Below are 113,890 nucleotides of genomic sequence, written 5' to 3'. Positions count from 1 at the left end.
GCAGGTCCGCAAGCACCGCGTTCATGCCGCCGAACTCGATCCTCAGCGTGGTCTGCATCTGCGCGGTCGTCAGCCGGGCCGTGCGGGTGTCGACCCACGCGGCCATCCGCAGGAGCACGTCGCGTGCCTGTGTGTTCTCCATGTACCGCCACACGTCGAGCAGGCCCGCGAGCGTCTTGTGCAGCGAGTAGTACGGGACGTTGCCGTTGCCGGTGCCCGTCTCCGCGACGCCGATGTCCGACTCGGGGAAGCCTGACAGGTAGCCCGCGGCGAAGTCGCGGGCGGCGTTGTTCGCCTGACACTTGGCCAGCTCGGCAACCATGTAGGCGGCCTTGTCGCGGCACACCGTGTCCCCGAGCACTGCCCACGCCTGCGCCCACGCCGACAGGAAGTGGCCCTGGCTGTGCGTGCGGAAGGGGAAGTCCGGCGCCTCCCACCCGCCCAGTGCCGCGGCGCCGCCGGTCGACAGCCCGTGGTTGGCGCGGAAGTTGTACAGCAGCCGGTCGACGTCCACGAAGCGCAGGTAGGACAGCGTGCGGTTCTGGTTGTCCATCCAGCGGCTGGCCGTGAGCCGGACCTGGCCCAGCGTGAACTCCGACGCCGCGGCACCAACCTCGCCGCGCGCAGGTGGGATGACTGCGGACGCCGTAGGGGCCGACAGGAGAGCCGGGCCGACGGCGGCTGCGGCCCCGGCGACGGCGGCCCCGCGGAGCACGGTGCGCCGGCGCACGTCCAGGGACGCCATGGCGGACAAGGGTGGGGCGGAGTGCTGACAGTTCTTCATCGAACCTCCAGATGAGCGGCAGGACCGGATCCTCATACGCCGCTGGCGTCCCGAGACGGACGCTGGAGCGCTGCGTCGAGCTCCAATAGCGGATGTTAGCGCTCACACGACATTTGGGCCATACCGTCGTCGTCAGGTGGGATCAAGCCCGCTGTGGCGACTACGGGCCGGCCCGGAACGAACTGCCTCAGCCCTCGGAATCAGCCGTCGCGTGTGCTCATTGGCCGCCGCGCCGGAGTGCGCGTAGGTACCGGCGGCGATAGACGCGCTGGGCGATCAAGATCAATGGAAAGAGCCCGCGCCAGGGGCCCCGGCCGGCGCGCGTGAGGGAGCGCAGCGTGAGGTTCACATTCCCGTTTTCGTCTCGGCGGACGATGAACGTTTCCTCTCCTGAGACCGGGTGGCCTTCCAGGGTGCCGTAAGCAAGTGCGGCCTGGCGGTCGGTTGCGATAGTCGCGACGACCTCGACAGGCTCCCGCACGTGGAGGGGACCGATGCGTGCGACGAGCCAATAGCGCTCCCCTCGACGTGCGATGCGTCCGGCCTCGAGTAGCGGGTCGACGGTGAACCCGCTCCGGGACTTGATGCCCCACGAGAGGACCGCCGACGAAGCTGCATTCCAGACGTCGGTTCCGGAGCCCAGCCGAACGGTGTGCTCGTACGCGCGCCATCCGTCGGGTGGTAGCCACGGCTCAGCAGCAGGTGCCGTGCCTCCCACGACGCTGTAGTTGAGGGCCCGTCGGCCGAGGTGGTGCTCCGAAAGCCTCATCAGGTCATCTGCCGCGCCACCGGCCCTGCTGATGGCAGACCTCACGGCGCGCTCCTCGGCAGGCGTGAGTGCGAAGGCTGCGCTAGTGCCGGTGTCGTTCGCATCCCAGATGAGTTCACCTTGGGAACTGGTTCCCGTGCAGCCGATGCTGAACGGCGCGAGCGCGAGCACGATGTCGAAGTCCTCGTCAACGCGCGGGTCGAGGGTGAGGGATACGCCGCCGTGGCGGTTCGCCGCCGAGCGACGTTCGGCCAGTCGGACAGTCGCACGAGCGCCCGCCGGCCAGTCATGGTCGGAGACCATGTCGACGTAGACGCTGGCCAAGCGGCTGCGCTGAGCCGCCAGGGCGCCCCTGATCGCCGCCTCAACGGTCGCCCGAGCCGCGTCGTCGCTCACGACGAACCAGCGCGCGCTGCCGTTGTCCTTCGCCGCTCTGCCCACGCCGCACATCCTGCCGCACCGCGCGGTGGCCGCAGGATCGACGGCTCCGAGAATGTTCATGTAACAGTATTGCGTTGAGTGACGGGAGTCCGTTACATTTGCGACCCGGGCCACCCGACCAGTCCCCAGGGACCGTCAACGACGACCAGGTGTACCCGAGCTGCACGACCGCGTGGTGCCCGTCCGGCTGGATGGGCGGTACGCGAGCACGACCTAAGCGGACCAGCAGGCAAGGAGGCCTCTGATGACCACAGCCACTCCCGTACCCGGCGGCACGACCGCAGGGCGATCCCCTAGCAGCCAGCCGACCATCCCAGGACGCAGCAGATCAGGTCTCGCGGTCACCGGCCTGTGTTTCCTCGCGATCGTCTTCGACGGCTACGACCTCGTCATCTTCGGCTCGACCGTCCCGTCTCTGCTCGCCGACGAGGCGTGGTCGATCGACGCGGCCCAGGTCGGCGTCATCGGCAGCCTGGCCCTCGTCGGCATGCTGATCGGGACCTTGTTCGTCGGCGCACTCACCGACATCCTGGGCCGCCGCACCATCATGATGCTGTCGATCGCCTGGTTCTCCATCTTCATGCTGGCGACCGCCCTTGCCCCCACCCCCGAGCTGTTCGGCGTCTTCCGGTTCGTCACCGGGATCGGCCTGGGCGGCGTCGTGCCCACCTGTGTGGCGATGACCGTCGAGTTCGCGCCCAAGCCGAGACGGCAGATCACCAACGCGGTCATGTACAGCGGGTACTCGGTCGGTGGCGTCCTCGCCGCGGTCCTCGCCCTCCTCGCTCTGCCGACCGTGGACTTCCGCTGGCTGTACGCGTTTGGCGCGCTGCCTCTCGTCGTCCTGCTGCCGGTCGTCCACCTCCTCATGCCGGAGTCGATCGCGTTCCTCGCGTCGAAGGGGCGCCAGGACGAGGCACGGGCAACAGCAGCCCGCTACGGCGTCGTCTACGAGGACGTCGTCACCCCGACGGACGCCGGCGCGGCTGTGGAGTCCGGGCGGTTCAGCGCACTGAAGGTCCTCTTCAGCGGCCCAATGCTCGTCGCAACGATCCTGTTCGGGCTCGCCAGCTTCTGCGGCCTTCTCCTCGTCTACGGCATGAACACATGGCTCCCGGCGATCATGCGTCAAGCAGGCTACGAGCTCGGCTCATCTCTGGTCTTCCTGCTCTCGCTGAACGCGGGCGCGATCGTGGGGGCGATCACCGCCTCGCACGTGGCAGACCGCATCGGCGTGAAGAAGGTTGTCACGGCGTGCTTTGCCATCGCCCTCACCTCGACCCTGCTCCTGAGCGTCGAGCTGCCCTACGCCCTCCTGCTCCTGATCGTCGCGTTCGCAGGTCTCGGCAGCGTGGGTACTCAGATCCTCATCAACGGCTTCGTCGCCACCCACTACCCGCAGACGTCGTCGGCCACTGCGCTCGGCTGGTCCCTCGGAGTCGGACGCCTCGGCGCGATCGCCGGGCCTCTCATCGGCGGGTACGTTGCCGCACTGGGAACCGGCTACGAGGTCAACTTCTACGTCTTTGCCGCCGTCGCCCTGGCCGGCGGGATCGTCATCGCCGCGGTCCCCGCCGCCCGGGCGGTCGCGCGTTCCACGTCGTGAGTTTGCACCAGATCTGGCAGGATGCCGAGGCTTCAGGTTCGGGCGGTGAGCCTGAAGCCTCGGCGGCGATGATCAGTTCCTTCGTGCAGTCGCCTCCATGGCAGCATGCGTGCATGAAGCTGCACGAGCGGATCGACGGCCGGCTACGCAAGTTCGTGGAGCGGCAGCAGGTGTTCTTCGTGGCGACGGCGCCGCTCGCCGCGGACGGGCACGTCAATGTCTCGCCGCGTGGTGTTCCCGGTACCTTCGCCGTGCTCGACGATCACACGTTCGCGTGGCTCGACGGCACCGGGAGCGGGAGCGAGACGGTGGCGCACCTCCGCGAGAACGGCCGGATCACCCTGATGTTCTGCGCCTTCGACGGCCCGCCGAACATCGTCCGGCTCCACGGCACCGGCCGCGTCGTGACCCGGTACGACGACGAGTACCCCGCTCTCGCGAGCCGGTTCGCCGACCTGCCCGGTGCCCGCGCGGTCATCGTGGTCGACGTCGAACGCGTCTCCGACAGCTGCGGCTGGGGCGTGCCACTCATGTCGTACGAGGGCGAGAGAGACCTGATCGGGCCGTACTTCGAGCGCAAGGGCGAGGCTGGGCAGCAGGAGTTCCGGCGTCGCAAGAACCTGACGAGCATCGACGGTCTACCGGCGTTCGACGTCGACCGGCCTGATGAGCCAGAGCCGGTCTCCTGACGGCGGACACAGGTGCCTGTCGTCGCTCCCCGGCGGTCTGCGTGGCGGAATGATGGCTTCGGGCGGATGGTGGAAGTGGCGAAAGGAAAGGCATCATGCCCAAGGCATCGAAGACAAGCGCATCAGAAACCGTTGACATGGAGGGCTACGAGGGTCACCTGGAACGCTTCGACGGCGGCTATACGGTGGCCTTCGAGAAGTACACCGCCGACGCCGACCTCTCAGCGTTCTTCAAGGGCCTACCGGACGACCAGTGCCAGGCAGCCCACTGGGGGTACGTTCTCAAGGGCAAGGTGACGTTCAAGACCTCCTCCGGCGAGGAGACGTTCGAGACCGGCGATGCCTACTACGTCCCCCCGGGTCACACCCCGTTCCTCTACGACGGCACGGAGGTCGTCGAGTTCAGCCCCACCGATGAGTTGCAGCAGACCATCGACGTGGTCACGAAGAACATGGAAGCAGCCGGCTGAGGCTTGAGGCCCCGCGAGGCGCCGTGGGACCAAAGCCTCAAACGCGCCCAAAGCGGTACGTCGACGCCATCGGACATTTGAAAGCGTCCCCAGATGGCCCGCGAATGCGGTTACGACGTCCCCACCCCCCGGGGCGAGATTGGTTATGTCCGACGTCGATCACACCCGGCGTCGGGCATTCCTGTCCTCGCCAACCGGAGAAAACCGTGACCGAGAAGACCATGACCGCGCCGCATACGACAGCCCTCGCCACATCGGTGCGGTTGGTGGCTCTCGATATCGACGGCACCCTCGCCGAGGCCGGGTACATCCCCGACGTCACCGTGGCCGCGGTGCGGGACGTTCTCGCGAAGGGGCACCACGTCGTGCTCGCGACTGGACGGTCCCTGGTCGGGGCAGTACCGATCATCAAGCGGCTCGGGCTGAGCCGAGGCCGCGTGATCTGCTCCAACGGCGCGGTGACGGCGTGGATCAACGGGCTTCGTCTGATCGTCGAGGACACGGTGAGGTTCGACGCCGGTCCCGCGCTGCAGCGGGCAGGCGATGCGATCCCGCACGTGCTGCTGGCGACCGAGGTGCTCGGCAAGGGCTATCGGGTCAACGCCAGGTTTCCCGACGGGTTGCTCAACGGCCCGCAGCACGTCGTGCAGCACGAACGCGCCCTGTGGGAGGTGCCCACGACGCGCGCCGTCGTGCACGCGCCCGACGCTGCCCGGCTGGCGCGCGAGCTGCGCCGGTTCGATGTGACGGCCACAGGGGGGTCGACGAAGGTGCCCGGCGACTGGCTCGACGTGACGGCGCCGAACGTCTCGAAGGCGACTGCCCTGGAGGCCCTTCGGCGCCGTATGCGAGTCGCCCGGGAGCGTACGATCGCCGTCGGCGACGGGCACAACGACCTGCCGATGTTCGAGTGGGCGGCCCGCGCGGTGGCGATGGGGCACGCTCCGGCAGAGGTCCGGGCAGCGGCCGGTGAGGTGTGCGGCAGCATCACCGAACACGGCGCGGTCGATGTCCTGCGTTCGGTCGCGCGCGTCCGGTGACGCCGCCTGTCTCAGAAGCCGGCGGCTCGCCCACGCCCGTCGACCGGGAGGCTGCCGCGCATCTCCGAGATCAGCTGCGGTGTGAGCGTGGCCTCGGTGCGGGACACCAACAGGGCCATCTCGTAGCCCACGAGGCCGATGTCGCACGTGGCCTCCGCGACCACGCCGAGCACTGACCCGTTGGAGACGCTCATCAGGAAGAGGAAGCCGTTGTCCATCTCGATGATCGTCTGACGGACGTTGCCGCCGTTGAGCTGCCGGGCAGCTCCACGCGTCAGGCTCGACATACCCGAGACGATCGCCGCCATCTGGTCGCCGCTGGTGCGGTCCAGCTGGTCGGACATCGCCATGAGCAGGCCGTCTGCCGACACCACGAGCGTGTGCCGGCTGCCCGGGACGGTGCGCACGAAGTTGTCGAGCAGCCACCCGAAATTCGTTGCTTCGGTACTGAGGGTCACTCTTTGCTCCTCTGGTACTGCTTGCCTGCGGTCGGGCTCAGCCGGCCAGCCGGTTGTACTTGCGGATCTGGGTGTGGAACATCTGCGACGGCACGACGCGACGCAGCGTGCTGAGCCGTCCGGCCAAGGGGCCGGCCGTGTATCGCAGCTTCGGTTTGGGGTCCGTCGCTGCCGCCACGATAGCCGTCGCAACGGTGGAGGGAGCGTCGCCGTCTCGCACCGACGCCGCCATCACCTGTTCAGCGATGCGTCGCTGCTTGTCATAGGCCTGCAGGGGCATTTCGGTCCGTTTGCATCTCGTCTCGAAACCGGTGCTGGTCGCGCCAGGCTCGACAAGAAGGACGCGCACGCCGTGTTCCCGGACATCGTGGTCCACGGACTCGGAGTATCCCTCGACCGCGTGCTTGGACGCGGCATGGGCGGCCAGGAACGGCGCCGGGATCAGCCCGAAGATCGACGAGAGGTTGACGATGCGGCCGCCACCCCGGGACCGCATGTGCGGCAGAACCGCCTGCGTCATACGGATGATGCCGAAGACGTTGACGTCGAAGACGTCCTGCGCCTGCGCGACCGAGTTTTCCTCGGCCGCACCCGTGAAGCCGACTCCGGCGTTGTTGACCAGGACGTCGATCTGCCCGAACCGATCGACCACCTGCTGGACCGCTGTGGTGACCGACGCATCACCGGCCACATCGAGATCAACGAAGGTCACACCGCTCAGCGGGTTGACGTGCGAGGCGTCGCGGCTCGTGCCGACCACGTCGAAACCCGCTCGGACCAGTGCGAGCGCGGCCTCCTTCCCGATGCCGGATGACGCACCCGTCACCAGTGCCACCGGCCGAGCTGTGGTCATCTGAACCCCCGCACCCATAGAGAAACCGAACGGCTTCGGCAAACCGTAAACCGATCGGTTTCCAGACGCAAGCCTGGCCGCCCCTGGCCGGCCGCAGCCGCGAGGCGGCGGTCCTTCAGTGCACGCCTGCCGCATCGAGCAGGGGGCTTACGGTGGGCGCAATGAGTCCCGTCAGGTCGTCTGCCCCGATCCCCGCCCGGGCGCTCGCGCCGTCGAAGACCAGGATGAGCTGGCGGGCAAGCAGATCAGGGTCGCTCGCCCCGCCCTGAGCTGCCTCGGCGCGGAAAAAATCCGTCAGGTCCTCCTTGACCAGGCGGGCCACCCGGCTCGCGGGGTGATGCTGATCCTTGAGCTCGATCTGGACGGCCAGGTATCGGCAGCCCCGGAACTCGGGCGGGCCCACCTGTGACTGCATCCGATCGAAGACGTACAGGATCCGTTCGCGGTGGGAACGGCCATCGTCCGCCGGTGGCAGGAGCCATGCGGCGTAGGCCGCGGCGCCCCGCTCCAGGCTTGCCGCCAGCAGCTCGTCCTTGCTGTCGAAGAGCTGGTACATGGAGCGCTTCGACACCCCTGCCGCCTTGCACAGCGCCTCGATGCCGACGCCGACACCCTGCTGGTAGCTGAGTGTGGCAGCCGCCTCCAGCAGCCGCTCTCGAGGGCCCGCCTTCACCTCGGTGGTCATGCAGTGAGTTTACGGTTCAGCCCAGGCGGATGAACGTCGGGCCGGACTGCCAGATGCTGGTGTACCGGACGGACTTGCCCGGTACCGGGGCCTCGATCTGCATACCGTCACCGGCGTAGATCGCGATGTGCCCGGGCGACCAGATCAGGTCGCCCGGCAGTGCGTCGGACCAGGACACCACGGTCCCGGCATATCGCTGCTCGGACGACGTGCGCGGAAGGTCGATCCCGACCTGGGCGTAGACGTAGGACGTGAACCCGGAGCAGTCGAACCCGGCGGGGGTCGTGCCGCCCCACACGTACGGGACGCCGAGGTAGCGCATCGCGATGGAGACCACCGACGCCCGTCGTTGCGCAGCAGCCTCCGCCTCGGCCTCGGCGGCACGCTCCGCCTGGTATGCCTCGTTCTCGGCGGCGGAGACGACGGAGACCGCCGAGCTCTCGACCTTCAGCTCCGCGTGAGGAGCGACGGCGACGACGCCCGACCCGGCGACCGTCTCGCGGGCCTGGGCGGTCAGGGCGTTGAGGTCGGCCGTGTTGAGCGCTCCCTGAACGGGCTCGCCGGTCAGGGCCGTGCCGACCTGTGTGACCGTGGCTGCCTGGGCGGGTGCGGCGATCAGGGACAGCAGCACGCCGGAACCGGCTGCCGCGATCACGGCGCCGCGCCCAGCGACCGCGCCGGCCTGCCCGGTGGCGGCTCGGGCGATGCCGGTCAGGACGGGGCGTTGCGCTGCCCGGTGACGGCCACGTCCCGGCTGGGACACGGTCGGGCTGGACTGGGGATCCATGAAGTCTGGGGCCTTTCAGATCGAAGGGCAGGTTTTGGTGCCGCGGTCTGCGAGCGCTGGAAGCCTGACCGTCAGGGCGCACTCGAACCCGCGCCGAGGACCGGCGAGCGGGGAGCGAAGGCGATATGTCGGACTCATAGCGAGCCCCAGAGTAACGGAGCGGACACGGTGCTGAACACCACCGCACGACACGCGTTCCCAGCGACGGCGACCGGTCGGAGAGAATGCCGTTCATGCGACTTCTGCTGCTGCGCCACGGACAGACACCCTCGAACGTGCATGGGCTGCTCGACACGGCGAACCCTGGTCCCGGGCTGACGCGGCTCGGTGAACGTCAGGCTGCCGCGGTTCCGCACGGACTCCGCGATCGCCGGGTCGATGCGATAGCCGTCTCGCGACTGGTGCGGACGTCGCTCACGGGGGCGCCGCTGGCGCGAGAGCGCGGCATCGAACCGATGACGGTGGACGGGCTGCATGAGATCGAGGCCGGTGAGCTCGAGATGGCCGGCGCCCACGAGGCGCACCAGCTCTACCTCAGCACCGTCTTCGCCTGGGCGCGTGGCGACGTCGACCGCGCTATGCCCGGTGGTTCGGACGGCCACGCGTTCCTCGGGCGCTACGACCGGGCCGTTGAGCAGATCGCCGCGCGAGGCTGGGACAGCGTCGTCGTGGTCTCTCATGGCGCGGCGATCCGTACGTGGGTGTCGGCGCGCGTGGCGGGCGTCGACGTCGACCACGTCGAGCGGACCACGCTGGCCAACACCGGTCTGGTGGAGATCGAGGGCGATCCGGTCAGCGGCTGGCAGCTGGTCGCGTGGACTTCCGACCCCATCGGCGGGACCGAGCTGGCCGCACCTGCTGCCGACGACCCGACCGGGGAGCCGGTCGAGGACTGAGGCGCTGGAAAAGACCTGGGTCGACCGCGGCCCCGATGGCAGGGTTGCGGGATGGACGTCACAGGGGACGAGACACGGGCCGCGTGGGCCATCGCATCGCGCAAGTACGAGGACGAGTACGCCGAACATCTCGAAGAGGCACGGACCGTCGCGCTCCTGCCGGAAGAGGTAGAGGCCCTGGGCGACCTCGTTGTCGGCGCCGACGTGGTGCATCCGATGAGCGGCCACGGCCTGGACGACATCGCGCTGGCGCGCCTGGGCGCGCGTTCGGTGCACGGACTGGACTACAGCGAGGCGGCCCTGTCGAGCGCGCAGCGCAGGGCCGACGAGCTCGGTATGCCCTGCCGGTACACGCGGGCGGTGATGCCGGACAGCGGGCTCGAGAGTGCGTGCGCCGATCTGGTCTACACGGGGAAGGGTGCGCTCATCTGGCTCCCTGACCTGCCGGCGTTCTTCGCGGAGGTGCACCGTCTGCTCCGGGCGGGCGGCTGGTTCTACGTCTACGAGGCGCATCCGCTGGTGCCGCTGTGGGGCTGGGACACCGACGAGATCCGAGTTCGTCCTGACCGCAGCTACTTCGCGCCCTCGCACGTCAACGACTCCTTCCCGGCCAACGGCGCCGTCGAGCGCCAGCACACGCTCTCGGAGATCGTCATGGCCTGCCGGCGTGCGGGCTTCGAGATCGAGCATCTCGACGAGCATCCCGAGCCGTTCTGGCGCCCGGAGCACTTGAACGCGGCCGCTGCGTGGGACGGCCGGCTCCCCAACTCGTTCAGCCTGCTCGCGCGCCGAGCCTGACGCCGAGCGCCCGACTCCGAGGACCGGCCCGGGGCGGGTGGCCCAGGCCGATCCTCCGTCGTTTGGCGTCGGCGGGCCAAGGCGGACCTGATCCGGTTCACGACCGCGTTGGTGGACTCGGCAGCGAAGTATTCGGTGAACGTCAACTGTGTGGTGCCGCACTGGATCGGGCTTCCGCGGGCGGTGGAGGCGTTCGACCGGATGGCTGCCGTGGAGCGCCAGCCCGTATACCTGACGTATCTCCCGCCCAGCCGGGCGTCAGGGTAGGGCACGGGGAGGCGCTCAGGCGGTCATCGGGTCGTCGCCGCACCTGCCTCGGACAGGGTCTCGTCCCGGTGCCCGATGCCCAGCTCCGGCGGCAGGTCGTCGTCGTGCCGCACGACGAGGGACGTGACCGCCCGGGTGAGGCAGACGTAGAGCCGGCGCAGGCCCGTGGCGTGGTTGGGCTCGGCCGCGACGATCCCTGCCGGGTCGTGCAGCACCACGTGGTCGAACTCGAGGCCTTTCGCGAGCGAGGCGGGCACCAGGTCCAGGTGGGCGTCGAACTCGGAGGCATCGTCCTCGTCCGCCGCGTCGTCAGGGCCCGGAGCGTCGTCCCGCTCGCCCACGACGGCGAACGTGAGCCCGACGGCGGTGAGCGTCGTGCGGACGTGCGGCAGGGCGGCGTCGGGCACGATCAGGCCGACCGATCCCTCGAGGCCCGTGACGCCGGGGAGGACGTCGCCGAGCGGCGCGGCGGTGATCCGGAGCCTGCCCCGGGCGCGCCGGACGGCCGTCGGCGGCTCCAGGCCCGGCGCGATGCTGGGCAGGAGCCGGGCGGCGAGCTCGATCACGTCGGCGGGCACGCGGAATCCGGCGGTCAGCTGCTCCACGTGCCCGTCGGGCTTGGCCAGGTGGTCCAGGACGTCGGACCAGTCGCTCGAGGCCCAGGGCGTCGTGGCCTGCGCGAGGTCGCCGAGCACGGTGAGCGAACCGGTAGCGGCGCGCCGCCCGAGGGAGCGCAGCATCATCGCGGACAGGTCCTGCGCCTCGTCGACGACGATGTGCGCCACCGACTCGGTCCGGTCCAGCAGGTCCGCGATCTCGTCGAGCAGCACCAGGTCAGCCGTCGTCCAGCGGGCGGAGCCCGGCGTGCGCGGCGGACGGTGCCAGGCCAGGAGGAGCTGCTCGGCGTCGGACAGGATTCCCTCGGCGCACTCGGCCAGGAACTGCCGGTCGGAGAACAGCCGGAAGAGCAGCCTGCGCGGCTCGACCGCCGGCCATACCGCTGCCGCGTAGTCGCGGACGGGCTTGGTCCGGGCCAGGACGTCCCACGCCCTGTCGTCGAGCGCGTCGCCCGTCTCCTCGATCTGGACGAGCACGCGGTGCGCCAGGGCGTGCCGCAGCTGGGCCGCGCCCAGGGCGTATCGCACGTCCCGCGCGATGATCTGCTCGACCGCTTCGCGCGCCTCGTACGCCGGGACCCGCCAGCGGAACGAGCCGCGCGGCAGGACCAGCGTGTCCTGCGGGGTGCCGATGTGCGACCAGACGGCGCGCCGCAGCACTGCCGCCATCCGGCCGTCGCCCTTGAGGGTCGCGACGTCGGCGGGCTCGGTGGCGCGGACCGGGGCGTGGTCGCCGACGATCTCCTCGATGGTCGCCTGCCTGGCATGGATCTCGCCGAGGGCGGGCAGCACGTCGCGGATGTACCGCAGGAAGCTCTTGTTGGGCCCGACGACGAGCACCCCGCGGCGGGTGAGCTGGTCGCGGTGCGCGTACAAGAGGTAGGCCGCGCGGTGCAGCCCGACCGCGGTCTTCCCCGTGCCGGGCGCGCCCTGCACGACGAGCGTGCGCTCGAGCGGCATCCGGACTATGACGTCCTGCTCGGGCTGGATCGTCGCGACGATGTCGCGCATGGGGCCGGTGCGCGGCCGCTCGATCTCAGCCTCGAGGATCTCCGAGCGCGCGCCGTCGCCGTCGCCATCGCCGTCCAGGGCTCGGTCGGCCCGGGTCAGCGACTCGTCCTCGAACGCGGTCAGCCGGCCGCGGGCGAACCCGTACCGGCGCCGGGCCGCGATGCCCATCGGCTCCTTGGGGGTGGCCCGGTAGAACGGGGTGCTCACCGGGGCACGCCAGTCCACCACCATCGGCTCGCCGTCCGGGTCCGAGACGTGGCGCCGCCCGATGTGGAAGGTCTCACCGGGGCCGGCGGTGCCTGCCTCGGGGGCGAGGTCGATGCGGCCGAAGAAGAGCGGGATGTCGGGGTCGTCGGTCAGCTGTTCCATCCGGCGGGCGAGCGTGGCCTCCAGGATCTCGGCGCTCACCCAGTTGCCGGCGCTCTGACCGTCGAGCGCAGCTACGCGGTCCCGCATGCGGCCGAGCTGTGACCGGGCCTCGGCGAGAAACTCACGCTCCTGGGCGAGCTCGGACTCGTCGGCAGGCATGGGGGACCCTCCAGGAGTCTGCGTGGGGATGTTCGCGGGAACGGACGCGCGAGTCTAGTGCTGCGGGGCGAACGGGGCGGCATCATTTTGTGGGCACGACGGCGGCCCGGGAGCATATGTCCTCCGAGTCCGTTTCCACTGTCGCACCAACCGGCCCCACGGTACGGTCGGTGCACGCCCGGCCAATCGAGGAGCCCCAGTGTCGTCCGACGAGCTGCCCCAGGAGTTCCAGATCGACGTGCCCGACGAGATGGAGACCGGCGTCCCGGCCGACTTCGCCTCCGTATGGCACACGCCGACGTCGTTCATCCTGGACTTCATCGCCGTGAAGCAGCCGCCGAGCCCGGTCTCCGATCCGGAGTCGGGAGAGGTGACGTCCATTACCGTGCCGGGCCGTGTGGTGTCCCGCGTACGAATTCCTCCGCAGCAGGTGTTCGAGCTCGCCAAGGCGTTAACCATGCAGCTCGACGCATGGGAGAAGGAAAGTGCACCGTCCGTGCGCAATCCGGGGGCCGCAGAGGGGCCCGATGGCCCGAATCGATCGTCGGAGAATTGAACCTTGTGAATCTATCTCTTGAACGCATGTCCAACTCGGGGTCCAATTGTCCGATCTGACCCGTCCGGATGTGACGATTTGCCCGGAGAAATACCATCTTATACCAATCCTGACAGCGAAATGTAACCCCGACCGGAGGTTCCACTTGCGATCTTCACGGATGTAGGCTGCCCGTGATCGCGACGAAGGCGTTGCAGTCTCCCAGAGTTGCCCGAGGGGTCGGGCGACCCGTTCCGGCGGCCATGTCGGGGAGCAATGAACAGGGGCGATGCAAGTGAGCAACACCGAATTCGACAACAGGGGGCGCACGGGCGGGATCATGTTCGAAGAACAGTCCCGTACGAGTGTCGTGAGTATGTGGGGAGAAATCGATGTCTCTTTGCGCGGGGAGTCGAGTGCTGCCATAGCTAATGCTCTGGAGAGAGCCAAGGCCGTGGTCATCGATACGTCCAAGGTGACGTTCATGGACTCGACCGGCGTCGCGTTTCTCATGCAGATGTACACCTACGGAACGCAGGACGGTCTGACCGTCAGTCTTCCGGAGCCGCCGCCGGTGGTCCGGACGGTCATCGAGATGCTCGGGGTCGACGCGCTGTTCGCACAGGAGGCCCACCCCGCCGTCGCGCAGGAGGCCTGAGCGGGTCCCGCCTGCGACCACGCGCACGGACGACGCAGCGGGCGACCAGGCCCGGCCCGAAGGCCGGGCGCCGGGATCAGCGCCCGGCCGCCAACGCCGCGGCGCCGACTATGCCGGCCGCGTTCCGCAGCTTCGCCGGGATGATCGGCGCGCGCAGGTGAAGGTTCGGCAGGTACTTCTCGTGATGCTTGCTCACACCACCACCCACGACGATGAGGTCGGGGGACAGCAGGTCCTCGACCACACCGAAGTAGCGCTGCAGCCGCTCCGACCACTCGTCCCAGGACAGGTTCTCGCGCTCACGCGCCGAGTCGGCTGCGCGGGACTCGGCGTCGTGGCCGTCGATCTCGAGGTGCCCCAGCTCGGTGTTCGGCACGAGGACGCCGTCGACCATGAGCGCGGACCCGATTCCCGTGCCGAGCGTCGCCACCAGCACCACGCCCTCGGCGTCGCGGGCAGCGCCGTACCGGACCTCGCCCACGCCGGCCGCGTCGGCGTCGTTCACCGCGATGACGTGGCGACCGGTCACGCGCTGGACGAGAGCGGGCAGGTCCACGCCGGTCCACGACTGGTCGAGGTTCGCCATGAAGCGGACCACGCCGTGCTGTAACGGGGCGGGGAACGCGACGCCGATCGGGACGTCGTCGGGCAGCTGATAGCTGTCGACGAGCCGGGCGAGCACGTCCGCCACAGCCTGCGGGGTGGATGGTTGGGGGGTCGGGATACGGGTCCGCTTCTCCGCGTAGTCGCCCGCCGTGAGATCGACGGGCGCGCCCTTGATCCCCGAACCTCCGATGTCGATGCCGAACGCCAGGTCACTCATGCCAGGATCGTCTCATGAGCACTGACGAGCAGTACTGGTACAACACCGAGACCGGCGCGGTCGAAGTCGGACACCGGTCGTCGTGGACCCACCTGATGGGCCCGTACAGGACTCGCGCAGAGGCCGAGCAGGCGCTCGTGCGCGCGAAGTCGCGCACTGAGTCCTGGGAGAAGGACGACGAGGACTGGCGCAACAAGTAGGACGTCGTCAGGCGTACGGGTCACGGGGGCGACCCGTACGCCTGACCGCCGCGTCGGCTACTTCTCGAACGAGTGCGCCTCGTCCGGGAAGGACGAGTCCTTGACCTCGGAGACGTAGTCCTCGGCGGCCTGCTGCAACGCCGCGCCGAGCTCGGCGTAGCGCCGGGCGAAGCGCGGCGACCAGTCGGTCATCCCGGCCATGTCCGTCCACACCAGGACCTGGCCGTCGCAGTGCGGCCCGGCGCCGATGCCGATGGTCGGGATGTGCAGGATCTCGGTGATCCGCGCGGCGACGGCGCTGGGCACCATCTCCAGGACGACGGCGACGGCGCCCGCCTCCTCGACCGCCTGGGCGTCGGCGGCGAGCCCCTCGACGGCGGCGTCGCCACGGCCCTGTACGCGCGGCCCGCCCAGCAGGTTCTCCGACTGCGGCGTGTAGCCGAGGTGTGCGACGACGGGGATCCCGGCGTCGGTCAGCGCCCGGATCTGCCGTGCGGAGCGGATCCCGCCCTCGAGCTTGACGGCGTCGGCGCCCGTCTCCTTGAAGATCCGCACCGACGTCTCCAGGGCCTGCTGCGGCCCGGCCTCGTAGGAGCCGAACGGCAGGTCGATCACCACGAAGGCGCGCTTCGCGGCCCGGGCGACGGCGCGCGCGGCGGGGATCATGTCGTCGACGGTCACGGGAATCGTGCTGGTGTGCCCGTGCATGACGTTCCCGATGGAGTCGCCCACGAGCAGCATGTCCATGCCGGCCGCGTCGAAGATCGCGGCGGTCACGGCGTCGTACGCGGTGAGCATCGCGAGCTTCTCCCCCCGGGCCTTGGCCTCGGCCAGGTGGTGCACGCGGACCCTCTTGGGGCCCTGAGTGGGCGAGGTGTGGGCGGACATGGTCCTCCTGTGGTTCGGGTGGCGTCGGTGCCGCAGGAAAGCCTACGACCGGTCGGCCAGGCCCGGTACACGCACCTGTAACAGGTTTAGTGCAAGATGGCCCCATGGACAGGCAGCAGGAGTTCGTGCTCCGCACGGTCGAGGAGCGCGACATCCGCTTCATCCGGCTTTGGTTCACCGATGTACTCGGTGTGCTGAAGTCGGTCGCTGTGGCGCCCGCAGAGCTGGAGTCCGCGTTCAGCGAGGGCATCGGCTTCGACGGCAGCGCCATCGAAGGGCTCACCCGTGTCTTCGAGGCCGACATGGTCGCGAAGCCGGACCCGACCACCTTCCAGGTGCTCCCGTGGCGCGGTGAGCGGCACGGTACGGGCCGCATGTTCTGCGACATCCTGACGCCGGACGGGCAGCCGTCGCTGGCGGACTCCCGCAATGTGCTCAAGCGCACTCTCGCGAAGGCGAGCGACCGCGGGTTCACGTTCTACACACACCCCGAGGTCGAGTTCTACCTCTTCAACCAGATGACCAAGACCGACTCCACGCTCGAGCCGGTGGACCAGGGCGGCTACTTCGACCACCTCGCCCGGGGGTCGACGCACGACTTCCGCCGCGCCGCGATCACGATGCTCGAGTCCATGGGCATCTCGGTCGAGTTCTCCCACCACGAGGCCGGCCCGGGGCAGAACGAGATCGACCTGCGGTACGCCGACGCGCTGACCACCGCGGACAACCTCATGACGTTCCGCACGGTGGTCAAGGAGGTGGCGCTCGAGCAGGGCGTGTTCGCGTCCTTCATGCCCAAGCCGCTGGCCGACCAGCCCGGCTCCGGCATGCACACCCACGTGTCGCTGTTCGAGGACGACCGCAACGCGTTCTACGAGCCCGGCGCCCAGTTCGAGCTGTCCAAGACGGCGCGCCAGTTCATCGCGGGCCTCATGGTGCACGCGGGCGAGATCACGGCCGTCACCAACCAGTACGTCAACAGCTACAAGCGGCTCTGGGGCGGTCAGGAGGCCCCGAGCTACGTGAGCTGGGGCCACAACAACCGGTCCGCGCTGGTCCGCGTGCCGATGTACAAGCCGGGCAAGGGCAACTCGGCGCGCATCGAGTACCGCGCGCTGGACTCCGCCGCGAACCCGTACCTGGCGTTCGCCGTGATCCTCGCCGCCGGCCTCAAGGGCATCGAGGAGGGATACGACCTCCTCGACCACACCGAGGACGACGTCTGGGAGCTCACCCCCGCCGAGCGCCGCGCCCTGGGCATCGCCCCGCTGCCGCGCGACCTCGACGAGGCCATCCAGTTCATGGAGAGGTCCGAGCTCGTCGCTGAGACCCTGGGCGAGCACGTCTTCGACTACTTCCTGCGCAACAAGCGCGCGGAGTGGGAGGCGTACAGCGCGCAGGTCACGCCGTTCGAGCTCAAGCGGTTCCTGCAGCTCTGATCCTGGCGACGGGCTGGAGGTGCTGCACCTCCGGCCCGCGTCGTAGGGTCAGGGGGTGCAGAGCCGCCGACCCGAGACCCTGACGACCCATCTGATCCGGGCTGGTTTCGCCGACCTCACCCGGTCGGCCTCGCTGTGGCAGGATCCCGACCTGGTCGCGGTCCTGGACAGCCGGCCCACGGGCAGCGCGGGAGCGGGTCCTGCCGGGCCCGACGGCGGATCGGTCGAGCTCGAGCCCGCCGACGCCGCGCTGCTGCGGTCGCTGGCCGCCGTCGCCGACCCGGACCTCACCCTGCTGCAGCTCGTCCGTCTCGCCGCGGCCGCTCCCGACCGGCTGCGCCCGGTCCTGGCGGTCCCTGACGGCGGGTCCGCGGAGTCCCACGACGACGTGGACACGCCCCGCCCGACGGCGCGCGACCGGCTGCTGCGCGTGCTGGGCTCGTCCTCGGCGCTCGGCGACGAGCTGGTCCGGCACCCCTCGCTGCTCGACGTGATCCGCGACCGCACCCCGGGCACGGGCGTGCCGGCCGAGGTGGTCCGCGCCGAGCTGCTGCGGGCGGTCGACGCCGACCCGGACGCCGACGCGCCCGTCGCGGGCACCCACTCGCCGGCCGGCGGGACGGCGCGGGCCGAGGACGTCCCGCCGTCGTACACGGACCGGCTGCGGCGCGCCTACCGGGCGCGGCTGCTGCGGATCGCCGCCACCGACGTCACCGCGCCCGAGCCGACGGCGGTCCTGCCCGCCGTCGGGGCCGCGCTCGCGGACCTGGCAACCGCCGCCCTGGAGGGCGCGCTGGCCATCGCGCGTGCCGACGAGGCGGACCACGCTGCCGGCGTCCGTCTTGCCGTGCTGGGCATGGGCAAGACCGGCGGCCGGGAGCTGAACTACATCTCGGACGTCGACGTGATCTACGTGGCCGAGCCGGGCCGCCTGCCCGACGGAGCGCTGGCGTGCGACGAGGACCACGCCCTGCGGGTCGCCACGCGGCTCGCGGGACGGCTCGCGCAGGTGTGCTCGGGCGCCTCGGCGGAGCCGGCACTGTGGCAGGTCGACGCGGCGCTGCGGCCGGAGGGCAAGCAGGGGCCGCTCGTGCGGACGCTCGCCAGCCACGTCGCCTACTACGAGCGGTGGGCGGTGACCTGGGAGTTCCAGGCGCTGCTCAAGGCCCGTCCCGTCGCGGGCGACCTGGCGCTGGGCGAGGAGTACGTGGCCGCCGTCGGGCCGCTGGTGTGGCAGGCCGTGGAGCGGCCGAACTTCGTCGAGGACGCCCGCGCGATGCGCAAGCGCGTCGAGGACAACGTGCCCGTGGCCGAGGCGGACCGGCAGATCAAGCTCGGCAAGGGCGGCCTGCGCGACGTCGAGTTCACCGTGCAGCTGCTGCAGCTCGTGCACGGCCGCGCGGACGAGGACATCCGGTCGCGCACCACTCTCGAAGCCCTGGCCGCGCTGTCCCGCGGCGGCTATGTGGGGCGCGACCACGCTCAGCGGATGGGGGAGTGCTACCGGTTCCTGCGGGCCCTGGAGCATCGGATCCAGCTCTTCCGGCTGCGCCGTACCCACCTCATGCCCACCGCCGAGGCCGACCTGCGACGGCTCGGCCGCGGGCTGGGCTGCGGCGGCGCCGACGACCTCGTCAAGACCTGGCGGTCGGTGCGGCGCGAGGTGCGCGACCTGCACGAGGCCGTCTACTACCGGCCGCTCCTGCCGGCCACCGCCCTGCTGTCCACGGGCGAGGCGTCGCTCGCACCACGGGCCGCCATGGCCCGGTTCGCCGCCATCGGCTACCGCGACCCGGCCGGCGCCATGCGCCACGTCCAGGCCCTGACCGACGGCGTCTCCCGGCGTGCGGCGATCCAACGCCAGCTGCTCCCGGTGCTGCTCGGCTGGTTCGCAGATGGCGCCGATCCCGACGAGGGGCTGCTTGCGTTCCGGAAGCTGTCGGACACGCTGGGCTCCACCCACTGGTACCTCCGCCTGCTGCGCGACTCCGCCGAGGCCGCATCACGGCTGGCCCAGGTGCTCTCCTCGTCGCGGTACCTCGCGGACGCGATCGGGCGGTCGCCGGAGTCCGTGCGCTGGCTGGCGCAGTCCGAGGCGCTCGCGCCGCGGGGGGTGCGGCGGCTGGCGGCGGAGGCGGACGCGCTGCTCGGCCGGGCCCAGGACGTCGACAGCGCCACCGTCGCGCTGCGCGCGCTGCGGCGTCGCGAGCTGGCTCGCACCGGCGTCGCGGAGGTCCTGGGCGCCCTGGGCCCGGTCTCCGCTGCGCGGGCCATCTCGGACGCCGCCGACGTCGTCCTGGCCGGCGGGCTGCGCATCGCGGAGCACGAGGCGCGCGCAGAACGGAAGGTCATGCGCGGGGACGAGCCCGCGCGGCTGCTCATCGTCGCGATGGGCCGCCTCGGCGGCCAGGAGATGGGGTACGGCTCGGACGCGGACATCATGTTCGTGTACGAGGCGGTCGGCGGCGCGGCGGACAAGGAAGCCAACGACTATGCGCTGACCGTGGCGAAGACCATGCGGCACATCCTCACCACCGTCGGGCCCGAGCCGAGCCTTCCCGTGGACGCCGACCTGCGGCCCGAGGGCCGCAACGGGCCCCTCGTGCGGTCCTTCGAGTCCTACGTGAAGTACTACGGCCGCTGGTCCTCGCCCTGGGAGGCGCAGGCGCTCCTGCGGGCGCGCGCCCTGTCGGGCACGCTGAGCGTGGTCGCGGCGGGCGGCCCGGACGAGGGCGCGGTGGCGGCCCTCCTGTCCGACGGCGGTGCTGCCGCCGGCGTGTCCGGCGGTATGCCCGGCGGCAGCGTGTCCGACGTCAACGGCGAGCTCGACCTGGGGCCCGGCGCGGAGGGCGGCCTGTCGCTGGGCGCACGGTTCACTGCGCTCATCGACCCGTTGCGCTATCCGGAGGGCGGGCCGGACGCGGCGGTCCTGCGCGAGGTGCGGCGCATCAAGGCGCGCGTGGAGTCGGAACGGCTGCCGCGCGGCGCCGACCCGGCGCGGCACCTGAAGCTGGGGCGCGGCGGAGTGTCCGACGTCGAGTGGACGGTCCAGCTGCTGCAGCTCCAGCACGCGTTCGAGGTGCCAGGCCTGCGGACCACGGGCACGGTCGCCGCGCTGACGGCCGCCCACGAGGCGGACCTGCTGACCGACGACGACGCCGAGGTGCTGCTGGAGGCCTGGAGGCTCGCGTCGCGGCTGCGCTCGGCGATCGTGCTGTGGTCGGGGCGGACCACGGGCGCCGGCGTCGACATGCTGCCGCACGACAGCCACGCCCTGACCGGGATCGCACGCCTGCTCGGGGACGTGGGCACGGGCCCGGAGCTCGAGGAGCTGTACCTCCGGGTCGCGCGGCGGGCTCGCGCCGTGATGGAGCGCGTGTTCTACGGCGCGGAGTGAGCGAGGCGGGTCGCGATCTCCCTGGCGACCTCGGCCGGGCGCAGCAGCGTCGTCTCGATCACCTCGGTGCGCGTCGTGAGCCAGGGGAGCGCCGCGCGGTAGTCGGCGGCACGATGGCGCCGCCAGCCCACGTCCCCGTCGTGGATCTTGATCTCCTCGAGAGTGGCACTGGTGACGGTATCGTTCGCGATCCGCCGCTCGTGCTCGGCCGGCGTGCAGTCCAGCGTGAAGGCGCGCACGTCCACGCTCGCCGCGGCTAGGCCCGACGTGATCTCGTCCCAGTACTGCTCCACCACCACTGTCTGGGGTGCCACGACGGTGCGGCCCGTGTAGCGGTCCAGTGACGTCAGGGCTGCCACGACAAGCTCGCGCCACGGCCGCCAGTCCTGGAAGTCGCCCACCGTCTCGACGCCGCTCAGGGTCGGGACGATAGCCTCGCCCATCTTTTCCGGGTCGAACACGACCACGTCGGGCAGCAGGGTGTCGAGCTCCGCCGCCGTCGTGGTCTTGCCGCCGCCGAAAGGTCCGTTGAGCCACACGATCATGGCGGTAGGGTAACGGCGTTGTCGCTGGTAGAGCTGGGTGGGAGGGGTCCCGAAGGGTGCCTGTCACCCTTTCGTCGACCACAGCGGCGGGAGAGGAGGGTCAGTGCGTTTGCTCACCGAGGGCCGTCCGATCGGCGACACGTACGAGGTCGAGCGCTACCTCGGCGAGGGCGCCTACTCCGAGGTGTACCGGGTTCGGCACCGGTTCCTGGGACGCCAGGCGATTAAGGTCTTCAAGCGGGTCGGGACCCTGGCCGAGACGCGACGGATGCTCGGTGAGGCCGTGCTGCTGTCGAAGCTCGGCCACCGGAACGTCGTGCGGGTCTTCGAAGCCGGTACTGTCGAGACGCCGGCGGGCGAGCGCGGCTTCTTCACGATGGAGTATGTCGCGGCCGGGAACCTCGACGACTTCCGGCGGTCGCACTCGGACGGGTTCGTGCCGGTCGACGACGCGGTCGAGATCCTCGTGCAGCTCTGCGCCGGTCTCGCCGTGGCCCACCAGGCGGCCCCGCCGATCGTCCATCGCGACGTGACGCCGTGGAACGTCCTCGTCGGGTACGACCAGAACCGGCTGCGGGTGCGCGTCGGCGACTTCGGGCTGGCTCGGCGCGTCGACGCCGAGACGGGCCTGGCCGGCTCCGGGGGCACGCTCGCGTTCATGGCACCGGAGGCGCTCAGGTACGGGCAGGGCGCCTCTGCGGCCGGCGACGTGTACGCCGTCGGGACGGTGGCGTATCTCCTGCTGACGGACCTCCTGCCCTACTCGGACGTGCCGCTCACCGTCTTCGGCGCCCGGCACCGGGCGCCACCGATCTCACCCCACGACCTGAACCGCGACGTGGACCACGAGCTGGCGCAGGTCGTGCTCCGCGCCCTCGAGCCGGACCTGCAGCGACGCCCGGCCGACGCGGCCGCGCTGGGCCGAGAGCTGGCTGCCTGGCAGGCGTCCCGCAAGCACAGACAGCACCGACCCGGAGGCAGCTGACATGGAGAGGGCTGACATGGAGAGGACACGGAGAGCATGACGTCTGCTGTCGCCCGCGACATCGACCGGGTGCTGCGCCCCCTGGAGGGGCACGGCCTGTATCGGAACAACGCGTTCCGGGTGACCGGCCTGCCCACCGACGTGTCGGCCCGGCAGGTGCGCCGGCACCGGGAGGAGACCCAGAACCCGTACTACGTGACGCCGGCGCCCGACGGCGACGTGCCGCTGCTGCCGTCGGACGACGCCGACGCGCTGCGCGGCGGCTTCGAAGTCTTGCGCGACCCGCTGGCACGGCTCGTGCACGAGCTGTTCTGGCTCAGGCCGGACGGCGGGAACCACAGCGGTGACGGGCACGACCACGCGGTGTTCGCGCACTGCCGGGCGCTGGAGGCGACCCTCCCCGACGGGAGGCTGACCGGCGAGGCCGCCCGGGAGGACTGGAAGGTGGGCCTGCGCCTCTGGGCGCAGGCGCTCACCGCCGAGGAGACGTGGGCGTGGGTGCGTCGGCGCGCGGACGAGATCGACGACCCGCGGCTCACGGTCGCTGTGCTCCGGGCGCTACGCGACCGGCTGCAGGAGCACGTGATCGGCGTGTCCGTCGGGCTGGCCGTGGAGGCCGCCGGTGTCGCTCCCGCGGACGCGGAGCACCACCTGGAAGCCCTGCACGGGTCGGGATTCGAGCCGAGGCAGGTGCGCGACGTCGCCCGGGCGGCCGTCGAACCCGCTACGGACCGGGTGCGGGTCGCCTGCGAGACCGCACTGAGCGCTGATCCGTCCGCCGGGCTCTCGGCTGCCCGCGCGCTGCTCGACGAGACGACGACGGCGCTCGCGACCGTCACGGCGGTGCTGGGCCCTGACGACGACCTGACCGGCGCTGTCCGGGACGAGGTTGCCCGGACCGCCAACAACTGTGTGTTCGGGTACGTCAACGACCGCCTGGAGTCCGGCCAGCTCACTCCGGCGTCGGCGGAGCCGGCCCTGCAGCTGCTCCGCAGGGCCCGGCCCCTGGCGTCGTCCCCGTCGGCCGGCGCGCTCCTGGACACGAACCTCGCCGATCTTGAGAACTTCGCAGCGGGCGGGGTGCCCGTGTCCGCTCAGGGTGGCGCCGCCCTCGGCTGCTTCTTCACCCTCGTCGTCCTCGCGGCCGGTGGCGTGGCGTCCTGGTGGTTGCTCTACAACCAGCTCGGCCTAGGGCCGGTGTGGTCGACCGGGGGCGCCGTCTTCGGGGCGCTCACGGCGGTGGACGTCGTCGGGCGGGTCGTCGGGTTCTTCCGGAGGCCTTGATGCGAGGGCCGGACACACACGAACGTGAAGGAGTGGATGCGTGAACGCCGCACCACGGCGCCGGGACGGCGCCTCGAGCCTGTCGGCCTGGTTCCGGCAGCGCCGGTTCCCGGCCGAGTTCCGGATCCTGCCGCCCGCCGAGGGGGCTCACGGTGTGCCCGGCGCGGCGGCGCCGCCGAGCGCCGAGCCCAGCCCGACGGCGTCCGGCCCCACAGCGCCGCCGGTGCCGGACGGCCTGCCGGACGACCAGCCGAACGACCTGCCGGGCGCCCTGCCCGACGACTTGCCGGACGACCTGCCGGACGAGGTGGTCGCGGACCTGGTGACGGAGATCTGGCGGGCCCGCAACAAGGTGGGCGGACCCACCGCCGACCAGGACGCGGCGCGCGCGGTGCGCTGGGCCAACCGCTACCTGGGTGCCGCGGCGGACCGTCTGGCCCGCGCCGGGATCGAGGCGCACGGGCACGACGGGCTGCGGTTCGACGTGGGGATGGACCTGCGCGTGCTGGCCTACCAGGACGATCCGAGCGTCACCGAGGAGACAGTCGTGGAGACCGTCCGGCCCTCGGTGCGCCGCGCTGGGCGGGTCATCCAGGAGGGGGAAGTGATCGTGGCGGTGCCGGAGAAGGCAGCGCCGGAGAACGCAGTGCCGGAGCACGCAGCACCTGAGAAGGCAGCATCCGAGACGAGGGGACATGACGATGCGTGACACGATCGACGTCGGGATCGACCTGGGCACCACCAACAGCGCCGTCGCCGTGGCGAAGGGTGCGGGCGCCGAGGTGGTCCGCAACAACCACAACCAGGAGTTCACGCCCTCGGCCGTGTACCTGAGCCGCTCGGGGAACGTGCTCGTCGGTCAGAAGGCCAATGACCGCGTGGTGTCCGACCCCGACAACTCGTGCGCGGAGTTCAAGCTCCGCATGGGACGGCGAGACCAGGACAAGCTGTTCGAGGCCTCTGGTCGCACCATGTCGCCGGAAGAGCTGTCGGCGGAGGTGCTCAAGTCGGTGCGCGGCGACGTGCAGCGGCGCACGGGCGAGCAGGTCGAGACCGCCGTGATCACGGTCCCGGCCGCGTTCACCGCGGACCAGACGGCCGCCACCAGCCGGGCTGCCGAGCTCGCCGGCCTGCGGGTCGCGCCGTTGCTGCAGGAGCCCACCGCCGCCGTCTGGGCGTACACGGCAGACGCCGCCGAGGTGCCCGACAAGGGCTTCTGGCTCGTCTATGACTTCGGCGGCGGCACTTTCGACGCGGCGGTGGTGAAGATCGAGGACGGCGAGTTCATCGTCGTCAACCACGCCGGAGACAACTCGCTGGGCGGCAAGCGGATCGACTGGGCGATCGTCGAGGACATCCTGCTGCCCAGGCTGCAGCAGGAGCACGGCCTGAGCGACGTCACTCCTGACGACCCGCACCACCGGGGTGTGCTCGCGCACCTCAAGGGGCTGGCGGAAGCGGCGAAGATCGAGCTGTCGCAGCAGGAGACGGTCGAGATCGAGGCGGACATCAAGATCGCGGCCGGCCGCGAGATCGACTTTGCCTGCGTGCTGACGCGCGACGACCTCGACCGCATCGCACGGCCCCTGGTGGCCAGCTCGATCCGGCTCTGCCGCCAGTCGCTGTCCGAGAGCGGGATCCGGCCCGGGGCGTTCGAGCGCGTCCTGCTGGTCGGCGGTTCGTCCCAGCTCTCCCTGGTGCGCGAGATGCTGGCCGACCCGGCCGACGGCCTCGGCATCCAGCTCGATCACAGCCTCGACCCGATGACCGTCGTGGCGCGTGGCGCGGCAGTCTATGCCGGAACGCAGCGCATCCCCCGGGAGATCCGGGCGACCGTCCCGCTCGCGCCCGGCCGGGCGCGGCTGAACCTCGAGTACGCGGCGGCCGGGCTCGACCCCGACCCGCTGCTCGGCGGGCGGGCCCAAGCGGACGGCGTCGCCGACTGGACCGGGGGCACCGTCGAGATCCGTAACACGACGACGACCCCGCCCTGGAGCACCGGGGTCGTTGCGCTGCGCCCGGACGGGTCGTTCTCCGTGCGGCTGCGCGCCGAGGACTTCACCACCCACTCGTTCACCGTGACCTTGCGCGACCCGGCGGGCACCGAGGTCGCGACGGATCAGCCCGGCATCACCTACCAGCGCAAGAAGAGCGGCATGGGCGGTGCTCCGACCATGAGCCACTCGCTCGGCGTCGGCCTCGCGGGCAACGTCGTGGCGCCCCTGGTCCTGCGCAACACCGAGCTGCCGAGCAAGGGGGAGATCCGCGGGCTGCGGACGACGCAGGCGGTGAGCAAGACGTCCGGGGACGGGCTGGTCCGCATCCCGATCCTGTCCGGCGAGCACGCCCGAGCTGACCGCAACACGGTGGTGGGGCAGCTCGTCGTCCGGCCGGACGACATCGAACGCGACCTTCCGGTGGGTACGGAGGTCGAGGTGGTCGTGCGCGTCGACACCAGCTTCCGGATCGAGGCCGAGGCCTTCGTCCCCTTCCTCGACGCCGAGTTCGAGATCGACGTCGACCTTGCCCGCCCGGTGCTGCCGAGCCTCGCGGCCCTGAGGGCGTCCCGCGCGGCACTCGACCGCAGGTACCACGACCTGCGGAGCCAGGCCGACCAGGTCGGCGCCACGGAGACCCTGGCCCGCCTGGCACGGCTGGACTCGGACGGCATCATGGAGGAGATCGACCGGCTCCTGCGGCAGTCCGAGGCGGACCAGGACGCGATTGCGACCTGTCAGGCACGTCTGCTCGACGCCGACTCCGCGCTGGACGAGGCCGACGGGCTGCTGGAGCTGCCCAGGGTCGTCCAGGAAGGACGGGAGGCGCAGGGCATCGCGCAAGAGATCGTCCAGGAAGCGGGCGGTGGTCAGTACGTGCTGGATCTGCGCAAGGCAGAGGCAGAGCTCGAGGAGGCCATCGCGGACGGCAACCGGACGGTGATCGAACGGCGGACGAACGAGGTCAGGTCCATCGCGCTCCGGGTGTTCCAGGACAACGGGCAGCTTCCGCTGGTCCGGTTCGCGGGCCTGGAGGGCGAGCTGGACGGCGACTCACGCCGCGAGGTGCAGCGCTTGCTCGCCGACGGTCGCGCGGCGGTCGCCGTCGGCGATCTCAACCGGCTCGACGGGATCAACACCCGGCTCGGCCGGTTCGTAGACCGGACCGGCGGGAGCAGCACGACGTCATCGATCCTCGGGGACGGGCTCCTGGGGAACGGCGGTGGTCGGTGAGTGCCGTCGTCGAGGCCGCCGTCGTCGAGGCCGCACGGCACGCTCGCGCAGGCCGGTACGACCCCGCGCTGCGTCTGCTCGACACGGCCGGGGGTCAGGACAGCGGCGACGTGGAGGTCCTCGACCTGCTGGCCCGCGTGCACGCCCAGCGCGGGGACCTCGCCCGGGCCGACGCGTGCTGGGCCAGCGTCGAGCGACTCGATCCCGAACACGCCGGGGCGCGCGACGGCCGACGTCGGATCCGCGAGACCTGGGCCGGGAGGCGCTCCACCGGGGGCGCGGCCGTCGGCGCCGCGGCGGCCTGCCTCCTGCTCGCCGGCGGGGGAGCCGCGGTCGGCTGGGCCCTTGCTCCGGGGCCGACGTCGGACCAGGGGGCCGATCCCGCAGTGGCCCAGGAACTTACCCGGCTGCGACACGAAGTCGGCGAGCTCCGTGCGACGGCGCCGTCAGCGTCCCCTTCGCCGTCGGGCGGCGGGCCGACGTCGGAAGGTGCGATGTCAGAGGACCGGGCGGCCCTTGAGGAGGTGCGGGACGCGCTGGTAGACCCCAGGTGGACCACCACGCTCGACGCGCGATCCGTGGTCGTGACGTTCCGCGACCCGGTGTTCCTGGCGGGCGGCGCCGAGACCTCGGAACGCGGGGGCGACATGCTGGAGGGCCTCGCCGACCGGCTCGGCGACCTGGCCGACGTCGAGGTAACGGTGGTCGGCCATACCAGCGACACCGTACCCGTGCCGGGCGGCCCCTACGCGAACAATGCCGAGGTGGGGCTGGTCCGCGCGCTCGCGGCCGCGCAGGTGATCGCCTCGGGCAGCGGGATCCCGCTGGGCGCGGTGGACGTGGCCAGCGTGGGCGACGTCGACCCGCCGTATCCCAACACGAACGAGGCGGACCGGGTCAGGAACCAGACGGTGACCGTGGCGGTCGAGGTGGTGCCGTAGCGGTCACTCCGGCGTCGGCTGGAGCCCGATGGTCGCCAGGAAGGCGACCGTCGCGGGACTGGGCCCGGGGCTGCCCCACACGACGTACTCGACGCGGCTCGGCGCATTCGTCACGGTGATCGCGGCGAGACCGCGGAGCTCCGGGGCGCGCTGGAGGTAGGCCGAGGGGAGGAAGCCGATCGCGAGCCCGTGCCGGATCACCTGGGCCATCAGCGCAGCATCGGTGACCTCGAAGGCCACGTCACGGGTGAGCTTGGCGTGCGCGAAGGCGTGGTCGGTCTGGGCTCGGCCCGCCGAACCGTACGGGAAGTCGACGAACGGCTCGGCCGAGAGATCCGCGAGGTCCAGCTGCCCGCCGTCCGCGAGGGGATGGTCACGGGCGAGCACCGCGACGAGGTGGTCGCGGGCCAGCTCGTGGCTCTGCACGCCCGTCGGCCGGGAGCTGCTCGGCAGGCCGAGGAACGCCACGTCGAGCCGCCCGTTGGCCACCTCTGCCGTCAGGTCGTCGCTCGCGCCCGTGCGCAGCGCGACCCGCACCTGCGGATGGCGGCGGCGCAGGTCGCGCAAGGCCGCGGGCACGTCGACGGCGGCCACCGTCGGGATGACGCCGACGCTGAGCCGGCCGCGCACCTCACCGACGGTGGCGGCCGCCTCGGCGGCGGCCCGGTCCGCGGCCTCCAGGCACTGCCGCGCGGCCGGCAGGAACGCCTCGCCCGCCGGGGTCAGGCGGACGCGGCGGCTGGTGCGGGCGAAGAGCTCGGCACCGAGCTCGTGCTCGAGCCGCTTGATCTGGTGGCTCAGGGCGGACTGCACCACGTGGCAGCGCTCGGCGGCCCTGGTGAAGTTGGCCGTCTCGGCGACGGCGAGGACGTACCGCATCTGCTGAAGCTCCATCGATCAATCGTGAATCACGATCGATCAGATGAAAAGGATGTGTTGGACTCATCGCCCGTGGACGCCGAAGACTGGCCGCATGAACACCCTGACGCTTTCACCGGGCCGCAGCCGGGGCGGCACGGTGGCGCTCACCGTCGTGACCGCCCTCGCCCCCATGGTCTGGGGCACCACCTACTTCGTCACCACCGAGCTGCTCCCCGCCGGACACCCGCTCTTCGCCGGGCTCGTGCGTGCGCTGCCCGCCGGCCTCATCGCCGTAGCCGTCGGGATGGCGCTGCCGCGCGGCTCGTGGTGGTGGAAGAGCGCCGTGCTCGGCATCCTCAACATCGGGCTCTTCTTCCCGATGCTCTTCATCTCGGCCGAGCGGCTCCCCGGCGGCGTGGCGGCCACGCTCGGCGCGATCGGTCCCTTGGTGGTGGCGCTCCTCGCGGTGCCGGTTCTCGGCGAGCGCCTGTCGGCGCGGCGGATCGCGTGGGGTGTCGCGGGCGTGGCAGGCGTCGGTCTCGTCGTCCTCGGCCCAGGTGCGCGGCTCGATGCGGTCGGCGTCGTCGCCGGGCTTGTGGGCGCGGGCTCGATGGCGCTCGGCGTCACCCTGACCAAGCGCTGGGGGCGGCCCGACGGCGTCGGCCCGGTCTCGTTCGCGGGCTGGCAGCTGACGGCGGGCGGGCTCTTCCTCATACCAGTCACCCTCATCGCCGAGGGCGCGCCGCCCGCCGTCGACGGCCGCGCCGCCCTCGGCTACCTCTGGCTCGGGCTGGTGGGCGGACTGGTCGCGTACGTGCTCTGGTTCCGGGGGATCTCGAAGCTGCCGGTCACGTCCGTCGCGTTCCTCGCCCCGCTGTCGCCCCTGGTGGCGGCGGCGATCGGTGTCGTTGTGCTCGGCGAGAGCCTGTCGGCCGTCCAAGCCGTCGGGTTCGCGCTGGCGCTTGCCGCCGTGCTCGGGGGCCAGCTGCCGCCGCGAGCGCGCGCCGAACGTCCCGCTGCCCCGGTCGTCGTCGCGCCGCTGGGGGCCGCGCGGTGAGGGTCGTGGTTTTCGGAGCCACCGGCATGGTCGGCACACGCGTTGTGGACGAGGCGTCGGCGCGGGGGCACGACGTCGTGGCCGTCTCCCGCACGGGCGAGGGGCGTAGCGCCGTCGTGACAGCTTCCGTGGATGTTCGTGACCGGGTGCAGGTTCGAGAGCTGCTCCGCACCGCCGATGTCGCGGTCAGCGCAGTCCGGCCCCGGCCCGGCGAGGAGGCGAGCGTGCCCGAGACGACGGCCGCCCTGCTCGACGCCACCGCCGAGACCGGAACTCGGTTGCTGCTGGTCGGGGGGGCCGGACCGCTGACGAGCCCCGCCTCACCGGCACTGCTGGTGATTGACGACGAGCGCTACGTACCCCCTCAGTGGAGGTCCAGCGCGGTCGCGAGCCTGGCGCAGCTGCAGGTCTGCGAGGGGCATGAGGCGGCGTGGACCTATCTCAGTCCGCCGGCGATCCTCGAGCCGGGGCTGCGGACGGGCACCTACCGCCGCGGAACGACGATGCTCCTGGTCGACGGCACCGGCCGGTCGCACATCTCGGCAGAGGACCTGGCGGTCGCGGTCATGGACGAGGTCGAGAACCCGTCCGGCGTCAGGCATTTCACTGTCGCGTACTGACGCTGGCCAGCTGGCAGGAAATCCCGCGACACGCACGGCGCCCGCTCACTACGGTCGGCCTATGCCTGCCCGGATGAGGTCTTGCTCTCTACCGCTTGCCCCCGGTGACCAGTGCGTTCCGGACTCGTACCAGCGCCCAGGTGTTACCCCGTCTCGGGACGCACTGCTCGAAAGGAGAGGGTCACTGTGACTCTTCCAGAGACTCTTGCCGGCTGTCTGCTGATCACCGGGACGCCCGGGGCGGGAAAGACGACCGTGTCGCAGCTGGTGGCCGAGCGGCTGCCGCGGGCGGCTCGGCTGGACGGCGACGTGTTCGGCATGATGCTCGTCAGCGGCTGGGCGAACATGCTCGACGACGAAGGCCGGTGGAACCCCGGGCCTGAGGGCCTCCGACAGCTCCAGCTGCGGACCGAGAACGTGTGCTCCACGGCGGACAACTTCGCCCGAGCGGGGTTCACGCCGGTGATCGACTCTGTCGTCGAGACACGATCGGAGCTGGGCTTCATCCTCAGCCGCCTCGAGACGAGGCCCCTGCTGTTGGTGGTGCTGTGCCCGCCGCTGGACGTGGCGCGACATCGCAACGCGACGCGAGCACCCGAGACGCGAGTGGGTTACGACTTCGCGCCTCTTGCTCGGAACCAGCAGCGGGAGCTGGGCGATCTCGGCTGGTGGCTCGACTCCGGGGAGCAGACACCCGAGCAGACCGCGGAGCTGATCGTGGCCGAGGCCGCGCAGCGAGCCGTGGTGACCGACGACGCCGTGGATCGGCTGCCGCGGGCCGGCGGCTACCGCCCCGGCTTCACCGCCGTTGACGGCGAACTCTGAGCAAGCCGCCCGCCCGGGACCACCCTGGATTACGCCGGAGGGTGGTGTTCCTTGAGAAAGCCGATCACTCTCGGCCAGACCAGATCGGGGTCGCTGAACGGGGCGGCATGCCCGAGGCCGGGCAGCTCGACGTACTCTCCGCGCGGGATTGCCCGCGCGACCTCGCGTGCTCGGGAGACGAACGTGTCCGTGTCGAGCTCGAAGCCCATGATCAGACAGGGAACGGTGACGCCCGCGAGGTCCTGAAGTCGATCCTGGTACGTCGATATGAACGTAGCTGATCGTCGTCTCGCGCGTGGTTCGGGCGGGCCTGCCCAGGATGACTGAGCCTCCCGCAAGTTCCGCACGAACGAGTCATCAGCAAGACGGTCCGGCGAGAACGCCGTCAGGAGGCCCATCGCGAGTCGCACGGAGTCTGATCCGCCGTCCGCCAGGATGTCCCAGCACTCCTGCAACACCCTGTCGATCTCGTTCTGCCGCCCGTAGGTGGCGAGCAGAGCGGCCACTCGCACGCGCTCCGGGGCAGCAAGCGCCACTTCCTGCGCGATCGCCGCCCCCTGCGACCAGCCGACGAGCGCGACTGGTTCTCGCCTGCGAGCGAGGAACGCCTCGACGCAGGTGACACTGCTGCGCCAGTCCAGACCGCTCGGCCGATGTTCGAAGGTCGTCACCCGGTAGCCCAGGGCGAGAAGTTCGTCGCGAACACTGGCCGACCACTCGACGGGGTCGGCCAGCGGATTGCTCAGGAAGATCACCTCGGGGCCCGCGCCCCACGTATGTGTCACTCCCAGTTCGTCCTCCGCGCGCCGGCCCATGCGCGAAGCCTTCCACGACGACGGCGTCATGCGCGGTCCCGCTTGTGGCACTGCCGGCGGAAAATCCGTTGATCCGATCGCGCCGCCGGAGCATCGTGGTGCACCACCCGAGAGAACGGAACTCCCATGACAGCTGTCACGCCCCGTGCCCTGACCCACCGAATCACGGACGTGACAGCTCTTGTCGTACCTCAACCTCGGGATCGTCGCCCATGTCGACGCCGGTAAGACCAGCCTGACCGAACGCCTCCTGCACCACGCGGGCGTGATCGACCGCCCTGGCAGCGTGGACCGCGGCGACACCACCACGGACACGCTCGCGCTGGAGCGCGAGCGTGGCATCACCATCCGCGCGTCGGTGGCCTCCTTTCCCGCCGGGGGCATCACCGTCAACGTGCTGGACACGCCAGGGCACCCGGACTTCATTGCTGAGGTGGACCGCAGCCTCGCCGTGCTCGACGGCGCGGTGCTGGTGCTGTCCGCCGTCGAGGGCGTCCAGGCGCAGACGCTCGTCCTGATGCGCGCCCTGCAGCGGCTGCGCCTGCCGGTGATCGTGTTCGTCAACAAGATCGACCGGCGCGGGGCGCGCCCGCACGCCGTGGCCGACGCCGTCGCGCGACGCCTCAGCCCCGACGTGCTGCCCGTGCAGCGGGTGCTCGCCGCGGGAACGGCGTCCGCCCGGGTGGAGCCGCTGCCGGACGACGAGGTGCGCGACTGGCTCGCGGGGGAGTCGCGGCGGGGGAACGCGCATCCCGTGCTGTTCGGGTCGGCGGTGACGGGCGCCGGCGTGCCCGAGCTGGCTGCCGCGCTCGGTACGTACCTGCCGGTGGTTGACGCCGGTAGTCCCGTGGGCGCGGACGCCGGCACTGCCGCCGCTGAGCGCTCCGGCGGACCGTCCGGCGTCGTCTTCGCCATCGACCGGGAGGGCGGCAGGAAGCGGACGTTCGTCAGGATGCGGTCGGGCGCGCTGCAGGTCCGGGACCGCATCGACCTGGGTCACGGCCGGGCCGAGCGGATAACGGGGCTGCGCGTCGCGCACCGGGGCACGCTCGAACCGCGCCCGACGGCGAAGGCGGGGCAGATCGCCGTCTTGCACGGGCTGTCGACGGCGCGGGTCGGCGACGTCGTAGGGCCTGTCCTGCCCGGGGACGAGCGGGCAAGCCAGTTCCCGCCGCCGTCGTACGAGACCGTCGTGGACGCAACCCCGGCCGACCGCGGCCGGCTGTACGCCGCGCTCACCGAGCTGGCCGAGCAGGACCCGCTGATCCGGGTGCGGCGGCGCGACGAGGAGATCACCGTGTCGCTGTACGGCGAGGTCCAGCGGGAGGTGCTGGCAGCCGTCCTCCAGCGGGAGTACCGGGTCGACGCGGAGTTCGGGGAGGTTCGCACAGCGCGCACGGAGCGGCTCGTCGGCACGGGGAACGCTCTGGAGGTGAAGAAGCAGGACGGCAACGAGTTCCTGGCCACGATCGGGCTGCGGGTGGAGCCCGCGCCGGTCGGCTCGGGCGTGACGTTCGAGCTGGAGTGCGAGCGAGGGTCGATGCCGCCCGCGTTCTTCGACGCCGTCGAGGACACCGTCCGCCGCGAGCTGGCCCGCGGGCCGCTGCGCTGGCCGATCCCGGACGCCCAGGTGGTCATGACCCACTCGGGCTACGCGCCGCGGCAGAGCCACATGCACCAGAAGTTCAACAAGGCGATGTCCAGCACCGGCGCCGATTTCCGCGGGCTGACGCCGCGCGTGCTGGCCGCCGCGGTCCGGCGGGCGGGGACGGTGGTGTGCGAGCCGGTCCACCGGTTCGTGATCGAGGTGCCGGACGACGCCGTCGGGCCGGTGACCTCGCTGGTGGGGCGGCTGGGCGGCGTGCCGTTCGAGTCGCGCACGTCGGTCGCGGGGATCGCCGTCGTGCAGGGTGAGATCCCGGCCGGGCGCGTCGCGGCGTTGCAGCGGGAGCTGCCGGGGCTGACCCACGGGGAGGGGATGTGCCGGACGGAGCACGACCGGTTCGAGCCGGTGCGGGAGATGGCGCGGGCGTGAGGGGGGCGTCGATGCGCACGGCATACGTCGCTCATACGGAGGTTGACCATGCAGCTGCTACCAGGACCGCCCCGCTCCCGGCAGCAACTGCATGGTCAACGCGACGCGTCGAGCAGCTCGCCGCAACGATCGCCCGTTCGGGGGAGGCCTCCGGAGGTTCAGGGAGCTCTTATCGGGCATGCGTGGGTGAGAACCCGTGCAGCTCCTCGCTGCCACCCTGGACGACGAGGCACGTGGACTCCGGCACCTCTCGCCAGGCTCCGTGCAGGTCCCCAAGTGGTTCGGACACCACGAGCCGTGCGTCCTCGGAGAGCTTGTGCAGAACGGGGTTGTCGGGGTACTGGATTCGGAGCGTGGAGACGTCAGTGCTGCGGAACAGCGACCGAGACCTGCCCTCGCTGGAGTAGCGAAACGCCCACGTGGTTGTCCCGTCGGTGGTGGCCACGGTCATCTGGATCGGGTACTGGACGCCGTGCCGTCGCCCTGTCTCCTCGATGAGGCCGACTGCTCGGGCGACTGCTCCCGGTGGGTCTTCTTCGAGTCCGAATGTCAGGGCCAGGAAGAAGAAGAGCTCGGAGTCCGTCGATCCCTCGATCTCCGTGTAGAGGGCGGGATCGACGGCCAGGATCAGGTCGCGCTTGAGCAGCTTGAAGTCCGCGATGGCCCCGTTGTGCATCCAGAGCCAGCGGCCGTGGCGGAAGGGATGACAGTTGGTCTGCTGGACCGCCGTGCCGGTCGACGCGCGGATATGAGCGAAGACCCGCCCGGCGGCCGCATGGGCTGAGAGCTCTTGCAGGTTGCGGTCGTTCCATGCCGGCTCGGTGCTGTGGTAGATGCCCGGTGTCTCCAGGGCGCCGTACCAGCCGACACCGAAACCGTCACCGTTGATGGTCTCCACGCCCAGCCGTGAGTGCCTGCTCTGCACCACGAGCGAGTTCTCAGGCTTGTAGAGAAGATCTTCCAGAAGTACCGGCGAACCTGAATACGCGAGCCAACGACACATCTCAACCTCACTCTCCACTCCAGTGTGCGTCGGGGACAGACGCCGCGGGTCATCCGAAGCGGGTGAGGTCGAACCCGCAACTGGCCAATAGCCTCCCAATAGCATGGTCCCCACTGTCGACCTACGCCGGTCCGGCGACCCCCATCACCTGAGACCCAGGATCGGAGGGACATGGGAGCCTTCAATTCGCAGGCGCGGTTGGCCCGCGCGAGGTCGGCAAACCAGCCCCGATCCCGCGTGCCCCACACTGTGGTGGTTCTCCCGTCGTACAGCGTGGAATCGTCGCTGCTCGCGGAGTACGGGCAGCGCATCCCTGCCCTGGAACACCGACAGCTGCTGACCATGCTGATGCTTCCGCAGGTGCCGGAGTCGGAGATGATCTTCGTGACGGCCAAACGCCCCACGGAGCGCGTGCTCGAGTACTACCTGTCCTTCGTGCCGGCGGACCGCCGACACGACACGCGGGCACGGATCCGGCTCCTCGAGGTCCCCGACCCGACCCCGCGTTCGATTACGTCGAAGCTCTTGGACCGGCCGGACCTCATGGAAAGGATCCGGACGATGACGTCCGGCCGCCTGGCTTATATCGAACCGTGGAACGTCACGCATCTGGAGATGGAGGTCGCCCGCCGCCTCGGGTTGCCGCTCAACGGCACCGAGCCGAGCCTGTGGCCGCTCGGGTTCAAGAGCAACGGCCGAAGACTCATGCGCAGCGCCGGAGTGCCGCTTCCGCTCGGACAGGAAGACGTTCGCTCCGTCGCCGACGTCCTGGCAGCCGCGGAGGCCATCAGGCGACAGCATGCCGGCGCGGCCGGGGTGGTCATCAAGCTGGACAACAGCGGCACGGGCCACGGAAATCGCGTGGTCCGGTTCACGGGCTCGCCCACCGCCGCCGAGCTGCGGGCAGCCGTCGAGTCCCTGGAGCCGTGGTATCTCTCCGACCTCGCGGGCGGAGCAGTCGTCGAGGAGCTCGTCACCGGGCACCAGTTCTCCAGCCCCAGTGTCCAGGTCGACATCGCACCGGTCCGCCGCGTAGAAGTCATCTCCACCCACGAACAGCTCCTCGGCGGTGCCGGCGGACAGGTGTACCTGGGATGTCGGTTTCCGGCGAACCCGGACTACCGCAACCACCTCACGTCGTACGGCGAGGCCGTGGGCGAGCTTCTCGCGGACCAGGGTGCGATGGGCCGCTTCTGCGTCGATTTCGCGGCAACACGATCTCCCTCCTCGGGATGGCAGCTACACGGCCTCGAGATCAACCTGCGCAAGACAGGCACCTCGCACCCACTCTCTCTGTTGCACAACCTGGTTCCAGGGCACTACGACGCAGAGACGGGCAGCTGGTCGGCCGAGGACGGTTCTGAACGCTGCTACCGCTCGACCGACAACGTAGTCGACCCGGCCTGGCGCGGGCGCCCCGCTGACGACGTCATCAACGCCGTCCGCTCGGCCGGACTGGAGTTCGACCCACGGTCCGGAATCGGCGCGATCCTCCACAGCTTCATCGGACTCGACATCGACGGTCGGATCGGACTCACGACGATCGGCCGCTCACCCGGCCACGCCGAGCAGCTCCACCAGGCAGCAGTGGCCGCGATCGAGACGCCCGCCTCGCGCCACGTTCCTAGTGCTTGACGGCTCGCCAACGCGCACCACAGATGTCGATCGGACGCTGGAGAGCAGGCAGGGGATACGGGCGCCGGAGCGAGCGCGGGCGTGATGAGTGTCGACGCTGGTCCCAGTCGGGTTGCCGGGCCCGAAGAAGTTCATCGTGAGCGCTCGGACAGTGGGTGCTGGTTCCGATGTCGAGGATGTTTATCGGCCCCTGGAAGTTTCCTCGGAGCTTCATCTGCGCTGGACGAGCTCTAACCTTTGCTTCGCGACTATGGAGTCGCATTCCCCAAACGATGGATCAGAACCCTCTTCAAGCGTTCCGCTCGTCCCGAGCGAATACATGCTGACCAGCACGACCCCAGCCAGGAGAGTCACTTGCGCACATCGCACGACCCACACGGCCCAAATAGCTCGAGCTCCGAGATCGAGGTGAGTCGTCGCCGGGCACTCGGAATCGTCGGCCTGGGAGGGCTGGCTGCCGCCCTGGCACTCAGCGGATGCCAGACCCAGCCATCCACCGCCGGGGCTGCGGCGTCATCCTCCCCGACACCGTCACCGTCCGCTGCACGGCCGAAGACTCCCGCGGAAGCTCTGGCCAGGCTGAAGGACGGCAACGCGCGCTTCGTCGCCGGCAGTGCGATCCACCCGGACCAGGATGCGGAGCGCCGCCACGCGGTCGACGAACACCAGGAGCCGTGGGCGCTGGTCCATGGCTGCGTCGACTCCCGAGTGTCACCGGAGCTCCTCTTCGACCAGGGCATCGGCGACCTGTTCGTCACACGTACCGCCGGAACCGTTCTGGACGACACCATCGTCGGCAGCATGGAGTTCGGGACCGGTAGCCCGTACGAGGTGCCGGTCCTCGTGATCCTGGGACACACCGGATGTGGCGCCGTCGCTGCCACCGTCGACGCCGTGGAGGCCAACCGCGACAACCCCGCTGCGCCGGGCGAGGTCATCGACATCGTCAAGGAGATCGCGCCGGTCGTGCGCCGGACCAAGCCTCTGGAGGACAAGGCCGCCTACGTCGACGAGGTGGTCCGTGCGAACGTCATCTCCGTGGTCGATGCCCTGCTCGAGCGCTCGAAGATCATCCGGGACGCCGTGGACGCCGGCCGCACGAAGGTCGTCCCCGCGGTCTACGACCTGGACACCGGACAGGTGACCTGGCTGTAGGACGTCTGCACTGTCACCGGTAGTTGTCGGATCGCTGTTCGGGCACCCGAGGCCGTTCCGCCGGTAGCCGCGGCTGGGATCGTTGGAATTCCAACGATCCCAGCCGTTGGCGTGTTGACGGCGTGCATTCAAATCCCCGGGAGTGCCGAGCGCTGACCAGGAGGAACACCCTCCGGTCGCTGCGTGCGGGACGCGATCACAAGCGGCGAGTACGCCCCCGGCGACAAGCTGCCCTCCGAACGAGTCCTCGCCGCGACCTACCACGGGGCGCGGAACACCGCCCGCGCGGCCATCCAAGAACTGGTCCAAGAGGGCCTAGTGCGCAGCGAGCACGGCCGGGGATCGTTCGTCCGCGAGCGGCCCCGATGGATGCGGTTCGGACGACGCCGATACGGCAACTCCATGCGAGCCATCACGACGCACGGACCGTTCGGCGCAGAAACCCGAGCGCAGGGCAAGACGCCCCGTGTCGAGGTCCGCAGTGCGGAACGAGTCCCCGCCTCGACGCAGGTCGCGGAACGGCTCGGCGTTGAGCCGGGAACCGACGTCGTGCGGCGCGAGAACTGGTACTACGCCGACGAGGAGCCGATGCAGATCGGGATCACGTTCCTGCCCTGGTCCATCGCCACGGGCACGGTTCTGGCGAAGGCTGAGAATCTCGGCAAGGGAAGCCTCTACGGGCGGCTCGAGGAAGCGGGCTACACCATCGCGTACATCCGCGAAGAGATCTCCGCTCGGCCAGCCACCCGGGAAGAGGCCGAGGGGCTTGACCTTCCCGCAGGGGTGCCGGTCATCGACCTGTGGCACACAGGCATGACGGCCGACAAGCAGCCGTTCGAGGTCACCAACTTCCGCATGCGCGCCGACTACTCAGCACTCGACTACGACATGCCCGTGGAGGACTAAGCCAATGACCGTCGCGATCCGCCCACGCCGTGACGATGACCTACCCGCCCTCGCCGGTGCCCTGGACCGAGTACACGCGCTCGACGGCTATCCCGTTGAGGGCGTAGCCGACCCAGAGGCATGGCTGCGCCACCCGAACGAGCTGCGCAGTTGGACCGCCGTCAACGACGACGAGCCGATCGGGCAGATTACCCTCACGCGTGCCACAGTGAACGATGACGCAGCGCGAGTCTGGCACGAGCACACGGGCGGCGACGTCGACCGCCTGGCAATCCCCGTGCGACTCTTCATCGACCCCAGCCACCGTGGCAGCGGCGCCGGACGTCTCCTGATGGAGGCCGCAACCACTTACGCGAAGGCTCGGGGACTCGCGATCGCGTTCGACGTCATGCTTAAGGACCGCGCAGCGATCCGTCTCTACGAACGCCTCGGTGCCCAGAGAGAATCGCCACCCTCACGCACCACTACGGCGACGGACTCACCGAACCCGCCGCCGTCTATGCCGTGCGCTGAAAAGATGCAGCGGGAAGGGATCGAAGATGCTAGGGACCGCCCGAGAAGTCGCTGGTGTCGGCGCGTCAACGATTGTCTTGGCCATTGCGTTGGGCGGGTGCGTCCCTTTCCTCCCGTCGGACCCAGTTCCAACGCCGGTGGGTGTGCGCGAGGATGACGGCGTCCTGTCGGTCATCGTCCGACGCTGCCAGGACGATGAACCACTTGGCGCGGAGATCGCGTCCTACGAATCGGACGCTGACGACATGGAGCCGGACTGGGCGGCCAAGGGCTATGTCGGCGGCACGTCGGACATCATTCGTCTGGACTCGGAACATTGGCAGGAGGTCGAGGGCTCGTATCAGAGCCTCGACTGGTTTGGGCTTTCGATCGACATGAGTAATCACTCCGAAGGTACCGAAGTTCGCGAAGACGACCCGTACCGCGGTCTCGGCCGGGACGAGTTCCTCGTCAACGACAAAGTGATGACCGCCGACGAATTCCGACGGCTTGTCGCGGCAGATTTCCCCTGCCTGCGTGACATCCCGACGGGGTCCCCCGGGCCATGATTTGAGTTGGGGCAGACGACGCAACTACTGCCGAATTGACCTTTATAAGATCAAGGGCGCGGCTCCGCCGCGCCGCCGTCGGGGCCCCGCGACGGGGCCCCCGCGCTCCGGGCGCGCGCCCTACGCGCACCCCCGTCGCACCCCGCCGGGCACATCAGGCTTTGCGTTGACTGATGTAGTCCCCGAGCGCCATGTCAGGCCACTTACGCCACACCTTCGGGCGGCGACCCCGGAGCCTCAGTTCGGCTGACTCGCTGACCTCGGCGTCGTTAGCGCCGGTCGCATCGGAGAGGGTTTGCCTGTCCGCGTGCCGGTTCGCGCGGTTCACCGAGGCCTTGCGGAACGGGATCGTCTTCCGGGACGCCTTGTCGTTCTCGCCGTAGTTGTTCCGGCGGTCCTTGGCAAGGCTTAGCTGTTTCTTCTCCTGTGGCGTCTTCCGTGACCGCATGGCGCAACGGTAACGGGCACGTCGAGCACTCCGGAAAGCAATTGTCGTGAGCCTCCGGCGGGCACCCCGGGAATCAAGAGGATCGAGGGAACCGCGGTGCCCCTGGTCCTCCGTCATCCATTGGCTTCACCGGGACCCTGACACCGAACCCGCCGGCAGTGCAACAGGTCCCGCCGACCGAGCACACCACGTCACCCAGACTCGATGTGCGGGGACCTGTTGCACTGACGGCAGAACCGATGTCCGAGACGTGCCCCGCGCCAACGGATGACGGAGGACCAGGGACCCCGAGCCGGGAGTATGGCCGGGTTGAAGACCAGCACGAGGGGCTTCGGAGGATCACGCCGGGGGAGCGGGGATCCGCCTGGGGAGTTACACGAGAGTTACACAGGATGACGAGAAACGGCGGCTAACGCTGCACAACGTCGCGAGACGTAAGCGCAGGTCAGCCGCCGTTTCGGGGCATCTCAGCAGGTCACGGGGGACCGGCGATCAGATGTCGTAGTAGAGCTCGAACTCGTGCGGGTGCGGCCGCAGGCGGATCGGGTCGATCTCGTTCTCGCGCTTGTACGCGATCCAGGTCTCGATCAGGTCCTCGGTGAACACGTCACCGGCGGTGAGGTACTCGTGGTCGGCCTCGAGCGCGTCGAGCACGCCGTTGAGCGACGTCGGAACCTGCGCGATCTGCGCGTGCTCCTCCGGGGGCAGCTCGTACAGGTCCTTGTCGACCGGTGCCGGCGGCTCGATGCGGTTCTTGATGCCGTCCAGGCCGGCCATCAGCATCGCAGAGAACGCCAGGTACGGGTTCGACGACGGGTCCGGCGCACGGAACTCGATGCGCTTGGCCTTCGGCGACGTACCCGTGATCGGGATACGGATCGAGGCGGAGCGGTTACGGGCCGAGTAGACGAGGTTCACGGGAGCCTCGAAGCCCGGCACCAGGCGGTGGTACGAGTTCACCGACGGGTTGGTGAAGGCGAGCAGCGACGGCGCGTGCTTCAGGATGCCGCCGATGTACCAGCGGGCGATGTCGGACAGGCCGCCGTAGCCCTTCTCGTCGTAGAACAGCGGCTCGCCGTTCTTCCAGAGCGACTGGTGCGAGTGCATGCCCGAGCCGTTGTCGCCGAAGATCGGCTTCGGCATGAACGTGGCCGACTTGCCGGCCTCGAACGCGACGTTCTTGATGACGTACTTGAACTTCATCAGGTCGTCGGCGGCGTGCAGCAGGGAGTTGAACTTGTAGTTGATCTCCTGCTGGCCGGCGGTGCCCACCTCGTGGTGCGCGCGCTCGACGGAGAGGCCGACCTGGCCGAGGGTCTTGACCATGTCGTCGCGCAGGTCCGCGAAGCGGTCGCTGGGCGAGGTGGGGAAGTAGCCGCCCTTGTAGCGGGTCTTGTACCCCAGGTTGCCACCCTCCTCCTCGCGGCCGGTGTTCCACGCGGCTTCGACAGAGTCGATGGAGTAGAAGCTCTCGTTCGCGGCCGTCTTGAAGCGCACGTCGTCGAAGACGTAGAACTCGGCCTCGGCACCGAAGAAGACGGTGTCGGCGATGCCGGTCGACTTCAGGTAGGCCTCGGCCTTGGCCGCAATGTTGCGCGGGTCGCGAGCGTAGGCGTCACCCGTGAACGGGTCCACGATCGAGAAGTTCACGATCAGGGTCTTGGCCTTGCGGAACGGGTCGATGTACGCCGTCGCGACGTCCGGCACGAGCTTCATGTCGGACTCGTGGATCGCCTGGAAACCGCGGATGGACGAGCCGTCGAACATGAGGCCCTCGCTGAAGGCGTCCTCGTCGAACTGCTCGACCGGGATGTTGAAGTGCTGCGTGATGCCCGGCAGGTCGATAAACCGGACGTCGACGAACTCCACCCCCTCGTTGCGGGTGAAGGCGATCGCCTCCTCGGCGTTCTTGAACATCTGCGCTCCTTGCTCGCTCGATAAGTTCAGGGGGAGTCCGTCGGACCATGCCGGACGAGCTGGGGCACGGTCACACTCGGATCGCCATGAACCTATGGGCAGGTGGTTTCTCTCTGGTTACTGATTGTTGCCGGGATGTTTCTCAGGCCTCTCGGCCGTGTAACCCCGGGAAGACGTGCTGGTCGAGGCTCCGGCAGCGCTCCCCAGCGTGCCAGAACTCACATGCCATGGCCCGGCGGCGTCCGTCCATCGGACGGATGAAGGGCTGGCAAAGAGGGCGCCTCCCCTTCAGGGAGGCGCCCTTGGCCACGTTCGCCGGTCGGGTGTCCGACGGCGTTGGCGGCCGGTCAGCGGCCGCGCATGCCCTTGCGGTCGGGGCGGGCACGGGTGGGATCGATGCCCTTGGGGATCGGCAGCTTGACGCCGCCGATGGCCTTGAGACGCTTGCTGATCTCGGCCACCTCGGCCCGGGTCAGGGTCGACTTGAGCCTGGTGACCGCGCGCGCCAGCTTGGTGAGCGGCACCTGCCCCTCGCCGTCGCCGCACTGGATCAGCGTGACCGGCACGTTGGACAGGATGCGGCTGACCTTCTTGCGCTCCTGGTCGAGCAGGCGCGTCGCACGGTGCGGCGGACCCTCAGAGACGAGCACCACACCGGCCTTGCCGACGCCCCGGAACACGAAGTCCTGGTTGCGCGCGTCGACCGCGACGGGCTCGTCCTCGAAGGTCCAGCCACCGCGGACGGTGCCGAGCGCGGCGCGCGCGGCACCGGGCTGGCCGGCGATCTGCGTGTAGGCGGCCTTCTCCGCGCTGCGCGACAGCACGAACATCGCCGCGAGCACGCCGAACGGCACGCCGATCACGAGCGCATAGACCCACGGGCCCGTCAGGACGCCGATGAGCAGTGCGACCGCCACGACTCCGATGAAGGAGGCGAGCATCCACCAAGTGACCAGCGGGTTCTGCTTGCGGGTCATCTTGTAGACGTCCCACAGCTGGTGATACCAGCGGCGCTTCTTGGGCTTCTTCTGCTTGGAGGCAGACGCTGCTACATCGTTGCGCGCGTCGTCCCCGGACGAGGTTCGGGCCATGGTCGTCAATTCTAGTGTGCTGCGAGTGGACTGGGCGCCCGATCAGCGAGCCAGCAGGCTCGCCGCCTCCTGACGAGAGGTGGTGGGCTGTGCGAGGTGCGAGAGCGCCTCGGGGATCGCGCGGCCGTGCTTGGTCATCGCCTGGCCCCACAGGCGGCCTGCGCGGTAGGAGGAGCGCACCAGCGGCCCCGCCATGACGCCGAGGAAGCCGATCTTCTCGGCGGTCTCGGACAGCTCCACGAACTCCTCGGGCCGCACCCAGCGGTCCACCGGGTGGTGGCGCAGCGACGGGCGCAGGTACTGCGTGATCGTGATGATGTCGCAACCGGCGTCGTGCAGGTCCTGGAGGGCCTGCTTGACCTCCTCGATGGTCTCGCCCATGCCGAGGATCAGGTTCGACTTGGTGACCAGGCCGGCGTCGCGGGCCCGCGTGATCACCGACAGCGACCGGTCGTAGGTGAACGCCGGACGGATCTGCTTGAAGATGCGCGGCACGGTCTCGACGTTGTGCGCGAGCACCTCGGGGCGGGACTCGTTGACGGCGTCGAGCAGCTCGGGGATGGCGTTGAAGTCCGGGATCAGCAGCTCGACGCCGGTGCCGGGGTTCAGCGCGTGGATCTGGCGGACGGTCTCCGCGTAGAGCCAGGCGCCGCCGTCGGCCAGGTCGTCGCGGGCGACGCCCGTGACCGTCGAGTACTTCAGGCCCATGGTCCGCACGGACTCGGCGACGCGGCGCGGCTCGTCCTTGTCGAAGTCGGCGGGCTTGCCCGTGTCGATCTGGCAGAAGTCGCAGCGGCGCGTGCACTGGTCACCGCCGATGAGGAAGGTGGCCTCGCGGTCCTCCCAGCACTCGAAGATGTTGGGACAGCCGGCCTCCTCGCACACCGTGTGCAGGCCCTCGCCCTTGACGAGCGATTTCATGTCGCGGTACTCGGGACCCATCACCGCCCGGGTCTTGATCCAGTCGGGCTTCTTCTCGATGGGCGTGGCCGAGTTGCGCGCTTCGATGCGCAACATGCGTCGGCCTTCAGGTGCGATGGTCACGCAGTTTCCCCTCCCAGGTAACGGGTTGGCTCAGCCTATGCCTCGGGCGCCCGCCCTCGTGCGGCCGTCCCGTCGATGGCCAGTGGCGTTGGTCACGCCGTCGCGGCGACTGCCTCGGACGACGCGCGAGACGGCTCCTCGGACGGCGTACCGCTCCGGACGAGCAGCGGCGCCAGACGTTCGATCAGAGCCGCCTCCAGGAGTGGCCGGACCTCCTCGACGGTGACCCGTCGGCCGAGCTCCGCGGTGAGCGACGTGACGTCGGCGTCGTCGATCCCGCAGGGCACGATGCGGTCGAACGCGGCGAGGTCGGAGTCGCAGTTCAGGGCCAGGCCGTGCATGGTGACGCCCTTGGCGACCCGCGCGCCTATGGCGCAGACCTTGCGCTCCCGCCGGGGGTTCGGCACGTCGGGGGAGTCGGCGCCGACCCACACGCCGGAGCGGCCCTCCACGCGGATGGTCTCGACGCCGACCGCCGCGCACACGTCCATCACAGCCCGCTCCAGGGTGCGGACGTACTCGACGACGTCGAACGGCTTGGCCAGCTTGAGGATGGGATAGGCCACGATCTGGCCCGGCCCGTGCCACGTGATCTTGCCGCCGCGGTCGACCTTGATGACCTCGGTTCCGTCGGTCGGGTACTCGTCGCGGTGCGTGCGCGCGCCTGCCGTGTAGACGGAGGCGTGCTCGAGGAAGAAGACCGTGTCGGCCAGCTCCTCGGCACGCACGGCCTCGTGCGTGCTGCGCTGCAGGTCCCAGCCCTCGTGGTACTCGATGTGCCCGGTGAGGTGGCGGATATCCATGCCCGCAAGCCTAAGCCCGCCGCCCAGGGGAGCACGGCCCGACCGGTTCACCGTCCGCTGACCGGGATTCAGCAGGCCGATGGCGGCCGTTATCGGGTCGATTACGGTCGTCCGGAGCCTGCTGAACCGAGCTCAGCAGCCGTCAGAGACGCACCGGGTCTTCGGAGCCGCCGGGCGCCGGCGTCCACCCGCCCAGCTCGTCAAGGCGAGCGGCCACCGCGGCCCCGATCCCGCCCGGCTGATGGTTGTCGGCGGGCTTGAAGCGCAGCATCACGACCCTCCCGGTCGCCAGCAGCCGGTTCTGCCGGGGTGCGTCGTTCACTAGCGCTTCCGGTGTGGAGTGCGGACCGACGCCGTCGATCTCTACCGCGAGCCAGCGCCGGTCGCGCAGGTGCCAACCGAAATCGCAGCGGGCGAGGAAGCGTCCGTCCTTGTGGAACACGACCTGGACACGGTCCGGGGGTACGCCGTGGTCGATGCAGGACAACCGGGCGCCAGTTTCGGCGGGGGATTCGTCGCTCCCGACGGCGAGGGCGAGCCAGCCCAGTGCTTGCCGGGCATCACGGCGACCGTGCAGCAGCCGCTCGACCTCGGCAAGTCCGGCCTGGCTGATCAGTCTCTTGTTCAGGGCGCTGCTGACCACGGCGACGGCGTCGTCCCGGGACAGGCGGGGCAGCGCCTGGGCGAGCGCGTGCTCGATCTTCGCGATACGCCAGCTGCCGTACCGCTCTGTCGCGAAGTTTCCGTACTGACGCACGATCACGCCATCCCGCCCTCTGTGGCGTGCACCCCCCGGAAGGGAGACCTCCGGCTCTATGTGGCGGGGCAGACCGGCCACCCCGTGCAGAGCAAGCGCGGCGGCTCCGACGGCCGCCGACCCCGGTCGGACGAGCAGCCCCTTTACGGCGGACCGGCGTCGGATGTGGTCGAAGTAGTCGTCTCGAATCCTTGTCGACGGCGGGGCGGGATCCGTGTCGATCACACGATCGCCTTCCCTTCGCCAGACGCCGTTCCGGACGAGTCGATGTATCCGGCGCCGGTCGACTCCGGCGGCGTAGCACTGCTCAACGGAGACAAGGCCCTCCTGCCGGGCGGCAAGGTCGCTCACCCCGTGAGGGACCGCGCTGAGTGAACGCATGCCGGGATCAGATCACCGCAGGACCCCGTGCCGAGCGTGCGCCGGTGGAGGCTGTGCACAACCTTGCCGAGCACCGTCCTGTGGTCGACCTCGCGGCGGTGCGCTCGCGGAAGGAGGGCTGTGACCGCCGTCGACCGATCTCCGGGGTGGGCGGGCGCGGGCTCGATCCTGAGACGGATTCAACAGGCGGATGGCGGCCGTTATCGGGTCGATTACGGTCGTCCGGAGCCTGCTGAACCGAGCTCAGCATGCGCCCAGCAGGGCAGGGGTCAGGACGCCGGGAGGGGCTCCGCCGGGCAGCTCGTCAGGACGTCCTCCATGGCGTCGTGCTCGGCGGGTGTGACCCAGAGCTCGTACTTCGCCTTGACCGCGATCTGCCGGGCGACGTACTCGCAGCGGTAGGCCTGGTTGTCGGGCAGCCACTCGGAGGCGTCCTTCGCCCCCTTGCCCATGTTGGCCGGGCCGTCGGAGGCGATGAGGTTGAGCGGGTCGTTCGCGAACTCGATGCGCGTGTCCCGGTCCCAGTCCGCGGCGCCGGTCGTCCAGCCGTTCATCAGGGCCACCACATGGTCGATCTGCACGTCGCCGGAGTCCTCGCCGCGCTCGAAGGCGATGGTCTCGCCCGTGTACGGGTCGTCGAGCGTGCCGGACGCGACCTGGCACGTGTCGCCGACGGTCAGCACGATGTCCTCGAGGTCTCGCTGGAGCATGTCGTTGCGGGTGTCGCAGCCGTTGTCGTCGGCGTCCTGCCAGGCGCTCCCGAAGTCGGCCTCGCGGTCGTAGCCGTCCTCGGTGGCGGGGTCCTGCACCTTGAGCGTCTCCAGCGCCGCGATGGCCGAGCCCTCGGCGCCCTCGGCGGGGGCGACGTCGTCGCCCAGGGACTGGAGTACGAAGTTGCCGGCGAGCACGAGTGCCGCGACCGCGATGAGCACGAGCTGCACGGTCTTACGGGTCTGGCTGGACTTGTTGGCTGTGGCGGACACGAGCCCCCTCATTCTGTCGGCCGGTGCTGTCCGGCCGCGCATGGCCGGACAGGACTGAGAACGCGCGAAACGTACCTCTTGCCCCAGTCTGCCAGAGTTGTATTACGGGTCTTGAGCGGCTGACCAGTGATCTCGCGTCGGAGTGTTTCCCGGGGCACCATGGCACTATGGCTCTTCGGATCGGGATTGTCGGCTACGGGGGTGCGGGCAGGCAAATCCACGCCCGCCTGGCGCGAGCAGCGGGAATGACGGTGACCGCCGTCGTCGCACGCGATTCCGGCCGGCGCGTCCAAGCGGCGGGAGACTGGCCAGGCGCACGGTTGTTCAGCGACCTGCCCTCGATGCTCGCCGAGCCCGGACTCTACGACCTGGTGGTCATCGCCAGCCCGTCCTCGCTGCACGCCGAGCACGCGAACGCCGTCTCCGTGGCGGGCAAGCCGTTCGTGCTGGACAAGCCGATAGCGACCACGGCGGCGGAGGCGCGGCAGGTGCTGAAAGCGGCGTCGTCGTCCGGCACCCCGTTCACCGTGTTCCAGAACCGGCGCTGGGACCCGGAGCAGCTGACCCTCGCCGCCCTGCTGAAACAGGGCGACCTCGGCAAGGTGCACACCTTCGAGCGGCACTGGGAGCGGTGGCGGCCCAAGCCGCAGCAGCGATGGAAGGAGAACGACGCCGTGGGCGGCGGGCTCCTGCTCGACCTCGGCTCCCACCTCGTGGACTCGGCGACCCAGCTGTTCGGGCCGGTCGTCGCCGTGTACGCCGAGACGCGGGCGCTCTCGACGCCCACCGAGGACGACGTGTTCCTGGTGCTGCACCACGCCGCGCCGGGCGGTCAGCAGGCCGGTAGGCCGGGCGCAGTCCCGGGCCGGGCCACCGGCGCCGACATTCTGTTCGGGGAGCCGCCGGCCCCCAGGGGCGTGGTCTCCCGGCTGTGGGCGGGCTCCCTCGTCGGCGCGCCCGGCCCGCGCACGCGCGTCCTGGGAGACGGGGGCGCGTACCTGGTGAACTCGTTCGAGGGCGACGCGTCGCCCTTCGACGTGCTCGACAGCGAACAGCCTGAGGGCACCCACGGCTGGCTCGTGCGCGGCAGGGAGCGCACGGCGGTGCCGCGGCCCAAGGGCGGGCACGGGGACTTCTACAGCGCCGTCGCCGACTGGCTCGCCGGTGAGGCCGACGTCCCTGTCGATCCCGCCGACGCCGTCCGGACCGCCGAGGTCCTTGACGCCGCGCGCGAGTCGGCCCTGGAAGGGCGGCTGGTCGACGTCTGAGGGGCCCGCCGCACCTCGCCGGGTGCTGCTCGGCGCACCCCGCCGGGCAGGTCCACGCACTCGGGTCTTCACCCACAGGGTCTTTGATTCGGCAAATCCTGTGGATAAAGGGCGGGCTCCGAACGGCCGGGTTCTCATGAACGGGTGCACTACATCGAATCCGCGGAACTGGTCCGCGTGGCCGTCCCCACCGAGGCAGCGGCACGCGAACTCCTGGTGCGCCGACTGGACACCCTCGCGACACTGGACCACCCCCATCTGGTGCCGCTCATCGCCATCTCCCCGAACGGCCCGGACAACCTCGACGTCCGGCTGTCGCGGACGGGGGTGGTCGACCTACCCACCGCCGTCGGCTCGCGGGGACCGCTGACCGCCGCAGAAGGCTCGGGAATCACCGTCGCTATCGCCCAGGCGCTCGCGGCGCTGCACAGCGTGGGCATCGTCCACGGCGGAGTCCGGCCGACGGACGTGCTGTTACGTAGCGACGGCAGCGCGATGCTGCGCCCTCGGGTGACGCTCCCGGCCCACAGCGACGACCCGGTCGACGTCACGTCACTGGCGACGCTCGTCGAGTCGGTGCTGGGCTTCCCTGGCCCCAGCCTGAACTCCGAGGCCGACGAGGCGCTGCGGGCCGTGCTGGCCCGCGCCCGGGCGGAGGACCCGCGCGACCGCCCCGAGCCGGGCACGCTCGCGGCGCTCGCGAACGACGCCGTGGAGCCCGAGCCCGTCCGGCTCCCGGCGGGGTCGGCGATGGTCTCGGCCGCGCTCAGCGGTCCGGTGCCCATCGTGGGCCACGTGCCGCTCGGTGCCCCTACGCCGTCGGCCTGGCGCTCGGCGGCCGGGTCGCTGACCGAGTCTGCGGTGGACGCCGTGGCCTCCCCGGCGCGGCGTCGGGCGACGATGCCGCTCACGCGCCGCTCCCGTTCGGCGGAGCGGGCCGGGAATGTCGCTCAGCCGGGGACCACGACCGTCTCCGTGTTCGCGACAGCCATGATCGCGGCGGGCGTCATCGCGGGGGTCACGGCCGGGGCAATGGCCCTGCCCGGGGTCTTCGGCGGCGAGGAGCCGGCGGTTGCGGTGCAGTCTCCGGTGGCGTCGTCGTCCCACGTGGTGGGTGTCAACCCGGTGAGCAACGCCAAGGATCCGGCAGGTGCTGCCGCCGAGCTCACGTCGCGCCGGCTGGCGCTGCTGGCGGGTGCCCTGTCCGACATCGGCGCCGTCAACGTGGAGGGCTCGCCGGCCTATCGGGCCGACCAGCAGATCCTCGACGAGCTCGAGCAGACCGGAGCACAGGTGGTCGGCGCGTCCGCCGAGGTGCAGTCGACGGAGGTCGTGACGGTAGGCCCAGGTGCCGCGTCGGACCTGCAACAAGCGACCACGGCGGCGCGCAACGAGACGTCCGGGACGCCGGGGGCCGCGGACGGGAAGCAGACAGCCAAGAAGGTGCCGATCGAGGCAGTGGTCCGGATCGAGTACACGATCACTGCGCACCTGCAGGTGTCCGATGGCGGCGAGACGGCGGTGCCCGCATCGCAGGAGTCGGCCGACCTGACCCTGATGTGGACCCCGGGCGGCTGGCGGGTCAGCGAGGTGCGCTGACCCTTTGCTCAGTGCTACGCGGCCTGCTCCACCACCCAGCGGGCCGCGTCCTGATGATCAGCGTGCGTCCAGGTGAAGCCCGTCCGGCCCAGCACGGCGGGCACGACCCGCTGGGAAGCGACAAGGTCGTGGGCGAACGGCCCGAGGGCGATCCGTAGCGCGAACCGCGGCAATGCCAGCGGGGCCGGCCGGTGCAGGGCCTCGGCGAGCGCGCGGGTCATGGCCCGGTTCGTGGTGGGCTCGGGCGCCACGGCGTTCACGGGCCCGCTGACGTCGGTGCTGATGACGTGGCGGATCGCCGCGACCTCGTCGGTCAGGGTGATCCAGCTCCACCACTGGCGGCCGCTGCCGAGCGGCCCGCCCACGCCGAGGCGCAGCAGCGGCAGCAGCCTGCCGAGCGCGCCGCCCGTCGGCGCCAGCACCAGGCCGCTGCGCAGCCACACGACGCGCCCGCCCGCATCGGAGGCTGGCGCCGTGGCGTTCTCCCAGGCCTTGACGAGGTCCGCCAGGAAGTCGTCTCCACGCCCGGACGCCTCGGTGAGCACCTCGTCACCGCGGTTCCCGTACGCCCCGATGGCGGAGGCGTTGACCAGCACCGGCGGGGTCTCGAGCCGGGCGATCGTGCGGGCGAGCAGGCTCGTGGTGGTGGTGCGCGAGCCGACGAGCGTCTGCTTGTACGCAGCGGTCCAGCGGTGGTCGCCGATCCCGGCGCCGGCCAGGTTCACGACGGCGTCCGCGCCCTCCAGCGCGGCCGGGTCGAGCTCGCCGGTCCGTGGGTCCCACAGCAGGTCGCGGACGCCGGTGAGCTCGGCGGTGCCGGCGGCCGCGTGGTCGCCGTCGGACGGCTTCGCGCCCCGGCGCACCAGGCGCCGCACACCGTGCCCGCGGCTGACCAGGTCCGCGACCAGCGCGGAGCCGATGAGGCCGTGTGATCCCGCAACCACCACATCCATGCGCTGAAATGTAGCCTGCTCAGCGCGGACGCGGCCCCGCGGACATGTAGCCGTGGCCGGCTCCGAACCCGGAACCGGCCACAGCCACGCGACGCGACCTTCCGCGTCAGAGAACTACGTCAGAGACCGACCTCGGACTCGAACGCGCCTTCCTCGACCCGGTTCTTGATGGCGGTGAGGAAGCGGGCGGCGTCCGCGCCGTCGACCAGGCGGTGGTCGTAGGACAGGAAGATGTAGGCCATCGAACGCACCGCGATGCTCTCGTTGCCCTCCGCGTCGGTCAGGACGACCGGGCGCTTCGTGATCGTGCCCGTGCCCAGGATTGCCGCGTGGCCGAGCGGGACGATCGGCGTGTCCATGAGGGAGCCGCCTGAGCCCGTGTTGGTGATGTTGAACGTGCCGCCCGACAGCTCGTCCGGCGTCACCTTGTTCGCCCGGGTGCGAGCGCCCAGGTCCTGGATCTGGCGGGCGATGCCGGCCAGGTTCAGGTCCCCGGCGTTCTTGATGACCGGGACCACGAGCCCGCGCTCGGTGTCGACGGCGATGCCGACGTTCTCCGAGCCGTGGTAGGTGATCTCGCCCTTCTCGGTGTCGATGGTGGCGTTGATCTTCGGGTACGCCTTGAGCGCCTCGACGGCGGCCAGCGTGAAGAACGGCAGGAACGTCAGCTTGGCACCCTCGCGCGCGGCGAAGGACTGCTTGGCCTTTGCCCGGAGCTGCGCGACGCGGGTGACGTCGACCTCCATGACCGTGGTCAGCTGGGCCTGCGACTGCACCGCCTCGAGCATGCGCTCGGCGACGATCTTGCGCAGGCGCGACATCTTCTCCGTGGTGCCACGCAGCGGCGACACCTCCAGCTTGGCCGGGGCCGACGGCGCCGTGGTCGCCGCGGGTGCGGCGGCAGCGGGAGCCGGAGCGGCCTTGGCCTCGGCCGCGGCGAGCACGTCCTCCTTGCGGATGCGGCCACCGACGCCGGTGCCCGTCACCTCGGCGACGTCGACGCCCTTCTCCGCGGCGAGCTTGCGCACGAGCGGGGTCAGGTAGGAGCCGATGGTGCGACCGGCGGGTGCGGGCGCCGGAGCGGCGGGTGCGGCGGGTGCCGGTGCGGGTGCGGCGGGTGCCGGAGCGGCGGCCGGAGCCGGAGCGGCGGCCTGCGCGGGGGCCGGAGCGGCCGGGGCCTCGGGTGCCGACGGGGCGGCCTGTGCGGGGGCAGGAGCCGGAGCTGCAGCCTGCGCAGGGGCGGGGGCCGGAGCAGCAGGGGCCTCGGCCGGAGCTGCTGCGCCCGAACCGACGAGTGCCAGGACGGCGCCGACCTCGACCGTCTCGTCCTCCTGGACGAGGATCTTCTGGAGCGTGCCGGCGACCGGCGACGGGATCTCGGTGTCGACCTTGTCGGTCGATACCTCGAGGAGCGGCTCGTCGACGGCGACGTCGTCACCGACCTCCTTGAGCCAGCGCGTCACGGTGCCCTCGGTGACCGACTCGCCCAGGGCGGGCAGGGGGACCTCGGTTGCGTCACCGGCCGGCGCCTCGGCCGGAGCAGCCTCGGCGGCCTCGGCCGGAGCAGCCTCGGCCGGAGCGGGCGCTGGAGCGGAAGCCTCAGCGGCGACCTCGGGCGCGGGCACCTCAGTGGCAGCCTCGGCGGCGGGAGTCTCAGCGGCTGCCGGCTCGGTGGCGGGCGCCGCCGGGACGGCGGCACCGGAACCCGAGCCGATGACGGCGAGGGTGGCGCCGACCTCCACGGTGTCGTCCTCCTGGACGAGGATCTGCTCGAGGACGCCGGCGACGGGCGACGGGATCTCGGTGTCGACCTTGTCGGTCGACACCTCGAGCAGAGGCTCGTCGACGGCGACCTCGTCGCCGACAGCCTTGAGCCAGCGGGTGACAGTGCCCTCGGTAACGGATTCGCCGAGGGCCGGCAGCTGCACGTTCTCAGACATGACCTGCAGGGTCTCCTTTGTCGTTTGGTCAGTTGTGGGCGTGCAGAGGCTTGCCGGCCAGCGCCATGTGTGCCTCTCCGAGTGCCTCGTTCTGGGTGGGATGTGCGTGGACGAGCGAGGCGACGTCCTCGGGGAACGCCTCCCAGCCCACGATGAGCTGGCCCTCGCCGATCAGCTCGCCCACACGCGAGCCGATCAGGTGCATGCCGACCACGGGTCCGTCCTTGCGGCGCACCAGCTTCGCGAAGCCCTGGGTACCCAGGATCTTGCTCTTGCCGTTGCCCGCGAGGTTGTACTCGATGGTCTCGACCTGGTCCGGGCCGTACAGCTCGGCGGCCCCCGCCTCGGTGACGCCGACGGACGCCACCTCCGGCTCGCAGTAGGTGACGCGCGGGATCGCTGCCTCGTCGATCGGTGCGGGCGAGAGGCCCGCGATCTGCTCGGCCACGAAGATGCCCTGCGCGAACCCGCGGTGGGCCAGCTGCAGGCCGGGCACGATGTCGCCGACGGCCCAGATCTGGCCGCCCGCGGGGGTGTCGACGCCGGTGCGGAGCAGCTCGTCGGTCAGGACGAAGCCGCGGTCGATGCGCACACCGGCCGCCTCGTAGCCGAGGTCGGCGGTCCGCGCACCGCGCCCGACGGCCACGAGCAGCAGCTCGGCGTCGAACGTGGTGCCCGACTCGAGCTCTACCTTGACGCCGTCGTCCGACTGCTTGACCTGGGCGAAGCGCTCACCCAGGGAGAACTTGATGCCGCGCTTGCGGAACGCCCGCTCCAGCGCCTTGGAGAGAGCGGCGTCCTCGTTCGGCACGAGGTGCGGCAGCGCCTCGACGATCTGCACGTCGGCGCCGAAGGACTTCCAGACGCTCGCGAACTCGACGCCGATCACGCCGCCGCCGAGCACCACCACCGACTTCGGCACGGTGTCCAGCGTGAGCGCCTGGTCGGAGGTGAGGACGCGGCCGCCGATCTCCAGGCCCGGCAGGCTCCGGGCGTACGAGCCGGTCGCGAGCACCACGTGGGTGCCGGTGTAGCGGGCCGACGTGCCGTCCGGGGAGGAGATCTCGACGACGCCGGGCGCGGCGAGGGTGCCGTGCCCTTCGGCGACGGTGATCTTCCGGGAGGCGACGAGCCCCTGCAGGCCCTTGTACAGGCCGGCGACCACGGAGTCCTTGTAGGCGAGCACACCGGGCATGTCGATGCCGTCGAGCGAGGTGCGGACGCCGAACTGCGCGCCGTGCGTGGCGGCGTCGGCCACCTCGGCCGCGTGCAGGAGCGCCTTGGTGGGCACGCAGCCCACGTGCAGGCAGGTGCCGCCGAGCTTGTCCTCTTCCACGAGGGCGACGCTCAGACCCAGCTGTGCCGCCCGGAGCGCGGTGGCGTAGCCACCGCTTCCCCCGCCGAGCACGACGACGTCGAACGTGGCCGGATTGTCATGCGTTGGCACGTGCTGGCTCCTCGTTGACTGCGTTGACTCTGGCCCTGTGCGCAAACCGCGTGCGGACTGCGTGCAGATAGCACCGCATGCCATCTTGACACTTCAGCGGGCGTGGCCCCAATCGTGCACACGGCTTGACGGGTGTGACCGTGGTGACATTGACGGGTAGGCGGGGCTGTGACAAGACGATGTGCGGCCTGTGACAGGACGACGGGCGGGCCTGGAGCAGGTGTGTGAGTTTGCTGAGATGGCGTGGAGATGCCTAGGCCGGTACGGGTCTCGCTAGTAGTCTCAGGTCATGCCCCGCCAGTCTCGTAGCTCGCTCGCGCGTTTCTTCCAGCGACGGTCCACGTCCGGCAATGCTGCGCGCCCCAGCAGCAACGACGCGCGCCGCCAGACCCTGGCGCACCTCGGTGAGTTCATCGGGTCCCGCGTCGGCGTCGAGGCCTATGTGGAGCCCCCGACCACGGACATCCCCAGCACGATCCTGCTCGTGGCGAGCACGGGGGAGTGGACGCGACGCCGGGTGCCCGACGAGCGCACCGCGTTCGACATCGCGAACCAGCTCGGGGTGCCGGTGTACAACGTCCGGTTCACCGGCTACCCCCAGCGGATGCGTGACTGGAACAGCGCCCAGCGCAAGACGAAGTAGAACAGGGCGAAGTAGAACCAGGGATCTACTTCGCGGATGCGCGGCCCTCGACGAACGCCAGGAGGGTGCGGACGCCCACGCCTGTGCCGCCCCCGGGCGTGTAGCCGTGCGCGCCGCCGTCGTTGAAGGCGGGGCCGGCGATGTCCAGGTGGGCCCACGGGTGGTCGCCCACGAACGTCTTCAGGAACAGGCCGGCGTTGAGCATGCCGCCCCAGCGCGGCCCGGAGTTCGCGACGTCGGCCACCTTGGACTTGATGTTCGACTTGAGCTCCTCCGGGAGCGGCATCGGCCAGAACAGCTCGCCCGTCGCGTCGGCGGCGGCCTTGACCTCGTCGCGCACCTCGTCGGTGCCCATGACGGCGGAGGTGCGGTTGCCGAGCGCGACCATCTGGGCGCCCGTGAGGGTGGCGATGTCGAGCACGACGTCGTGGCCGTCCTCGACCGCGGACACGAGGCCGTCGGCCATGACGATGCGGCCCTCGGCGTCGGTGTTCAGCACCTCGACGGTCTTGCCGCCGTAGATCGTGATGACGTCGGCGGGGCGCTGCGCGTTGCCGCCCGGCATGTTCTCGGCGAGGCAGAGGTAGCCGGTGACGGCGACCGGGAGGTTCAGCTTCGCGGCGGCGACCACGGTGGACAGCACGGCGGCGGCGCCGGCCATGTCGGACTTCATGGCCTCCATACCGGCGGCCGGCTTGATGGAGATGCCGCCCGAGTCGAAGGTGATGCCCTTGCCCACGAGCGCCACCTTCGCGCTCGGCTTGGCCGGCGTGTAGGCGACCTTGACGAGGCGCGGCCCACGGGACGAGCCCTGCCCGACGGCCGTGAGCCCGCCGTAGCCGCCCGACGCGAGCTGCTTGTCGTCCAGGACGGTGACCCTGACGTGCTTCACGTCCTTGGCGGCGGCCTTCGCGGCGTCGGCGAAGGTGGCCGGGTACAGCTCGTTGGGCGCGGTGTTGACCAGGTCACGCGCGGCGTGGACCGCCGCGGCGACGATCGCGGCGCGCTCGGCGGCGACCTTGGCCTTCTGGTTCTTGTGCAGCGGGGTGAGGATCTCGATCGCGGCGACCGGGTCCTTGCCGTTCTTCGCGTCCTTCGCCGCGTCCTTGCCGGAACCGTTGCCGGCGCTGCGATAGCGGTTGAAGGCGTACGCGCCGAGCAGCGCACCCTCGGTCACGGCGGTGATCTCGTCGTCGTCGGACGCGGGCAGCGCGATCGCGGCGGACTTGAGGCCCGCCAGCTCGCGGGTCGCCGCGCCCGCGGCGCGGCGCAGGGTCTCGGTGGCGAAGGTGCCGTCCTCTGCGCGCTCACCCAGGCCGGTCAGGACCAGGACGTCGGCGGCGAGCTTGGCGCCCGCGGGGATCTTGCGGACCTCGTCGCGCGCGCCGGTGACGCCGAGCTGCGGCGCGAGCGACTCGAGCTGCGTCAGCAGATCCGTGGGGAGCTGGTCGGACACGACGGCAACGCCGTCCGACGTCTGGGCGGTCGCCACTACTAGCGCTTCGGCCTTCACGGCGGTGGGATTCTTGCTGGAGAGGGTCACGTCGGTCACGAGGGCGATCGTAACCCGGGCCTCTGACGCTCGGCCGCTGGAGCCTGGCGCACTCATGGAGGCGCAGGTCACGCACGATCCGATTGCCGCCCCGCAGGTGCCGCCCGGTAGTCTGCGGGACGTGATCCTTGCTCTCCTGCTCCTCGTGGTCGCGCTGTGCGTGGTCCTGGCCGGGTGGGCCGGGTGGTTCGTCGCCCGCAACCGTGCGGTCATCCTGAACCAGCTGTGGGGCGGGGCCGTCGTCGAGTTCTTCTTGCTGGTGCAGGGTGTCGTCGCGATCGTGCAGGGCGCCGGCGGCGGCGGTGCGGCCGACCCGCTGCTGTTCTGGGGCTACTACGCCACCACCCTGGTGATCCTGCCGCTCGCCGCCGCGTGGGCGTTCGCCGAGCGCACCAAGTGGAGCTCGGTGGTGCTCCTGGCGGCGTCCGTCACCGTAGCGTTCCTTGAGTGGCGCATGTGGCAGATCTGGATGGGGGCGTGATGCCGGAACGGGCAGCCGAACGGCGGACCGGTCGGGGCTTCGGCCGAGTGCTGGTGACCGTGTACGGGATCCTGGCGTTCGCTGCTCTGGGCCGGTCGTCCTACGAGCTGGTCGTGAAGTTCGGCGAGGCCCCCGTGGCGTACACGCTGTCGACGCTCGCGGCCGCCGTGTACGTGGTCGCGACGTTCGCGCTGGCGATCGGCACCCCCGCCTGGCGGGTGACCGCCTGGATCACTGTCGGGCTCGAGGCGGTCGGTGTCGTCACCGTGGGTGCGCTGTCGCTCGCCGACGCCGGCGTGTTCGGCGAGTCGACAGTCTGGTCCGGGTTTGGCCAGGGCTACGGTTACGTGCCGCTCGTCCTGCCTTTCGTCGGATTGTGGTGGCTATGGCGGACGTCGCGCAGCGCGTCCGAGGAGAGGACTGCATGAGCTGGCCGTACTCGTTGTTGTTCAACGGCGTCTTCCGCCGGATGGACCCGGAAAGAGCGCACGAGCTCGCGTTCTCGATGATCGAGCGCGCGGGCAACGTCCCCGTGCTGCGGGACATCGTGCAGGGCGTGATCGCCCCCTACCTGGGCCAGCGCGCCGGGGGACCGGGCAGCGTGCGCCTCTTCGGCCGGGTGGTGCCGGCGCCGTTCGGCCTGGCCGGCGGGTTCGACAAGAACGCCAGGGCGGTCCGGGGCCTGACGATGCTCGGCTTCGGGTTCGTCGAGATCGGCACCGTCACCGCGCGTCCGCAGCCCGGCAACGAGAAGCCGCGCATGTGGCGCGAGCTCGACGTGCGCGGCGTACGCAACCGGATGGGCTTCAACAACGAGGGCGCCGCGGTAGCGGCGGACCGGCTGCGTGCGCTGCGGCGCACCGCCGCGGGCCGCGCGATCGTCGTCGGCGCAAACATCGGCAAGTCCAAGGTGACCCCGCCCGAGTTCGCCGCCGCCGACTACGCCATGTCGGCCCGCCTGCTGGCGCCGTGGGCGGACTATCTCGTGGTCAACGTCTCGTCCCCGAACACGCCCGGGCTGCGCGACCTGCAGGCCACCGAGTCGCTGCGCCCCATCCTGGAGGCGGTGCGCGCCGCCGCGGACGAGGCAAACGCCACGGTGTCCACGGGTGCTGACCGGCGGGTCCCGCTCCTGGTGAAGATCGCCCCCGACCTCGCGGACGAGGACGTCGACGCCGTCGCCGACCTCGCGCTCGAGCTGGGGCTGGACGGGGTGGTCGCGGTCAACACGACCATCGGCCACAACCGCGGACCCGGTGGGCTGTCCGGCCCGCCGCTGCTCGGCCGGGGCCTCGAGGTGGTCGCGCGGCTGCGCGAGCGGCTCGGGACGGGTCCCGTCATCATCGGCGTGGGTGGCATCACCCGGGCCGACGACGTCCGGGCGTACCTGCGCGCCGGCGCCGACCTGACGCAGGGTTACACGTCATTCGTCTACGAGGGGCCGCTGTGGGCGTCGCGCATCAACCGCGCGCTGACCCGCTCGGCCGGCTCGACAGCAAGTGGGAGGTACGAGTGATCCGTCCGCAGTGGGAGTGGGCCCTCGACGACGTCGAGGGGCGCCGCCTGAGCACGCCCGTCACGCCTGTCTTCACCGCGCAGTACGACGCCGAGCAGTGGCTCGGCGAGCACTGGCGCGAGCTGGCCGCGGCCGGTGCCGCACAGGCGAGCCTGCTGCACGACGGCAAGCAGGCCGCGCCAGGCGTGGAGCTGCGGTTCCCTTGAGCGCTCCGGGCCAGCTCACGCCGGACGAGGCCAGGGCACGTTTTCGTGCCGGCCTGCGCGTGCCGACGTCGGGCTGGTCCGCGGGGTGGACCCAGGCCAACCTGATCGCCCTCCCGCGCGCCGACGCGTACGACTTCCTCCTCTTCGCGCAGCGCAACCCCCAGCCGTGCCCCGTGCTGGACGTGACCGAGCCGGGAGAGACGTCGGCGTCGATCTTCGCGGGGGACCTGCGCACCGACCTGCCCGCCTACCGCGTGTATCGCGACGGCGAGCTGGTCGAGGAGCTCACCTCCGTGACGCACCTCTGGCGCGACGACCTGGTCACCTTCCTGGTGGGCTGCAGCTTCACCTTCGAGGCCGCGCTGCTCGAGGCCGGGGTGCCCGTGCGGCACATCGAGGCCGGTTCCAACGTGCCGATGTACAGCACGAACCGGGAGTGCCGGCCGGCGGGCGCCCTTTCGGGGCCGCTCGTGGTGTCGATGCGGCCGGTCCCGGCGAGCCAGGTGGCCGACGCCGTCCGGATCACGTCCCGGTATCCCGCCGTGCACGGCGCCCCGGTACATGTGGGCGACTCGGCTGCGCTGGGCATCACCGACCTGGCCGTTCCGGACTTCGGGGACCCGGTGGAGGTGCGCGACGGCGAGATCCCGGTGTTCTGGGCGTGCGGGGTGACTCCGCAGGCGGCGGTGATGCGGTCGCGTCCGTCGTTCGCGATCGGCCACGCGCCGGGGCACATGGCGATCACCGACGCCCGGGACTCCACGTACGTCGTGCCGTGACGGCCTACCGGCGCTGACGCCCCGCGACTCGCCCCCACGCCCTGACCAGGCGCGGCACGGCGTCCGCCAGCTCGGCGGGCGAACGGGTGAAAGTCATTCGCACGCGCGACGCCGCCCCGGAGCTGTCGGGCGTGAACAGGGGACCCGCCGCGACGAGCGCGCCCTCCGCCGCTGCCGCCGCCGCGAAGGCCTGCGCGACCGGCCGGCCCAGGTCGACCCAGCAGAACAGCCCACCCGGCGGCGTGGGCACGTCCCAGGGGAACGACTCGCGGAGGCTGCTGACGAGGAGGTCGCGCCGTTCGCGCAGCATGTGGCGCCGGCCCGCCATGACCTCGGCGCGGCGCCCGAGCAGCTCGGTCACGGCGAGCTGCTCCAGCACGGCCGTCGCGATGTCCGCCGACTGCCGCGCCCGCGCGAGCTGCGCGATCACCTGCGGGTGCGCGCGGATCCAGCCGACGCGGAGCCCGCCCCAGAACGCCTTCGAGGCCGAACCCACCGACACCACGTGCGGCGACGTCCCGTCCCCGGCGAACGCCGGCGGCGTCTCGTCGTCCGACAGGCCGAGCTCGACGAGCGTCTCGTCGCCCACGACGGTGACGCGGTACCGGTCGGCGATCTCCCGGACCGCCGCCCGCTCGTCCGCGGACATCACGAAGCCCGTCGGGTTCTGGAAGTCCGGCACGAGGTACACGAGCCGCGGCTTCGCGCGGCGCACAGTGGAGGCGAGCAGCTCGACGTCGAGCGGCCCGGTGGGGACGCCGACCACGCGCCCGCCGGCGTCGCGCATGGCCTCCATGGCGTGGAAGTAGGTGGGCGACTCCACCAGCGCGCGGTCGCCCGGGCTCAGGTGGGTGTGCGCGAGCAGGGATATCGCCTGCTGCGCGCCCGTCGTGATCAGGATCTCGTCGGCAGTGGTCGGCACGCCGCGCTCGCGGTAGCGCGCGGCGACGGCCTCGCGCAGCGGCGCGAGGCCGAAGGGCTCGTACCCGCCCGAGTCGAGATAGGCGGGCAGCCGCTCCAGCGCTCGTGCGAAGGCCTCGTGCAGCTCGGGCGGCGCGGGCGGCGTCGCCTGCCACAGGTCGAGGTGCCCGACGCCGGACGGCCCGCCCGCCGGCGTCGCGACCCGCAGGGCGTCGTCGACCACGGGGGCGTCGCCGCCGGTCGGCCGGTCCGCACCGGGCCGGACTGCGCCCTGCGGCAGCGTGGTGACAGTGCCCGAGCCGACGCGGCTGACCGCGAAGCCGAGCTCCCGCAGCCGTGCGTACGCGCCGGACGTGGTGGTGCGCGAGACGCGGAGCGTGGCCGCGAGCTCCCGCTCGCTGGGCAGCCGGGTGTTCGGGGAGAGCGTGCCGGACAGGACCGCGGCGCGCAGCGCGTCGGCGAGGGCCACGTAGGCCGGTCCGCCCGCATGCCACGCGCCCAGCAGCCGGGCGGTGTTGGCGGGAGAGAGCTGGCGGAGCACAGTGGGAGTCGCGGCGGACATGGGGCCACTCTTGCGCGATTGGCCATGGATGACAAGGCCAATGGCCCGGCACCATGAGGAAATGACGACGACCACCGGCCACCCGGCCGAGCACGCCCCACTCCCCGAGACCGCACCGGCCGAGGGCCGTTCCGCACCCGTTCTGATGGGCCCGGCACGCCGCGGCGTCCAGCTCGTCCTGGGGCTCGTGGGCTTCGGCGTCGCCACGGCGATGATGCTGCACTCGGGTCAGGGCGCGATGCCGTGGGCGGTGCTGGACCAGGGCATCGTGGACCGCACGGGCCTGGCCTACGGGTGGGTGGTGCTCGGGGTCGGGCTGCTCGTGATGCTCGCGTGGATCCCCCTGCGGCAGAAGCCGGGCATCGGGACGGTCGCCAACATCATCGTGATCAGCCTGGTCATCGACCCGACCCTCTGGGCGCTGGAGCGGCTGCTGCCCTCTCCGGCGCTTGCGGCCGGGACAGGGCTGGCCCTGGGCGGGATTGTCCTGCTCGGTGTGAGCACCGCCGCCTACGTCGGGGCGCGGCTCGGGCCGGGGCCGCGCGACGGGCTGATGACCGGGCTGGTGCAGCTGAACGGCTGGCCGGTCTGGCTGGTGAAGACCGGCATCGAGGTCACGGTGGTGGTGCTCGGCGTGCTGCTGGGCGGGACGTTCGGCTGGGCGACAGTGGTGTTCGCCTTCGGCGTCGGACCCGTCGTGCAGATCGCCGCGCGGTGGCTCGCGCCGTCGGGCCTGACCGAGGGCCACTGACGAAGACCGCGGTCTTGCTGGCGCCCCGGGCGGGAGAACCTCCACCATTGCGACCATGACCAGCAACGACGTCGAAGTCTCGCGCGTGGGGATCCGCGCCGTCCTGCCAGGGCCCGTGTCCCGGATCGCGTGCGGTGCGCTGCTCGTCGCGGTCGTGATCCGCGTGACGGGCGACGTGACTCCGTGGGACGACGCCGGGCTCACGGCGCCCCTCGTGGCGCACCTCCTGCTGCTACCGCTGCTGGCGCTGACGCTGTGGGCGGCAGCGCCGCCGTCCGGCGGGGTAGGGCGGCCGCGCCCCGTGGTCCCCACGCTCGTCGCGCTGGCGCTCGGCTACCTGGGCGACATGGTCGTCACGACCACGCTCTTCCCTGGAGCGTGGGAGGCGCTGATGGGCAACATGGAGCTGGAGGGACTCGTCTACGGGGCCATGCTGAGCGCCGCGGTTCTCGCGCTGGCTCTGGTCGTGCAGGTCGTCGCGTTCCGGGGGTGGCTGGGTGCGGGACGCCTGCGCTCTGCGGCGGATGTCACCTGCTGGGTCACGGCCGCGGTCGCGGTCGCGGTCCTGGTCGCCGGGGTCGCGCACGCGGACCTCGGCGACTACGCCGTCGCGGCGGTGGTGGCAGGCGCGGCCTGGTGCGCCGCTGTGTCCCTTCTGGCAGTGGTGGCCTGGCGGGCCGACCGCCTCGCGGGCGTCGGAGCCCTGCTCCACGTCGCGACGGCGGTGCTGTTGCTGATCGGGCCCATCACGGGTGGAGCCGGCACCGTGAGCCTTCGAGCGGCGGCCGTGACCTACGTCGTCGGGCAGGCCCTCCTGGCCGCGGGCGTGCTGCGCAGGCTCCGTCGCACGTCGGCGGGTGCGGACCACCCCCTGTAACGTCACGGAGGCTCTTCCCGAACCGGGCATGTCGCCCGGGTCGATTCGATTCGAGGGATTGTCGTAGGGTGCGGCCATGGTCAACTATCGGTACCTCGGTAACAGCGGTCTCAAGATCTCTGAGATCACGTACGGCAACTGGCTCACGCACGGCTCGCAGGTGGAGAACGACGTCGCCTCGGCGTGCGTCCGCGCCGCGCTGGACGCGGGCATCACCACCTTTGATACCGCGGACGTGTACGCGAACACGGCGGCGGAGCAGGTTCTCGGCGACGCGCTGAAGGGCGAGCGTCGCGAGTCCCTGGAGATCTTCACGAAGGTCTACTGGCCCACCGGGCCCAAGGGCCCCAACGACACTGGCCTGTCGCGCAAGCACATCATGGAGTCCATCAACGGCTCGCTGAAGCGCCTCGACACTGACTACGTCGACCTCTACCAGGCGCACCGCTTCGACGTGGAGACCCCGCTCGAGGAGACGATGCAGGCGTTCGCCGACGTTGTCCGCCAGGGCAAGGCCCTCTACATCGGCGTCTCCGAGTGGACCGCCGACCAGATCCGCGACGGCGCCGCCCTGGCCAAGGAGCTCGGCTTCCAGCTGATCTCCTCGCAGCCCCAGTACTCGATGCTGTGGCGCGTCATCGAGGACGAGGTGGTCCCGGCCTCGATCGAGACCGGCGTCTCGCAGATCGTGTGGTCGCCCATGGCGCAGGGCGTGCTGTCCGGCAAGTACCTGCCGGGGCAGCCGGCGCCGGCCGGCTCGCGGGCCACGGACGAGAAGGGCGGCGCCCAGACGATCAGCCGCTTCATGAACGACGAGACCCTGACCGCCGTGCAGAACCTCAAGCCGGTCGCCGACGAGCTGGGCCTGTCCATGGCGCAGCTCTCGGTCGCGTGGGTGCTGCAGAACGACAACGTTGCCGCCGCGCTCGTGGGTGCGTCGCGTCCCGAGCAGGTCGCGGAGAACGTCAAGGCCTCGGGCGTGACGATCCCCGCGGAGCTGATGAAGCAGATCGACGCCGCCCTCGAGGATGTCGTCGTGCGGGACCCGGCGAAGACCCTCGAGGGCATGCCGAAGAAGCGCCCCGCCTGACCCAACGCCGAGGTAGAACTCTGGCGAGATAGAACTGCAGTTCTATCTCGCCAGAGTTCTATCTCGGCAAAGGGGGTTACTCCGGGTAGCTGCCGCGCTTCTTGCTCATCGGCTTCGGCAGCCGCGACCGGCGCAGCTGGTAGGCGCGCGTGATCGTGTACATCAGGAGGCCGCGCGGGACCTCGCCGAACTTCGCCGTCAGGCGCTTCTTCAGCGACCGCCACATGAGCCACGCGTCGATGATCGTCAGGAACAGGAACCCGTACAGGCCGAGCATCACGACGATGCTGAGCTGCGGGTACTGCTGCGTGAAGAACGTCGCGAACAAGAAGATGAACGCGACCGGCAGGAAGAACTCGCCGAGGTTCCAGCGTGCGTCCACGAAGTCGCGCACGTACCGGCGCACCGGGCCCTTGTCCTTGGCCGGCATGTACTTCTCGTCGCCGGTCTGCATCGCCTCGTAGGCGCGCTCCCGGTCGATGCGCGACTTCTCGCGCTGGGCCTTGCGGGCGGCCTTCCGGTCGTCCGGGACCAGCGGTCGCTTGTTCGCGGCCTGCGCGACGTTGCGCTTGGGCGTGGGCCGGCCCTTCTTGAGGGCCTCGCCCGACGTCGCGTCGGACGCGGGCGTGACCTCGTCGGGAGAGTCGCCCACGGGGGTCACGCCGTCTGGTGTCGAAGTCTTGCTGCGGGAGAACACCTCCCCAGCCTAATGGCTCCCGGCGGCGGCCCGCTGCCAGCCGTTAACGTGGGGTCGTGACCATCGATACATCAGCGGCCCTCCGCGCCCGCGTCGCCGAGCTGTTCCCCGCCCTGCAGGCCGACCTGGAAGCGCTCGTGCGCATCCCGAGCGTCTCGGCCGCCGCGTTCGACCAGGCGTACGTCGCCGCGAGCGCCGCCGCGACGGAGCAGCTGCTGCGCGACGTCGGCCTGCCCGACGTCCAGATCCTCTCCGCCCCCCGGCCCGACGGGACGCCGGGCGCGCCCGCCGTCGTCGCGCGCCGGCCCGCGCCCGAGGGTGCGCCGACCGTGCTGCTGTACGCGCACCACGACGTGCAGCCGCCGGGCGACCCCGCAACCTGGGACACCGACCCGTTCGAGCCCACCCAGGTGGGGGAGCGCCTGTTCGGCCGGGGCGCGGCCGACGACAAGGCGGGCATCGTGGCCCACCTTGGCGCCCTGCGTGCCCTGGGTCTGCCTGACGGCGCGGACCTGCCCGTCGGCGTCACGGTGTTCCTCGAGGGCGAGGAGGAGTCGGGGTCGCCGTCGTTCCGCGCTTTTCTCGAGGAGCACCGCGACCTGCTGGCCGCCGACGTCATCGTCGTGGCGGACTCCACGAACTGGAAGGTGGGCGTCCCCGCCCTCACGACGTCGCTGCGCGGCCTGGTGGACGGCGAGGTCGAGCTGCGGGTCCTGGAGCACGCGGTGCACTCGGGGATGTTCGGCGGCGCGGTGCTGGACGCCGTCACCCTGATGTCGCGCCTCGTGGCGACGTTCCACGACGAGGCGGGCGACGTGGCGATCGAGGGTCTGGTCACCGCGCCCGAGCCGGAGGTCGACTACGACGAGGCCGCCCTCCGGGCCGACTCCTCGCTGCTCGACGGCGTGTCCCTCGCGGGCACCGGCACCGTCTCCGGACGGCTGTGGACCAAGCCCGCGCTGTCGGTGATCGGCATGGACGTCACCTCGGTGGCCGAGGCCTCGAACACGATAGCGCCGAGCTGCACCGCGAAGATCTCGCTGCGCCTCGCTCCGGGCCAGGACCCGGCGGCGGCGGACGAGGCGCTCGCCGCGCACGTCGCGAAGCATGCGCCGTTCGGCGCGCACGTCACCTGGCACCCCGGCGAGGCCGGGAAGCCGTTCTTCGCGCCGGGCGACTCGGCTGCGATGCGGGCGGCGCGTGCGGCGTTCACCGAGGCGTGGGGCACGGCCCCGGTCGACGTCGGCGTGGGCGGGTCCATCCCGTTCATCGCCGACCTGCTGGAGGTCTTCCCCTCCGCTGCGATCCTCGTGACCGGCGTCGAGGACCCGGACTCGCGGGCGCACGGCGCGAACGAGTCGGTGCACCTGGGCGAGCTGCAGAAGGTGGTCCTGGCCGAGGCCCTGCTGCTGACCAAGATCGCCGCAGGCCTCTGACCCCCTTTTGTTGTGGGCGTGATCGTTGCGCCTAAAACGGGCAGGTACTCGCAACGATCGCGCCCACAACAAAGGGAGGCTAGGCCGGGCGGCCGGCTCCCGCGGCGGTCGGGCGGTGGGCGACGTCGATGGCCCGCGCCCAGGCCAGGACGTCCCCGGGGAGCTCGGGGGACGGCATGTCCTCGCCGGTGGCGTCCCGGACCACCTCGATCGGCGAGATCCGGTTGCCCTTGCGGTCCAGGAACCGGCTGGCGACGAGGCCCCGCGCGCAGAGCTTCTCGCCGCGCGTGAACACCTGCTCCAGGTAGAACACGCGCTCGTCCCAGCCCAGGATCCGGGTAGTGATCTCGAACCGCTCGAACGGCTGCAGGGACCGGCGGTACTTCATGGTCGACGCCGCGACCACCGGGGCCCAGCCCTTCGCACGGGCGACCGGGAACATGCCGAGGTCGGCGATCTGGTTGTTCCGGGCCACGTCCATCATCTGCAGGTACGTGCCGTTGTTGACGTGCAGGTACGAGTCGAGGTCCAGGAGGCCGACGCGCATCCGGGTCACCGACGGGTCGAGCAGGGTCTGTCCGGGGCGGGCCTTGCGCGGGAAGAGTCCGGACCAGGTGAGCTGGAGCATGCGAGCCATGCGTCGAGGTTATACCGAGAACCGGCAGTATCAGGTATGTATCTCGTACGAGTTCTCAGGCGCCCGTGTGCTGGATCTCGAACCGCACGGACCGCGCCACCGCCGTCGTCTCGAGCCGTTCGACGAGGTGCAGGGCCATGTCGATCCCCGCCGACACACCCGCGGACGTGACCACGTCGCCGTCGTCCACGTACCGCGCCTCGGTGTCCACGAGGATGCTCGGGTCCAGCTCGGCGAGCTCGTCGTAGTGGTTGTGGTGCGTCGTGGCGGGCCGCCCCGCCAGCAGGCCGGCGGCCGCGAGCGCCAGGGCACCCGTGCAGACGCTCGCCATGATCGGCGTCTGCTTGCGGATCTGGCGCAGCCACTCGAGGTGGCCGGCCTGGGCCAGCAAGGGCCGGGTGCCCAGCCCTCCCGGGTAGACCAGCATGTGCAGCGGCCCGACGTCGTCGGCGCCGTGCGCCGGCAAGATCCGCAGCCCTTTCGCGAGCCGCACGCCGGAACCGTCCCAGGAGAACGTGCTCACGGACGGCCGCAGCTGGGAGTGGGAGCCCCACTCCGCGAACACCTCGAAGGGCCCGACGACGTCGAGCTCCTCCGCCCCGTCGAAGACGAAGATCCCGATGCGCAGCCCTCCGTTGCCGCTCACATGTCCGCCCGGGTCAGATTCCGGGGAGGGCCAGCATCTGGTCGAGCGCCACGCGCGCCCAGTGGGCGTCGTCGGCGTCCACGACTATCCGGTTCACCATGCGTCCTTCCACGAGTGACTCCATGGCCCACACGAGGTGGGGCAGGTCGATCCGGTTCATGGTGGAGCAGAAGCACACCGTCGAGTCGAGGTAGTGCACGTTCTTGTCGGGGTGTGCCTTGGCGACGCGGCGTACCAGGTTCAGCTCGGTGCCGATCGCCCACGAGGAGCCGGGCTCGGCCGCGTCCAGCTTCTTGATGATGTACTCGGTCGAGCCCACGTAGTCGGCCGCGGTGACCACCTCGTGCTTGCACTCGGGGTGCACCATCACGTTGACGCCGGGCAGCGCGGCGCGGATGTCGGCGACGTTCTGCGCCGAGAAGCGCCCGTGCACCGAGCAGTGCCCGCGCCACAGGATCATCCGGGCGTCGCGCAGCTCCTGGTCGGTGAGCCCACCGTTGGGCTTGCGCGGGTCGAAGACGACGCACTCGTCCAGGGACATCGCGAGCTCCAGCACCGCGGTGTTGCGGCCCAGGTGCTGGTCGGGGAGGAACAGCACCTTTCCGGTGCCGTCGATCCCGCCGACCTGGTCGAACGCCCAGCGCAGCGCGACCTCCGCGTTGGAGGAGGTGCACACGGTGCCGCCGTGCCGGCCGGTGAACGCCTTGATGGCCGCCGACGAGTTCATGTAGGTGACGGGGATCGTCGAGTCCGCGATGCCGACGTCCTGCAGCACCGCCCAGGCCTCCTCGACCTGGCCGATCGCCGCCATGTCCGCCATGGAGCAGCCGGCCGCGAGGTCGGGCAGCACGACCTGCTGATCGTCGGAGGTGAGGATGTCCGCGCTCTCGGCCATGAAGTGCACGCCGCAGAACAGGATGAACTCGGCCTCGGGCCGGGCGGCGGCCTCGCGCGCGAGCTTGAAGGAGTCGCCGGTGACGTCGGCGAAGTCGATGACCTCGTCGCGCTGGTAGTGGTGCCCCAGCACGAAGGCGCGGCTGCCGAGGGCCGCCCGCGCTGCGCGGGCCCGGTCGACGAGGTCCGGGTCGCTCGGTGCGGGCAGCTCGCCGATACACTCCACGCCGCGCTCGGAGGCCAGGTCACGGCCCTGGCCGAGCAGAAGCAGGGGGGACGAGGCGGGCTCGGAGAAGCCTGAGTATTCAGCCAGCAGGGTGCTCACGATCACCATCATGACACGCGGGTGACACACAGTCTGCGGCGGTGACACGATGCGTCTCGTGCACGTGCTGCTGCTTGCCGAGACCCTGTCCGACGCCGAGCGACTCGCCTCCGCGTGGCGCGGAGCCGCGCCCCACGTGGGCACGGACGTGCGCGAGGTCCGGGTGCCGCAGGTTGTCGGGGCGTCCGCGGGAGGTGCTGGCCATGGCGCCGGACCGGGCAACGGATCGGGCGAGGGGCAGGGCAGCGGCGTCCTCCTGGCGGGGGCAGCGATCCCCGTGGGCCGGCCGGACGCCGTCGGGCCGCAGGACGTGGGCCCCGCCCATCCCGGCCCGACCCCGCCCGGGCCCGCTCGCTCCGTGCTGCCCCGCGTGGAGGGTGCGGCTCTGGCCGAGGCCGCCGCGCGGGCCGACGTCGTAGTGGCGTACGTCACGCGGCTCGACGGCGAGGGGTTGCACCGGGGGGTGGTCGTGGAGGCCGCGGCGGCGGCCGCGCCGCATGCCGTCCCGGTCGTCGTGGTCACGGAGCACAGCGAGGTGAGCAGGCGTGAATGGTCGACGGCGGGCCTCAGCGGGGTGCACGAGGTGGCCGACGGCGACGTGGCCCGCGTGGCCCGGACCTGGACGCCGGGCTGGGCGCGCTGACACTGGACAGGTGATCGGCTCCAGCGGCCCGCTGGCGTACGATCGATGAGATACAGACCGGAACGGGAACAGACGGACTGGCCGATGGGTTGGCACCGCTGAGACATTCGACTACCGGTATGTCGAACACGATCGGGAGATGACATGACCGACACCACCACGGACACCGCAACCCACGGCGTCAACGTCACCGACGTCGCCGCGGGCAAGGTCCGTAGCCTGCTCGAGCAGGAGGGCCGCGACGACCTGCGCCTCCGCGTCGCGGTGCAGCCGGGTGGCTGCTCCGGGCTGATCTACCAGCTCTACTTCGACGAGCGCGTGCTCGAAGGAGATGCGCTGCGTGACTACGACGGCGTCGAGGTCGTCGTGGACAAGATGAGCGTGCCGTACCTCGAGGGCGCGACCATCGACTTCAAGGACACCATCGAGCAGCAGGGCTTCACGATCGACAACCCGAACGCAGGCAGCGCGTGTGCCTGCGGCGGGTCGTTCTCCTGATCGAAGCTCTCTGCACGACGAACGGGCCGGTCACCTTCGCGGTGACCGGCCCGTTCGCCGTCCTTGGCTGTGGGCGCAATCGTTGCGCCTAAAACGGGCGCGTAGTCACAACGATCGCGCCCACAGCAAGGTCACGGTCAGCCGAGGCGGACCTTGACCGCCCAGCCGTTCCAGCTCGTCTCCTCGCCGGCCCGGCCCGCTCCACCGGCGCTGCCGTCCGCCCGGTGCTCGCGGGTCTCGACGTGCTCGTGCCCGCGCATGCGGCACCACGCGGGCACGTCGAGCTTGGCGGCCGGGTCGGTCGAGAGCACCGTCAGCACCGTGCCCGCAGGCAGGCCCCTCGCGGCCGCGGCGAGCCGGATCACGGGCAGGGGGCAGCGCAGCCCGCGGGCGTCCACCAGCGTGTGAGACACACAGCTCACCATAGTGACCCGTACGTCCGAGCGTCAGAGCCCACCCACCCCGAGCATCTTCCGCACCTGTGCCACAGCGTCCGGCAGCACCGCGCAGAAGCGGTCGATCTCGTCCGCGATGGTGGTCCGGTCCAGGGCGATCCGCACGTTGCCGTGCGTGAGCACGCCCATCGCCGCCAGCACGTGCGAGGGCTCCAGCGTGCTCGCGGTGCACGCCGAGCCCGACCCGACCGAGAACCCGTGCCGGTCCAGCTCCGTCACGAGCGCCTCGCCGTCCACGTAGAGGAACGAGAACGTGGCGACGTGGGGGAGCCGGCGGGCCGGGTCGCCCACCACCTCGACGTCGGGGATGCGCGCCGCCTCGGCCCGCACGCGCTCCACGAGCGCCCGACGGCGCGCCTCCTGCACCGCACGGTCTGCCTCGACCGCCTGGAGCGCCACCGCCGCGGCGAACGCGAGCGGCACGCTGACGCCACCCGGCGCCCACGGGTCCTCGTCCTCGGGTCCAACTCGGGCCGTGCGGACCCGCTGCCGGACGGCGAGCACGCCGACGCCGGCAGGCCCGCCCCAGTCGGCAGGGTCGGCGGCGAGGAGGTCCCAGGTCTGCGGGACCACCATGTGGCCGACGCTCGCTCCGGCGTCGACCAGGAGCGGGACGCCGGCCGCGCGGGCGGCCTCGTGCACCGCCTCGACCGGCTGAACCGTTCCCACCTCGCCGTTCGCGTGCTGGAGCGCGGCTAGGGCGACGCCGGGCGCCCGGACGGCGCCGATCATCGCGTCGACGTCGACCCGCCCGAGCCGGTCGACCTGGACCGGGCTCGGGACACCGGCACCCGCCGCGCCGGCGGCGTGGCCGGCCGCGTGCAGCACGGCGGCGCGTTCGACGGCGCTGGTGACAATCGCGGTGCCGGCGCGCCGCCGGGCCGCGGCCCCTGAGGCGACCGCCATCTGGAGCGAGGCCGTGTGGCTCGGCGTGAAGTGGACCTCCTCGGTCCGTGCGCCGAGCACGGCGGCGACGGCCTCGCGGGCGCCGTCGAGCAGGCGGGCGGCTCGCCGGCCCTCGGCGTGCAGGCGGCGCGGATCGGCCCAGCCGTCAGCGAGGGCCTGCTCGAACGCCTGCCGGGCGAGCGGGTGCCACGGGGCGCGCCCGCCGTTGTCGAGGTACACCCGGCCGGGGGCACCCGGGGTGGCGTGGCTCACACGTCCTCCTGCTCCTGTGTCCTGATACGTCCTGCGGTGCGTCGGGCCCGATCACAGGCTCCGACGGCGGCGTGCGGCTGCTGCCGTGGCCGTACACCTGATCCTCGCACCTGCGCGTACGGGCCCGCCGCGGCGATCGTTCTGACACGACCTGGGTGCGTGTCCTGAACAGCGTCGATACGCGCCCCAGGTGCGGAGTGCGTCACGTCGCCCGGGGTCCGTTCCGGGCATCATCAGCCCCTGGGGCGCGCTAGGCTGCATCCCATCGAGGACGAAGGTTCTGCGTGGAGCTCGGGAGGAAACCGGTGCGACGCGCCGGACGAGACGTGAAAGGCCTCCCTTGCACTCGAAGGCACCTACCCGCACCCGTCGGGCCATTCTGCGCGCGTCGGCTCTAGCCGTCGCCGTCGCAGTAGTGGCTACCGGCTGCGCAAGCGAATCCGTCCAGCGCGGATACCTGCCCGGCTACAGCGACGGGGAGGTGACTAACCAGACTGCGCGCATCACCGATCTTTGGGTGGGCTCGTGGATCGCTGCCCTGTTAGTGGGCATCGTGACGTGGGGCCTGATCCTTTGGTGCATCGCGGCGTACCGCAAGCGCAAGGACGACCACCAGCTCCCGGTGCAGACGCGCTACCACCTGCCGCTCGAGCTCATGTACACGGCCGTGCCGCTCATCATGGTGCTGGTGCTGTTCTGGTACACCGACCGGGACGTGACCGCGATCAAGACCGTGGACGGCACCGCGACCGAGCACATCCAGGTCATCGGCAAGCAGTGGAGCTGGGACTTCAACTACCTGGACGCCGACGTCTACGACTACGGCCAGCACGAGTCCGACCCCGGCGGGGTCACCGCGGAGGACGAGCTCGACGGCGCCATCGGCACCTCGACGTCGTTCCCGACGCTCTACCTGCCGGTGAACGAGACGGTGGAGTTCACGCTCGACTCTCGCGACGTCATCCACTCGTTCTGGATCCCCGCGTTCCTGTACAAGCAGGACATGATCCCGCAGCGGACCAACACGTTCCAGGTGACGCCGACCCGTGAGGGCACCTACGCCGGGAAGTGTGCCGAGCTCTGCGGCGAGTTCCACTCCGGCATGCTCTTCAACGTGAAGGTCGTGTCCGCCGAGGAGTACGACGCCCACATGGCGGAGCTTGCCGCGAAGGGTCAGACCGGCGCGCTCGGCATGGACCTTGCTCGCACGCAGGGTCCGGTGGACGATGAGGAAGAGGAGGCTGGGCAGTGAGGGCCACAGAGACTACGACCGAGCTGATCCCGGGTCTGGCACCCGGGCGGCAGACGCTCGGCCGGACGGTCATCAAGTGGATCACGTCCACTGACCACAAGACGATCGGGTACCTCTACCTGATCACGTCGTTCGTGTTCTTCTGCATCGGCGGCCTGATGGCGCTGGCGATCCGGGCCGAGCTCTTCGAGCCGGGAATCCAGCTCGTGCAGAGCAAGGAGCAGTACAACCAGCTCTTCACGATGCACGGCACGATCATGCTGCTGCTCTTCGCGACTCCGCTGTTCGCGGGCTTCGCGAACGTGATCATGCCGCTCCAGATCGGCGCCCCTGACGTCGCGTTCCCCCGCCTGAACATGTTCGCCTACTGGCTGTTCCTGTTCGGCGGACTTATCGCGACCGCCGGGTTCCTCACGCCGCAGGGCGCCGCCTCGTTCGGCTGGTTCGCCTACGCGCCGCTGTCGACCACGACATACACGCCAGGGCTCGGGGGAGACCTCTGGGTGTTCGGCCTCGCGCTCGCCGGTTTCGGCACGATCCTCGGTGCGGTCAACTTCATCACCACGATCATCACGATGCGCGCGCCGGGCATGACCATGTTCCGGATGCCGATCTTCACGTGGAACACCCTGGTCACCAGCCTGCTGGTCCTGATGGCGTTCCCGCCCCTGGCCGCCGCGCTGTTCGCGCTCGGCGCCGACCGTCGCCTCGACGCGCAGATCTTCAACCCGGAGAACGGCGGCGCCATCCTCTGGCAGCACCTGTTCTGGTTCTTCGGGCACCCCGAGGTGTACATCATCGCGCTGCCGTTCTTCGGCATCGTGTCCGAGATCTTCCCGGTGTTCAGCCGCAAGCCGATCTTCGGCTACACGGGCCTGGTCTACGCGACGATCGCGATCGCGGCGCTGTCGGTGACGGTGTGGGCGCACCACATGTACGTGACCGGCGCGGTCATGCTGCCGTTCTTCGCCTTCATGACGATGCTGATCGCGGTGCCGACCGGTGTGAAGTTCTTCAACTGGATCGGCACGCTCTGGCGAGGGAAGCTCACCTTCGAGACGCCGATGCTCTGGTCCATCGGCTTCCTCGTGACGTTCCTCTTTGGCGGCCTGACCGGCATCATCCTGTCGAGCCCCGCCCTGGACTTCCAGCTGTCGGACTCCTACTTCGTGGTGGCTCACTTCCACTACGTGGTGTTCGGCACCGTGGTGTTCGCGATGTTCGCCGGCTTCTACTTCTGGTGGCCGAAGATGACCGGCCGCATGCTGTCGGAGCGCCTGGGCAAGCTGCACTTCTGGCTGCTCTTCGTCGGCTTCCACACCACGTTCCTCATCCAGCACTGGCTGGGTGTCGAGGGCATGCCGCGCCGTTACGCGGACTACATGCCGCAGGAGGGCTTCACCTGGGAGAACCAGGTGTCCACGGTCGGCGCGTTCATCCTCGCGGTGTCCACCCTGCCGTTCCTCGCGAACGTGTACATCACGTGGCGCAAGGCGCCCATGGTCACGGTCGACGACCCGTGGGGCTACGGCCGCTCGCTCGAGTGGGCCACGTCCTGCCCGCCGCCGCGGCACAACTTCGCCTCGCTCCCGCGCATCCGCTCGGAGTCGCCGGCGTTCGACCTGCACCACCCCGAGGTCGTCGCGATGGAGCGCCCGGAGTACAACCGTGGCGTGCTCGACAACATCTACGGCGAGGCGGACCGGCGCGGTCAGGACAAGCAGGCCCAGCGGCGCGCCGCGGGCGACGGCGGCGAGCCTGGGCAGAGCAGCACGGTGATCGTGGACGAGCCGGACGAGGGGACCAGCAAGTGAAGATCGAGACCCGGCTGTTCCTCTGGGGAACGCCCATCTTCGTCGGGGCCGGCATCGTCTACGGCTTCATGACGGACTGGTCCGAGCCCGTCGGCTACCTCGGCATGCCACTCGTCGGCGCCCTGGTGGCGATGATCGGCGCGTACCTGGCCCTGACGGCCCGGCGCATCGACGACCGGCCCGAGGACGACCCGAACGGCAACATCGAGGACGCAGCGGGCGACCAGGGCGTGTACGCGCCCTGGAGCTGGTGGCCGCTGGCGATCGGGGCCTCCGCCGCGATCTCCTTCCTCGGCCTGGCCGTGGGCTGGTGGGTGCTCTACATCGGCTTCTGCGCGGGGGTCATCGCGCTGGTGGGCTGGGTGTTCGAGTACTCGCGCGGTATCCACTCGCACTGACCGCACTCCCCTTCGCTGCCCGACGCCGGCGCACCCTCCCCAGGGTGCAATCCGGCGTCGGGCATGTTCTTTCACCCGGGCTTTCACCCGCCTGCGAGCGGGGCGTAGCGCGCGCGCCGTGGTGAAATCGAACGGTCGCTGGACGGTTTTCGGACGCAAAGGTGCGTCGGCTGTACCGCGGACAGGGAGGCAACCATGCACTACTCGAAGATCGCGGCTCTGGCCACCGCCGGCCTGCTGACACTGGGTCTGAGCGGCTGCGGCACGCAACCTGACGGATCCGGCTCGACGCCCTGGCAGGCCGCGCCTGAGCAGGCCGCGCCCGAGCAGGCCCCGGTCGAGCTGACCGAGGCTTCGTTCGTCAAAGAGCTGACAGAGGCGCAGACCGAGGCGGCGACGGTCCACATGACCATGACGTACGGCGGTGCGGCGGCTGAGGCCGCAGGTCTGGCCGGGGCGCCGATGGAGGCTGACGTGGACGTCACCGACCCGGAGAACCCCGCGATGTCGATGCGGATGGACCTCGACGGCGAAACCTTCGACATGGTCCTGGTCGACGGGGACCTCTACATGAACATGGGGGAGATGACGGCGGGCAAGTTCGTCAGCCTCTCGGAGGCAACCGGGACCGACAACCCGATGGCTGAGATGTTCGAGAGCCTCGGTGACATGACGGAGGCCAGCGTCCAGGACATGGATCCGGCGGCGCAGCTCGAGGGCATGAAGGACGCCATCACGTCGTTCGAGAGGTCCGGCACGGAGACCGTCGACGGCACGGAGACGGACGTCTACACGATGTCTGTGGACCCGCAGAAGATGACCGGTCCCCAGGTCGACGGCCTCCCGGACGAGGCCCTCTCGCAGATGGGCGAGATGGAGATGGTCTACTACGTCGGCAAGGACAGCCTGCCGCACAAGATGGACATAACGATGACCATGGAGGGGCAGGAGATGGTCATGAGCGGCTCCTTCTCCGGATGGGGAGAGCCGCTGGAGATCGTGGCGCCGGCGGGCGACGAGCTCATCAGCCTGGACGAGCTGATGGGCGGTCCGCTCGGCTGACGGCAGTCCCGTGAACGCACACTGCACGAAACGGCGGCCGGTCGTCTCGACCGGCCGCCGTTTCGTGCACTGTGCGGACCTCAGCGGCTTGCGGCGACCCAGCGGTCCAGGGTGGCCTGCGCCGCTCCCGAGTCCACGGCCTGCGCCGCGAGATCGATCCCGGCGGTGAGGCGCTCCACGAGCGTGCCCGAGCCCGTCCCGGGCAGCGTGCCGTCGGCCACCAGGCCCGACGCCGCGTTGAGCAGCACGGTCTCCCGGACGGGACCGTCCTCGCCGGCGAAGACCGCGCGGGCGACGCCCGCGTTGTAGGCGGCGTCGTGGCCGCGCAGGTCCTCGACCTTGATGCGCGTGAGGCCGAGGTCGCCGGCCGGGTCGAGGCGGTGCTCGGTGACCGCGCCGGCGGACACCTCCCACACGGTGGCGCCCGCGGTCGCCGCGAGCTCGTCCAGGCCCTCGTCCCCGCGGAACACGAGCGCGGACTTGCCACGCTCGGCGAACACCCCGGCCATCAGCGGCGCCATCCGCGCGTCGGCGCAGCCGACGGCGGCAGCGCGGGGCTGGGCCGGGTTGGTCAGCGGCCCCAGGAAGTTGAACGCCGTCGGCACGCCGAGCTCCCTGCGGGTCACGCCCGCGTGGCGCATCGCAGGGTGGAACGCGGCGGCGAAGCAGAAGGTGATACCCGCCTCGCGCGCGATCTGCGCCACCCGCTCCGGGGGGTGGTCCAGCCGGATGCCGAGCTCCTCGAGCACGTCAGCGCTACCCGACGACGACGACGCCGCCCGGTTGCCGTGCTTCACCACGCGCAGGCCGGCCCCCGCGATGACCACGGACGCCATCGTGGAGATGTTCACGGTGTGCGCGCGGTCGCCGCCGGTGCCGACGATGTCGACGGAGGGGCCGGGCACGTTGATGCGGGTCGCGTGCCGGACCATGGAGTCGGTCAGCCCGGCGAGCTCCTCGACGGTCTCGCCCTTGGCGCGCAGCGCCACGAGGAAACCGGCCAGCTGGACGGGTGAGACCTCACCGGTCATCACCTGGTCCATCGCCCAGGCGGCTTGCTCCTGGCTCAGGTCGGTGCCGGTGATGAGCCCGGCGAGCAGGCCGGACCACGTAGGTGCTTCGAGGTTCACGCGGTGCCCGCCCCGGGGACGGCAAGGAGCTTCGCGACAGCCTCCTGGACCTTGATGGCGTCGAGCGGGCGGGACACCACGCCGTCGGCCAGGGACCAGGACGCGAGCCAGGCGTCTTCCGGGCGGCCCGTGAGGACGAGTACCGGCGGGCACTCGTAGACCTCGTTCTTGAGCTGGCGGCACAGGCCCATGCCGCCGGCCTGGTCGGCCTCACCGTCGAGGACGAGCAGGTCCCACGTCTCGTTGTCAGCCTTGTCCACCACGGCGGCCGGGGTGGCGGCCTCGGTCCAGTCGATGTCGGGCGCGCCTGCACGGAGGCGCGGGCCGACGGCGAGTCGCACCTGCTCACGCACCGTGCGGTCGTCGCTGTACAGGAGGACTCGCGGGCTCGACGTCGCCACACCGTTCGTACCTGCGCTGGTCACATCCGTCGTCATGCCGGTCATGCGTCGATCGTGGCACAGACCCCGCTCCGACGGCAGATTTGTCCACGTCCTTTTCATGGCACTCTGCGGGATCGCGTCAGCAAGAGACGCTCCAGGTAGGGCGTTGAAAGGACTTTGTGAGATTCCGCGCGAGGGTCGGTGGTGCTTCGGCGTTCGGGACACTCGAACGTCGGCCATAATGGCTGTCGTGTCGACCGCAACGGCTGCAGCCACCCCCACACACCAGCACGTGACAGTCAATCGTCCGAACCCGGTCTCGGTCGGAACGATCGTCTGGCTCGCGAGCGAGCTCATGTTCTTCGCGGCGCTCTTCGCGATGTACTTCACGGTCCGGCAGACCATGCCGGCCGAGGAGTGGGCGCTGCAGGCGGACAAGCTGAACATCACCTTCTCGACGATCAACACGATCGTCCTGGTGCTGTCCTCCTTCACCTGCCAGGCGGCGGTGTTCAAGGCCGAGCAGTTCCAGCCGTCGCGCACCGGCAAGCTCTTCCAGTTCTGGACCTGGGGCATGCACGAGTGGCTCACGCTGACGTACCTCATGGGCGCGTTCTTCATCGGCGGCCAGATCTTCGAGTACACCGAGCTGGTCCACGAGGGCCTGACGATCTCGTCCAGCGCGTACGGCTCGGTCTTCTACATGACCACCGGCTTCCACGGCCTGCACGTGACCGGCGGCCTGATCGCGTTCCTGTTCGTGCTCGGCCGCTCGTTCGCCGCCAGGCGCTTCGGCCACCACGAGGCCACCACCGCGATCGTCACGTCCTACTACTGGCACTTCGTCGACGTGGTGTGGATCGCGCTGTTCGCGGTGATCTACCTGCTGCAGTGATCGGCAGCACCAACGCCCTCGGGCGCAGGTGCATCGAGGCCCCGTGCGGTGGCATAGGTTCATGACAGAGAAGCTCAAACACTCAAAGCGAGACGAGGACATTTTCGTGAAGGCACTCGCCGCCCGCAGGCACCACCGGTTGGCTCCGGTCGTGCTCCTGCTGCTGGCGCTGCTGACCACGGGCGGCGTCTACGCCGCCCTGGCTCCGAGCACGGCTAACGCCGAGACCGTCAGCACCGCGGACATCGAGACCGGTAAGAAGCTGTTCCAGGCCAACTGCGCGACGTGCCACGGCGCGAACGCGGAGGGCAGGGACGGTGTGCCGTCCCTGGTGGGCGTCGGCGCAGCCGCCGTCGACTTCCAGGTGTCGACGGGCCGGATGCCGATGCAGATGAACGGTCCGCAGGCGCGGGCCAAGCCGGCCCAGTTCAACGAGGAGCAGACCGCGGCCCTGGCCGGGTACGTCGCCTCGCTGGGAGCCGGCCCGGCTATCCCCACGGACGAGCAGGTGGACGCCGAGCTGGGTGATGCCTCGAACGGCATGGCCCTGTTCCGCACCAACTGCGCCATGTGCCACAACGCCGTAGGCGCCGGCGGCGCACTCTCGGAGGGCAAGTTCGCCCCCGCGCTGTGGGAGACGTCGGAGCGGAACATCTACCAGGCGATGCAGACCGGCCCGCAGTCGATGCCGGTGTTCAACGACGCGAACATCACGCCGGAAGAGAAGCGCGACATCGTCTCGTTCCTCGTCGAGCAGCGCGAGGGTTCGGCCGGCGGTAACGCGCTCGGCGCCCTCGGCCCGGTGTCCGAAGGCCTGTGGGCCTTCGCGATCGGCCTCGGCCTGCTCATCGGCGCTGCTGTGTGGATCGGAGCGAAGTCCTCGTGAGCGAGAACCAGAACACCCCCGCCGACGCCTCCACCGAGGTGACGGTCGGCTCCCAGGCGGGCACCGCCGTCGGGCCCGCCGAGCGGTTCCCCGACCCGGGAATTCCGGAGCACAAGCACCGCCTCACCGACACGGACCCGCGCGCGGCGCGCCGCGCCGAGCGGACCGTGACCCTCCTGTTCGTCCTGTCGATCCTCGGCACCATCGGCTCGATCGTCGCCTACGTGATGGTCCCGCCGGACGGCACGGCGTCGGGCGTCCGGCTCTCGACGCTGCTGATCGGCCTCGGCCTCGCGGTGTCGCTGCTCGGCATCGGCATCGCCGGTATCCACTGGGCCAAGGCGCTCATGGGGGACCGCGAGATGGTCCAGGAGCGGCACCCGCTCGCGACGAACGACGCCGACCGCATCGTGGCCGTCAAGGACCTGAACGACGGCCTCGCGGACTCGGGCGTCGTCGGACGCCGCGGCGTGCTCAAGGGGGCGTTCTTCGCCGCCCTGGCGCTGTTCCCGGTGGCCATCGCGGTCCCGCTGATCGGCTCGGTCGGCGGCGACTGGAACATCTCCGCGTTCAAGCACACGATGTGGAAGCGGGGCACGCGCCTCGCGATCGACCCGTCGGGCCGGCCCATCAAGGCTTCCGACGTCACCGTCGGCTCCGTGTTCCACGTCATCCCGGAGACCACCGAGGAGTTCCGCGAGACGCACGAGTGGATCACGGAGAAGTCCAAGGCCGTCGTCCTGATGGTGCGCCTCAACCCGGAGGACCTCCGGACGGACCAGTCGCCCGAGGGCGAGACCTGGTCGCACGAGGGCATCGTCGCCTACTCGAAGATCTGCACGCACGTGGGCTGCCCGGTGGCGCTCTACGAACAGCAGACCCACCACCTCCTGTGCCCGTGCCACCAGTCGACGTTCGACATCGCGGACAGCGCGAAGGTCGTCTTCGGCCCGGCCAACCGCCGGCTGCCGCAGCTGCCGATCACCGTCGACGACGAGGGTTACCTCGTGGCGCAGGACGACTTCGCCGAGCCCATCGGCCCGAGCTTCTGGGAGCGCCTGAAGTGAGCAACGCGACCCACGACACCACCGTCGAGGCACCGGCCAAGCCGACGACGACCGTCGGCAAGGCGGCCGACTACCTCGACCAGCGCACCTCCATCGGCGTCGCCGTCAAGGAGTTCGCGCGCAAGGTCTTCCCGGACCACTGGTCCTTCATGCTGGGCGAGATCGCGCTGTTCTCATTCGTCGTCCTGATCGCCTCGGGCTTCTTCCTGACGATGTTCTTCGAGCCGTCGATGGCGCTCACCACCTACGAGGGCGAGCACCCGGCGAACATGCACGGGCAGCTCATGTCCGTGGCGTTCTCCTCGACCCTCGAGATGTCGTTCGAGGTGCGCGGTGGTCTGCTCATGCGGCAGATCCACCACTGGTCGGCCCTGATCTTCATGGCCTCGATCGTGGTGCACATGATGCGCGTGTTCTTCACCGGCGCGTTCCGCAAGCCGCGCGAGATCAACTGGATCGTCGGAATCCTTCTGATGATCCTGGGCCTGGGGGCCGGCTTCACCGGCTACTCGCTGCCCGACGACGTGCTGAGCGGCAACGGCCTGCGCATCACCGACGGCGTGGTCAAGTCGATCCCGGTGCTCGGTTCGCCCCTGTCGTACCTGATCTTCGGCGGGGAGTTCCCGGGCCACCACATCGTGCCCCGCCTGTTCACCCTCCACATCTTCGTGATCCCGGGCATCCTGCTGGCCCTGATCGCGCTGCACCTGTTCCTGATGGTGCTGCAGAAGCACACGCAGTACCCGGGTGGCGGCCGCACCGACAAGAACGTGGTGGGCTACCCGGCTGCGCCGGTGTACGTGGCCAAGATGACTGGCAACTTCTTCATCGTCGCCGGCGTGCTGACGCTGATGGGCGCCACGATGGCGATCAACAACGTGTGGAACTACGGTCCGTTCGACCCGTCGCCCGTGTCTGCCGGCGCGCAGCCGGACTGGTACATGCTGTTCCTGGAGGGCTCGCTGCGTCTGATGCCCGGCCAGGGCACGGAGTGGGTCATCGCCGGGTTCACCCTGCCGCTGAACGTCCTGGTCCCGGCAGTAGTCATCCCGGGCATCCTCTTCACGTTCCTGATCGTCTACCCGTTCCTCGAGGCGAAGGTCACGGGCGACGACCGCGAGCACCACGTGCTGGACCGCCCGCGCAACAGGCCGGCGCGCACCGCCCTCGGTGTCGCGTTCCTGGCGGCGTTCATCATCCTGGCCCTGGCCGGGTCGAACGACCTCATCGCCACGCACTTCGGGCTGTCGATCAACGCGATCACGTGGGTGTTCCGCATCCTGTTCTTCGTCGGGCCGGTGTTCGCGTACTACATCACCAAGCGCATCTGCCTGGGGCTGCAGCGCAAGGATCGCGAGCTGGTGCTGCACGGGCACGAGTCGGGCCGCATCGTGCGCTACGCCCACGGCGAGTACGTCGAGGTGCACACCCCGCTCGACGAGCAGGAGCGGTGGCTGCGCGTCAACTACGAGGCGCCGGCTCCGCTGGCGATCGCTCCGAAGACGGACGCCCGCGGTGTGAAGCGCAAGGGCTACGCCTCCGACAAGCGGTGGCAGGGTCTGTCCCGGTTCTTCTACGAGGACCGCGTGTCGCCCGTCACCCCGGCGGAGGTCGAGGCTGCGCACTCGCACGGCGAGCACGACCAGCTCGACGGATCCGAGCGCCAGGCCGTCGAGGCCGGCGTAGGTTCCACCTCGCGGGAGCACTGAGCGACCTGCGACACCAAGCGATGGCCTGTGTCTCCCGGTCCGCATCTGCGGTCGGGGACACGGGCCATTGCCGTCCCGGCGGGCACCACACAGGCGCACGACCAGGACGGCGTCATCCCCTGCGCACCGTCCGGTGTGCGGACCGATCCTGGAGGTACCTCAGCAATGGCTGTTTACACGCTCCCTGACCTGACCTACGACTACGCCGCGCTCGAGCCGCACATCTCGGGCAAGATCATGGAGCTGCACCACTCCAAGCACCACGCGACGTACGTCAAGGGCGCGAACACTGCCCTGGAGCAGCTCGAGGAGGCCCGCGAGACGGGCAACCTGGCAAACGTCAACAAGATCGAGAAGGACCTCGCGTTCAACCTCGGTGGTCACATCAACCACTCGATCTTCTGGACGAACATGGCGCCCGAGGCCGGCGGAGAGCCGACCGGCGACATCGCCGCCGCGATCGACGAGCACTTCGGCTCGTTCGAGAAGTTCAAGGCGCACTTCACCGCCGTTGCCGCCGGTGTGCAGGGTTCCGGCTGGGCCGTCCTGGCCTGGGACTCCGTCGGTCAGAAGCTCGTGGTGGTCCAGCTGTTCGACCAGCAGGGCAACATCCCCTTCGCGCTCACCCCGGTCCTCATGCTGGACTGCTGGGAGCACGCCTACTACATCGACTACCTGAACGTGCGCCCGGACTACATCAAGGCGTGGTGGAACCTGGTGTCCTGGAGCAACGTCTCCGAGCGCCTGGAGCGCGCCAAGACGCAGACCGCTGGCCTCGTCGTCGCGTCGGCCTGACCGTCTGACCCCGCCTGACCAGATCCGGCGCACCCACGGGAGCTTCCCCGAGGGGTGCGCCGGATCTGTCGTGTCACGGATCGTCCCGCCATTTCGTCGTCATAGGTGGAAACCAGCGCCCGGCACGGTGTCTACTGGAGAGGCACGGATCAACAGGCGCGTATCTCCTACCTCAGGGGTGATGACGTGGCACAGCAGCAGCGTCCGACCGCCGTCGGCAAGGCCGCCGACTATCTGGACCAGCGCACCACCATCGGTGTGCTGGTCAAGGAGCTTGCGCGCAAGGTCTTCCCCGACCACTGGACCTTCATGCTGGGCGAGATCGCGCTGTTCTCGTTCATCGTGCTGATCGCCTCTGGCTTCTTCCTGACGATGTTCTTCGACCCCTCCATGGCCTTGGTGCGCTACGAGGGTGAGCACCCCGCCAACATGCAGGGCCAGCTCATGTCGGCGGCGTTCCACTCCACCGTGGAGATGTCGTTCGAGGTGCGCGGCGGTCTGCTCATGCGGCAGATCCACCACTGGTCGGCCCTGATCTTCGTGGGCTCGATAGTGCTGCACATGTTCCGGATCTTCTTCACCGGCGCGTTCCGCAAGCCGCGCGAGATCAACTACCTGGTCGGTCTGACCATGCTGATCCTGGCGCTGGCGGCCGGGTTCACCGGCTACTCGCTGCCCGACGACGTGCTGTCCGGCAACGGCCTGCGCATCATCGACGGCGTGGTCAAGTCGATCCCCGTGATCGGCTCGTTCATGTCGTTCATCGTCTTCGGTGGCGAGTTCCCGGGGCACCACATCATCCCGCGCCTGTTCACCCTCCACATCTTCGTGATCCCGGGCCTGCTGCTCGCGCTCATCGGGCTGCACCTGTTCCTCATGGTGCTGCAGAAGCACACCCAGTACCCCGGCGCCGGCCGCACCGACAAGAACGTCGTGGGCTACCCGGCAGCGCCGGTGTACGTGGCCAAGATGACCGGCAACTTCTTCATCATCTCCGGCGTGCTGACCCTGATGGGCGCCACGATGGCGATCAACCACGTGTGGAACTACGGGCCCTACGACCCGTCGCCGGTCTCGGCGGGCACGCAGCCGGACTGGTACATCCTGTTCGTCGACGGCGCGCTGCGCCTGATGCCAGGGCCGGGCTGGGAGTGGGTCATCGGCGGCTACACGCTGAGCATGAACCTGCTGATCCCGGGCATGATCCTGCCGGGCATCCTGTTCACGCTGCTGGGTGCGTGGCCGTTCCTCGAGGCCCGCGTCACCGGCGACCACCGGGAGCACCACGTCCTGGACCGGCCTCGCAACCGGCCGGTGCGTACGGGCGTGGGCGTCGCGCTGTTGGTCGCGTTCGTGGTCTGTGCCCTGGCCGCCACGAACGACCTCATCGCCACGCACTTCTCGCTCGACATCTTCGCGATCACCTGGGCGCTGCGCGTGCTCCTGGTCGTGGGGCCCTTGTTGGCGTTCTGGGTGACGAAACGGATCTGCCTGGGGCTGCAACGCAGGGACCGCGAGCTGGTGCTGCACGGCCACGAGTCGGGCCGCATCGTGCGCTTCGCCAACGGCGAGTACGTCGAGGTGCACACCCCGCTGGAGCCGGAGGAGGTGTGGTTGCGCACCTATCACCAGGCCCCGCGGCCGCTCGATATCAAACCCGCCATGGACGCGCGCGGTGTGCGGCGCAAGGGCTACAAGTCCGACCGGCGCTGGCAGCGGCTGTCCCAGTTCTTCTACGAGGACCGCGTGGAGCCCGCCACACCTGCGGAGCTCGCGGCGGCGCACTCGCACGGCAAGCACGACGAGCTCGAGGCGAAGACGCCGGCCACCTCCGGGTCGGCCGTGCGCCGGCGCCGATAAGAGCGGGCTGACGGCCCCGGCTCAGGCTCAGTCGCCGCTCAGACTCAGTCGCTCAGCCTCAGTCGTCGAGCCCGAGCGCGAACGCCTGCTCCAGGTCCGCCTTCGAGAAGGCGCGGAACGCGATGAGGGTCTCGGTGTTCTGCACGCCGGCCACCTTGTTCACCGCGTCGGACACGACGCCCGCGAGCTGTTCGTGCTCGGGCACGCGGACGATGGCGACGAGGTCGGTCTTGCCGGTCACGGAGAAGACCTCGCTCACTCCGTCGATGTTCGCGACCTCCTGCGCGACCTCGGGAATGCGGGACGTCTCGGCGTCGATGAGGACGATCGCGGTCAGCATGCAGTCATCGTATCCACGTGCTGCGGGTTCTCGGGTTCCGGAGCGGCGGTGACCCCGGCATCGGCTCCGTCTGCCGCGCCGACATGTGCGGCGTGAATCGAGTCCGCTGCACCGCGGTCCGCCACCGCGGGACCGATCTCGGCCCGCACCCGGTCCGACGCCCACGTCAGGTCCGCGTGCGCCCCGGCCGCGCGCACCGGGCACGCCCAGGTGTCGCTGACGTGCACCAGGCGCACGCCGGGGGAGTCGAGCCACGCGAGCAGCAGGTGGGTCTCCTCCGGGTGCGCGGCCGGTGCCGGCGGGACGGGCGGCTCGACGTGCTCCGCCGTCGTGCGCAGCGCGGCCACGAGGGGGAGGGGATCGGCACGCGGCGCCGAGACGTCGGTGGCGGCGAGCCTGCCGTGCTTGATCACCACGATCTCCCAGCCGCCGGGCTTGCCGGGGGCGTCGCCGATGCCGGAGGGACGCGCCGCGACCAGCTCGGCGCAGCCCGCCAGGGGCCCCAGGCGCTGGGCCCGGTGCGCGCCCGACACGAAGGCTCGCAGCCGCCGCGTCACCTCGCCCGCCTCCTCGTACCGCTCCTGGTGGGCGAGTGTTGCTATCCGGTCGGAGAGCGCGCGCACCACCGGGGCCGGGTCGCCGGTCAGGGCACTGCGGGCGGCCTCGGCCACCTGCTCGTAGGACGCGTCAGGGGCCTCCGTGGCCACGCACGGGGCGGAGCAGCGGCCCATGCCCGCCAGCGCGCACGGGCTGCCGGGCTGCTTGGAGACCAGCGGGATGCGGGCGGTGCACTGGCGCAGGTTCAGGGCGTCGTGCAGGGCGTGCACGGCCTCCTGGGCGGTGCGCCGCGACCCGAACGGGCCGATGTGGGCGGCGCCCGCCACGACGGCGCCCACCACCGAGAGGCGCGGATAGGCCTCGTCCGTGAGACGCACCCACGACTGCCGCTCGGGGTACTTCGAGCGCCGGTTGTAGCGCGGGGCGTGCTCTGTGATCAGCCGCAGCTCGCGCACCTGCGCCTCCAGATGCGTGGCGCACGCGACGGGCGTGACCCGCTCCGCGATGCGCACCATCTCCGTGATCCGCTTCCGCTTCTCGGCGGCGGTGAAGTACGAGCGCACGCGCTTGCGGATGTTGACGGACGTGCCGACGTACAGGACCTCGTCGCCCGGGCCCCGGAAGAGGTAGACGCCGGGCGCGTCGGGCAGGTCGTCGGCGAGGTGCCGCTTGCGGCGCACCTCGGGCGGCACGGGGTCGGCGGCCGTGGCCAGGTCCTCGAGGTGAGTGATGCCCATCGGCGCGAGGCGCTCGAAGAGGGCGTGCAGGACGTCGACCGTCGCGCGGGCGTCGGCCAGCGCGCGGTGGTCGGGGGAGACGCTGGCGTGGAACAGGTTCGCGAGCGTGGACAGCTTGTGGTTGGGCGCCTCGTCCCGCGTCACCAGGCGACGGGCCAGGGGCACCGTGTCCACGACGGTGAACCCCGGCCACTCGTAGTCCAGCCGGGCGCACATCACCTTGAGGAAGCCGACGTCGAACGGCGCGTTGTGCGCCACCAGGACCGAGCCGCGCGCGAACTCCAGGAAGCTCGGTAGCACCAGGGCGATGTCCGGCGCGGTGGCGACCATGGCATTGGTGATGCCCGTCAGCCGCGCGATGAACGCCGGGACCGGCTGCCCCGGGTTCACCAGCGACTGGAACTCACCCAGCACCTCGCCGCCGCGCACCTTCACCGCGCCGATCTCGGTGATGCCGCCCTCTTTGGCGCTGGTTCCTGTGGTCTCCAGGTCCACCACCACGAAGGTCACGTCCCGCAGCGGCGTGCCCAGCTCCTCGAAGGTGGCCTGATAGGCGGGCGCGGTGGTGCTCACGGCGAGCACGCTAGCCCTGGTCACTGACACTCCCGTCGGCGTATCCGCCGCCGGGCATCAGGTCCAGGTCTCGCCGGTGAGCTGTTCGTAGATCTCGACGTACCGGGCGCGGGTCTCCTTGACCACACCGTCCGGGATCTCGGGGCCGGGGTAGGTGCGGTCCCAGCCGGTGAGGGTGGAGGACCAGTCGCGCACGAACTGCTTGTCGTAGGACCACTGCGACCGGCCCGGCTCGTACTCGCTCATCTTCCAGAAACGCGACGAGTCCGGCGTCAGCACCTCGTCGGCGAGGGTGAGGACGCCGTCGGCGTCGTGCCCGAACTCGAGCTTTGTGTCCGCGATGATGACGCCGCGCTCCCGCGCGATCTCGGCGCCGCGGTCGTAGATCGTCAGCGTCAGGTCGCGCAGGCGGGCTGTCGTCTCCTCGCCCAGGTCCTTGGCGATCTCCTCGACGGAGATGTACTCGTCGTGCCCCTCGTCCGCCTTGGTCGACGGCGTGAAGACGGGCTGCGGGAGGCGGTCGGCCTCCACCAGGCCGGGCGGGAACGCCACCCCGGACACGCTGCCCGTCTCGCGGTAGCTCTCCAGGCCTCCGCCCGCGAGGTACCCGCGCGCTATGCACTCGACCGGCACGATCTCCAGCCGCTTGCAGCGGATCGCGCGCCCCGCCCACTCCGCCGGGACGTCCTCGCTGATCACGTGGTTGGGCACCAGGTCGGCGAACTGCCGGAACCACCACAGCGAGAGCTGGGTCAGGATCGCGCCCTTGTCGGGTACGGGCGTCGGCAGCACGACGTCGTACACCGACACGCGGTCCGAAGCCACCAGAATCACATCGTCGCCGTCCGCGTAGACCTCGCGAACCTTGCCCTTACGGATCAGTTCCACGGGCCCAAGGCTAACGCGCGTGCCGGAAGCTCTCGGGCGCGTCCAGGTCCAGGACGGCGTAGCCGTGCCCGTCGAGGTGGACGATGTCGTGCCTGCCGTCGCCCGCCTCGGTGCGGCACCCGCGGGCCACGAGCGGCTTGGCCCGGGCGGCGCCGTCGAGCTGGAACCGCACGTCCAGGCGGCCCGGGTTGAGCACGATCGCGAGCGTGCCGCCCCGGAGGTACGCCATGGGGTACCCGGAGGCGAGCACCTCGACGGGAGAGTCGACGTCGAGGCGGTCGTCGCGATGCCGCAGGGCGATGAGCTCGCGCACCAGGTGCAGCAGCGAGCTCTCGTCGCCCAGCTGGCCGGCGACGGTGGGCAGGCCGGGGTCGGGGTCCTGCGGCAGGTACGTGGGGGTCGCGGGGCTCCCCGGGCCGAGTGTTCCGGCCGGGAGACCGCCCCACTGCATCGGCGTGCGTGAGCCGGCCCTGTCGTAGGTGGGGCTCAGGCGGGAGCCCTCCAGGGTCGGGGTCCCGGGCACGTACCGCATGCCGATCTCGTCCCCGTAGTAGACGGACGGCAGGGCGGGCCAGGTCATCGTGAGGACGTGGGCGACGCGGGCCTGCTCGGCGTCGCGCGCGCCGGCCACCAGCCGCGTGAAGTCGTGGTTCGACGTCGGCAGGCCCACCACCCCGCCGCGGCCGGTCGCCGCTATGGCGTCGGCCGCAGCCTGCCAGGCCTCGACGAACGTGCCGGCGTCCCCGTCCCCGTCGGCGCCGGCCCAGGCCGGTACCTCGCCCCAGGACTGGTTCACCGTCCCGGCGCCGTTGTTCCACAGCGACCGGAACGGGAGCCCGTCGTCGTCGCCCCCGAACTGGAGGAAGAAGTCGACGTGGAAGCCGGCCGGGACGGCGACCCGCGGGTTGCCCCACTCGCTGATCAGCACCCGCCCGGGGTAGGAGTCGTCCAGCCAGGCGCGCATCTCGCGCCACAGCCGGCCCGTCTCAACATGCCCCGGATCATCCTTGACCAGCGACGACGCCATGTCGACGCGGAAGCCCGCGACCCCGAGGCCGAACCAGTGCGACATGATCTCGCGCAGGGCGGCGCGGTTGGCCAGCGGACCCGGGGCGTCGACCGGAAGCCGCCACGGCTCGGCGGGATCGGAGCGCGCGTAGCCGTAGTTCAGCGCGGGCTGGAAGGGGAAGAAGTTGGGCCGGTAGTACCCGCCGCGCGCGCCTGGGCCGGCCTGGAACCCGTCCACCGGCAGGTCGCTCCAGACGAACCGGTCATCGTCCGGGTCGTCGGTGGACGCGCGGAACCACGGGTGCTGGTCCGAGGTGTGGCCGGCCACGAGGTCGAGCAGCACGGAGATGCCGCGGCGGCCGGCCTCCTCGGTCAGCCGGGCCATGTCCTCGTTCGTGCCGTAGCGCGGGGCCACCTGGAAGTAGTCCGCGACGTCGTACCCGGCGTCGGCGAACGGCGAGACGAAGCACGGGCTGAGCCAGAGCGCGTCCACCCCGAGCCAGGCGAGGTAGTCCAGGCGCTCGGTGATGCCGGCCAGGTCCCCGATCCCGTCGCGGTTCGCGTCCGCGAAGGACTGCGGGTAGATCTGGTAGAGCACGGTGCGCCCCAGGCGTGCGGCGAGGTCCACTGCGGTGGAGGTCAACGGTCTGCCCCTTCGTAGGTGGTGCGGAAGGCCCCGGCGGGCGGGGCCTCCCGCGACGATGCTATTCACGGCCACCGACACTCGGGCGGGCTACCGCCGCCCGACGGCGAACTCCTCCATCTTCATCAGTGGGCGGACCTTCTGCTCCAGGGCGCCTTCCGAGACGTAGCGCCGCACGGCGTCGTCGGCCAGCTCGTTGCCCAGCGCGGCCATGATCATGCCCTGGTCCAGGGCCAGGTAGCGCTGGGAGACCTGGCCGCTGCGGACCGCCACGGCGTCGTAGAAACCGCCCGGGCCGTAGGCGTCGAAGTCCCGGGAGATGCGCTGCAGGTTGGCGATCGCCTCGCCGGGGGCGTACCGCAGCGCGAGGAACGACGCGTGCGGCGTCACGACGCCGTCGCCGTACTCGGTGGGAGCGGGCGAGCCGTCCCTGCAGCCTGCGTACGGCTGGTCGACGGCGGTGCGCTCCTGGTCGGACGTGTAGCCCGCGCCGTCCAGCCCCAGCTGGTCGACGCCGTACTCGCGGTACCCGCCGGCCGGGTTGTTCGACGGCGAGAAGCCCCAGTACCCGTAGCCCGCCTCCCGCATCCCGTGCTCGATCTGCCCGCGTACGTACAGCGGGTGGTTGCGGCCCCACGACCGAGGACCCCACGTCTCCTCCGGCACGAAGAGCGGCACCATCAGCGCCTCGAACATGCTGCCGCCCCAGGACGGGACCACCCGCATGCCGCGGTACGGCAGGGCGCCCTCGAAGACGGGGACCCCCAGGTGCTCGGCCCACTCGCCGGCCGGTCGCGTCTCGGTCCAGTCCCAGTCGCAGGTGTCGGGGAAGGTGCGGTACGTGCCGAAGTAGTGCTTCGCCGGGATCTGCTCCCCGGCGATGCCGAGGTAGGACGCGATCCGCGGCTCGGTGTTGAACGCGCCGTAGTGGTGGCCGGTGTACCAGACGTCGGCGCCCATCCCGCAGTAGTCGCCCGGGACGGGCGCCGGCTCCTGCGGGTCGGTGTCCCAGAACCCGCCGCGGATCTGGTTCTGCGCCGGGTCGTAGTAGCAGCCGAAGTCCATGCGCTCGCGGACGGCGTCCGCCTCGTCGGCCAGGGACGGCTCCGCGCGGCTCGCCAGGAGCAGGCCGGTGGCCAGCCAGCCGTTGTCCACGCTGGACAGGAAGGGCTTGACTGCGTCGCCCGAGCCGGGGAACGTCGTGAGCTTGGCGCCCGTGGCCGGGTCGTACCAGTTGTAGAACATGCCGCTGGGCTCGTGCTTCTCCAGCCGGGCGACGGTGTCCAGCGTGGTCGCCATGCGGGCGCGGGCCTCGTCCGCGCCGATCAGCCCGAGGTCGCGGGCCACCACCGTGCTCCAGAGGTAGGCGCCGATGTTGGTCGGGGAGGTGTACCCGCCTCGGCTGCCTGGGCTGAGGTCGCCTCCGATGTTGTCGTCGGGCAGCCCCGTCTCCTCGACGACCAGCGCGTCGAAAGAGCGCCAGGTGTCGGCCGCCCAGGTGTTCAGCAGGCGCTCGTCGCCCCCGGTGTTCCGCGACGCCTCGCCCGTGCCTGCGGTCGCCGGCGCGGCCATGAGCGCCAGGGCGGCGACGGCGGCCGCCGCGACCGCTGTTCTGTGTCTCCTCATGATGTGTCTCCTCTACGTCGTCGTAGTCGTGACGGGTCGTGCGGTCTGTGGCCGGGCGGCCGCCGTCGGCCCTTCGGCTCAGGGCAGCTCGCCCGTGCGGGCTACCTTGCCGAGCCACGCGAGGCTCGGCTTGGGCGTGCGCTCGAACGTCGTGCGGTCGACGGCGACCAGGCCGAACGTCGGGGCGAAGCCGCTCATCCACTCGTAGTTGTCGAGCAGCGACCAGTGGAGGTACCCCTCGACACGGCAGCCGCCGGCCATCGCGCGGGCCATGCCCGCCAGGGCGTCCCGGGTGTAGTCGATGCGGCGGGAGTCGTCGGCGGTCGCGATGCCGTTCTCGGTGACGATCATCGGCACGCCGCCTGTGATGCGGTGGGTGTACCCGAGCGCCTCGCCCAGCGCCTGCGGGTAGTACTCCCACCCGGTGAGGGTGCGTTCGACGTCGTCGCCGGCCGGCACCGGCTCGCCGTCCGCCCCGATGACCGTGCGCAGGTAGCTCTGCACGCCGACGAAGTCGTCGCCGCGCGCGACCTCGAGGAAGAAGTCCTCGCGCGGGTAGGCGTACCCGTCGCGTGCTGCCTCGGCCCCCGGCGCGGCCTGGAAAACCTGGTTGGCGATGGTCCATCCGGCCCGCACGTGCCCCAGGCCGTGCAGGATCTCGACGGCCCGGCGGTGCGCCGTCGCCTGGACCTCGGAGGCGGCCTGGTCCGGGGCGGCGAGCCCCGCGGCGTCGAGGTTCGTGCGCCGGCTCGCGCCGAGCATCATCGAGGTGATGTTGGGCTCGTTGATCGTGACCACGTGGTGCACGTCGCCCAGGATGTCCGTCGCGATCTCGACGTAGCGGCTGAACGCGTCGACGGCGTCGGGCGCGAACCAGCCGCCGCGCTCCGCGAACCACCGCGGCAGGGTGAAGTGCAGGAGCGTGACCACCGGCGTCACCCCGGCCGCGAGGCACGTGTCGATCATGCGCCGGTAGTGCGCCAGCTGCGCCCGCGAGATCTCGCCCTCGGCGGGCTCGATCCGCGCCCACTCGATCGAGAAGCGGTACGCGCTCAGGCCGGCGTCCGCGAGCAGGCGGACGTCCTCCGGGTAGCGGTGATAGCTGTCGACGGCGTCGCCGGAGCTCTCCGCGCACAGCGTCCCGGCGACGTGCTCCTTCGCCCACCAGTCGCTGTTGACGTTGCCCCCCTCGATCTGGTGCGCGGCGGTCGAGGCGCCCCACAGGAAGTCGGGCGCGGTGGGCAGCGTGATCTGGTCGGTCACGAAAAACTCCTACTTGAGGCCGGTGGTCGAGATGCCCTGCACGATGTGCCGCTGCAGGGCGAGGAAGACGATGAGGATGGGCAGCACGATGACCGTCGCGCCCGCGACGAGCAGGCCGTACTGGACGGTGTTCTGCCCGGTCGAGTACAGGGCCAGCGCCACGGGCAGCGTGTACTTGTCGGCCGACTGCACGGCGACCAGGGGCCACAGGAAGTTGTTCCACGACCCGAGGAACGTCAGGATTCCGAGCGTCGCCAGCGCCGGCCGGGTCTGCGGCAGGACGATGCGGAAGAACGTCCGGAACTCGCCGGCGCCGTCGACGCGCGCGGCGTCGAGCAGCTCGTCCGGGACGTCGAGCATGAACTGCCGCATCAGGAACACGCCGAACGGCGCCGCCAGGAACGGCAGGACGAGCGCCGCGTAGGTGTTGATGAGGTCCAAGTTGGCTACGAGCACGAAGAGCGGCACGAACGTGACCATGCCCGGGACCATCAGGGTGCCCATGACCAGCGCGAAGAGGGCGCGGCGGCCCGGGAAGTCGAGCTTCGCCAGGGCGTAGCCGACCATCGCGCTGAACAGGACCGACCCGACGGTCACGACCAGCGCCACGACGACCGAGTTGAGGAAGTACCGCGGGAAGTTCAGCGACGCGAACAGCTCGGTGTAGTTGGTCCACGTCACCTGGTCGGGGATCAGCGTGGGCGGGAACTGCCGGATCTCGCCCTCTGGCTTGACCGACGACACGACCATCCAGACGAGCGGCCCGAGCGAGGCCGCGAGCCCGGCCAGGAGCGCGACGTTGAGGAGGATCGCGCGCGGGCTGGAGCGGCGCCGGCGGGGCGCGTCGTCGAGCCGGGCGCTCGCGGCCGGCGGAGTGGGAGCGGGAGCGGGCGTGCCGCCCGCCGTGGGCAGGGACGTGGTGGTCATGGGCGGTCCTCTCGCCGGTACGGGCGCGCCATCAGCTCTTGGGCCGCAACAGGCGGAACTGGAGGTAGGACAGGATCACGATGGCGACGAACAGCATGTAGCTCATCGCGGCGGACAGGCCGTAGTTCCCGAACCCGAACTGGTTGAAGATCTCGTACGCCACCGAGTTGGTGGCGCCCAGCGGCCCGCCCTGCGTCATGACGAACGGTTCCTCGAAGAACTGCAGGTAGCCGATTCCGGTGATGACGGCGCAGAACAGCAGCGTGGGCCGCAGCAGCGGGACCGTGATGGACCGGAACTGCCGCACCGCGCCCGCACCGTCGATGGCCGACGCCTCGTACAGGTCGCGCGGGATGCCCTGCAGCCCCGCGAGCAGGATCACCATCGAGTACCCGACGTTGCGCCAGGTCGCCATGACGATCAGCGACGGCATCGCCCAGACCTCGTCGGTCAGCCAGCGGGGCCCGTCGATGCCGACCAGGCCGAGCGCCGAGTTCACCAGGCCGAAGTCGGGCTGCAGCAGGAACCGCCAGACGACCGCCACCGCGACGATCGAGGTCACGACCGGCGCGTAGAACCCGACGCGGAACACCGACCGGAACCACACCAGGCCCGAGTTGAGCAGCACCGCCAGGAGCAGCGCGACCGCGAGCGTGAGCGGCATGGCGACGCCCACGAAGTACAGCGTGTTGCCGGCGGCCTGCTGGAACTTCGGGTCCGCGAGGACCTCGACGAAGTTGTCGAGGCCCACGAAGTTCACGGCCAAGGGCGTCCGGAGGTCGGCGCCGTGCATGTCGGTGAACGCCATGTACAGCGACGACGCCACCGGCAGCAGCATGAACACGGCGAACAGGACCGTGAAGGGCAGCGCGAAGCCCCAGGCGGCGAGGCCGGTGCGGCGCTGGCGCGCGGTGACGGCCATGGTTAGTCCAGGCCCGTCCCGATCGAGGTGGCGGCTTCCTGCATCTGGTCGGCCGCGTCCTCGGGGCTCAGGTCGCCGGCGATCACCTGTTCGATGATGAGGTCGAGCTCGTGCTCGATCTCGGCCCAGGTGGGGATGGCCGGGGTCGAACGCGCGGTCTCGAGCACGTCCCCGTAGACGGCGACCGCCTCGTCGTCGGCCAGCGCCGGGTCCTCCCAGGAGGCCTGGACGGCCGGGAGGTCGCTCGAGATCTCGAACCAGTCGACCTGGGTGGCCGGATCCGTGGCGTACTGGACGAACTTCCACGCGGCGTCGGGGTTGGCGGCGTCGGCCAGGACGGCGAGGTTGGAGCCGCCGATGAATGACCCTGTGGTCTCGTCGTCGGGCAGCGGCACCACGCCGAACTTGTCGGCGAAGTCGTCGCCGGCGGTGGTCAGCAGGTTCGCCCGCTCCCACGGGCCGGAGACGAACGAGCCGAGATCTCCGTCGATGAAGTTCTGCACCTTCTCGTCCTCGACGAGCACCTGCGGGGCGAGGCCGTCGCGCATGAACGACGAGTAGTAGTCCAGGGCCTTGGCCTGGGCGTCGTTGGCGAGCGTGAACTCGCCGGCGTCGTCCATGATCTCGCCGCCGGCCTGCCAGTAGAACGGGAGGTACATGAGGCTGGTGGAGTTGCCGCGCGTCTGCAGGGCGATGCCGTGCTCGGCGCCGGCGTCCTGCAGCCCGGCCGCGAAGGCCGTCAGGTCCGCCCAGGTCGCGGGCGCCTCCAGGCCGGCCTCCTCGGCGAGATCGGTGCGGTAGTACAGGACGCGCGTCTCGACGTACCAGGGCACGCCGTAGGAGGTGCCGTCGACGACTGTCGTGTCCCAGGCGCCCGGGAAGAACGCCTCGGAGTCGATGTCCTGGGGAGTGGGTGCGAGGCCGCCGAGCTCCACGAAACCGCTCATGAGCGTGGTGCCGACCTGCATGACGTCAGGCACCTCGCCGGTGGCGATGGCGGTGTTGATCTTCTCGGTGGACGACTCCCACGGCACCGGCGTGACGTTCACGGTGACGTCCGGGTTGTCGGTCTCGAACTGCTCGGCGAGCTCAGGCAGCAGCTCGCCCTCGGTGCCCATCGCCCACACCTCGACGGTGCCGGTCGCGGGGCCCTCCGAGATGCTGCTCGTGCTGTCTGCCGGGGCGCCGGCCTCGTCGCTGCGTCCGCAACCCGTCAGGGCGAGGGCCAGCGTGAGGGTCGACGCCGTCGCCGCGGCGGCGAGGCGAGGTGTCCTGTTCACGATCACTCCTTTGTTGATCTGCAGTCCGAAATTTCGAAGCCGAATCTCGGAAAGACCACGGGAGATTAGACGCGGAGCCGGTCCATGTCAACGGCCGGGTCGGACCGATGCATGGCCGATGTGCTCGACGAATGCCGGGGCACCCGGCGGATTCCGCTACGATCCTGATTTCGGAAACGCTGACCCGCCAACGCCCGACGGAGGTCTCCCATGGCACAGGATCGGCCGCACATCCCGCTCGCCGTCGTGGCGGCTGAGGCCGGCGTCTCGGTCCCGACGGTCTCCAAGGTGCTCAACACCCGGCCCGACGTCGCCGGCTCGACCCGCGCCCGCGTCACCGAGGTGCTGGAGCGCCACGGCTACGTGGTCCGGCCCCGGTCGGCGAAGCCCACGGGCATGATCGACGTCCGCATCGTCGACTTCGAGGGGACGTGGTCCGAGGCCGTGGTCCGCGGCGCCGTCGCCGGCGCACGGCGGCTCGGCCTCGACGTGGTGCTCGCGGTCGAGCCCGATCCCGACGACTGCAGCTCCTGGGTGCGGCACGCCCTGGAGCGCGGCACAGACGGCCTGGTCAGCATCGTCGCCGTGCCCGACGCCGAGGCGCGGCGGGCCCTGGAGGACACCGGAACGCCGCTCGTCGTCGTCGACCCGCGGCAGCGGCCGCCGGAAGGGATGCTCAGTGTCGGCGCCACCAACTTCCAGGGCGGGCTGGAGGCGACGGCGCACCTGCTGTCGCTAGGCCACCGGCGCATCGCCACGATCACCGGGGCGCTCGAGCAGGACAACGCCATCGCCCGGCTCGCGGGCTACCGCGCCGCCATGATCCGGGCCGGCGCCCCCACGGACGACGAGCTCGTGTACGTGGGCGCCTACGGCGTCACCTCCGGGTACGAGGGCGCCCAGCGGCTGATGAGCCTGGACGACCCGCCCACCGCGATCTTCGCCAGCAGTGACGACACCGCCCTCGGCGCCCTACGTGCCCTGCGCGAGGCGGGCCTGGTGGTACCCCGCGACGTCTCGCTCGTCGGCTTCGACGACCTGCCGATCGCTCCCTGGATCGACCCGGCGCTCACCACGGTGCGCCAGCCGCTCGCGGAGATGGGCGCCACCGCCGTCGACCTGGTGCACCGCGCGCGCACGGCCAGCGGCCACACCCTCCGCACGGAGCTGGCCACCACCCTGGTGGAGCGGTCCTCCACGGCCCCGCCGCCCCGCTGACCAACCAAGGGCGGGTCAGCGCTTGGGGCGGTGGGGCTTCTCGACATCCGGGAGCGGGAGGCCGCCGGGGCCTTCCTCCGACGCCGGGATCGGCGGCTCGCCGTGGGCGGCGCGCTCCTTCGCGCTGGCCGCGTACGCGTCGACGTACTCCTGGCCGGACAGGGCGAGGATCGCGTACTGGATCTCGTCCGCGACGGCGCGCAGCACGAACTTGTCGGTCTCCATGCCCTTGTACCGGCTGAAGTCGAGAGGCTCGCCGATCACGGCGCCGAGGGGCATGAACGTGGGCAGGCCCCGGCCGGGCGGCTGGGCGACCTCGGTGTCGACCATGGCGACGGGGATCACGGGGGCGCCCGACTCGAGCGCCATCCGGGCCACGCCGGTCTTCGCCTTGTAGAGGCGGCCGTCGGGGCTGCGGGTGCCCTCCGGGTAGATGCCGAACAGACTGCCCTCGCTCAGCACGCGCAGGCCGGTGCGCAAGGCTGCCTCGCTGGCGGCGCCGCCGGAGCGGTCCACGGGGATGACGCCGATACCCGTCATGAACCAGGCGATGATCCTGCCCTTGAGGCCCTTGCCCACGAAGTAGTCGGACTTGCCGAGGAAGGTCACCCGGCGCGGGACCACCAGCGGCAGGATGAACGAGTCGATCACCGCAAGGTGGTTGCTGGCCATGATCGCCGGGCCCGTGCGCGGCACGTTCTTACCGCCGATGACCCACGGCTTGTACGCGAGGCGCAGCAGCGGGCCCACCAGCAGGTTCCTCATCACCCAGTAGAACAAGATTTCCTCCTCAAGACCCGACCCCGCGGGCTCCCTGACGACAATAGAGTGTGCCCATGGCCGCATCGAACACCGACGACCGCGACGACGACGTGCCCGGCGACACCCCACGCGAGCTGGGCGACGACGACGTGGCATCGCGCTGGGCCGACATCGTCGCCACTCTCGGCGACATCGAAGCCCCTCGGACCGACGACGAGGCCGACGACGGGGAGAAGCCCGCCGAATCGTCTCAGATATCGCGGCTCGATGACGAGGGAGCGACGGATGGCCCCGCCGACGCCGAGCCGGGGACCGAGTCGCGCCTGATCCTGCCCGCCGGCCCGCGAGACTGGCCGCTGTCGCCGGAGACCGAGGCGCTCGAGGAGGCCGAGGCGCACTTCACCCCGCCGGAGCCCCCGCCGCTGCTGTCCCGCGACCCGCTGCTGACCATGGCGTGGGGCTTCGTGGTGGGCGTGCCCGTGCTCGCGGTGATCGGGATGGTCGTGTCGGCGGCGGTGCCGTCCATCGCGATCCCGCCGCTGGCCGGCCAGATCGGCATCGGCCTGTTCGTCGCGGGCCTGGGCGTGCTGATCTGGCGCATGCCGCACCAGCGGGACCCGGACGACGACGGCCCCGGCGCCGTCGTCTGACGCGAGATAGAACCGTGGCGAAGTAGAACTCTGGCGAGATGGAACCGCAAGGACTGCTGCGGTTCCATCTCGCCAGAGTTCTATCTCGCTCCAGTTCTATCTCGGGTCAGCGGCGGGCGAGGTCCGCAGCGCCCACGATGCCCGCCTCGTTGCCGTGATGGGCCAGCTCGATCGTCGCCACGGGCCGGTGCCCCATCGCGGACAGCTGGGCCTCGAAGCCGCGGCGCACCGGGCCGAGCAGCAGCTCGCCGGCCGCGCCGACGCCACCGCCGATGACGATGAGCTCGGGGTCGAGCAGGGCCGCGACCGATGCCGAGCCCTCGCCGATCCAGCGCCCGAGGGTGGCGAGCAGCTCGATCGAGAGCGGGTCGCCCTCCTGGGCGGCCTCCGTCACCATCTTGCCCCGGATCTCTCCCGGGTCGCCGCCGGCGAGCTCCAGCAGGTGGGCCGCCTGGTCCACCCGCGCGACGGCGGCGTGCTGGGCGTCGCGCTCCAGTGCGCTGCCCGACGCGTACTGCTCCCAGCAGCCCTCGTGGCCGCAGCCGCAGTAGTGGCCCTCCGGCACGACGCGCATGTGCCCTACCTCGGCGGCCATGCCCCACTTGCCGCGGACGAGCTCGCGCTCGGAGATCACCGCGCCGCCCAGGCCGGTGCCGACAGTGAGCATGAGCATGTCGGTGGCGTCGCGGCCGGCGCCGAACCGGAACTCGGCCCAGCCCGCCGCGTTGGCGTCGTTCTCCACCACGATGGGCATATCGGCGTGCACGAGCTCAGCCACCTTCGCGGCCAGCGGGTACTCCCGCCAGGCGATGTTGGGGGCGAAGTTCACGGACGTCCGGTCGGGGCTCACGAAGCCCGCGGCGGCCAGGCCGATGGCGCCCACCTCGTGCTCCTTGATGAGCTCGTTGCACGCGTCCGCGATGGCCTTGTCGATGTGCGCGACATCGTCGGCATTCGTCTCCCGGCGCACCTGGGCGAGGACCTTGCCGTCCTCGTCGACGACTCCCACAGCGATCTTGGTGCCGCCGATGTCGACCCCGATGGCGTGCATTCGTCCTCACGTTCTCTCGTGTGCGCGACGGCCCCAAGGGCCGTCGAGAAGGGGGCTGCACCGATGTCGGTGCGCACACCCAGGGTAGCGACCGCGCGGGATGCAACACGCGGAGTCCGTTTCCCGGTATCTTTGCAGGCAAGGTCAGTACTGCCACTGGAGTCAGAATGGACGAGATCTTCAGCCCGATCCTCATCGAGCTGCCCCCAACCTCCAATCTCAACGATTTACTCGCGGAGCGGGTCGGCGCCGGTGCCGACAAGCCGATGATGGAGGTTCCCACCGGTAAGGGTGAGCCCTGGCGGGTCGTCACGGCCGGCGAGTTCGACGCCGAGGTCGTCGCTGTGGCGAAGGGCCTCGTCGCCCGCGGGATCGAGCCCGGGGACAAGGTCGGCATCATGTGCCGCACGCGGTACGAGTGGGCGGTGCTGGACTTCGCGGCCTGGGCCGCCGGCGCGGTACCCGTCCCGGTCTACGAGACCTCCTCGGCCGAGCAGGTCGAGTGGATCCTCTCGGACGCCGAGGTGAAGCTGGTCTTCGTCGAGAACGCCGACCACGCCGCCACCGTGGCCGAGGTACGTGCCGCCTGCCCGCTCGTGACCGACGTGCTCGTCATCGACGACGGCGCGCTGGACGCGGTAACGGCCGAGGGCGTGGACGTGCCCGACGCCGAGATCGCCCGCCGCCGGGGCATCGCCGACCTCGACGACCTCGCCACGATCATCTACACCTCGGGCACCACGGGCCGTCCCAAGGGCGCCGAGCTGACGCACCGCAACTTCGCGTCGCTCTCCGTGAACGCCGTCAAGGCCGTGCCGGAGGTGTTCGCCAAGGAGGGCGGACGCACCCTCCTGTTCATCCCGATGGCGCACGTGTTCGCGCGCTTCGTCCACGTGCTCGCCGTGGCCGGCGGCGTCGTCACCGGGCACTGGGGCGACACGACGACGCTGGTCGACGGCCTGGGCGAGTTCAAGCCCACGTTCATCCTCGCGGTGCCGCGGGTGTTCGAGAAGGTCTACAACACGGCCGAGCAGACGGCGGCGGCCGGCGGCAAGTCGAAGATCTTCCACTGGGCCACGGCGACGGGTATCGCGTGGTCGCGGGCGCTGGACACGCCGTCAGGCCCGAGCCTGGGCCTGAAGCTGCAGCACTCGGTCGCCAGCGCGCTGGTGTTCTCGAAGCTGCGGGCCAGGCTGGGCGGCCAGGCGGAGTTCGCGGTCTCGGGCGGCGGCCCGCTGGGCGAGCGCCTCGGCCACTTCTACCGTGGTCTGGGCCTCACCGTGCTCGAGGGCTACGGCCTCACCGAGTCCACGGCCCCGGCAACCGTGACCCGCCCGACGGCGACGAAGATCGGCACGGTCGGCCCGCCGCTGCCGGGCTGCGCCGTCAAGATCGCGGCCGACGGCGAGATCCTCCTCAAGGGCCAGAACATCTTCCGGGCGTACCACAACAACGAAGCCGCCACCGCGGAGTCGTTCACCGAGGACGGCTGGTTCCTCACCGGCGACCTGGGCGTGCTGGACGACGACGGGTTCCTCACGATCACCGGCCGCAAGAAGGAGATCATCGTCACCGCGGGCGGCAAGAACGTGGCACCGTCGATGCTGGAGGACCGCATCCGCGCGCACGCCCTGGTCAGCCAGTGCGTCGTGGTCGGCGACAACAAGCCGTACATCGGGGCGCTCGTCACCCTGGACGCCGAGGGGCTGCCGGGCTGGCTGAAGATGCACGGCAAGCCCGTGATGTCCGTGGACGAGGCCAGGAAGGACCCCGACGTGCTCGCGGCGCTGGACGGGGCGGTGCAGCGGGCCAACAAGGCGGTGTCGAAGGCGGAGTCGATCCGCAAGTACACGGTGCTCGGGGGCGACCTGACCATCGAGAACGGGTACCTCACGCCGAAGCAGAGCGTGCGGCGCGCGGTGTTCCTGAAGGACTTCGACGCCGAGGTCGAGCGCCTGTACGCGGACAAGAACAAGGAGAGCCTGCACCTGATCGGCTGACCAGGCTCTGCGGCTTCGGTCGGTTGCTTCGAGGTCGGTCCAGTGATGGACCGACCTCGAAGCAACCGACCGAACTCGTGTTGTGCGGCTAGCCGGTCGTGAGCGAGATCCAGGTGTCCGGCGGCGCGTCCGGCCGGCCGGGCACCGCACGGTGCTCCTCGGTCCACGCCTGCCCGACGGCGTCAGTGGCCACCGCCCGCCAGAACTGCACGGCGGGTGGGTTGGCGTCCTGGAACGCGATCTCCCACCTGCCGGGCAAGCTCGCCAGCACGTGGGCCGCCAGGTCCCGCCCGATGCCCATCCGGCGGACGCCGCGCACCACGAAGAACGAGCTGAGCACGCGCGTCGGGCCATCGAGCCCCCGTACCAGCGCGAACCCCACCGGCGACGCCGGGGCGCCGTCGGCCGGCTCCAGGTGTGCGACGACGCCACGCCAGCCCGGGTCGGTGAACGCCGCGTCCAGCCGCTCGCGCCGGAACTGTCCGCTCGGGTCGGGGAGCGACCCAGAGACTTCCGACATGTCGTGCCGGAACAGGAGCCAGAGCCGCTCCAGGAGAAGGCGGTCGGCGGGCGTCGTCGGCCGGATCGTCAGCCGTGCGGGCGGCGAGGCGTGAGAGTTCGTCATGACACAAAGCCTCCCGGGCCGCTTGGCACCGGGAGGCTCAGGACAATTCTCGCACGCGCCGCGGGCCTGAGTCGAGACCCAGCCGACCGGAGATGGTGGCAGCTGGGCTGCATCCCGGCGCGCAACCTCGGTGCCCACGGAGCGCCCGCGAGGCGCCGTCGGGCAAGGTGCTCATTCACCGGACGTGCCAGGCGCAGTCCCTGGCCGTCAGTAGGATGACGATGAAGGGTGCCGCGCGGGCGATCGCCGGCGGTGGCGCCCTAGAAATTTCCCCGATGAGAGGTGCTCCTCCGATGGCTGTACGTCGTGTGGCCCTGCTGACCGCCGGCGGCTTCGCGCCCTGCCTGTCTTCCTCGGTCGGCGGTCTGATCGAGCGTTACACCGAGCTCGACCCCGAGATCGAGATCATTGCCTACCTGCACGGCTACCACGGCCTGCTGACCGGCAACAAGATCGAGATCGACGAGGAGGCTCGCAAGCAGGCCCCGGTCCTGCACCGCTTCGGCGGCTCGCCGATCGGCAACTCGCGCGTGAAGCTGACCAACGTCAAGGACGCGGTGAAGCGCGGCCTGGTCCAGGAGGGCCAGGACCCGCTGCACGTGGCCGCCGAGCAGCTCAAGGCCGACGGCGTCGACGTGCTGCACACCATCGGCGGTGACGACACCAACACGACGGCCGCCGACCTGGCCGCCTACCTGCACGAGAACGGCTACGAGCTCACCGTGGTGGGCCTGCCGAAGACGATCGACAACGACGTGGTGCCGATCAAGCAGTCGCTCGGCGCGTGGACCGCCGCCGAGGAGGGCGCGAAGTTCGCGGCCAACATCATCGGTGAGAACCGCGTGGGCCCGCGCATGCTGATCGTGCACGAGGTCATGGGCCGCCACTGCGGCTGGCTGACGGCGGCCACCGCGAAGTCGTACCGCGAGTGGCTCGACGAGCAGGAGTGGGCGCCCGCCCTCGGCCTGTCGCGCGAGCGCTGGGACGTGCACGCGGTGTTCCTGCCCGAGCTCGAGATCGACCTCGAGGGCGAGGCCAAGCGCCTGCGCGGCGTCATGGACGAGATCGGCAACGTCAACATCTTCCTGTCGGAGGGTGCCGGCATGCACGAGATCGTGGCCCAGCTCGAGGCGGCGGGCGAGACGGTGGAGCGCGACCCGTTCGGGCACGTGAAGCTCGACACGATCAACCCGGGCCAGTGGTTCGCGAAGCAGTTCGCGGAGAAGCTGGGCGCCGAGAAGACGATGGTGCAGAAGTCGGGCTACTACTCGCGTGCCGCGGCCGCGAACAGCGACGACCTGCGCCTGATCAAGTCCATGACCGACTACGCGGTGGAGTGCGCGCTGCGCGGCGAGTCCGGCGTCATCGGCCACGACGAGGAGGACGGCGACCGGCTCAAGGCCATCGCCTTCCCGCGCATCGCCGGCGGCAAGGCGTTCGACGTCTCGCAGGAGTGGTTCGGCGAGATCCTCGCGGACATCGGCCAGCCACTCGTGCCGGCCGCCCCGGCGGAGCACTGAGCACGGTGCGGGTACCGCAACCGGCGAGCCGATGAGCACCGTCACCGATCCGGCCGAACGGTCGGCGGGTCCGGCCGGGCTGGACCACTACCGCACGCTCACGGCCCGCCAGCAGCCGACGTGGCCGGACCCGGCCGCGCTGGCGGCCGCCACGGGCCGCCTGGCCCAGGCCGCGCCCATCGTGGTGCCCGCACAGGCCGACACCCTGACCGAGCGGCTTGCCGCCGCCGGTCGGGGCGAGGCGTTCCTGCTCCAGGGCGGGGACTGCGCCGAGACGTTCGCCGAGGCGAACGCCGACCGCATCCGGAACAAGATCCGCACCATCCTGCAGATGGCGGTGGTGCTCACGCACGGCGCGAGCACCCCGGTCGTGAAGATGGGCCGCCTGGCGGGCCAGTACGCCAAACCGCGCTCCAGCGACACGGAGACGCGCGACGGCGTGACGCTGCCCGCCTACCGCGGTGACATGATCAACGGTTTCCCGTTCACGCCGCAGGACCGCATGCCCGACCCGGAGCGGCTCGAGCAGGCGTACCGGATCTCGTCGGCGACGGCGAACGTGGTGCGCGCCTTCACCCAGGGCGGCTTCGCCGACCTGCGGCAGGTGCACGAGTGGAACCGCGGCTTCATGCTCAACCCTGCCTACGCGCAGTACGAGAAGACGGCGGACGAGATCGACCGCGCCATCCGGTTCATGCACGCGTGCGGCGCCGACTTCGACGCGCTGCGCTCCGTCGAGTTCTTCCTGAGCCACGAGGCCCTGGTGCTCGACTACGAGCGGGCACTGACCCGCACCGACCAGCGCACCGGCAAGGCCTACGACACCAGCGCACATTTTCTTTGGATCGGGGAGCGCACGCGTCAGCTCGACGGCGCCCACGTCGACTTCATGGCCCGCATCGCCAACCCGATAGGCGTGAAGCTCGGCCCGACGACGACGCCGCACGACGCCCTGGCGCTCACCGAGCGGCTCAACCCGGAGAACGTCCCGGGACGGCTCACGTTCATCACGCGCATGGGCGCCGGCCAGGTCCGGGACGTGCTGCCGTCCATCGTCGAGGCCGTGACCTGGGCGGGCGCGAACGTCACGTGGGTGACGGACCCGATGCACGGCAACACGATCACGTCGGACAGCGGCTACAAGACGCGCCGCCTCACCGACGTGCTCGACGAGGTGGCCGGGTTCTTCGAGGTGCACCGGGCGCTGGGCACCGTCCCGGGCGGGCTGCACATGGAGCTCACGGGCGACGACGTCACCGAGGTGCTCGGCGGCAGCGAGGAGATCTCCGACGCGGGCCTCGCCCTGCGCTACGAGACCCTCGTGGACCCGCGCCTGAACCACCAGCAGTCGCTGGAGCTGGCCTTCCAGGTAGCGGACATGCTCCGGAGCTGAGGATGAAGGGCTAGAGCTGCGTCTGCGCCACCCGGCGCACGGCGGCGCGCTTGCCGTTGATCAGGGCGTCCACCGGCCGCTCGCCGAGCTCGTCGTTCGGCGTGAACAGCCACTCGAGGATCTCCTCCTCGGTGAAACCGGCGTCCGACAGCACTATGACGGTGCCCCGCAGGGTCGGGATGATGCCGGGCCGGCCTTCGACGTCGGGCAGCACGAACGCGGCCGGGACCTGGAAGGTCGTGCGCTCGCCGCGCTTGATGCCGACGACGTGCTGGTCACGGACCAGGCCGCGGGCCTTGCCGACCTCGATGTCGAGGGCCTCGGCGAGGTCGGGCAGGGTCAGCCATTCGCCCACGAGGGCGTCGAGATCTGTCACACCAGAAGAGTAGGCGACCAGGCGGCGACTCGGGGCACGGCAACGATCCGGCAACGGGTCGCTGCATGCCATGGGCGTTTCCTCGGGGGCGTCGGTGGTCACCCGTACACTCCCATCCGTGGCTCAGGTGACGGCAGACCCTCTCATCGGCCGCCTGGTCGACGGGCGGTACGAGATAGTCGCGCGCGTGGCGCGCGGAGGCATGGCCACGGTGTACCGCGCGCACGACAGGCGCCTCAACCGCGAGATCGCCCTCAAGGTGATGCACCCGCACCTGGCCGACGGCGAGCAGGCCGCGAGCTTCCGCCAGCGCTTCGAGCGCGAGGCGCGGTCGGCGGCCGGCCTGCAGCACCACGGTGTCGTGGCGGTCTACGACCAGGGCACCGACGCCGACATGCGCTACCTGACCATGGAGTACGTGCCGGGTACCAACCTGCGCCAGCTGATCCGCGACGGCGACCTCACGCTGCGCCGCTCGTTCGCGATCCTCGACGTCGTGCTGTCGGCGCTCGCTGCCGCGCACGTCAAGGGGATAGTGCACCGCGACATCAAGCCGGAGAACGTGCTGCTCGAGGAGGCCACCGGGCGTCCCAAGGTGGCGGACTTCGGTCTGGCCCGCGCCATCTCCGAGGTGTCGAACACGACGACGGGCACCGTGCTGGGCACGGTGGCCTACCTCGCGCCCGAGACCATCTCCACCGGGCACGTCGACGCTCGCGCCGACGTGTACGCCGTGGGGATCCTCGCGTTCGAGATGTTCACCGGCCGCCTGCCGCACGAGGGGGAGGGGCCCATCCAGGTCGCGTTCGCGCACGTCAACACTGACGTACCGCCCGTGAGCGCGTTCGCCGGCCACCTGGGCCGCCCCCTGGACCTGCTGGTCCGTGCCCTCACCGCGCGCGATCCCGACCGGCGCCCGCGTGACGCCGCGGTCGCGCTCGACGTGCTGCGGAGCACGTTCCGGCAGATCCCGAACGAGGTGCTCGACATACCGGCCAAGGCCGCGCCGCCGCCGTCGTCCGCCGCCGTGAAGGCGGCGCGCACCGCCGTGGTGGAGCGCCCGCCCGCCGGCGTCTGGGTGGCCCAGCAGCCGCCCCAGCCTCCGCCGCCGCCGGCGCGGCGGCCCCGGCGCGGCGGCAAGCTCCTGCTGGCCGTCGCGGTCGTCGCCGTCCTGTTCAGCGCCTGGTGGTACACGGAGCACGGTCCGGGTGCCTACGCCGTCGTGCCTGACGGCGTAGTGGGCGTCAGTGCCGAGCAGGCCAATGAGGCGCTGATCCAGGCGGGCCTGACACCGTCGAGCGCGAAGCAGTACGACTCGGACGTGCCTGAGGGCGACGTGGTCTCGGCGGACCCGGGCGAGGGACAACGGTGGAAGCGCGACGAGCCGGTACGCCTGGTGATCTCGCTCGGGCCGGAGCTGGCCGAGGTGCCGGCGGACCTGGACAGCATGCGCGAGAGGGCGGCGCGCGCCGCACTGCGGGGCGTGGGCCTGACGGACATCAAGGTCTCGCGGGAGTACTCCAGCGACGTCGTGCGCGGCGAGGTGATCTGGGCCTCCGTGCGCGGGGGCGACATGGTCCCGACTGACGAGACAGTACGGCTCACAGTGTCGAGCGGGCCACCGCCGCTCACCGTGCCTGACGTCACGGGCCTGGGGCCCGCCGACGCCGCTGACACGTTGGTAGGCATGGGGTTCGAGGTGGAGCGGAAGGACAAGTTCGACGATCTGGCTCCCGTCGGCACGGTGATCAAGACCGAGCCCGGCACCGGCAAGGGCGTCAAGGACGGCGGCACCGTCACGATAGTTGTCAGCATGGGCCCCAAGGGCACCGTGCCGGACGTCGTGGGAATCTCGGTCGAGGACGCGAAAAAGGTGCTCAAGGAAGCCGGCTACAAGGTCGAGGTGCGCGGCTTCGGCGAGCTGTTCGGCGAGGGCGTGCAGGAGACTGAGCCTGCAGCGGGCGAGCTCCTGAAGCAGGGCGAGAGCGTCACGATCTGGACCTGGTGACGGTCCTGCCCTGGATCTGAGCGGTCAGGCCGCCCGGTCGACGGCGGCGTGGGCCAGGTCCGTCAGCAAGCCCCGGCCGGGCTCCGTCAGGTCCGCCATGTCCAGCAGCGCGTGCGCGCGGACGGCGAGGTCTTCGATGAGCTGCTCGACGGCGTCCAGCGCGCCCGAGCCGACGATGACCTCGCGCACGCGCGCCACGTCGTCGTCGGACAGGTCAGGATTGCCCAGAGCGGCGATCAGGGCCGCCGCGTCGGGGCCCTCGGGGTCGGGCAGCAGCGCCAGGGTGCGCGCCACGACCACCGTGCGCTTGCCCTCGCGCAGGTCGTCGCCCGCCGGCTTGCCCGTGACGGCCGGATCACCGAAGACGCCGAGCACGTCGTCACGGAGCTGGAACGCCTCACCCAGCGGCAGGCCCGCCGCCTCGACGGCCGCCGCCGCCCGCGGGCCCGCGCCGGCCAGCAGCGCGCCCAGTGCGAGCGGAGCCGCTACCGAGTAGCTCGCCGACTTAGCGCGCAGCACCTTCCGGGCGCGCTCCTCGTCCGAGGCGGGGTCATGGCCCCAGGGCTCGGCCTGGACCAGCACGTCGAGGTACTGGCCGACCACCACCTCGCTCTGCATCGCGTCGAACCGGGCACGCGCGGCCTCGGCGACGGCAGCCGGCACCAGTGCGAGCGCCGCCGACAGCTCGCGCTGGGCCGCCAGGAGCACGAGATCACCGAGCAGGATCGCCGCGGAGTCGCCGAACTGCACCGGCTCGCCGGCCCAGCCCGCGGCCGCGTGCTTGCCGGCGAACGCCCGGTGCGCGGTGGGGCGGCCGCGGCGGGTGTCGGAGTTGTCCATCACGTCGTCGTGCAGCAGCGCCGCAGCCTGGAAGAGCTCGAGCGCGGCGCCCACGCGGACCGTCGCGATCCGGGCGGAGTTCGCCGCGTCGGCGGAGCCGCCGTGCGCGCGGAAGGACCAGTAGCAGAACGCGGCCCGCAGGCGCTTGCCGCCCATGAGCAGGCCCGCTGCCTCCTCGACCATGGCCTCGGCGCTCGGGCTGATCGCGCCGACCTCGGCACCCAGCCGGTCGAGGTGGGCAGTCACGGCGGCATCGACGTCGGCCCTGAGGTTCTCGGCGTCGACGAGGGCTGCGGGGTTCAGGGCGCTGGCACGGGTGGGTGAGGCGGGCACAGGCCCAGCCTATGGGGTGCGGACCGTGCCACTGATCGAGCAGAGGCGTCGTTCGCCGTCGTCGAGCACACCGACGACGAGCGACTCCTGCACCTCGCCGGTCTTCTCCCTGGTGATGCGCAGGAACGCCGTCTGCGCGGTGAGACCGCTGGACTCCGGCGCGGGAATCTGCTTGAAACCCTTGCTGGTCAGGATCTCCTTGGCCTGCGCGATGACCTCTTTCGTCGGGCGGCTCGAGGACAGGTTGAGCGTCACCTGGGTCATCGGGACGCTCTTTGCCTTCGAATCCTTGGCAGAGGGCGCCGGCTGCGCTGACGACGCGAGCAGGGTGGCGTCCTCCGGTACCGGGAACAGGTCGGCCGGGAACCCCTGCGCATAGGTGCCCACGGCGGACGACGGGTCGAAGGTCGGCAGCTCGGTAGGCCCGCCGGAGGTCGCCGTCCTCGGCGCCGGGGTCCCCTCGGCGGTCGCGGCTGACGCCGCCGGCTCTGACCCCGTGCCGCACCCAGCGGTCGCGAGCGCCAGCCCGATGGCCGCGGCGAGCGCGGCCGGGCGACGGGCGGTGGCGAAGCGGGGCACGTCGCACACCGTAGCCGGAGAGACCCTCGCGAGGACAGTTCGGGGGGCCGAGCGCGACCACAACGAATTTGTTGTCCACACGGCGCTCCTGGGCGCGCCGCCGCCCTCGCCGGCGGCTGGGATCGTCGACATGAACTCCAGGAACAGCACTCCCAAGAACCTCGGCCGGGCTCCGGTGGTCCCGGCCGCCACGGTGGTCCGCGTGGCCGGGCCCGAGGACCTCCTCGCGTACATCCCCTACCGGCTCGGCTTCGAGCCCGTCGAGTCAGTGGTCGCCGTGAGCCTGGCCGGTCCGCGGCAGCGTGTCGGGCTCGTGGCGCGCGTCGATCTCGACGACCTACGTCTGCGGCGGCCTGACGATCCGGAGGGGCCCGACGGTGCGGCCACCGCCCGCTGGCTCACCGACCATGTGGTGGCCGACTGCGCGGACCGCGCGGTAGTGGTGCTGTACACCGCCACCGATGCGACGGCGCCGTCGGGCGTGGCGCGTCGCGCCGCGGAGCTGCTGCGGGCGCGGCTCGAACGGCGCCTTCCGGGGACCGAGGTGTGGCTCGTGACTCCCACGGGCTTCCGGGCGCTCGACTGCACCGACCCGATGTGCTGCCCGGCCGAGGGCAGGCCGCTGTCCGCGCTCCAGGGCACCCGGATAGCGGCCCACATGGTGCTGGAGGGCCGATCCGTGGCCGGCACCCGCGAGGAGCGGTACGCCCTGCGCGCCGCGCCGGAGGTCGCACGCACCCAGGCGCGGCGGGCGGCGGCACGCTGGACCGATGCCCACCGACGGCTCGTGAACGGAACCAGGTTTCCCGCAGCCGAGGCAGAGGCTCGGCGTGCCGAGCGGGCGCTGGCGGAGTGGGGGGCCGAGAGCCTGGGCCTGTGGCGCTCCGCCGTGCGGGCAGCGGCGGGCGCCCGGCCCGGGCAGCCGGTGACGCTGTCCCCGGTGGACCTCGGGAAGATCGGCGCTGCGCTCGCGGACACTCCGGTCCGGGACGCCGTGCTGCTCAGCCTGGCGCCGGGCACCGAGGCGACGGCGTTGCGTACCGCGCGGCGCGAGGTGGACGGCGACACGGACGCGGCCACGGGGACCGTCATGGCACAGATCGTCGACCCGGAGCGGGGTGTCCCGCCCGACGAGGAGATCACGCGTGCGGCGTCTCAGGTTCTGGAGGCGGTCGCGACGCACGTGCCGCGAAACCGGCGGGCTCCGGCCTACCTGCTGCTGGCGCTGGTCGCGTGGTGGCACGGCGACGGCGGGCTGGCGGCCGAGCGCGTGTCGGACGCGCTCGGGGTGGACCCGGAGTACCGGCTCGCGCTGCTGCTGCGCGGGGCGATCGCCGGGGGAGTGCCGCCCGGCTGGGTGCGGCGGGAGCAGGCCTCCTTCCACGGCGATCCGGAACCGGAGGAGGTGGCCGCCGTGTAAGGCACGGTCAGGGGCGCTATGTGGGGTAGCGTCGGTCGACATGACGATCGTCGTCGGACACCTCGCCACGCCCGAGGGCCAGGAGGCTCTCCGCACCGCAGTCACAGAGGCCAAGGGACGCAAGGTCCCCCTGGTCGTCGTCACGAGCGGGAAGCTTCCCGTCGACGAGTGCCGGGCTGAGATCGAGGAGCTGGTAAGCGCCCTGGGGGCGGAGGTCGACGTGCGGGTGGAGCCCGGCACCGGTGACCTCGCCGAAGACCTCATCCGCACCGCGACGAGCACCCACGCCGAGCTGATGGTGATCGGCCTGCGCAAGCGCAGCCCCGTCGGCAAGCTCATCCTCGGTGCGGGTGCGCAGAGGATTCTCGTCGAGGCGCCCTGCCCGGTGCTGGCCGTCAAGGTGTGACAGGCAGCGCCCGACCTGCGAGACGGCCGTCTCATCTGCGGGGGGTCCCTGCCCTGGTCCAGGGCAGATTCACGTAACCGGGAATGGTGCGGCGAGCTCATTCGTTGACTCTTGGCACGCGAAACAGAAACAACCGTGGGGCTGCCCGCCCGACGTGACTTCGCACTGACTTTGCCCATATCACCGCGTTCGTCGCGGTGTACAGGGATGCCGACGCTACAATATATATGTTCGCCGGCGGAAGAAGAAGGTCCAGTGAAGGCCCCGCCGGTGGTACGCCGCCCCCTCGAATGCCGAAAGGTCGGTTTGTGGCGCCCACTCCGCTGAAAGCCTCCCAGGACATCGCTCCTGTCCCTGCACGCGACAACCTGCCCCGTGAGTTCGAGCATCCTGCCCTGCAGGAGCTCCTCGCTCGCGGCGCCGCCGACGGCTCGGTCGACGCCGAGAGCTTCCGGCGTGCATGCGAGACCGCTGAGGTCGGTGACGCCAAGCGGCTCAAGGCGGTGCTGCGCGCTCTGGCCAACGCCGGTGTGCAGGTCGGTCTACCCACCGTGACCAAGGTGGCCGCCGCCGCGGCCACGCGCTCCACCGCGGTTGCTGCGAAGGCACCTGCCGACGAGGCCGATGCCTCCGCGAAGCCTGCCCGGCGCACCCGGTCGACCGCTGCGAAGACTCCGGCCGCGAAGAAGCCGGCGTCGCCGCGCTCCACCGCGAAGCCGAAGGACGACGACACGCCCGACGAGATCGACCTTCCCGAGGACATCGACCTCGACGACATCGACGATGCCGACGAAGAGGCCACGAGCACGCGGAAGAAGCCGGCGGCGAAGACCGCCGCCAAGAAGCCGGCCGCTCGGGGCAAGTCGAAGTACGACAACATCGAGCCCGACGGTGTCGCCGTCGAGGACCCCGAGGAAGAGACCGACGCCGGTCCCGAGATCGTCACCAAGGCGACCCGTGGGCGCGGCGGCAAGGCGGCCAAGGAGGAGAACGAGAGCTCCGGGTTCGTCGTCTCCGACACGGACGACGACGACCAGCCCGCGCAGCAGGTCGTCACCGCCGGTGCCACTGCCGACCCGGTCAAGGACTACCTGAAGCAGATCGGCAAGGTCGCGCTGCTGAACGCGGAGCAGGAGGTCGAGCTCGCGAAGCGGATCGAGGCCGGCCTGTTCGCGGAGGAGCGTCTCGCCACCACGGAGTTCGACCGGAACGACAAGGACCAGCGACGGTTCGAGCGTGACCTCAAGTGGATCGCGCACGACGGCAAGCGGGCCAAGAACCACCTGCTGGAGGCCAACCTCCGCCTCGTGGTCTCGCTGGCCAAGCGCTACACGGGCCGCGGCATGCTGTTCCTGGACCTGATCCAGGAGGGCAACCTCGGTCTGATCCGTGCGGTCGAGAAGTTCGACTACACCAAGGGCTACAAGTTCTCGACGTACGCCACCTGGTGGATCCGGCAGGCGATCACGCGAGCCATGGCCGACCAGGCCCGCACCATCCGTATCCCGGTGCACATGGTCGAGGTCATCAACAAGCTGGCCCGCGTGCAGCGCCAGATGCTCCAGGACCTGGGCCGCGAGCCCACGCCGGAGGAGCTGGCCAAGGAGCTGGACATGACCCCCGAGAAGGTGGTCGAGGTCCAGAAGTACGGCCGCGAGCCCATCTCGCTGAGCACCCCGCTCGGCGAGGACGGCGACAGCGAGTTCGGCGACCTCATCGAGGACTCCGAGGCAGTTGTGCCCGCCGACGCCGTGTCGTTCACGCTCCTCCAGGAGCAGCTGCACCAGGTGCTCGACACGCTGTCGGAGCGCGAGGCCGGTGTGGTCTCCATGCGGTTCGGCCTGCAGGACGGCCAGCCCAAGACGCTCGACGAGATCGGCAAGGTCTACGGCGTGACGCGTGAGCGCATCCGCCAGATCGAGTCCAAGACGATGTCGAAGCTGCGCCACCCCTCGCGGTCGCAGGTGCTGCGCGACTACCTCGACTGATACGAGTCCCTCTACCGACGCCGGGTAGAGCTTGACGCCGGGCGGGTGAACTTCTTCTTAGTTCACCCGCCCGGCGTCGTCGTATGGAAATGTGCGGGATGTGTCCTCACTGATCAGCGCCCCTCCCGGACCACGTCTCGCCCGAGCGGTAACTTCCGCCCTCGCCCTGTTCCTCGCGATCGGCCTGTCTGCCGTGCCCGCCGCCGCGGCCGGGTACACGCTGAGCGCGGCCGGCACGTCGACCACCACGGCGTCCGAGCCGAAGAGGCTCTCGGTGGTCTACCGATACAACGACGCCCCGGTGAGGGACGCCACGGTGTCCCTGCAGAGGTACAGCGGCGGCCGGTGGGTCCGCGTCAAGTACGTGACCACGGGCTCCACGGGCCAGGCGAGGACGACGGTCAACCCGAGCGTCACGACCAAGTACCGGTTCGCGACGAGCAGGGCTACGAGCGCCACGGTGACGGTGACCGTCGTTCCGGGCTCGTGGAGCATCGCGGGCTCCGGCAACGGGCACGGCGTGGGCATGTCGCAGTGGGGCGCCTACCAGATGGCGCGCACGGGCAGCACGGCGTCCGACATCCTGCGCTACTACTACCCGGGCGCGACGGTGGACACCACGACCAACCCGTGGACGTCGATCGACGTGCAGGTGCTCGGTAGGACGACCGATCCGGCCACCACCACCCTGAGCTTGTCCGCAGGGTCGTGGCGGCTGCTCGACGGCGACCTGACCCAGCTCGCCACCGGCACGTCGGCGCGCAAGGTCTCGATCGCCCGGACGACGTCCGGCGTCACCGCGAAGATCACCGAGAACGGCACGGTGCTGCAGACGATCGGCGCCCGCCCCACGCTCTACCTGGAGTGGACGGGCACCGACTACTGGGCCGGCACTTCGGGCACCGTGACGGTGGCCGGGGCGCAGGGCAGCTACCGCCACGGCCGGCTGCGGATCACCAGCCCCAACGCCCGGCCCAACGTGGTCAACCAGGTGGTCATCAACGACGAGTACCTCTACGGGCTCGACGAGATGCCGTCCCTGTGGGGCACGAGCGGCTACGGCGGCGCCGCGGCGCTCGAGGCGCAGGCGGTCGTGGCGCGCAACTACGCGATCCTGGACAAGATCGAGGGCCTCAAGGCCGCGTGCGACTGCCACCTCTACGACGACACCAGCAGCCAGAACTACACCGGCTGGAAGAAGGAGGGCGGCGAGGCGGGCGCTACCTGGCGTGCAGCCGTGGACGCAACGCGGCAGGACGGCGCCGCAACGGTCTTGATAGTGCGCAACACGTCGGGCGGCATCGCCGAGACGCCGTACTTCGCGTCGTCGGGCCGCGGCGGCAGCTACTCGGGCACCGCCAACAACCAGGATGCGTTCGGCACGGCCGCGCAGTCCCATCTCGCGCACGTGGCCGACCCCTACTCGGCCCAGGCGCCGGGAAACCCGTACGTCTCGTGGACGGGCATTCTCACGCAGGCGAAGGCGACGAGCATCTTCCAGCTCGGCTGGGTCGGGTCGGTCAAGGTCACCGCGCGCTACTCCAGCGGGCAGATCAAGACCATGCAGGCGGTATCGGACAAGGGCGTCACCCGCACGGTGACGAAGACGGCCGAGGGCTGGCGCATCAACCTCGGGTTCCGGGGGTCCTGGGCGCACACGGTGACTGCCCGAAAGTAGCCGGAACGCCGGGCCGGGAATGACGACGGCGG

General features: G+C 70.7%; 107 protein-coding genes (1 of these 107 cut by a window edge). 59 read left to right on the top strand and 48 right to left on the bottom strand.

Features of this window, described 5'->3' with window-relative positions:
- Both IE250_RS02990 and IE250_RS24330 read right to left on the bottom strand, forming a co-directional pair.
- On the bottom strand, window positions 1-745 hold the beginning of the coding sequence (locus IE250_RS02990; RefSeq protein WP_189667759.1) for a beta-L-arabinofuranosidase domain-containing protein. Its footprint begins 1,991 nt before the window's first position; only the first 745 of its 2,736 coding nucleotides appear in the window; the start codon lies at window positions 743-745; its stop codon lies off the left edge, out of view.
- A gap of 256 nt (window positions 746-1,001) precedes the next feature.
- A complete protein-coding gene (locus IE250_RS24330; protein WP_229872086.1) occupies window positions 1,002-2,054 on the bottom strand; it encodes a DUF1990 domain-containing protein in 1,053 nt (350 codons plus the stop codon).
- 184 nt (window positions 2,055-2,238) lie between these two features.
- Here IE250_RS24330 and IE250_RS02980 point away from each other — a divergent pair, with 184 nt between their 5' ends.
- The 4 genes from IE250_RS02980 (at window position 2,239) to IE250_RS02965 (ending at window position 5,799) form a co-directional block, all read left to right on the top strand.
- The gene (locus IE250_RS02980; RefSeq protein ID WP_189667758.1) at window positions 2,239-3,600 is read left to right on the top strand and encodes an MFS transporter; all 1,362 of its coding nucleotides are present in this window, start codon (window positions 2,239-2,241) and stop codon (window positions 3,598-3,600) included.
- A gap of 113 nt (window positions 3,601-3,713) precedes the next feature.
- Window positions 3,714-4,289: a pyridoxamine 5'-phosphate oxidase family protein gene (locus IE250_RS02975; RefSeq protein WP_189667757.1), complete on the top strand. Its 576-nt coding sequence runs from the start codon at window positions 3,714-3,716 to the stop codon at window positions 4,287-4,289.
- Window positions 4,290-4,384: 95 nt separating this feature from the next.
- Entirely contained in the window at window positions 4,385-4,759 is a 375-nt protein-coding gene (locus tag IE250_RS02970; protein ID WP_229872085.1) for a cupin domain-containing protein, read from the top strand.
- Between the two features lie 206 nt (window positions 4,760-4,965).
- Window positions 4,966-5,799: an HAD family hydrolase gene (locus IE250_RS02965; RefSeq protein WP_229872084.1), complete on the top strand. Its 834-nt coding sequence runs from the start codon at window positions 4,966-4,968 to the stop codon at window positions 5,797-5,799.
- A gap of 11 nt (window positions 5,800-5,810) precedes the next feature.
- Here the strand turns inward: IE250_RS02965 and IE250_RS02960 are convergent, their stop codons facing one another.
- Genes IE250_RS02960 through IE250_RS02945 form a run of 4 tightly spaced genes read right to left on the bottom strand, consistent with a single transcriptional unit; the run spans window position 5,811 to window position 8,582 of the window.
- Complete coding sequence (locus IE250_RS02960) at window positions 5,811-6,257, bottom strand: roadblock/LC7 domain-containing protein (RefSeq protein ID WP_189667756.1); 447 nt, start codon at window positions 6,255-6,257, stop codon at window positions 5,811-5,813.
- 37 nt (window positions 6,258-6,294) lie between these two features.
- Window positions 6,295-7,245, bottom strand: a complete 951-nt coding sequence (locus IE250_RS02955) for an oxidoreductase (protein WP_229872083.1) — start codon at window positions 7,243-7,245, stop codon at window positions 6,295-6,297.
- On the bottom strand, window positions 7,226-7,795 hold the full coding sequence (locus IE250_RS02950; protein WP_189667755.1) for a TetR/AcrR family transcriptional regulator: 570 nt from the start codon (window positions 7,793-7,795) through the stop codon (window positions 7,226-7,228). Before IE250_RS02950 ends, IE250_RS02955 begins: the two co-directional genes overlap by 20 nt.
- Before the next feature lie 16 nt (window positions 7,796-7,811).
- Window positions 7,812-8,582 (bottom strand): C40 family peptidase, encoded by a 771-nt coding sequence (locus tag IE250_RS02945; protein WP_189667754.1) that lies wholly within the window; start codon window positions 8,580-8,582, stop codon window positions 7,812-7,814.
- 233 nt (window positions 8,583-8,815) lie between these two features.
- On the opposite strand from IE250_RS02945, the gene IE250_RS02940 reads away from it, so the two are divergent.
- Both IE250_RS02940 and IE250_RS02935 read left to right on the top strand, forming a co-directional pair.
- A complete protein-coding gene (locus IE250_RS02940; RefSeq protein ID WP_189667753.1) occupies window positions 8,816-9,478 on the top strand; it encodes a histidine phosphatase family protein in 663 nt (220 codons plus the stop codon).
- 51 nt (window positions 9,479-9,529) lie between these two features.
- Window positions 9,530-10,276 (top strand): class I SAM-dependent methyltransferase, encoded by a 747-nt coding sequence (locus tag IE250_RS02935; protein WP_189667752.1) that lies wholly within the window; start codon window positions 9,530-9,532, stop codon window positions 10,274-10,276.
- Window positions 10,277-10,566: 290 nt separating this feature from the next.
- Here the strand turns inward: IE250_RS02935 and IE250_RS02930 are convergent, their stop codons facing one another.
- On the bottom strand, window positions 10,567-12,699 hold the full coding sequence (locus tag IE250_RS02930; protein ID WP_189667751.1) for a HelD family protein: 2,133 nt from the start codon (window positions 12,697-12,699) through the stop codon (window positions 10,567-10,569).
- A gap of 199 nt (window positions 12,700-12,898) precedes the next feature.
- On the opposite strand from IE250_RS02930, the gene IE250_RS02925 reads away from it, so the two are divergent.
- Both IE250_RS02925 and IE250_RS02920 read left to right on the top strand, forming a co-directional pair.
- Window positions 12,899-13,255, top strand: coding sequence for a DUF3467 domain-containing protein (locus IE250_RS02925; RefSeq protein WP_189667750.1), 357 nt, complete (start codon window positions 12,899-12,901; stop codon window positions 13,253-13,255).
- 268 nt (window positions 13,256-13,523) lie between these two features.
- Window positions 13,524-13,892, top strand: a complete 369-nt coding sequence (locus IE250_RS02920) for an STAS domain-containing protein (protein WP_189667749.1) — start codon at window positions 13,524-13,526, stop codon at window positions 13,890-13,892.
- Between the two features lie 76 nt (window positions 13,893-13,968).
- Here the strand turns inward: IE250_RS02920 and ppgK are convergent, their stop codons facing one another.
- On the bottom strand, window positions 13,969-14,715 hold the full coding sequence (gene ppgK / locus IE250_RS02915) for a polyphosphate--glucose phosphotransferase (protein ID WP_189667748.1): 747 nt from the start codon (window positions 14,713-14,715) through the stop codon (window positions 13,969-13,971).
- Between the two features lie 14 nt (window positions 14,716-14,729).
- On the opposite strand from ppgK, the gene IE250_RS02910 reads away from it, so the two are divergent.
- Window positions 14,730-14,915 (top strand): SPOR domain-containing protein, encoded by a 186-nt coding sequence (locus IE250_RS02910; protein WP_189667747.1) that lies wholly within the window; start codon window positions 14,730-14,732, stop codon window positions 14,913-14,915.
- A gap of 57 nt (window positions 14,916-14,972) precedes the next feature.
- On the opposite strand, the gene panB is transcribed toward IE250_RS02910, so the two are convergent.
- Window positions 14,973-15,803 (bottom strand): 3-methyl-2-oxobutanoate hydroxymethyltransferase, encoded by an 831-nt coding sequence (panB, locus tag IE250_RS02905; protein WP_189667746.1) that lies wholly within the window; start codon window positions 15,801-15,803, stop codon window positions 14,973-14,975.
- A 104-nt stretch (window positions 15,804-15,907) separates the two neighbouring features.
- Between panB and glnA (IE250_RS02900) the strand changes: the two genes are divergently transcribed.
- Together glnA (IE250_RS02900) and IE250_RS02895 are read left to right on the top strand one after the other, a co-directional pair.
- Window positions 15,908-17,242, top strand: a complete 1,335-nt coding sequence (glnA, locus tag IE250_RS02900; protein ID WP_189667745.1) for a type I glutamate--ammonia ligase — start codon at window positions 15,908-15,910, stop codon at window positions 17,240-17,242.
- A gap of 55 nt (window positions 17,243-17,297) precedes the next feature.
- Window positions 17,298-20,639 (top strand): bifunctional [glutamine synthetase] adenylyltransferase/[glutamine synthetase]-adenylyl-L-tyrosine phosphorylase, encoded by a 3,342-nt coding sequence (locus IE250_RS02895; protein WP_189667744.1) that lies wholly within the window; start codon window positions 17,298-17,300, stop codon window positions 20,637-20,639.
- Here IE250_RS02895 and IE250_RS02890 read toward each other — a convergent pair.
- A complete protein-coding gene (locus IE250_RS02890; protein WP_189667743.1) occupies window positions 20,624-21,184 on the bottom strand; it encodes an AAA family ATPase in 561 nt (186 codons plus the stop codon). The genes IE250_RS02895 and IE250_RS02890 overlap by 16 nt on opposite strands.
- Before the next feature lie 103 nt (window positions 21,185-21,287).
- Here IE250_RS02890 and IE250_RS02885 point away from each other — a divergent pair, with 103 nt between their 5' ends.
- From IE250_RS02885 to IE250_RS02865, 5 genes are read left to right on the top strand one after another with little or no spacing between them, the layout of a single operon-like run.
- Window positions 21,288-22,169, top strand: a complete 882-nt coding sequence (locus IE250_RS02885; RefSeq protein ID WP_189667742.1) for a serine/threonine-protein kinase — start codon at window positions 21,288-21,290, stop codon at window positions 22,167-22,169.
- 36 nt (window positions 22,170-22,205) lie between these two features.
- Window positions 22,206-23,453 (top strand): hypothetical protein, encoded by a 1,248-nt coding sequence (locus tag IE250_RS02880; protein WP_189667741.1) that lies wholly within the window; start codon window positions 22,206-22,208, stop codon window positions 23,451-23,453.
- Window positions 23,454-23,493: 40 nt separating this feature from the next.
- A complete protein-coding gene (locus IE250_RS02875; protein ID WP_189667740.1) occupies window positions 23,494-24,162 on the top strand; it encodes a hypothetical protein in 669 nt (222 codons plus the stop codon).
- Complete coding sequence (locus tag IE250_RS24780) at window positions 24,149-26,683, top strand: Hsp70 family protein (RefSeq protein WP_189667739.1); 2,535 nt, start codon at window positions 24,149-24,151, stop codon at window positions 26,681-26,683. Before IE250_RS02875 ends, IE250_RS24780 begins: the two co-directional genes overlap by 14 nt.
- Entirely contained in the window at window positions 26,680-27,624 is a 945-nt protein-coding gene (locus IE250_RS02865; protein ID WP_189667738.1) for a hypothetical protein, read from the top strand. Before IE250_RS24780 ends, IE250_RS02865 begins: the two co-directional genes overlap by 4 nt.
- A 3-nt stretch (window positions 27,625-27,627) precedes the next feature.
- Here the strand turns inward: IE250_RS02865 and IE250_RS02860 are convergent, their stop codons facing one another.
- Complete coding sequence (locus tag IE250_RS02860) at window positions 27,628-28,518, bottom strand: LysR family transcriptional regulator (protein ID WP_189667737.1); 891 nt, start codon at window positions 28,516-28,518, stop codon at window positions 27,628-27,630.
- Between the two features lie 79 nt (window positions 28,519-28,597).
- On the opposite strand from IE250_RS02860, the gene IE250_RS02855 reads away from it, so the two are divergent.
- From IE250_RS02855 to IE250_RS02845, 3 genes are all read left to right on the top strand, one after another.
- Window positions 28,598-29,542, top strand: a complete 945-nt coding sequence (locus tag IE250_RS02855) for an EamA family transporter (RefSeq protein ID WP_189667736.1) — start codon at window positions 28,598-28,600, stop codon at window positions 29,540-29,542.
- Window positions 29,539-30,162 carry an NAD(P)-dependent oxidoreductase gene (locus IE250_RS02850; protein WP_189667735.1) on the top strand — a complete coding sequence of 208 codons (624 nt, stop codon included), beginning with the start codon at window positions 29,539-29,541 and terminating at the stop codon, window positions 30,160-30,162. The genes IE250_RS02855 and IE250_RS02850 overlap by 4 nt, the downstream gene beginning before the upstream one ends.
- Before the next feature lie 186 nt (window positions 30,163-30,348).
- Window positions 30,349-30,987, top strand: a complete 639-nt coding sequence (locus tag IE250_RS02845) for an AAA family ATPase (protein WP_189667734.1) — start codon at window positions 30,349-30,351, stop codon at window positions 30,985-30,987.
- Between the two features lie 29 nt (window positions 30,988-31,016).
- Here the strand turns inward: IE250_RS02845 and IE250_RS02840 are convergent, their stop codons facing one another.
- On the bottom strand, window positions 31,017-31,832 hold the full coding sequence (locus IE250_RS02840; RefSeq protein ID WP_189667733.1) for an alpha/beta fold hydrolase: 816 nt from the start codon (window positions 31,830-31,832) through the stop codon (window positions 31,017-31,019).
- 151 nt (window positions 31,833-31,983) lie between these two features.
- On the opposite strand from IE250_RS02840, the gene IE250_RS02835 reads away from it, so the two are divergent.
- Window positions 31,984-33,837 (top strand): elongation factor G, encoded by a 1,854-nt coding sequence (locus IE250_RS02835; protein WP_189667732.1) that lies wholly within the window; start codon window positions 31,984-31,986, stop codon window positions 33,835-33,837.
- A 169-nt stretch (window positions 33,838-34,006) separates the two neighbouring features.
- Here IE250_RS02835 and IE250_RS02830 read toward each other — a convergent pair whose 3' ends face one another.
- A complete protein-coding gene (locus tag IE250_RS02830) occupies window positions 34,007-34,840 on the bottom strand; it encodes a class II glutamine amidotransferase (RefSeq protein WP_189667731.1) in 834 nt (277 codons plus the stop codon).
- Window positions 34,841-35,077: 237 nt separating this feature from the next.
- Here IE250_RS02830 and IE250_RS02825 point away from each other — a divergent pair, with 237 nt between their 5' ends.
- The 5 genes from IE250_RS02825 (at window position 35,078) to IE250_RS02805 (ending at window position 39,597) form a co-directional block, all read left to right on the top strand.
- Window positions 35,078-36,475: a peptide ligase PGM1-related protein gene (locus IE250_RS02825; RefSeq protein ID WP_189667730.1), complete on the top strand. Its 1,398-nt coding sequence runs from the start codon at window positions 35,078-35,080 to the stop codon at window positions 36,473-36,475.
- 408 nt (window positions 36,476-36,883) lie between these two features.
- Window positions 36,884-37,630, top strand: coding sequence for a carbonic anhydrase (locus IE250_RS24775; protein ID WP_268247784.1), 747 nt, complete (start codon window positions 36,884-36,886; stop codon window positions 37,628-37,630).
- Window positions 37,631-37,813: 183 nt separating this feature from the next.
- Window positions 37,814-38,536: a GntR family transcriptional regulator gene (locus IE250_RS02815; RefSeq protein WP_189667728.1), complete on the top strand. Its 723-nt coding sequence runs from the start codon at window positions 37,814-37,816 to the stop codon at window positions 38,534-38,536.
- 4 nt (window positions 38,537-38,540) lie between these two features.
- Window positions 38,541-39,206 (top strand): GNAT family N-acetyltransferase, encoded by a 666-nt coding sequence (locus IE250_RS25020; RefSeq protein WP_189667727.1) that lies wholly within the window; start codon window positions 38,541-38,543, stop codon window positions 39,204-39,206.
- Window positions 39,193-39,597 carry a hypothetical protein gene (locus tag IE250_RS02805; protein WP_189667726.1) on the top strand — a complete coding sequence of 135 codons (405 nt, stop codon included), beginning with the start codon at window positions 39,193-39,195 and terminating at the stop codon, window positions 39,595-39,597. Before IE250_RS25020 ends, IE250_RS02805 begins: the two co-directional genes overlap by 14 nt.
- Before the next feature lie 154 nt (window positions 39,598-39,751).
- On the opposite strand, the gene IE250_RS02800 is transcribed toward IE250_RS02805, so the two are convergent.
- The 7 genes from IE250_RS02800 to IE250_RS02770 form a co-directional block, all read right to left on the bottom strand.
- The gene (locus IE250_RS02800; RefSeq protein WP_189667725.1) at window positions 39,752-40,045 is read right to left on the bottom strand and encodes a hypothetical protein; all 294 of its coding nucleotides are present in this window, start codon (window positions 40,043-40,045) and stop codon (window positions 39,752-39,754) included.
- A gap of 492 nt (window positions 40,046-40,537) precedes the next feature.
- Window positions 40,538-41,962, bottom strand: a complete 1,425-nt coding sequence (gene glnA, locus IE250_RS02795) for a type I glutamate--ammonia ligase (protein WP_189667724.1) — start codon at window positions 41,960-41,962, stop codon at window positions 40,538-40,540.
- Window positions 41,963-42,309: 347 nt separating this feature from the next.
- Entirely contained in the window at window positions 42,310-43,053 is a 744-nt protein-coding gene (locus tag IE250_RS02790) for a DUF4191 domain-containing protein (RefSeq protein WP_189667723.1), read from the bottom strand.
- Window positions 43,054-43,095: 42 nt separating this feature from the next.
- Window positions 43,096-44,097, bottom strand: a complete 1,002-nt coding sequence (gene lipA, locus IE250_RS02785; protein WP_189667722.1) for a lipoyl synthase — start codon at window positions 44,095-44,097, stop codon at window positions 43,096-43,098.
- Window positions 44,098-44,189: 92 nt separating this feature from the next.
- Entirely contained in the window at window positions 44,190-44,900 is a 711-nt protein-coding gene (lipB, locus tag IE250_RS02780) for a lipoyl(octanoyl) transferase LipB (RefSeq protein ID WP_229872081.1), read from the bottom strand.
- 142 nt (window positions 44,901-45,042) lie between these two features.
- A complete protein-coding gene (locus IE250_RS25135) occupies window positions 45,043-46,038 on the bottom strand; it encodes a type IV toxin-antitoxin system AbiEi family antitoxin domain-containing protein (RefSeq protein WP_189667721.1) in 996 nt (331 codons plus the stop codon).
- A gap of 269 nt (window positions 46,039-46,307) precedes the next feature.
- A complete protein-coding gene (locus IE250_RS02770) occupies window positions 46,308-47,021 on the bottom strand; it encodes an HNH endonuclease family protein (protein WP_189667720.1) in 714 nt (237 codons plus the stop codon).
- 167 nt (window positions 47,022-47,188) lie between these two features.
- Between IE250_RS02770 and IE250_RS02765 the strand changes: the two genes are divergently transcribed.
- Complete coding sequence (locus tag IE250_RS02765; RefSeq protein ID WP_189667719.1) at window positions 47,189-48,289, top strand: Gfo/Idh/MocA family oxidoreductase; 1,101 nt, start codon at window positions 47,189-47,191, stop codon at window positions 48,287-48,289.
- 144 nt (window positions 48,290-48,433) lie between these two features.
- The gene (locus IE250_RS02760; RefSeq protein ID WP_189667718.1) at window positions 48,434-49,888 is read left to right on the top strand and encodes a serine/threonine-protein kinase; all 1,455 of its coding nucleotides are present in this window, start codon (window positions 48,434-48,436) and stop codon (window positions 49,886-49,888) included.
- Window positions 49,889-49,902: 14 nt separating this feature from the next.
- Here the strand turns inward: IE250_RS02760 and IE250_RS02755 are convergent, their stop codons facing one another.
- The 3 genes from IE250_RS02755 to lpdA all read right to left on the bottom strand — a co-directional run bounded on the left by IE250_RS02755 (window position 49,903) and on the right by lpdA (window position 54,228).
- Complete coding sequence (locus tag IE250_RS02755) at window positions 49,903-50,841, bottom strand: TIGR01777 family oxidoreductase (RefSeq protein ID WP_189667717.1); 939 nt, start codon at window positions 50,839-50,841, stop codon at window positions 49,903-49,905.
- A gap of 119 nt (window positions 50,842-50,960) precedes the next feature.
- Window positions 50,961-52,781 carry a 2-oxoglutarate dehydrogenase, E2 component, dihydrolipoamide succinyltransferase gene (gene sucB, locus IE250_RS02750; protein WP_189667716.1) on the bottom strand — a complete coding sequence of 607 codons (1,821 nt, stop codon included), beginning with the start codon at window positions 52,779-52,781 and terminating at the stop codon, window positions 50,961-50,963.
- Window positions 52,782-52,809: 28 nt separating this feature from the next.
- A complete protein-coding gene (lpdA, locus tag IE250_RS02745) occupies window positions 52,810-54,228 on the bottom strand; it encodes a dihydrolipoyl dehydrogenase (protein WP_189667715.1) in 1,419 nt (472 codons plus the stop codon).
- Window positions 54,229-54,517: 289 nt separating this feature from the next.
- On the opposite strand from lpdA, the gene IE250_RS02740 reads away from it, so the two are divergent.
- Window positions 54,518-54,871, top strand: a complete 354-nt coding sequence (locus IE250_RS02740) for an oxidoreductase (RefSeq protein WP_189667714.1) — start codon at window positions 54,518-54,520, stop codon at window positions 54,869-54,871.
- 25 nt (window positions 54,872-54,896) lie between these two features.
- Here IE250_RS02740 and IE250_RS02735 read toward each other — a convergent pair whose 3' ends face one another.
- Entirely contained in the window at window positions 54,897-56,423 is a 1,527-nt protein-coding gene (locus tag IE250_RS02735) for a leucyl aminopeptidase (RefSeq protein WP_189667713.1), read from the bottom strand.
- A gap of 121 nt (window positions 56,424-56,544) precedes the next feature.
- On the opposite strand from IE250_RS02735, the gene IE250_RS02730 reads away from it, so the two are divergent.
- The 5 genes from IE250_RS02730 to IE250_RS02710 are packed head-to-tail and all read left to right on the top strand — an operon-like array spanning window position 56,545 to window position 59,405.
- Entirely contained in the window at window positions 56,545-56,904 is a 360-nt protein-coding gene (locus tag IE250_RS02730) for a hypothetical protein (RefSeq protein WP_189667712.1), read from the top strand.
- On the top strand, window positions 56,904-57,332 hold the full coding sequence (locus tag IE250_RS02725; RefSeq protein WP_189667711.1) for a hypothetical protein: 429 nt from the start codon (window positions 56,904-56,906) through the stop codon (window positions 57,330-57,332). Before IE250_RS02730 ends, IE250_RS02725 begins: the two co-directional genes overlap by 1 nt.
- Window positions 57,329-58,420 (top strand): quinone-dependent dihydroorotate dehydrogenase, encoded by a 1,092-nt coding sequence (locus IE250_RS02720; RefSeq protein ID WP_189667710.1) that lies wholly within the window; start codon window positions 57,329-57,331, stop codon window positions 58,418-58,420. The genes IE250_RS02725 and IE250_RS02720 overlap by 4 nt, the downstream gene beginning before the upstream one ends.
- Window positions 58,417-58,626 (top strand): hypothetical protein, encoded by a 210-nt coding sequence (locus tag IE250_RS02715; RefSeq protein WP_189667709.1) that lies wholly within the window; start codon window positions 58,417-58,419, stop codon window positions 58,624-58,626. The genes IE250_RS02720 and IE250_RS02715 overlap by 4 nt, the downstream gene beginning before the upstream one ends.
- A complete protein-coding gene (locus tag IE250_RS02710; protein ID WP_189667708.1) occupies window positions 58,623-59,405 on the top strand; it encodes a putative hydro-lyase in 783 nt (260 codons plus the stop codon). Before IE250_RS02715 ends, IE250_RS02710 begins: the two co-directional genes overlap by 4 nt.
- A 4-nt stretch (window positions 59,406-59,409) precedes the next feature.
- Here the strand turns inward: IE250_RS02710 and yczR are convergent, their stop codons facing one another.
- Window positions 59,410-60,888 (bottom strand): MocR-like transcription factor YczR, encoded by a 1,479-nt coding sequence (yczR, locus tag IE250_RS02705; protein WP_189667707.1) that lies wholly within the window; start codon window positions 60,886-60,888, stop codon window positions 59,410-59,412.
- A 61-nt stretch (window positions 60,889-60,949) separates the two neighbouring features.
- On the opposite strand from yczR, the gene yczE reads away from it, so the two are divergent.
- The 3 genes from yczE (at window position 60,950) to IE250_RS02690 (ending at window position 63,606) form a co-directional block, all read left to right on the top strand.
- Window positions 60,950-61,639: a membrane protein YczE gene (gene yczE, locus IE250_RS02700; protein ID WP_189667706.1), complete on the top strand. Its 690-nt coding sequence runs from the start codon at window positions 60,950-60,952 to the stop codon at window positions 61,637-61,639.
- Window positions 61,640-61,694: 55 nt separating this feature from the next.
- Window positions 61,695-62,516 (top strand): hypothetical protein, encoded by an 822-nt coding sequence (locus IE250_RS02695; RefSeq protein WP_189667705.1) that lies wholly within the window; start codon window positions 61,695-61,697, stop codon window positions 62,514-62,516.
- A gap of 76 nt (window positions 62,517-62,592) precedes the next feature.
- Window positions 62,593-63,606, top strand: coding sequence for an aldo/keto reductase family protein (locus IE250_RS02690; RefSeq protein WP_189667704.1), 1,014 nt, complete (start codon window positions 62,593-62,595; stop codon window positions 63,604-63,606).
- A gap of 76 nt (window positions 63,607-63,682) precedes the next feature.
- On the opposite strand, the gene IE250_RS02685 is transcribed toward IE250_RS02690, so the two are convergent.
- On the bottom strand, window positions 63,683-64,303 hold the full coding sequence (locus tag IE250_RS02685) for a DUF3043 domain-containing protein (protein WP_229872079.1): 621 nt from the start codon (window positions 64,301-64,303) through the stop codon (window positions 63,683-63,685).
- 56 nt (window positions 64,304-64,359) lie between these two features.
- Here IE250_RS02685 and IE250_RS02680 point away from each other — a divergent pair, with 56 nt between their 5' ends.
- A complete protein-coding gene (locus IE250_RS02680) occupies window positions 64,360-65,739 on the top strand; it encodes a dipeptidase (RefSeq protein ID WP_189667703.1) in 1,380 nt (459 codons plus the stop codon).
- Window positions 65,740-65,818: 79 nt separating this feature from the next.
- Here the strand turns inward: IE250_RS02680 and IE250_RS02675 are convergent, their stop codons facing one another.
- From IE250_RS02675 to nadA, 3 genes are read right to left on the bottom strand one after another with little or no spacing between them, the layout of a single operon-like run.
- Window positions 65,819-66,376: an acyl-CoA thioesterase gene (locus IE250_RS02675; protein ID WP_229872078.1), complete on the bottom strand. Its 558-nt coding sequence runs from the start codon at window positions 66,374-66,376 to the stop codon at window positions 65,819-65,821.
- Window positions 66,377-66,431: 55 nt separating this feature from the next.
- Window positions 66,432-67,022, bottom strand: coding sequence for a DJ-1/PfpI family protein (locus IE250_RS02670; RefSeq protein WP_189667702.1), 591 nt, complete (start codon window positions 67,020-67,022; stop codon window positions 66,432-66,434).
- A 13-nt stretch (window positions 67,023-67,035) separates the two neighbouring features.
- Window positions 67,036-68,250 (bottom strand): quinolinate synthase NadA, encoded by a 1,215-nt coding sequence (gene nadA / locus IE250_RS02665; RefSeq protein ID WP_229872173.1) that lies wholly within the window; start codon window positions 68,248-68,250, stop codon window positions 67,036-67,038.
- A gap of 40 nt (window positions 68,251-68,290) precedes the next feature.
- Here nadA and IE250_RS02660 point away from each other — a divergent pair, with 40 nt between their 5' ends.
- Complete coding sequence (locus IE250_RS02660; RefSeq protein WP_189667700.1) at window positions 68,291-68,884, top strand: hypothetical protein; 594 nt, start codon at window positions 68,291-68,293, stop codon at window positions 68,882-68,884.
- Between the two features lie 144 nt (window positions 68,885-69,028).
- The gene (erpA, locus tag IE250_RS02655) at window positions 69,029-69,382 is read left to right on the top strand and encodes an iron-sulfur cluster insertion protein ErpA (protein WP_189667699.1); all 354 of its coding nucleotides are present in this window, start codon (window positions 69,029-69,031) and stop codon (window positions 69,380-69,382) included.
- Between the two features lie 137 nt (window positions 69,383-69,519).
- Here erpA and IE250_RS02650 read toward each other — a convergent pair whose 3' ends face one another.
- Together IE250_RS02650 and IE250_RS02645 are read right to left on the bottom strand one after the other, a co-directional pair.
- A complete protein-coding gene (locus IE250_RS02650) occupies window positions 69,520-69,795 on the bottom strand; it encodes a sulfurtransferase TusA family protein (RefSeq protein ID WP_229872077.1) in 276 nt (91 codons plus the stop codon).
- A gap of 33 nt (window positions 69,796-69,828) precedes the next feature.
- Window positions 69,829-70,995: a cysteine desulfurase family protein gene (locus IE250_RS02645; protein ID WP_229872076.1), complete on the bottom strand. Its 1,167-nt coding sequence runs from the start codon at window positions 70,993-70,995 to the stop codon at window positions 69,829-69,831.
- Window positions 70,996-71,335: 340 nt separating this feature from the next.
- Here IE250_RS02645 and ctaC point away from each other — a divergent pair, with 340 nt between their 5' ends.
- The 4 genes from ctaC (at window position 71,336) to IE250_RS02625 (ending at window position 75,521) form a co-directional block, all read left to right on the top strand.
- Window positions 71,336-72,247 (top strand): aa3-type cytochrome oxidase subunit II, encoded by a 912-nt coding sequence (gene ctaC / locus IE250_RS02640; protein ID WP_189667697.1) that lies wholly within the window; start codon window positions 71,336-71,338, stop codon window positions 72,245-72,247.
- Window positions 72,244-74,061: an aa3-type cytochrome oxidase subunit I gene (ctaD, locus tag IE250_RS02635; protein WP_189667696.1), complete on the top strand. Its 1,818-nt coding sequence runs from the start codon at window positions 72,244-72,246 to the stop codon at window positions 74,059-74,061. The genes ctaC and ctaD overlap by 4 nt, the downstream gene beginning before the upstream one ends.
- Window positions 74,058-74,459: a cytochrome c oxidase subunit 4 gene (locus IE250_RS02630; RefSeq protein ID WP_189667695.1), complete on the top strand. Its 402-nt coding sequence runs from the start codon at window positions 74,058-74,060 to the stop codon at window positions 74,457-74,459. Before ctaD ends, IE250_RS02630 begins: the two co-directional genes overlap by 4 nt.
- Before the next feature lie 195 nt (window positions 74,460-74,654).
- Window positions 74,655-75,521 carry an SCO4651 family lipoprotein gene (locus IE250_RS02625; RefSeq protein WP_189667694.1) on the top strand — a complete coding sequence of 289 codons (867 nt, stop codon included), beginning with the start codon at window positions 74,655-74,657 and terminating at the stop codon, window positions 75,519-75,521.
- An 80-nt stretch (window positions 75,522-75,601) separates the two neighbouring features.
- Here IE250_RS02625 and trpD read toward each other — a convergent pair whose 3' ends face one another.
- Both trpD and IE250_RS02615 read right to left on the bottom strand, forming a co-directional pair.
- Window positions 75,602-76,651: an anthranilate phosphoribosyltransferase gene (trpD, locus tag IE250_RS02620; RefSeq protein WP_189667693.1), complete on the bottom strand. Its 1,050-nt coding sequence runs from the start codon at window positions 76,649-76,651 to the stop codon at window positions 75,602-75,604.
- Window positions 76,648-77,097: a response regulator gene (locus tag IE250_RS02615; RefSeq protein ID WP_189667692.1), complete on the bottom strand. Its 450-nt coding sequence runs from the start codon at window positions 77,095-77,097 to the stop codon at window positions 76,648-76,650. Before IE250_RS02615 ends, trpD begins: the two co-directional genes overlap by 4 nt.
- Window positions 77,098-77,275: 178 nt before the next feature.
- Here IE250_RS02615 and ctaE point away from each other — a divergent pair, with 178 nt between their 5' ends.
- The 6 genes from ctaE to qcrB (IE250_RS02585) all read left to right on the top strand — a co-directional run bounded on the left by ctaE (window position 77,276) and on the right by qcrB (IE250_RS02585) (window position 84,246).
- On the top strand, window positions 77,276-77,929 hold the full coding sequence (gene ctaE, locus IE250_RS02610) for an aa3-type cytochrome oxidase subunit III (RefSeq protein ID WP_189667691.1): 654 nt from the start codon (window positions 77,276-77,278) through the stop codon (window positions 77,927-77,929).
- Window positions 77,930-78,035: 106 nt separating this feature from the next.
- Window positions 78,036-78,815 (top strand): cytochrome bc1 complex diheme cytochrome c subunit, encoded by a 780-nt coding sequence (qcrC, locus tag IE250_RS02605; protein WP_189667690.1) that lies wholly within the window; start codon window positions 78,036-78,038, stop codon window positions 78,813-78,815.
- Window positions 78,812-79,882 (top strand): cytochrome bc1 complex Rieske iron-sulfur subunit, encoded by a 1,071-nt coding sequence (gene qcrA / locus IE250_RS02600; protein WP_229872075.1) that lies wholly within the window; start codon window positions 78,812-78,814, stop codon window positions 79,880-79,882. The genes qcrC and qcrA overlap by 4 nt, the downstream gene beginning before the upstream one ends.
- On the top strand, window positions 79,879-81,591 hold the full coding sequence (gene qcrB / locus IE250_RS02595) for a cytochrome bc1 complex cytochrome b subunit (RefSeq protein WP_189667689.1): 1,713 nt from the start codon (window positions 79,879-79,881) through the stop codon (window positions 81,589-81,591). The genes qcrA and qcrB (IE250_RS02595) overlap by 4 nt, the downstream gene beginning before the upstream one ends.
- Before the next feature lie 165 nt (window positions 81,592-81,756).
- On the top strand, window positions 81,757-82,386 hold the full coding sequence (locus IE250_RS02590; protein WP_189667688.1) for a superoxide dismutase: 630 nt from the start codon (window positions 81,757-81,759) through the stop codon (window positions 82,384-82,386).
- Window positions 82,387-82,572: 186 nt separating this feature from the next.
- Window positions 82,573-84,246, top strand: coding sequence for a cytochrome bc1 complex cytochrome b subunit (gene qcrB / locus IE250_RS02585; RefSeq protein WP_189667687.1), 1,674 nt, complete (start codon window positions 82,573-82,575; stop codon window positions 84,244-84,246).
- 58 nt (window positions 84,247-84,304) lie between these two features.
- Here the strand turns inward: qcrB (IE250_RS02585) and IE250_RS02580 are convergent, their stop codons facing one another.
- The 9 genes from IE250_RS02580 to IE250_RS02540 all read right to left on the bottom strand — a co-directional run bounded on the left by IE250_RS02580 (window position 84,305) and on the right by IE250_RS02540 (window position 95,011).
- Window positions 84,305-84,586 carry an Lrp/AsnC family transcriptional regulator gene (locus IE250_RS02580; RefSeq protein ID WP_189667686.1) on the bottom strand — a complete coding sequence of 94 codons (282 nt, stop codon included), beginning with the start codon at window positions 84,584-84,586 and terminating at the stop codon, window positions 84,305-84,307.
- The gene (locus IE250_RS02575; RefSeq protein WP_189667685.1) at window positions 84,580-86,454 is read right to left on the bottom strand and encodes a DEDD exonuclease domain-containing protein; all 1,875 of its coding nucleotides are present in this window, start codon (window positions 86,452-86,454) and stop codon (window positions 84,580-84,582) included. The genes IE250_RS02580 and IE250_RS02575 overlap by 7 nt, the downstream gene beginning before the upstream one ends.
- A gap of 57 nt (window positions 86,455-86,511) precedes the next feature.
- Window positions 86,512-87,342 (bottom strand): phosphoribosylaminoimidazolesuccinocarboxamide synthase, encoded by an 831-nt coding sequence (locus IE250_RS02570; protein WP_189667684.1) that lies wholly within the window; start codon window positions 87,340-87,342, stop codon window positions 86,512-86,514.
- A gap of 10 nt (window positions 87,343-87,352) precedes the next feature.
- Complete coding sequence (locus IE250_RS02565) at window positions 87,353-88,993, bottom strand: alpha-amylase family glycosyl hydrolase (RefSeq protein WP_229872074.1); 1,641 nt, start codon at window positions 88,991-88,993, stop codon at window positions 87,353-87,355.
- Window positions 88,994-89,083: 90 nt separating this feature from the next.
- Window positions 89,084-90,619: a glucoamylase family protein gene (locus IE250_RS02560; RefSeq protein WP_189667683.1), complete on the bottom strand. Its 1,536-nt coding sequence runs from the start codon at window positions 90,617-90,619 to the stop codon at window positions 89,084-89,086.
- A 78-nt stretch (window positions 90,620-90,697) separates the two neighbouring features.
- The gene (locus IE250_RS02555; protein WP_189667682.1) at window positions 90,698-91,882 is read right to left on the bottom strand and encodes a glycoside hydrolase family 1 protein; all 1,185 of its coding nucleotides are present in this window, start codon (window positions 91,880-91,882) and stop codon (window positions 90,698-90,700) included.
- A 9-nt stretch (window positions 91,883-91,891) separates the two neighbouring features.
- Window positions 91,892-92,809, bottom strand: coding sequence for a carbohydrate ABC transporter permease (locus IE250_RS02550; protein ID WP_229872073.1), 918 nt, complete (start codon window positions 92,807-92,809; stop codon window positions 91,892-91,894).
- Window positions 92,810-92,840: 31 nt separating this feature from the next.
- Window positions 92,841-93,731, bottom strand: a complete 891-nt coding sequence (locus tag IE250_RS02545) for a carbohydrate ABC transporter permease (protein WP_189667681.1) — start codon at window positions 93,729-93,731, stop codon at window positions 92,841-92,843.
- Window positions 93,732-93,733: 2 nt separating this feature from the next.
- Complete coding sequence (locus IE250_RS02540) at window positions 93,734-95,011, bottom strand: extracellular solute-binding protein (protein ID WP_229872072.1); 1,278 nt, start codon at window positions 95,009-95,011, stop codon at window positions 93,734-93,736.
- A gap of 210 nt (window positions 95,012-95,221) precedes the next feature.
- On the opposite strand from IE250_RS02540, the gene IE250_RS02535 reads away from it, so the two are divergent.
- A complete protein-coding gene (locus tag IE250_RS02535; protein WP_189667679.1) occupies window positions 95,222-96,229 on the top strand; it encodes a LacI family DNA-binding transcriptional regulator in 1,008 nt (335 codons plus the stop codon).
- 15 nt (window positions 96,230-96,244) lie between these two features.
- On the opposite strand, the gene IE250_RS02530 is transcribed toward IE250_RS02535, so the two are convergent.
- Window positions 96,245-97,009 carry a lysophospholipid acyltransferase family protein gene (locus IE250_RS02530; protein ID WP_189667678.1) on the bottom strand — a complete coding sequence of 255 codons (765 nt, stop codon included), beginning with the start codon at window positions 97,007-97,009 and terminating at the stop codon, window positions 96,245-96,247.
- 56 nt (window positions 97,010-97,065) lie between these two features.
- Between IE250_RS02530 and IE250_RS02525 the strand changes: the two genes are divergently transcribed.
- Window positions 97,066-97,641, top strand: a complete 576-nt coding sequence (locus IE250_RS02525; protein ID WP_189667677.1) for a hypothetical protein — start codon at window positions 97,066-97,068, stop codon at window positions 97,639-97,641.
- A gap of 106 nt (window positions 97,642-97,747) precedes the next feature.
- Here the strand turns inward: IE250_RS02525 and IE250_RS02520 are convergent, their stop codons facing one another.
- The gene (locus tag IE250_RS02520; RefSeq protein ID WP_189667676.1) at window positions 97,748-98,692 is read right to left on the bottom strand and encodes an ROK family glucokinase; all 945 of its coding nucleotides are present in this window, start codon (window positions 98,690-98,692) and stop codon (window positions 97,748-97,750) included.
- A 167-nt stretch (window positions 98,693-98,859) separates the two neighbouring features.
- On the opposite strand from IE250_RS02520, the gene IE250_RS02515 reads away from it, so the two are divergent.
- Window positions 98,860-100,692, top strand: a complete 1,833-nt coding sequence (locus tag IE250_RS02515) for an AMP-dependent synthetase/ligase (protein WP_189667675.1) — start codon at window positions 98,860-98,862, stop codon at window positions 100,690-100,692.
- 88 nt (window positions 100,693-100,780) lie between these two features.
- Here the strand turns inward: IE250_RS02515 and IE250_RS02510 are convergent, their stop codons facing one another.
- Window positions 100,781-101,317: a GNAT family N-acetyltransferase gene (locus IE250_RS02510; protein ID WP_189667674.1), complete on the bottom strand. Its 537-nt coding sequence runs from the start codon at window positions 101,315-101,317 to the stop codon at window positions 100,781-100,783.
- A 293-nt stretch (window positions 101,318-101,610) separates the two neighbouring features.
- On the opposite strand from IE250_RS02510, the gene IE250_RS02505 reads away from it, so the two are divergent.
- Both IE250_RS02505 and IE250_RS02500 read left to right on the top strand, forming a co-directional pair.
- A complete protein-coding gene (locus IE250_RS02505) occupies window positions 101,611-102,837 on the top strand; it encodes a pyrophosphate--fructose-6-phosphate 1-phosphotransferase (protein ID WP_189667673.1) in 1,227 nt (408 codons plus the stop codon).
- 31 nt (window positions 102,838-102,868) lie between these two features.
- Complete coding sequence (locus IE250_RS02500) at window positions 102,869-104,230, top strand: class II 3-deoxy-7-phosphoheptulonate synthase (RefSeq protein WP_189667672.1); 1,362 nt, start codon at window positions 102,869-102,871, stop codon at window positions 104,228-104,230.
- Between the two features lie 10 nt (window positions 104,231-104,240).
- Here the strand turns inward: IE250_RS02500 and IE250_RS02495 are convergent, their stop codons facing one another.
- A complete protein-coding gene (locus IE250_RS02495) occupies window positions 104,241-104,606 on the bottom strand; it encodes an Rv2175c family DNA-binding protein (protein ID WP_229872071.1) in 366 nt (121 codons plus the stop codon).
- Window positions 104,607-104,724: 118 nt separating this feature from the next.
- Between IE250_RS02495 and pknB the strand changes: the two genes are divergently transcribed.
- Window positions 104,725-106,614, top strand: coding sequence for a Stk1 family PASTA domain-containing Ser/Thr kinase (gene pknB, locus IE250_RS02490; protein ID WP_189667671.1), 1,890 nt, complete (start codon window positions 104,725-104,727; stop codon window positions 106,612-106,614).
- Between the two features lie 24 nt (window positions 106,615-106,638).
- On the opposite strand, the gene IE250_RS02485 is transcribed toward pknB, so the two are convergent.
- Window positions 106,639-107,787 carry a polyprenyl synthetase family protein gene (locus tag IE250_RS02485; protein WP_189667670.1) on the bottom strand — a complete coding sequence of 383 codons (1,149 nt, stop codon included), beginning with the start codon at window positions 107,785-107,787 and terminating at the stop codon, window positions 106,639-106,641.
- Between the two features lie 9 nt (window positions 107,788-107,796).
- The gene (locus IE250_RS02480) at window positions 107,797-108,366 is read right to left on the bottom strand and encodes a hypothetical protein (protein ID WP_189667669.1); all 570 of its coding nucleotides are present in this window, start codon (window positions 108,364-108,366) and stop codon (window positions 107,797-107,799) included.
- 130 nt (window positions 108,367-108,496) lie between these two features.
- On the opposite strand from IE250_RS02480, the gene IE250_RS02475 reads away from it, so the two are divergent.
- The 4 genes from IE250_RS02475 to IE250_RS02460 all read left to right on the top strand — a co-directional run bounded on the left by IE250_RS02475 (window position 108,497) and on the right by IE250_RS02460 (window position 113,858).
- On the top strand, window positions 108,497-109,786 hold the full coding sequence (locus IE250_RS02475; protein ID WP_189667668.1) for a DUF4192 domain-containing protein: 1,290 nt from the start codon (window positions 108,497-108,499) through the stop codon (window positions 109,784-109,786).
- Window positions 109,787-109,826: 40 nt separating this feature from the next.
- Window positions 109,827-110,192, top strand: coding sequence for a universal stress protein (locus IE250_RS02470; RefSeq protein WP_189667667.1), 366 nt, complete (start codon window positions 109,827-109,829; stop codon window positions 110,190-110,192).
- Between the two features lie 290 nt (window positions 110,193-110,482).
- Complete coding sequence (locus IE250_RS02465) at window positions 110,483-112,180, top strand: RNA polymerase sigma factor (protein WP_229872070.1); 1,698 nt, start codon at window positions 110,483-110,485, stop codon at window positions 112,178-112,180.
- A 100-nt stretch (window positions 112,181-112,280) separates the two neighbouring features.
- The gene (locus IE250_RS02460; RefSeq protein ID WP_189667666.1) at window positions 112,281-113,858 is read left to right on the top strand and encodes a SpoIID/LytB domain-containing protein; all 1,578 of its coding nucleotides are present in this window, start codon (window positions 112,281-112,283) and stop codon (window positions 113,856-113,858) included.
- Window positions 113,859-113,890 lie beyond the last annotated feature (32 nt).

It is taken from the genome of Promicromonospora soli, assembly GCF_014653785.1.
Classification (GTDB): Bacteria; Actinomycetota; Actinomycetes; order Actinomycetales; family Cellulomonadaceae; genus Promicromonospora; species Promicromonospora soli.
This window is presented reverse-complemented; position numbering and strand designations above follow the sequence as displayed.

Excerpts from the sequence above, each read along its gene's own strand:
- IE250_RS02945 (WP_189667754.1), bottom strand. The coding sequence starts at position 8,582 with ATGGATCCCCAGTCCAGCCCGACCGTGTCCCAGCCGGGACGTGGCCGT.
- IE250_RS02930 (WP_189667751.1), bottom strand. The coding sequence starts at position 12,699 with ATGCCTGCCGACGAGTCCGAGCTCGCCCAGGAGCGTGAGTTTCTCGCC.
- IE250_RS02535 (WP_189667679.1), top strand. The coding sequence starts at position 95,222 with ATGGCACAGGATCGGCCGCACATCCCGCTCGCCGTCGTGGCGGCTGAG.
- IE250_RS02740 (WP_189667714.1), top strand. The coding sequence starts at position 54,518 with ATGCCCCGCCAGTCTCGTAGCTCGCTCGCGCGTTTCTTCCAGCGACGG.
- IE250_RS02855 (WP_189667736.1), top strand. The coding sequence starts at position 28,598 with ATGAACACCCTGACGCTTTCACCGGGCCGCAGCCGGGGCGGCACGGTG.
- IE250_RS02690 (WP_189667704.1), top strand. The coding sequence starts at position 62,593 with ATGGTCAACTATCGGTACCTCGGTAACAGCGGTCTCAAGATCTCTGAG.
- IE250_RS02880 (WP_189667741.1), top strand. The coding sequence starts at position 22,206 with ATGACGTCTGCTGTCGCCCGCGACATCGACCGGGTGCTGCGCCCCCTG.
- IE250_RS02470 (WP_189667667.1), top strand. The coding sequence starts at position 109,827 with ATGACGATCGTCGTCGGACACCTCGCCACGCCCGAGGGCCAGGAGGCT.
- IE250_RS02890 (WP_189667743.1), bottom strand. The coding sequence starts at position 21,184 with ATGATCGTGTGGCTCAACGGACCTTTCGGCGGCGGCAAGACCACGACG.
- IE250_RS02755 (WP_189667717.1), bottom strand. The coding sequence starts at position 50,841 with ATGGATGTGGTGGTTGCGGGATCACACGGCCTCATCGGCTCCGCGCTG.
- IE250_RS02465 (WP_229872070.1), top strand. The coding sequence starts at position 110,483 with ATGCCGAAAGGTCGGTTTGTGGCGCCCACTCCGCTGAAAGCCTCCCAG.
- IE250_RS02675 (WP_229872078.1), bottom strand. The coding sequence starts at position 66,376 with ATGGCTCGCATGCTCCAGCTCACCTGGTCCGGACTCTTCCCGCGCAAG.
- IE250_RS02625 (WP_189667694.1), top strand. The coding sequence starts at position 74,655 with ATGCACTACTCGAAGATCGCGGCTCTGGCCACCGCCGGCCTGCTGACA.
- IE250_RS02980 (WP_189667758.1), top strand. The coding sequence starts at position 2,239 with ATGACCACAGCCACTCCCGTACCCGGCGGCACGACCGCAGGGCGATCC.
- IE250_RS02515 (WP_189667675.1), top strand. The coding sequence starts at position 98,860 with ATGGACGAGATCTTCAGCCCGATCCTCATCGAGCTGCCCCCAACCTCC.
- ctaE (WP_189667691.1), top strand. The coding sequence starts at position 77,276 with ATGGCTGTCGTGTCGACCGCAACGGCTGCAGCCACCCCCACACACCAG.
- IE250_RS02840 (WP_189667733.1), bottom strand. The coding sequence starts at position 31,832 with ATGACGCCGTCGTCGTGGAAGGCTTCGCGCATGGGCCGGCGCGCGGAG.
- IE250_RS02550 (WP_229872073.1), bottom strand. The coding sequence starts at position 92,809 with ATGACCACCACGTCCCTGCCCACGGCGGGCGGCACGCCCGCTCCCGCT.
- IE250_RS02765 (WP_189667719.1), top strand. The coding sequence starts at position 47,189 with ATGGCTCTTCGGATCGGGATTGTCGGCTACGGGGGTGCGGGCAGGCAA.
- IE250_RS02505 (WP_189667673.1), top strand. The coding sequence starts at position 101,611 with ATGGCTGTACGTCGTGTGGCCCTGCTGACCGCCGGCGGCTTCGCGCCC.
- IE250_RS02500 (WP_189667672.1), top strand. The coding sequence starts at position 102,869 with ATGAGCACCGTCACCGATCCGGCCGAACGGTCGGCGGGTCCGGCCGGG.
- IE250_RS02860 (WP_189667737.1), bottom strand. The coding sequence starts at position 28,518 with ATGGAGCTTCAGCAGATGCGGTACGTCCTCGCCGTCGCCGAGACGGCC.
- IE250_RS02790 (WP_189667723.1), bottom strand. The coding sequence starts at position 43,053 with ATGGCCCGAACCTCGTCCGGGGACGACGCGCGCAACGATGTAGCAGCG.
- IE250_RS02525 (WP_189667677.1), top strand. The coding sequence starts at position 97,066 with ATGGCCGCATCGAACACCGACGACCGCGACGACGACGTGCCCGGCGAC.
- IE250_RS02830 (WP_189667731.1), bottom strand. The coding sequence starts at position 34,840 with ATGTGTCGTTGGCTCGCGTATTCAGGTTCGCCGGTACTTCTGGAAGAT.
- IE250_RS02475 (WP_189667668.1), top strand. The coding sequence starts at position 108,497 with ATGAACTCCAGGAACAGCACTCCCAAGAACCTCGGCCGGGCTCCGGTG.
- IE250_RS02545 (WP_189667681.1), bottom strand. The coding sequence starts at position 93,731 with ATGGCCGTCACCGCGCGCCAGCGCCGCACCGGCCTCGCCGCCTGGGGC.
- erpA (WP_189667699.1), top strand. The coding sequence starts at position 69,029 with ATGACCGACACCACCACGGACACCGCAACCCACGGCGTCAACGTCACC.
- IE250_RS02920 (WP_189667749.1), top strand. The coding sequence starts at position 13,524 with ATGCAAGTGAGCAACACCGAATTCGACAACAGGGGGCGCACGGGCGGG.
- lipB (WP_229872081.1), bottom strand. The coding sequence starts at position 44,900 with ATGGATATCCGCCACCTCACCGGGCACATCGAGTACCACGAGGGCTGG.
- IE250_RS02950 (WP_189667755.1), bottom strand. The coding sequence starts at position 7,795 with ATGACCACCGAGGTGAAGGCGGGCCCTCGAGAGCGGCTGCTGGAGGCG.
- IE250_RS02975 (WP_189667757.1), top strand. The coding sequence starts at position 3,714 with ATGAAGCTGCACGAGCGGATCGACGGCCGGCTACGCAAGTTCGTGGAG.
- IE250_RS24330 (WP_229872086.1), bottom strand. The coding sequence starts at position 2,054 with ATGAACATTCTCGGAGCCGTCGATCCTGCGGCCACCGCGCGGTGCGGC.
- nadA (WP_229872173.1), bottom strand. The coding sequence starts at position 68,250 with ATGGTGATCGTGAGCACCCTGCTGGCTGAATACTCAGGCTTCTCCGAG.
- IE250_RS02910 (WP_189667747.1), top strand. The coding sequence starts at position 14,730 with ATGAGCACTGACGAGCAGTACTGGTACAACACCGAGACCGGCGCGGTC.
- IE250_RS25020 (WP_189667727.1), top strand. The coding sequence starts at position 38,541 with ATGACCGTCGCGATCCGCCCACGCCGTGACGATGACCTACCCGCCCTC.
- IE250_RS02510 (WP_189667674.1), bottom strand. The coding sequence starts at position 101,317 with ATGACGAACTCTCACGCCTCGCCGCCCGCACGGCTGACGATCCGGCCG.
- IE250_RS25135 (WP_189667721.1), bottom strand. The coding sequence starts at position 46,038 with ATGCGTTCACTCAGCGCGGTCCCTCACGGGGTGAGCGACCTTGCCGCC.
- IE250_RS02660 (WP_189667700.1), top strand. The coding sequence starts at position 68,291 with ATGCGTCTCGTGCACGTGCTGCTGCTTGCCGAGACCCTGTCCGACGCC.
- yczR (WP_189667707.1), bottom strand. The coding sequence starts at position 60,888 with ATGTCCGCCGCGACTCCCACTGTGCTCCGCCAGCTCTCTCCCGCCAAC.
- IE250_RS02695 (WP_189667705.1), top strand. The coding sequence starts at position 61,695 with ATGACCAGCAACGACGTCGAAGTCTCGCGCGTGGGGATCCGCGCCGTC.
- sucB (WP_189667716.1), bottom strand. The coding sequence starts at position 52,781 with ATGTCTGAGAACGTGCAGCTGCCGGCCCTCGGCGAATCCGTTACCGAG.
- IE250_RS02560 (WP_189667683.1), bottom strand. The coding sequence starts at position 90,619 with ATGAGGAGACACAGAACAGCGGTCGCGGCGGCCGCCGTCGCCGCCCTG.
- IE250_RS02955 (WP_229872083.1), bottom strand. The coding sequence starts at position 7,245 with ATGCGGCAGGCGTGCACTGAAGGACCGCCGCCTCGCGGCTGCGGCCGG.
- panB (WP_189667746.1), bottom strand. The coding sequence starts at position 15,803 with ATGTCCGCCCACACCTCGCCCACTCAGGGCCCCAAGAGGGTCCGCGTG.
- IE250_RS02725 (WP_189667711.1), top strand. The coding sequence starts at position 56,904 with ATGCCGGAACGGGCAGCCGAACGGCGGACCGGTCGGGGCTTCGGCCGA.
- IE250_RS02800 (WP_189667725.1), bottom strand. The coding sequence starts at position 40,045 with ATGCGGTCACGGAAGACGCCACAGGAGAAGAAACAGCTAAGCCTTGCC.
- IE250_RS02590 (WP_189667688.1), top strand. The coding sequence starts at position 81,757 with ATGGCTGTTTACACGCTCCCTGACCTGACCTACGACTACGCCGCGCTC.
- glnA (WP_189667724.1), bottom strand. The coding sequence starts at position 41,962 with ATGTTCAAGAACGCCGAGGAGGCGATCGCCTTCACCCGCAACGAGGGG.
- IE250_RS02520 (WP_189667676.1), bottom strand. The coding sequence starts at position 98,692 with ATGCACGCCATCGGGGTCGACATCGGCGGCACCAAGATCGCTGTGGGA.
- glnA (WP_189667745.1), top strand. The coding sequence starts at position 15,908 with ATGGACAGGCAGCAGGAGTTCGTGCTCCGCACGGTCGAGGAGCGCGAC.
- IE250_RS24780 (WP_189667739.1), top strand. The coding sequence starts at position 24,149 with ATGACGATGCGTGACACGATCGACGTCGGGATCGACCTGGGCACCACC.
- ppgK (WP_189667748.1), bottom strand. The coding sequence starts at position 14,715 with ATGAGTGACCTGGCGTTCGGCATCGACATCGGAGGTTCGGGGATCAAG.
- IE250_RS02935 (WP_189667752.1), top strand. The coding sequence starts at position 9,530 with ATGGACGTCACAGGGGACGAGACACGGGCCGCGTGGGCCATCGCATCG.
- IE250_RS02580 (WP_189667686.1), bottom strand. The coding sequence starts at position 84,586 with ATGCTGACCGCGATCGTCCTCATCGACGCCGAGACGTCCCGCATTCCC.
- IE250_RS02970 (WP_229872085.1), top strand. The coding sequence starts at position 4,385 with ATGCCCAAGGCATCGAAGACAAGCGCATCAGAAACCGTTGACATGGAG.
- IE250_RS02720 (WP_189667710.1), top strand. The coding sequence starts at position 57,329 with ATGAGCTGGCCGTACTCGTTGTTGTTCAACGGCGTCTTCCGCCGGATG.
- IE250_RS02615 (WP_189667692.1), bottom strand. The coding sequence starts at position 77,097 with ATGACCGGCATGACGACGGATGTGACCAGCGCAGGTACGAACGGTGTG.
- yczE (WP_189667706.1), top strand. The coding sequence starts at position 60,950 with ATGACGACGACCACCGGCCACCCGGCCGAGCACGCCCCACTCCCCGAG.
- IE250_RS02940 (WP_189667753.1), top strand. The coding sequence starts at position 8,816 with ATGCGACTTCTGCTGCTGCGCCACGGACAGACACCCTCGAACGTGCAT.